Origin of the sequence: Fontimonas thermophila (assembly GCF_900113085.1) — a bacterium.
GTDB classification, from domain to species: domain Bacteria; phylum Pseudomonadota; class Gammaproteobacteria; order Nevskiales; family Nevskiaceae; genus Solimonas; species Solimonas thermophila.
Genome location: NZ_FOOC01000002.1, coordinates 114,828 through 226,785, shown reverse-complemented (window position 1 = coordinate 226,785; position 111,958 = coordinate 114,828). Strand labels below are relative to the sequence as shown.

The 111,958-nt window shown below is 63.8% G+C and carries 117 protein-coding genes, 5 tRNA genes and 1 riboswitch (2 of these 123 only partly in view); of the genes, 43 read left to right on the top strand and 79 right to left on the bottom strand.

Annotation, left to right across the window (positions count from 1 at the left end):
• The 4 genes in view from BMZ48_RS02755 to BMZ48_RS02740 are tightly spaced (at most 35 nt apart) and all read left to right on the top strand, a layout consistent with a single transcriptional unit that may run on beyond the window.
• Window positions 1-1,342: the 3' portion of a pyridoxal-phosphate dependent enzyme gene (locus BMZ48_RS02755; protein ID WP_091531469.1), read on the top strand. The gene continues 26 nt to the left of window position 1, outside the view; the window shows 1,342 of its 1,368 coding nt (coding positions 27-1,368); its start codon lies off the left edge, out of view; it ends in the stop codon at window positions 1,340-1,342.
• A gap of 13 nt (window positions 1,343-1,355) precedes the next feature.
• Window positions 1,356-2,207, top strand: coding sequence for an HAD family hydrolase (locus tag BMZ48_RS02750; RefSeq protein WP_091531465.1), 852 nt, complete (start codon window positions 1,356-1,358; stop codon window positions 2,205-2,207).
• The gene (locus tag BMZ48_RS02745; protein WP_091531461.1) at window positions 2,204-3,376 is read left to right on the top strand and encodes a cystathionine gamma-synthase; all 1,173 of its coding nucleotides are present in this window, start codon (window positions 2,204-2,206) and stop codon (window positions 3,374-3,376) included. Before BMZ48_RS02750 ends, BMZ48_RS02745 begins: the two co-directional genes overlap by 4 nt.
• A gap of 35 nt (window positions 3,377-3,411) precedes the next feature.
• Entirely contained in the window at window positions 3,412-3,747 is a 336-nt protein-coding gene (locus BMZ48_RS02740; RefSeq protein ID WP_091531458.1) for a 4a-hydroxytetrahydrobiopterin dehydratase, read from the top strand.
• 95 nt (window positions 3,748-3,842) lie between these two features.
• Here BMZ48_RS02740 and recR read toward each other — a convergent pair whose 3' ends face one another.
• Complete coding sequence (gene recR, locus BMZ48_RS02735; RefSeq protein WP_091531450.1) at window positions 3,843-4,442, bottom strand: recombination mediator RecR; 600 nt, start codon at window positions 4,440-4,442, stop codon at window positions 3,843-3,845.
• 53 nt (window positions 4,443-4,495) lie between these two features.
• Window positions 4,496-5,320, bottom strand: a complete 825-nt coding sequence (gene ppsR / locus BMZ48_RS02730; RefSeq protein ID WP_091531446.1) for a posphoenolpyruvate synthetase regulatory kinase/phosphorylase PpsR — start codon at window positions 5,318-5,320, stop codon at window positions 4,496-4,498.
• 71 nt (window positions 5,321-5,391) lie between these two features.
• On the opposite strand from ppsR, the gene ppsA reads away from it, so the two are divergent.
• From ppsA to BMZ48_RS02710, 4 genes are all read left to right on the top strand, one after another.
• Complete coding sequence (ppsA, locus tag BMZ48_RS02725; RefSeq protein WP_091531443.1) at window positions 5,392-7,764, top strand: phosphoenolpyruvate synthase; 2,373 nt, start codon at window positions 5,392-5,394, stop codon at window positions 7,762-7,764.
• Window positions 7,761-8,402: a ribonuclease T2 family protein gene (locus tag BMZ48_RS02720; protein WP_159431053.1), complete on the top strand. Its 642-nt coding sequence runs from the start codon at window positions 7,761-7,763 to the stop codon at window positions 8,400-8,402. Before ppsA ends, BMZ48_RS02720 begins: the two co-directional genes overlap by 4 nt.
• Before the next feature lie 61 nt (window positions 8,403-8,463).
• Window positions 8,464-8,539 (top strand) — tRNA-Ala (locus BMZ48_RS02715).
• A gap of 105 nt (window positions 8,540-8,644) precedes the next feature.
• Window positions 8,645-8,720 (top strand) — tRNA-Glu (locus BMZ48_RS02710).
• A gap of 45 nt (window positions 8,721-8,765) precedes the next feature.
• Here BMZ48_RS02710 and BMZ48_RS02705 read toward each other — a convergent pair.
• From BMZ48_RS02705 to BMZ48_RS02670, 8 genes are all read right to left on the bottom strand, one after another.
• Window positions 8,766-10,082 (bottom strand): DUF3422 domain-containing protein, encoded by a 1,317-nt coding sequence (locus BMZ48_RS02705; protein WP_159431052.1) that lies wholly within the window; start codon window positions 10,080-10,082, stop codon window positions 8,766-8,768.
• Window positions 10,083-10,229: 147 nt separating this feature from the next.
• The gene (gene aceA, locus BMZ48_RS02700; protein WP_091531432.1) at window positions 10,230-11,537 is read right to left on the bottom strand and encodes an isocitrate lyase; all 1,308 of its coding nucleotides are present in this window, start codon (window positions 11,535-11,537) and stop codon (window positions 10,230-10,232) included.
• A gap of 314 nt (window positions 11,538-11,851) precedes the next feature.
• Window positions 11,852-13,438 (bottom strand): malate synthase A, encoded by a 1,587-nt coding sequence (aceB, locus tag BMZ48_RS02695; protein ID WP_091531429.1) that lies wholly within the window; start codon window positions 13,436-13,438, stop codon window positions 11,852-11,854.
• 157 nt (window positions 13,439-13,595) lie between these two features.
• Window positions 13,596-14,078, bottom strand: a complete 483-nt coding sequence (gene rraA, locus BMZ48_RS02690) for a ribonuclease E activity regulator RraA (RefSeq protein WP_091531425.1) — start codon at window positions 14,076-14,078, stop codon at window positions 13,596-13,598.
• Window positions 14,079-14,108: 30 nt separating this feature from the next.
• Entirely contained in the window at window positions 14,109-14,630 is a 522-nt protein-coding gene (locus BMZ48_RS02685) for a disulfide bond formation protein B (protein WP_091531421.1), read from the bottom strand.
• The gene (locus BMZ48_RS02680) at window positions 14,627-16,159 is read right to left on the bottom strand and encodes a fumarate hydratase (protein WP_091531418.1); all 1,533 of its coding nucleotides are present in this window, start codon (window positions 16,157-16,159) and stop codon (window positions 14,627-14,629) included. The genes BMZ48_RS02685 and BMZ48_RS02680 overlap by 4 nt, the downstream gene beginning before the upstream one ends.
• Window positions 16,160-16,249: 90 nt before the next feature.
• The gene (locus BMZ48_RS02675; RefSeq protein ID WP_234981490.1) at window positions 16,250-17,587 is read right to left on the bottom strand and encodes a sigma 54-interacting transcriptional regulator; all 1,338 of its coding nucleotides are present in this window, start codon (window positions 17,585-17,587) and stop codon (window positions 16,250-16,252) included.
• Window positions 17,588-17,675: 88 nt separating this feature from the next.
• A complete protein-coding gene (locus BMZ48_RS02670) occupies window positions 17,676-19,103 on the bottom strand; it encodes a class II fumarate hydratase (RefSeq protein WP_091531414.1) in 1,428 nt (475 codons plus the stop codon).
• Window positions 19,104-19,213: 110 nt separating this feature from the next.
• Here BMZ48_RS02670 and purB point away from each other — a divergent pair, with 110 nt between their 5' ends.
• Both purB and BMZ48_RS02660 read left to right on the top strand, forming a co-directional pair.
• Window positions 19,214-20,581 (top strand): adenylosuccinate lyase, encoded by a 1,368-nt coding sequence (gene purB, locus BMZ48_RS02665; protein WP_091531411.1) that lies wholly within the window; start codon window positions 19,214-19,216, stop codon window positions 20,579-20,581.
• 12 nt (window positions 20,582-20,593) lie between these two features.
• Window positions 20,594-21,100, top strand: coding sequence for a DUF7931 domain-containing protein (locus BMZ48_RS02660; RefSeq protein WP_091531407.1), 507 nt, complete (start codon window positions 20,594-20,596; stop codon window positions 21,098-21,100).
• 25 nt (window positions 21,101-21,125) lie between these two features.
• Here the strand turns inward: BMZ48_RS02660 and BMZ48_RS02655 are convergent, their stop codons facing one another.
• The 3 genes from BMZ48_RS02655 to BMZ48_RS02645 all read right to left on the bottom strand — a co-directional run bounded on the left by BMZ48_RS02655 (window position 21,126) and on the right by BMZ48_RS02645 (window position 22,198).
• Complete coding sequence (locus tag BMZ48_RS02655) at window positions 21,126-21,575, bottom strand: acyl-CoA thioesterase (RefSeq protein WP_159431051.1); 450 nt, start codon at window positions 21,573-21,575, stop codon at window positions 21,126-21,128.
• Window positions 21,572-21,778, bottom strand: coding sequence for a DUF1289 domain-containing protein (locus BMZ48_RS02650; RefSeq protein WP_234981489.1), 207 nt, complete (start codon window positions 21,776-21,778; stop codon window positions 21,572-21,574). The genes BMZ48_RS02655 and BMZ48_RS02650 overlap by 4 nt, the downstream gene beginning before the upstream one ends.
• A gap of 123 nt (window positions 21,779-21,901) precedes the next feature.
• Window positions 21,902-22,198, bottom strand: a complete 297-nt coding sequence (locus BMZ48_RS02645; RefSeq protein ID WP_234981488.1) for an OmpA family protein — start codon at window positions 22,196-22,198, stop codon at window positions 21,902-21,904.
• On the opposite strand from BMZ48_RS02645, the gene BMZ48_RS02640 reads away from it, so the two are divergent.
• Window positions 22,191-23,234 carry a hypothetical protein gene (locus BMZ48_RS02640; protein ID WP_234981487.1) on the top strand — a complete coding sequence of 348 codons (1,044 nt, stop codon included), beginning with the start codon at window positions 22,191-22,193 and terminating at the stop codon, window positions 23,232-23,234. The genes BMZ48_RS02645 and BMZ48_RS02640 overlap by 8 nt on opposite strands.
• Here BMZ48_RS02640 and BMZ48_RS02635 read toward each other — a convergent pair.
• The 4 genes from BMZ48_RS02635 to BMZ48_RS02620 all read right to left on the bottom strand — a co-directional run bounded on the left by BMZ48_RS02635 (window position 23,182) and on the right by BMZ48_RS02620 (window position 28,346).
• Window positions 23,182-24,189, bottom strand: coding sequence for a quinone-dependent dihydroorotate dehydrogenase (locus BMZ48_RS02635; RefSeq protein ID WP_091531388.1), 1,008 nt, complete (start codon window positions 24,187-24,189; stop codon window positions 23,182-23,184). The genes BMZ48_RS02640 and BMZ48_RS02635 overlap by 53 nt on opposite strands.
• Before the next feature lie 5 nt (window positions 24,190-24,194).
• Entirely contained in the window at window positions 24,195-26,183 is a 1,989-nt protein-coding gene (locus BMZ48_RS02630; protein WP_091531385.1) for an AarF/UbiB family protein, read from the bottom strand.
• Complete coding sequence (ribA, locus tag BMZ48_RS02625; RefSeq protein ID WP_091531381.1) at window positions 26,183-26,803, bottom strand: GTP cyclohydrolase II; 621 nt, start codon at window positions 26,801-26,803, stop codon at window positions 26,183-26,185. Before ribA ends, BMZ48_RS02630 begins: the two co-directional genes overlap by 1 nt.
• Before the next feature lie 121 nt (window positions 26,804-26,924).
• Window positions 26,925-28,346, bottom strand: coding sequence for a 3-oxoacyl-ACP reductase (locus BMZ48_RS02620; RefSeq protein ID WP_091531378.1), 1,422 nt, complete (start codon window positions 28,344-28,346; stop codon window positions 26,925-26,927).
• 266 nt (window positions 28,347-28,612) lie between these two features.
• Here BMZ48_RS02620 and BMZ48_RS02615 point away from each other — a divergent pair, with 266 nt between their 5' ends.
• A complete protein-coding gene (locus tag BMZ48_RS02615; protein ID WP_091531375.1) occupies window positions 28,613-29,425 on the top strand; it encodes a hypothetical protein in 813 nt (270 codons plus the stop codon).
• On the opposite strand, the gene BMZ48_RS02610 is transcribed toward BMZ48_RS02615, so the two are convergent.
• From BMZ48_RS02610 to BMZ48_RS02595, 4 genes are all read right to left on the bottom strand, one after another.
• Window positions 29,400-30,701, bottom strand: a complete 1,302-nt coding sequence (locus tag BMZ48_RS02610) for an adenylate/guanylate cyclase domain-containing protein (RefSeq protein ID WP_091531372.1) — start codon at window positions 30,699-30,701, stop codon at window positions 29,400-29,402. The two genes, BMZ48_RS02615 and BMZ48_RS02610, sit on opposite strands and share 26 nt — an antisense overlap.
• A 318-nt stretch (window positions 30,702-31,019) precedes the next feature.
• Window positions 31,020-31,853 (bottom strand): SDR family NAD(P)-dependent oxidoreductase, encoded by an 834-nt coding sequence (locus BMZ48_RS02605; RefSeq protein WP_091531368.1) that lies wholly within the window; start codon window positions 31,851-31,853, stop codon window positions 31,020-31,022.
• A 22-nt stretch (window positions 31,854-31,875) separates the two neighbouring features.
• Window positions 31,876-32,952, bottom strand: coding sequence for a CE1 family esterase (locus BMZ48_RS02600; RefSeq protein WP_143383601.1), 1,077 nt, complete (start codon window positions 32,950-32,952; stop codon window positions 31,876-31,878).
• Between the two features lie 40 nt (window positions 32,953-32,992).
• Complete coding sequence (locus tag BMZ48_RS02595; protein WP_091531361.1) at window positions 32,993-34,507, bottom strand: flavin-containing monooxygenase; 1,515 nt, start codon at window positions 34,505-34,507, stop codon at window positions 32,993-32,995.
• Window positions 34,508-34,584: 77 nt separating this feature from the next.
• On the opposite strand from BMZ48_RS02595, the gene BMZ48_RS02590 reads away from it, so the two are divergent.
• Window positions 34,585-35,256, top strand: a complete 672-nt coding sequence (locus tag BMZ48_RS02590; RefSeq protein ID WP_143383600.1) for a TetR/AcrR family transcriptional regulator — start codon at window positions 34,585-34,587, stop codon at window positions 35,254-35,256.
• 6 nt (window positions 35,257-35,262) lie between these two features.
• Here the strand turns inward: BMZ48_RS02590 and BMZ48_RS02585 are convergent, their stop codons facing one another.
• Both BMZ48_RS02585 and BMZ48_RS02580 read right to left on the bottom strand, forming a co-directional pair.
• Window positions 35,263-36,267 (bottom strand): glutathione S-transferase family protein, encoded by a 1,005-nt coding sequence (locus tag BMZ48_RS02585; RefSeq protein WP_091531353.1) that lies wholly within the window; start codon window positions 36,265-36,267, stop codon window positions 35,263-35,265.
• An 83-nt stretch (window positions 36,268-36,350) separates the two neighbouring features.
• Window positions 36,351-37,043 (bottom strand): glutathione S-transferase family protein, encoded by a 693-nt coding sequence (locus BMZ48_RS02580; protein WP_091531349.1) that lies wholly within the window; start codon window positions 37,041-37,043, stop codon window positions 36,351-36,353.
• 214 nt (window positions 37,044-37,257) lie between these two features.
• Here BMZ48_RS02580 and BMZ48_RS02575 point away from each other — a divergent pair, with 214 nt between their 5' ends.
• Window positions 37,258-38,298 (top strand): cyclic nucleotide-binding domain-containing protein, encoded by a 1,041-nt coding sequence (locus BMZ48_RS02575; protein WP_159431050.1) that lies wholly within the window; start codon window positions 37,258-37,260, stop codon window positions 38,296-38,298.
• A gap of 15 nt (window positions 38,299-38,313) precedes the next feature.
• Here the strand turns inward: BMZ48_RS02575 and BMZ48_RS02570 are convergent, their stop codons facing one another.
• The 11 genes from BMZ48_RS02570 to rrtA all read right to left on the bottom strand — a co-directional run bounded on the left by BMZ48_RS02570 (window position 38,314) and on the right by rrtA (window position 47,838).
• Window positions 38,314-38,676 carry a PilZ domain-containing protein gene (locus tag BMZ48_RS02570; RefSeq protein WP_091531343.1) on the bottom strand — a complete coding sequence of 121 codons (363 nt, stop codon included), beginning with the start codon at window positions 38,674-38,676 and terminating at the stop codon, window positions 38,314-38,316.
• Between the two features lie 81 nt (window positions 38,677-38,757).
• Complete coding sequence (locus tag BMZ48_RS02565) at window positions 38,758-39,783, bottom strand: DNA polymerase III delta subunit-related protein (protein ID WP_143383599.1); 1,026 nt, start codon at window positions 39,781-39,783, stop codon at window positions 38,758-38,760.
• Window positions 39,780-40,397, bottom strand: coding sequence for a dTMP kinase (gene tmk, locus BMZ48_RS02560; protein WP_091531336.1), 618 nt, complete (start codon window positions 40,395-40,397; stop codon window positions 39,780-39,782). The genes BMZ48_RS02565 and tmk overlap by 4 nt, the downstream gene beginning before the upstream one ends.
• A 101-nt stretch (window positions 40,398-40,498) precedes the next feature.
• Entirely contained in the window at window positions 40,499-41,515 is a 1,017-nt protein-coding gene (gene mltG, locus BMZ48_RS02555; RefSeq protein ID WP_091531906.1) for an endolytic transglycosylase MltG, read from the bottom strand.
• Complete coding sequence (gene pabC, locus BMZ48_RS02550; protein WP_159431049.1) at window positions 41,515-42,351, bottom strand: aminodeoxychorismate lyase; 837 nt, start codon at window positions 42,349-42,351, stop codon at window positions 41,515-41,517. Before pabC ends, mltG begins: the two co-directional genes overlap by 1 nt.
• Entirely contained in the window at window positions 42,348-43,697 is a 1,350-nt protein-coding gene (locus BMZ48_RS02545; protein WP_091531329.1) for an aminodeoxychorismate synthase component I, read from the bottom strand. Before BMZ48_RS02545 ends, pabC begins: the two co-directional genes overlap by 4 nt.
• 122 nt (window positions 43,698-43,819) lie before the next feature.
• The gene (gene fabF, locus BMZ48_RS02540; protein WP_091531325.1) at window positions 43,820-45,061 is read right to left on the bottom strand and encodes a beta-ketoacyl-ACP synthase II; all 1,242 of its coding nucleotides are present in this window, start codon (window positions 45,059-45,061) and stop codon (window positions 43,820-43,822) included.
• Window positions 45,062-45,110: 49 nt separating this feature from the next.
• Complete coding sequence (acpP, locus tag BMZ48_RS02535) at window positions 45,111-45,356, bottom strand: acyl carrier protein (protein WP_091531322.1); 246 nt, start codon at window positions 45,354-45,356, stop codon at window positions 45,111-45,113.
• Between the two features lie 116 nt (window positions 45,357-45,472).
• Window positions 45,473-46,213 carry a 3-oxoacyl-ACP reductase FabG gene (gene fabG, locus BMZ48_RS02530; RefSeq protein WP_091531319.1) on the bottom strand — a complete coding sequence of 247 codons (741 nt, stop codon included), beginning with the start codon at window positions 46,211-46,213 and terminating at the stop codon, window positions 45,473-45,475.
• A gap of 63 nt (window positions 46,214-46,276) precedes the next feature.
• Entirely contained in the window at window positions 46,277-47,206 is a 930-nt protein-coding gene (gene fabD, locus BMZ48_RS02525; protein ID WP_234981486.1) for an ACP S-malonyltransferase, read from the bottom strand.
• Window positions 47,203-47,838 carry a rhombosortase gene (rrtA, locus tag BMZ48_RS02520; RefSeq protein WP_234981485.1) on the bottom strand — a complete coding sequence of 212 codons (636 nt, stop codon included), beginning with the start codon at window positions 47,836-47,838 and terminating at the stop codon, window positions 47,203-47,205. Before rrtA ends, fabD begins: the two co-directional genes overlap by 4 nt.
• A gap of 43 nt (window positions 47,839-47,881) precedes the next feature.
• On the opposite strand from rrtA, the gene gspG reads away from it, so the two are divergent.
• The 14 genes from gspG to BMZ48_RS02450 all read left to right on the top strand — a co-directional run bounded on the left by gspG (window position 47,882) and on the right by BMZ48_RS02450 (window position 61,403).
• The gene (gene gspG / locus BMZ48_RS02515) at window positions 47,882-48,328 is read left to right on the top strand and encodes a type II secretion system major pseudopilin GspG (RefSeq protein WP_091531314.1); all 447 of its coding nucleotides are present in this window, start codon (window positions 47,882-47,884) and stop codon (window positions 48,326-48,328) included.
• A 73-nt stretch (window positions 48,329-48,401) separates the two neighbouring features.
• A complete protein-coding gene (gene gspH / locus BMZ48_RS02510) occupies window positions 48,402-49,001 on the top strand; it encodes a type II secretion system minor pseudopilin GspH (protein ID WP_091531309.1) in 600 nt (199 codons plus the stop codon).
• The gene (gene gspI / locus BMZ48_RS02505) at window positions 49,001-49,369 is read left to right on the top strand and encodes a type II secretion system minor pseudopilin GspI (protein WP_091531306.1); all 369 of its coding nucleotides are present in this window, start codon (window positions 49,001-49,003) and stop codon (window positions 49,367-49,369) included. Before gspH ends, gspI begins: the two co-directional genes overlap by 1 nt.
• Window positions 49,366-50,115 carry a type II secretion system minor pseudopilin GspJ gene (gene gspJ, locus BMZ48_RS02500; protein ID WP_234981484.1) on the top strand — a complete coding sequence of 250 codons (750 nt, stop codon included), beginning with the start codon at window positions 49,366-49,368 and terminating at the stop codon, window positions 50,113-50,115. Before gspI ends, gspJ begins: the two co-directional genes overlap by 4 nt.
• Window positions 50,112-51,059, top strand: a complete 948-nt coding sequence (gene gspK, locus BMZ48_RS02495; RefSeq protein ID WP_091531302.1) for a type II secretion system minor pseudopilin GspK — start codon at window positions 50,112-50,114, stop codon at window positions 51,057-51,059. The genes gspJ and gspK overlap by 4 nt, the downstream gene beginning before the upstream one ends.
• Window positions 51,060-52,265: a type II secretion system protein GspL gene (gene gspL, locus BMZ48_RS02490; RefSeq protein ID WP_091531298.1), complete on the top strand. Its 1,206-nt coding sequence runs from the start codon at window positions 51,060-51,062 to the stop codon at window positions 52,263-52,265.
• The gene (locus BMZ48_RS02485; protein WP_091531295.1) at window positions 52,262-52,753 is read left to right on the top strand and encodes a type II secretion system protein M; all 492 of its coding nucleotides are present in this window, start codon (window positions 52,262-52,264) and stop codon (window positions 52,751-52,753) included. The genes gspL and BMZ48_RS02485 overlap by 4 nt, the downstream gene beginning before the upstream one ends.
• Window positions 52,754-52,760: 7 nt before the next feature.
• Window positions 52,761-53,522: a type II secretion system protein N gene (locus BMZ48_RS02480; protein WP_091531291.1), complete on the top strand. Its 762-nt coding sequence runs from the start codon at window positions 52,761-52,763 to the stop codon at window positions 53,520-53,522.
• Complete coding sequence (locus tag BMZ48_RS02475; RefSeq protein ID WP_091531288.1) at window positions 53,519-53,962, top strand: NUDIX hydrolase; 444 nt, start codon at window positions 53,519-53,521, stop codon at window positions 53,960-53,962. The genes BMZ48_RS02480 and BMZ48_RS02475 overlap by 4 nt, the downstream gene beginning before the upstream one ends.
• A gap of 10 nt (window positions 53,963-53,972) precedes the next feature.
• On the top strand, window positions 53,973-55,067 hold the full coding sequence (mnmA, locus tag BMZ48_RS02470; RefSeq protein ID WP_091531285.1) for a tRNA 2-thiouridine(34) synthase MnmA: 1,095 nt from the start codon (window positions 53,973-53,975) through the stop codon (window positions 55,065-55,067).
• 126 nt (window positions 55,068-55,193) lie between these two features.
• Entirely contained in the window at window positions 55,194-57,860 is a 2,667-nt protein-coding gene (acnA, locus tag BMZ48_RS02465; protein ID WP_091531281.1) for an aconitate hydratase AcnA, read from the top strand.
• 44 nt (window positions 57,861-57,904) lie between these two features.
• Window positions 57,905-58,228, top strand: coding sequence for a DUF6122 family protein (locus BMZ48_RS02460; protein WP_091531277.1), 324 nt, complete (start codon window positions 57,905-57,907; stop codon window positions 58,226-58,228).
• A gap of 80 nt (window positions 58,229-58,308) precedes the next feature.
• On the top strand, window positions 58,309-59,082 hold the full coding sequence (locus BMZ48_RS02455; RefSeq protein ID WP_091531892.1) for a ParA family protein: 774 nt from the start codon (window positions 58,309-58,311) through the stop codon (window positions 59,080-59,082).
• Window positions 59,083-59,249: 167 nt separating this feature from the next.
• The gene (locus BMZ48_RS02450; protein WP_091531274.1) at window positions 59,250-61,403 is read left to right on the top strand and encodes a TonB-dependent receptor; all 2,154 of its coding nucleotides are present in this window, start codon (window positions 59,250-59,252) and stop codon (window positions 61,401-61,403) included.
• 64 nt (window positions 61,404-61,467) lie between these two features.
• Here BMZ48_RS02450 and clpX read toward each other — a convergent pair whose 3' ends face one another.
• The 4 genes from clpX to BMZ48_RS02430 all read right to left on the bottom strand — a co-directional run bounded on the left by clpX (window position 61,468) and on the right by BMZ48_RS02430 (window position 64,991).
• The gene (gene clpX / locus BMZ48_RS02445; protein WP_091531271.1) at window positions 61,468-62,745 is read right to left on the bottom strand and encodes an ATP-dependent Clp protease ATP-binding subunit ClpX; all 1,278 of its coding nucleotides are present in this window, start codon (window positions 62,743-62,745) and stop codon (window positions 61,468-61,470) included.
• Window positions 62,746-62,834: 89 nt separating this feature from the next.
• The gene (clpP, locus tag BMZ48_RS02440) at window positions 62,835-63,455 is read right to left on the bottom strand and encodes an ATP-dependent Clp endopeptidase proteolytic subunit ClpP (protein ID WP_091531267.1); all 621 of its coding nucleotides are present in this window, start codon (window positions 63,453-63,455) and stop codon (window positions 62,835-62,837) included.
• A gap of 83 nt (window positions 63,456-63,538) precedes the next feature.
• A complete protein-coding gene (gene tig / locus BMZ48_RS02435; protein WP_091531263.1) occupies window positions 63,539-64,864 on the bottom strand; it encodes a trigger factor in 1,326 nt (441 codons plus the stop codon).
• Window positions 64,865-64,906: 42 nt separating this feature from the next.
• Window positions 64,907-64,991: transfer RNA gene (locus tag BMZ48_RS02430), tRNA-Leu, on the bottom strand.
• Between the two features lie 124 nt (window positions 64,992-65,115).
• Here BMZ48_RS02430 and hemP point away from each other — a divergent pair.
• From hemP to BMZ48_RS02415, 3 genes are all read left to right on the top strand, one after another.
• On the top strand, window positions 65,116-65,295 hold the full coding sequence (hemP, locus tag BMZ48_RS02425) for a hemin uptake protein HemP (protein ID WP_091531260.1): 180 nt from the start codon (window positions 65,116-65,118) through the stop codon (window positions 65,293-65,295).
• Window positions 65,296-65,408: 113 nt separating this feature from the next.
• The gene (locus tag BMZ48_RS02420; protein WP_091531256.1) at window positions 65,409-66,449 is read left to right on the top strand and encodes a FecCD family ABC transporter permease; all 1,041 of its coding nucleotides are present in this window, start codon (window positions 65,409-65,411) and stop codon (window positions 66,447-66,449) included.
• Entirely contained in the window at window positions 66,449-67,240 is a 792-nt protein-coding gene (locus BMZ48_RS02415) for a heme ABC transporter ATP-binding protein (RefSeq protein WP_091531253.1), read from the top strand. Before BMZ48_RS02420 ends, BMZ48_RS02415 begins: the two co-directional genes overlap by 1 nt.
• Window positions 67,241-67,248: 8 nt before the next feature.
• Here the strand turns inward: BMZ48_RS02415 and BMZ48_RS02410 are convergent.
• The 26 genes from BMZ48_RS02410 to BMZ48_RS02285 form a co-directional block, all read right to left on the bottom strand.
• A tRNA-Pro gene (locus BMZ48_RS02410) sits at window positions 67,249-67,325 on the bottom strand.
• Window positions 67,326-67,356: 31 nt separating this feature from the next.
• Window positions 67,357-67,432: transfer RNA gene (locus BMZ48_RS02405), tRNA-Lys, on the bottom strand.
• 47 nt (window positions 67,433-67,479) lie between these two features.
• Window positions 67,480-68,178, bottom strand: a complete 699-nt coding sequence (gene queC / locus BMZ48_RS02400; protein WP_091531251.1) for a 7-cyano-7-deazaguanine synthase QueC — start codon at window positions 68,176-68,178, stop codon at window positions 67,480-67,482.
• A complete protein-coding gene (queE, locus tag BMZ48_RS02395) occupies window positions 68,179-68,847 on the bottom strand; it encodes a 7-carboxy-7-deazaguanine synthase QueE (protein ID WP_091531250.1) in 669 nt (222 codons plus the stop codon). It abuts the gene before it with no gap.
• A gap of 15 nt (window positions 68,848-68,862) precedes the next feature.
• Window positions 68,863-69,726 carry a tol-pal system protein YbgF gene (ybgF, locus tag BMZ48_RS02390; protein ID WP_091531247.1) on the bottom strand — a complete coding sequence of 288 codons (864 nt, stop codon included), beginning with the start codon at window positions 69,724-69,726 and terminating at the stop codon, window positions 68,863-68,865.
• Window positions 69,727-69,750: 24 nt separating this feature from the next.
• Window positions 69,751-70,275 carry a peptidoglycan-associated lipoprotein Pal gene (gene pal / locus BMZ48_RS02385; RefSeq protein WP_234981483.1) on the bottom strand — a complete coding sequence of 175 codons (525 nt, stop codon included), beginning with the start codon at window positions 70,273-70,275 and terminating at the stop codon, window positions 69,751-69,753.
• 39 nt (window positions 70,276-70,314) lie between these two features.
• Window positions 70,315-71,601, bottom strand: coding sequence for a Tol-Pal system beta propeller repeat protein TolB (gene tolB, locus BMZ48_RS02380; RefSeq protein WP_091531239.1), 1,287 nt, complete (start codon window positions 71,599-71,601; stop codon window positions 70,315-70,317).
• A 72-nt stretch (window positions 71,602-71,673) separates the two neighbouring features.
• A complete protein-coding gene (tolA, locus tag BMZ48_RS02375; protein ID WP_091531234.1) occupies window positions 71,674-72,570 on the bottom strand; it encodes a cell envelope integrity protein TolA in 897 nt (298 codons plus the stop codon).
• Window positions 72,570-72,992 (bottom strand): protein TolR, encoded by a 423-nt coding sequence (gene tolR, locus BMZ48_RS02370; protein ID WP_091531233.1) that lies wholly within the window; start codon window positions 72,990-72,992, stop codon window positions 72,570-72,572. Before tolR ends, tolA begins: the two co-directional genes overlap by 1 nt.
• A 9-nt stretch (window positions 72,993-73,001) precedes the next feature.
• On the bottom strand, window positions 73,002-73,682 hold the full coding sequence (tolQ, locus tag BMZ48_RS02365) for a protein TolQ (protein WP_091531230.1): 681 nt from the start codon (window positions 73,680-73,682) through the stop codon (window positions 73,002-73,004).
• Between the two features lie 143 nt (window positions 73,683-73,825).
• Window positions 73,826-74,254, bottom strand: a complete 429-nt coding sequence (gene ybgC, locus BMZ48_RS02360) for a tol-pal system-associated acyl-CoA thioesterase (RefSeq protein ID WP_091531226.1) — start codon at window positions 74,252-74,254, stop codon at window positions 73,826-73,828.
• The gene (gene ruvB, locus BMZ48_RS02355; RefSeq protein WP_091531223.1) at window positions 74,251-75,285 is read right to left on the bottom strand and encodes a Holliday junction branch migration DNA helicase RuvB; all 1,035 of its coding nucleotides are present in this window, start codon (window positions 75,283-75,285) and stop codon (window positions 74,251-74,253) included. The genes ybgC and ruvB overlap by 4 nt, the downstream gene beginning before the upstream one ends.
• Window positions 75,282-75,869, bottom strand: coding sequence for a Holliday junction branch migration protein RuvA (gene ruvA, locus BMZ48_RS02350; protein ID WP_091531221.1), 588 nt, complete (start codon window positions 75,867-75,869; stop codon window positions 75,282-75,284). The genes ruvB and ruvA overlap by 4 nt, the downstream gene beginning before the upstream one ends.
• Window positions 75,866-76,381 (bottom strand): crossover junction endodeoxyribonuclease RuvC, encoded by a 516-nt coding sequence (ruvC, locus tag BMZ48_RS02345; protein ID WP_091531218.1) that lies wholly within the window; start codon window positions 76,379-76,381, stop codon window positions 75,866-75,868. The genes ruvA and ruvC overlap by 4 nt, the downstream gene beginning before the upstream one ends.
• On the bottom strand, window positions 76,378-77,091 hold the full coding sequence (locus BMZ48_RS02340) for a YebC/PmpR family DNA-binding transcriptional regulator (RefSeq protein WP_091531215.1): 714 nt from the start codon (window positions 77,089-77,091) through the stop codon (window positions 76,378-76,380). The genes ruvC and BMZ48_RS02340 overlap by 4 nt, the downstream gene beginning before the upstream one ends.
• A gap of 16 nt (window positions 77,092-77,107) precedes the next feature.
• Complete coding sequence (locus BMZ48_RS02335; RefSeq protein WP_091531210.1) at window positions 77,108-77,686, bottom strand: YfaZ family outer membrane protein; 579 nt, start codon at window positions 77,684-77,686, stop codon at window positions 77,108-77,110.
• A gap of 38 nt (window positions 77,687-77,724) precedes the next feature.
• Window positions 77,725-79,161: a dihydrolipoyl dehydrogenase gene (gene lpdA / locus BMZ48_RS02330; protein WP_091531207.1), complete on the bottom strand. Its 1,437-nt coding sequence runs from the start codon at window positions 79,159-79,161 to the stop codon at window positions 77,725-77,727.
• Between the two features lie 192 nt (window positions 79,162-79,353).
• Complete coding sequence (locus BMZ48_RS02325) at window positions 79,354-80,232, bottom strand: metal-dependent hydrolase (protein WP_091531203.1); 879 nt, start codon at window positions 80,230-80,232, stop codon at window positions 79,354-79,356.
• A gap of 123 nt (window positions 80,233-80,355) precedes the next feature.
• Window positions 80,356-81,372: an AraC family transcriptional regulator gene (locus tag BMZ48_RS02320; RefSeq protein ID WP_091531200.1), complete on the bottom strand. Its 1,017-nt coding sequence runs from the start codon at window positions 81,370-81,372 to the stop codon at window positions 80,356-80,358.
• Between the two features lie 195 nt (window positions 81,373-81,567).
• Window positions 81,568-81,921 (bottom strand): 50S ribosomal protein L19, encoded by a 354-nt coding sequence (rplS, locus tag BMZ48_RS02315; RefSeq protein ID WP_091531889.1) that lies wholly within the window; start codon window positions 81,919-81,921, stop codon window positions 81,568-81,570.
• A 23-nt stretch (window positions 81,922-81,944) separates the two neighbouring features.
• Window positions 81,945-82,688, bottom strand: a complete 744-nt coding sequence (gene trmD / locus BMZ48_RS02310) for a tRNA (guanosine(37)-N1)-methyltransferase TrmD (protein ID WP_091531196.1) — start codon at window positions 82,686-82,688, stop codon at window positions 81,945-81,947.
• Window position 82,689: 1 nt separating this feature from the next.
• Entirely contained in the window at window positions 82,690-83,214 is a 525-nt protein-coding gene (rimM, locus tag BMZ48_RS02305; RefSeq protein WP_091531192.1) for a ribosome maturation factor RimM, read from the bottom strand.
• A 5-nt stretch (window positions 83,215-83,219) separates the two neighbouring features.
• Window positions 83,220-83,471 carry a 30S ribosomal protein S16 gene (gene rpsP, locus BMZ48_RS02300; RefSeq protein WP_091531190.1) on the bottom strand — a complete coding sequence of 84 codons (252 nt, stop codon included), beginning with the start codon at window positions 83,469-83,471 and terminating at the stop codon, window positions 83,220-83,222.
• A gap of 63 nt (window positions 83,472-83,534) precedes the next feature.
• Window positions 83,535-84,098 carry a TlpA family protein disulfide reductase gene (locus BMZ48_RS02295; protein ID WP_091531187.1) on the bottom strand — a complete coding sequence of 188 codons (564 nt, stop codon included), beginning with the start codon at window positions 84,096-84,098 and terminating at the stop codon, window positions 83,535-83,537.
• Window positions 84,099-84,101: 3 nt separating this feature from the next.
• Window positions 84,102-85,466, bottom strand: a complete 1,365-nt coding sequence (gene ffh / locus BMZ48_RS02290; protein WP_091531184.1) for a signal recognition particle protein — start codon at window positions 85,464-85,466, stop codon at window positions 84,102-84,104.
• Between the two features lie 42 nt (window positions 85,467-85,508).
• Window positions 85,509-86,279: an MBL fold metallo-hydrolase gene (locus BMZ48_RS02285; protein ID WP_091531180.1), complete on the bottom strand. Its 771-nt coding sequence runs from the start codon at window positions 86,277-86,279 to the stop codon at window positions 85,509-85,511.
• Window positions 86,280-86,376: 97 nt separating this feature from the next.
• On the opposite strand from BMZ48_RS02285, the gene BMZ48_RS02280 reads away from it, so the two are divergent.
• Both BMZ48_RS02280 and BMZ48_RS02275 read left to right on the top strand, forming a co-directional pair.
• Window positions 86,377-87,162 (top strand): cytochrome C assembly family protein, encoded by a 786-nt coding sequence (locus BMZ48_RS02280; RefSeq protein WP_091531177.1) that lies wholly within the window; start codon window positions 86,377-86,379, stop codon window positions 87,160-87,162.
• A 90-nt stretch (window positions 87,163-87,252) separates the two neighbouring features.
• On the top strand, window positions 87,253-88,545 hold the full coding sequence (locus BMZ48_RS02275) for an HlyC/CorC family transporter (RefSeq protein WP_091531173.1): 1,293 nt from the start codon (window positions 87,253-87,255) through the stop codon (window positions 88,543-88,545).
• An 82-nt stretch (window positions 88,546-88,627) separates the two neighbouring features.
• Here the strand turns inward: BMZ48_RS02275 and radA are convergent, their stop codons facing one another.
• Window positions 88,628-89,983, bottom strand: a complete 1,356-nt coding sequence (gene radA / locus BMZ48_RS02270) for a DNA repair protein RadA (RefSeq protein WP_091531170.1) — start codon at window positions 89,981-89,983, stop codon at window positions 88,628-88,630.
• A gap of 105 nt (window positions 89,984-90,088) precedes the next feature.
• Here radA and BMZ48_RS02265 point away from each other — a divergent pair, with 105 nt between their 5' ends.
• The 4 genes from BMZ48_RS02265 to BMZ48_RS02250 are packed head-to-tail and all read left to right on the top strand — an operon-like array spanning window position 90,089 to window position 94,636.
• Window positions 90,089-92,755, top strand: coding sequence for a CHASE2 domain-containing serine/threonine-protein kinase (locus BMZ48_RS02265; protein WP_234981480.1), 2,667 nt, complete (start codon window positions 90,089-90,091; stop codon window positions 92,753-92,755).
• A gap of 6 nt (window positions 92,756-92,761) precedes the next feature.
• Window positions 92,762-93,583 carry a Stp1/IreP family PP2C-type Ser/Thr phosphatase gene (locus BMZ48_RS02260; RefSeq protein ID WP_091531163.1) on the top strand — a complete coding sequence of 274 codons (822 nt, stop codon included), beginning with the start codon at window positions 92,762-92,764 and terminating at the stop codon, window positions 93,581-93,583.
• Between the two features lie 2 nt (window positions 93,584-93,585).
• Window positions 93,586-94,290, top strand: a complete 705-nt coding sequence (locus BMZ48_RS02255; protein ID WP_091531160.1) for an FHA domain-containing protein — start codon at window positions 93,586-93,588, stop codon at window positions 94,288-94,290.
• A 55-nt stretch (window positions 94,291-94,345) separates the two neighbouring features.
• Complete coding sequence (locus BMZ48_RS02250; protein ID WP_091531157.1) at window positions 94,346-94,636, top strand: hypothetical protein; 291 nt, start codon at window positions 94,346-94,348, stop codon at window positions 94,634-94,636.
• 60 nt (window positions 94,637-94,696) lie between these two features.
• Here BMZ48_RS02250 and alr read toward each other — a convergent pair whose 3' ends face one another.
• The 6 genes from alr to BMZ48_RS02220 form a co-directional block, all read right to left on the bottom strand.
• Window positions 94,697-95,794 (bottom strand): alanine racemase, encoded by a 1,098-nt coding sequence (gene alr / locus BMZ48_RS02245; RefSeq protein ID WP_091531152.1) that lies wholly within the window; start codon window positions 95,792-95,794, stop codon window positions 94,697-94,699.
• Entirely contained in the window at window positions 95,791-97,140 is a 1,350-nt protein-coding gene (dnaB, locus tag BMZ48_RS02240) for a replicative DNA helicase (protein ID WP_091531886.1), read from the bottom strand. Before dnaB ends, alr begins: the two co-directional genes overlap by 4 nt.
• 194 nt (window positions 97,141-97,334) lie before the next feature.
• Window positions 97,335-97,793: a 50S ribosomal protein L9 gene (rplI, locus tag BMZ48_RS02235; protein WP_091531147.1), complete on the bottom strand. Its 459-nt coding sequence runs from the start codon at window positions 97,791-97,793 to the stop codon at window positions 97,335-97,337.
• Between the two features lie 11 nt (window positions 97,794-97,804).
• Window positions 97,805-98,032 (bottom strand): 30S ribosomal protein S18, encoded by a 228-nt coding sequence (rpsR, locus tag BMZ48_RS02230; protein WP_091531144.1) that lies wholly within the window; start codon window positions 98,030-98,032, stop codon window positions 97,805-97,807.
• 3 nt (window positions 98,033-98,035) lie between these two features.
• On the bottom strand, window positions 98,036-98,443 hold the full coding sequence (gene rpsF, locus BMZ48_RS02225) for a 30S ribosomal protein S6 (RefSeq protein WP_091531140.1): 408 nt from the start codon (window positions 98,441-98,443) through the stop codon (window positions 98,036-98,038).
• 307 nt (window positions 98,444-98,750) lie between these two features.
• The gene (locus tag BMZ48_RS02220; protein ID WP_091531135.1) at window positions 98,751-99,191 is read right to left on the bottom strand and encodes a DUF6918 family protein; all 441 of its coding nucleotides are present in this window, start codon (window positions 99,189-99,191) and stop codon (window positions 98,751-98,753) included.
• A 7-nt stretch (window positions 99,192-99,198) separates the two neighbouring features.
• Here BMZ48_RS02220 and BMZ48_RS02215 point away from each other — a divergent pair, with 7 nt between their 5' ends.
• Together BMZ48_RS02215 and BMZ48_RS02210 are read left to right on the top strand one after the other, a co-directional pair.
• Complete coding sequence (locus BMZ48_RS02215; RefSeq protein ID WP_091531131.1) at window positions 99,199-100,614, top strand: ABC1 kinase family protein; 1,416 nt, start codon at window positions 99,199-99,201, stop codon at window positions 100,612-100,614.
• Between the two features lie 137 nt (window positions 100,615-100,751).
• The gene (locus BMZ48_RS02210; protein ID WP_091531127.1) at window positions 100,752-101,120 is read left to right on the top strand and encodes an SWIB/MDM2 domain-containing protein; all 369 of its coding nucleotides are present in this window, start codon (window positions 100,752-100,754) and stop codon (window positions 101,118-101,120) included.
• A 159-nt stretch (window positions 101,121-101,279) separates the two neighbouring features.
• On the opposite strand, the gene BMZ48_RS02205 is transcribed toward BMZ48_RS02210, so the two are convergent.
• On the bottom strand, window positions 101,280-102,008 hold the full coding sequence (locus tag BMZ48_RS02205) for a crotonase/enoyl-CoA hydratase family protein (RefSeq protein WP_091531123.1): 729 nt from the start codon (window positions 102,006-102,008) through the stop codon (window positions 101,280-101,282).
• Between the two features lie 169 nt (window positions 102,009-102,177).
• On the opposite strand from BMZ48_RS02205, the gene BMZ48_RS02200 reads away from it, so the two are divergent.
• From BMZ48_RS02200 to BMZ48_RS02185, 4 genes are all read left to right on the top strand, one after another.
• Window positions 102,178-102,822 carry a 2OG-Fe(II) oxygenase gene (locus BMZ48_RS02200; RefSeq protein WP_159431048.1) on the top strand — a complete coding sequence of 215 codons (645 nt, stop codon included), beginning with the start codon at window positions 102,178-102,180 and terminating at the stop codon, window positions 102,820-102,822.
• Window positions 102,823-102,942: 120 nt separating this feature from the next.
• Window positions 102,943-103,947 (top strand): tRNA dihydrouridine(20/20a) synthase DusA, encoded by a 1,005-nt coding sequence (dusA, locus tag BMZ48_RS02195; RefSeq protein ID WP_200769478.1) that lies wholly within the window; start codon window positions 102,943-102,945, stop codon window positions 103,945-103,947.
• Window positions 103,948-103,963: 16 nt separating this feature from the next.
• Entirely contained in the window at window positions 103,964-104,539 is a 576-nt protein-coding gene (locus tag BMZ48_RS02190; RefSeq protein WP_091531110.1) for a peptidylprolyl isomerase, read from the top strand.
• Window positions 104,536-105,261: a UDP-2,3-diacylglucosamine diphosphatase gene (locus BMZ48_RS02185; protein WP_234981479.1), complete on the top strand. Its 726-nt coding sequence runs from the start codon at window positions 104,536-104,538 to the stop codon at window positions 105,259-105,261. The genes BMZ48_RS02190 and BMZ48_RS02185 overlap by 4 nt, the downstream gene beginning before the upstream one ends.
• Before the next feature lie 31 nt (window positions 105,262-105,292).
• On the opposite strand, the gene BMZ48_RS02180 is transcribed toward BMZ48_RS02185, so the two are convergent.
• The 7 genes from BMZ48_RS02180 to accD form a co-directional block, all read right to left on the bottom strand.
• Window positions 105,293-106,051 carry a ferritin-like domain-containing protein gene (locus BMZ48_RS02180; protein ID WP_091531103.1) on the bottom strand — a complete coding sequence of 253 codons (759 nt, stop codon included), beginning with the start codon at window positions 106,049-106,051 and terminating at the stop codon, window positions 105,293-105,295.
• 3 nt (window positions 106,052-106,054) lie between these two features.
• On the bottom strand, window positions 106,055-107,239 hold the full coding sequence (locus BMZ48_RS02175) for an O-succinylhomoserine sulfhydrylase (protein ID WP_091531100.1): 1,185 nt from the start codon (window positions 107,237-107,239) through the stop codon (window positions 106,055-106,057).
• A 42-nt stretch (window positions 107,240-107,281) separates the two neighbouring features.
• A riboswitch (SAM riboswitch) is annotated at window positions 107,282-107,356 on the bottom strand.
• Window positions 107,357-107,401: 45 nt separating this feature from the next.
• Window positions 107,402-108,919, bottom strand: coding sequence for an amidophosphoribosyltransferase (gene purF, locus BMZ48_RS02170; RefSeq protein WP_091531096.1), 1,518 nt, complete (start codon window positions 108,917-108,919; stop codon window positions 107,402-107,404).
• A gap of 2 nt (window positions 108,920-108,921) precedes the next feature.
• On the bottom strand, window positions 108,922-109,440 hold the full coding sequence (locus BMZ48_RS02165; RefSeq protein ID WP_091531093.1) for a CvpA family protein: 519 nt from the start codon (window positions 109,438-109,440) through the stop codon (window positions 108,922-108,924).
• Between the two features lie 72 nt (window positions 109,441-109,512).
• A complete protein-coding gene (locus tag BMZ48_RS02160; protein ID WP_091531090.1) occupies window positions 109,513-110,166 on the bottom strand; it encodes an SPOR domain-containing protein in 654 nt (217 codons plus the stop codon).
• Entirely contained in the window at window positions 110,159-111,415 is a 1,257-nt protein-coding gene (folC, locus tag BMZ48_RS02155; protein WP_091531087.1) for a bifunctional tetrahydrofolate synthase/dihydrofolate synthase, read from the bottom strand. Before folC ends, BMZ48_RS02160 begins: the two co-directional genes overlap by 8 nt.
• A 78-nt stretch (window positions 111,416-111,493) precedes the next feature.
• Window positions 111,494-111,958: the 3' portion of an acetyl-CoA carboxylase, carboxyltransferase subunit beta gene (gene accD, locus BMZ48_RS02150; protein WP_091531084.1), read on the bottom strand. The gene runs 408 nt beyond the window's last position; 465 of the gene's 873 nt are visible here — the last part of the coding sequence; its start codon lies off the right edge, out of view — the gene reads right to left on this strand; the stop codon is at window positions 111,494-111,496.

Genomic DNA, 111,958 nt, shown 5'->3' with positions numbered 1-111,958 from the left:
CATGATCGGCAACACCCCGCTGATCGAGCTCCAGCGCTTCGACACCGGCCCATGCCGGCTGTTCGTAAAACTCGAAAACCAAAATCCGACCGGCAGCATCAAGGACCGCATCGGCCTGTCGATGATCGAAGCCGCCGAGCGCGAAGGCCGCATCCAGCCCGGCGGTACGTTGATCGAAGCCACCGCGGGCAATACCGGGCTCGGGCTCGCCCTGGTCGCAGCCCAGAAAGGTTATCGCCTGATCCTGGTCATCCCCGACAAGATGGCCCAGGAGAAGGTGCTGCACCTCAAGGCGCTCGGTGCCGAATGCCGAATCACACGCAGCGACGTCGGCAAGGGACACCCCGACTACTACCAGGACATGGCCGAGCGCTTGAGTCGCGAGATTCCGAACAGCTTTTATGTCAACCAGTTCGCCAATCCCGCGAATCCGCTCGCGCACGAGCTGACCACCGGCCCGGAAATCTGGGCGCAGACCGACCAGATGCTCGATGCCGTCGTCTGCGGCGTCGGCAGCGGCGGCACGCTGACCGGACTGTCGCGTTACTTTGCACGTGTCGCACCGCACGTGGAAATGGTGCTCGCCGATCCGCAAGGGTCGGTGCTGGCCGACGTCGTACGCACCGGGTCGATCCAGAAACAGGCCGGCAGCTGGCTGGTCGAGGGTATCGGTGAGGATTTCGTCCCCCCGAACTGTGATCTGTCGCGCGTGCGCAAGGCATACGAAATCAGCGACCGTGAAAGCTTCGAGACCGCGCGCGAGCTGCTGCGCCGCGAGGGCATTCTGGCTGGCTCGAGCACCGGTACCTTGCTGGCCGCCGCACTGCGCTATTGCCGCGAGCAGACTGCGCCCAGGCGCGTCGTCACCTTCGTCTGCGACAGTGGCAACAAGTATCTGTCGAAGATGTACAACGATTTTTGGTTATTCGACCAGGGGCTGCTCGAGCGTCCGCGCCAAGGCACCCTCGTCGATCTGATCGTCCGCCGCTATGCCGAGGGCTCGGCGGTCACGGTACGGCCCGAGGATACGTTGCTGCACGCCTATCGGCGCATGAAACTGTTCGACATCTCGCAACTGCCCGTCATGGATGGCGAGCGCATCGTCGGTATCATCGACGAATCGGACATCGTCCAGCATGTCCATCTCGATCCGGATCGCTTCAAGGACACCGTCGCCACGGCCATGGTCACGCAACTGGAAACGGTGGCCCCCGATGCGCCGATCAGCGAGCTGATGCCCATATTCGCCCGCGATCACGTCGCGATCGTTGCCGACCAGGGCAGATTCCTCGGCCTGATCACCCGCATCGATCTGCTCAATTACCTACGCAAACAGTTGTAACGGTTGTAATGGCATGCACGAAACGATTGCCGTCGTTTTCGATTTCGACGATACGCTCGCACCAGATACGACGACCGGCTTTCTGCGCCACAGCGGACTCGTCGATGCCAGCCGGTTCTGGAAGGAAGAAGTCGATCCGCTGATCACGCGCGAGGACTGGGATCCCGTGCCGGCTTATCTCTATCGCATGATCGAAGCCGGCCGTAGCGGGTGTATCCCCCCGATCACCCGTGAGCGGCTCGCCGACTGGGGGCGACGGGCACCGCTGCACCCGGGCGTGGAGACACTGTTTGCGCGGCTACGCGCCGCCGTGCGCGAGACCCACCCGCGCGTGCAGCTCGAGTTCTACGTGATTTCCAGCGGGATCGGCGATGTCTTGCGCGCAACCCGGATCGCGCATGAGTTCACCCAGATCTGGGCCTCGGAATTCCACTACGGCAGTGACGGCCAAGCGGTATTCGTGCGCCGGGTGATCAGTTTCACCGACAAGACACGCTATCTGTTCCACGTGCAAAAAGGTCTGATCGGCCCGGATCACGTCGGTCGGCCCTTCGAGGTCAACCGCAAACTGTCACCGGAGCAGATTCGCGTGCCGTTCCGGCAGATGATTTTCGTCGGCGATGGCTATACCGACATCCCCTGCTTTTCCCTGCTCAGACAGCACGGCGGCATCCCGATTGCGGTTTACGACCGTCACCGCGAGGACAAATGGGGATCGGCTTTCCAGTTCGTGCGCGACGGCCGTGTCGCCAATCTGCACGCGGCGAATTACGCAGAGGATTCCGACCTGTCCAATTTTCTCGTCATGGCCGTGCGCAGCCTGGCCACCGACATCGCGCTGGCAGCGCGGACTTACCAAGGATGACACCGATGAGCACCACGACCATGGGGTTTTTCACCCGCTGCATCCATGCCGGCCAGGCGCCCGATCCCTCGACCGGTGCGATCATGCCGCCGATCTACGCAACATCCACCTACGTCCAGGACAGCCCCGGCATCCACAAAGGCTACGAATACTCGCGCACGCAGAACCCTACACGCTTCGCTTACGAGCGCTGCGTGGCAGATCTCGAGGGTGGCAAACGCGCGTTTGCCTTTGCCTCGGGCCTTGCAGCGACGGCCACCGTACTCGACTTGCTCGAACCGGGTGCACACGTGATCGCCGCCGATGACATGTACGGCGGCACTTATCGCCTGTTCGCACGGGTTCGCGAAAAGAGCGCAGGCTTGACGTTCAGCTATGTGGACATGCGCGATCCCGCGAACGTCGAGGCCGCGATCCGTCCCAAGACCCGGCTGATCTGGGTGGAAACACCAAGCAATCCCATGCTCAAGCTCGCGGATCTGACCGCCATCGCCGCAATCGGCCGCCGTCATGGCGTACTGACGGTGGCCGACAACACCTTCGCGAGCCCGTATCTGCAACGGCCCCTGGAGCTGGGTTTCGACATGGTCATGCATTCGGCGACGAAATACATCAACGGTCATTCGGACGTCGTCAATGGCCTGCTCATCGTCGGCGATGATCCGGCTCTCGCCGAACGGCTCGCGTTCCTGCAGAACGCCGTCGGCGCCGTGGCCAGTCCGTTCGACAGTTTTCTGGCCTTGCGCGGCGTCAAGACACTGGGACTGCGCATGCAACGGCATTGCGATAATGCCCTGGCACTCGCGCAATGGCTGGAGCAGCATCCGAAAATCGCGCGCGTGCACTACCCGGGCCTGTCCTCACACCCCCAACATCGGCTCGCCCAGCGGCAGATGCCGCGCGGCTATGGCGGCATGATTTCGGTCGAACTCAAAGGCGGGCTCGAAGCAGCCCGACGTTTTCTCGAGCGCTGCGAGCTGTTCGCGCTTGCCGAGTCGCTCGGCGGGGTCGAGAGCCTGATCGAACATCCCGCGATCATGACCCACGCCAGCGTCCCCCCGGACCGGCGTGCCGCGCTCGGCATCAGCGATGCGCTCTGCCGCCTCTCCGTGGGCATCGAGGATTTCGAAGACCTGCGTGCCGATCTCGATCAGGCCCTGCGCGGGTAGAATCTGCCTGCTTTCGGCACAACCCGAGTACCGTCATGTCCGAGTTGAGCAAAAAGACGTGCGTGCCCTGCGAAGGCGGTGTCCCGCCACTGGATCTGGCCGCCGCAACCAGCCTGAAGAAGCAGCTCGATGCGCGCTGGCATCTGGTCGAGGACGGCAAGATGATCGAGGCCCGCTTCAGCTTCGACAACTACTGGCAGACCACGGCATTCGTCAATGCGGTGGCGTGGATCGCACATACCCAGGACCACCATCCCGACATCCACTTCGGGTACAACACGGTCACCATACGGTACTGGACCCATGCGGTGAACGGCCTCACCGAGAACGACTTCATCTGCGCGGCCAAGATCGACGCACTGCTCGCATGAAGCGCAGGTGGCATCACCCCACCTCACCGGATGCTGCCCTGCGCCTGTTGCAGACCCGCCTTCCGGACACGTCACGCGACATCAGCCGTTGAGTCTCAGACCGCAGTGCGCCCGGAAAGCGCATGGGCGAGTGTGCCGGCATCCACATACTCGAGCTCACCCCCCATCGGCACGCCATGGGCGATGCGGCTGACCTTGATCCCCCGTGCCTTGGCCATCTCGGCCAGATAGTAAGCCGTCGCTTCACCCTCGACGGTCGGATTGGTTGCAATGATCACCTCGCGCACCCAGCCTTCGTCGAGCAGCGCCGCCAGGCGCGGCAGACCGAGCTCGTCGGGACCGATGCCGTCGAGCGGGGACAGCCGGCCCATGAGTACGAAATAGCGCCCGCGGTACGCCGTGCCGTGCTCGATCGCCACGAGATCCGCCGGACCCTCGACGACGCACAAATGGCCACCCGCGCTGCGCTCGGGAGTGCAATACCGGCAAGCCTCGTCCTCACAGAACATCCGGCAGCTCGGGCAACGCCCGATACCCTCGAGTGCCTCGCCAATGGCGAGCGCGAGCTGGCGTGCGCCGTCGCGCTCGCGTTCGAGCAGGTGAAAAGCCATGCGCTGCGCCGACTTGGGACCCACTCCCGGCAAACGGCGCAAGGCTTCGATCAAACGATTCAGGCGCGGACTGTAGGTGCTCACGGCATGCGATCGGCACAGGGGCCAATAGGATACCCGTCACCAGCCGCGAGTCTTCAAAAAGTCGGCTTGCGCAAGTGTTTTTCCTGCATCACGACCGCCGCGATCTCTTCGATGGACATGTTCGCCGAGTTCACGAACGGAATCCCGAAGCGCCGGTAGAGCTGCTCGGCCTGGCGCAGTTCGTAGGCGCATTGCGACAGCGAGGCGTAGCGCGATCCCGGACGACGTTCGGTGCGTACCTGCGCCAGCCGTTCCGGATCGGAAGTCAGACCAAAGCAGCGCGACTCCAGTCCTTTGAGCGCCGACGGCAGGCGCAGATGGTCTAGATCATCTTGCGTGAGCGGAAAATTCGTCGCATACAAGCCGTGCTGCAAGGCCAAGTACATGCTCGTCGGCGTCTTGCCGCATCGGGAGGGGGCGATGAGGATCACATCGGCGCGCGACAAGTCGCGGGTGGAGGCGCCATCGTCGTGTTCCATCGCATAGCTCACGGCTTCGATGCGATCGTGGTAGCGCCGAGGATCAGCCAGACCGTGCGCACGCCCCTGGGCATGGGTCGAGCGGACCGCCAGTTCCTTTTCCATCTCGTGGATGAAGCGGTCGAATAAATCGATGAACAGGCCCTTGACGCCGCGCAGGATCGCGCGCACCTCATCGTTGACGGTCGTGCTGAAGACCAGTGGCCGCTGGCCCGTCTGGCTGCCGATGAAATTGATATAGTCCACGGTGCTTTTCGCCCGCTCCACGGTATTGACGAATGGCAAAGTGGCCGTGTCGAAGACCAGCCCCTCAAACTGGGTCAGCAGCGTGTTGCCCAGCGTCTCGGCCGTGATGCCGGTGCCGTCGGAGACGAAAAATACGGGTCTGGAAGCAGCCATCGGAGTCCGTCAGGACGCGGCAATAACCGCGGTGCGTCAACTTTACCTGCTGTGATCGAATCAGAAAGTACATGAGCAAGAACGTCCTGTGGTACTCGGAGTTGAGTATGGCCGACGTCGAGATCGTCGGCGGCAAGAATGCCTCGCTAGGGGAAATGATCCGCAACCTGGCCGCATCCGGCGTCAGCGTACCCAATGGTTTTGCAACGACGGCCGCGGCCTACCGGCAATTCCTGGCACACGACAATCTGGCCGGGCGCATCCAGGACATGCTGGCCTCGCTCGACGTCGATGACGTCGAGCAGCTCGCACAGACCGGCCGTGCCATTCGTGCTGCCGTCGCCGCGGCGCCCTTTCCCGCCGCCCTCGAACAAGACATCCGTAACCATTACGCACAACTCGTCGCCGAATCCGGCGCGGAGATTTCGGTGGCGGTGCGCTCCTCGGCGACGGCCGAGGATCTGCCCGATGCCTCCTTCGCCGGACAGCAGGAAACCTTCCTGAATGTGCGCGGCATCGACAACGTCCTGGGTGCGATCAAGGCAGTCTTTGCCTCGCTCTACAACGATCGCGCGATCGCCTACCGCGTGCACCACGGCTTTGACCATGCCGCCGTCGCGCTGTCCGCCGGGGTACAGCGCATGGTGCGTTCGGACAAGGGCGCCAGCGGGGTCATGTTCACGATGGACACCGAATCCGGCTTCAAGGACGCCGTCTTCATCACGGCTTCCTACGGTCTGGGCGAGGCGGTGGTCCAGGGGGCCGTCAACCCCGATGAGTTCTATGTCTACAAGCCGGCGCTCGAGGCCGGCCGTCCCGCCGTGCTGCGCCGCGGCCTCGGCGAAAAAGCGCGCAAGCTCGTTTATGGCACGGACACCTCGCTCGGCCGGACGGTGGAATTCGTCGATGTTGCGCCAGCCGAACGCAACCGCTTCTGTCTGAGCGATGCGGAAGTGGAAACACTCGCCCGCCAGGCGCTGATCATCGAGCGTCACTATGGCCGGCCGATGGATATCGAGTGGGGCAAGGACGGTATCGACGGCAAGCTGTACATTCTGCAAGCGCGTCCGGAGACGGTGAAATCGCGCGCCTCAACCAACGTCCTGCGTCGCTACCGGCTCAAGCACAAGGGCACCGTGCTCGCCAGCGGCCGCGCCATCGGTCAGAAAATCGGGGCCGGCCCGGTGCGCATCCTCACGTCGATCGAACAGATGAACCGCGTCCGGCCCGGAGATGTGCTGGTCACCGACATGACCGATCCCGACTGGGAACCGATCATGAAGCGGGCCAGCGCCATCGTCACCAACCGTGGCGGCCGCACCTGCCATGCCGCGATCATCGCCCGCGAGCTCGGCATTCCCGCGGTGGTCGGCTGTGGCAACGCCACCCAGGTGCTCGAAGATGGCGTCGAAGTCACTGTCTCCTGCGCCGAGGGCGACACCGGCCATGTCTATGCCGGCAACGTCGATTACACGGTCGATGAAGTCGCGCTCGACAAAATGCCGGAGATCCCGGTGAAAATCATGATGAACGTCGGCACGCCGGAGCAGGCCTTCGATTTCGCTGCACTGCCCCATCGCGGCGTCGGCCTTGCGCGACTGGAGTTCATCATCAACCGCCAGATCGGCATCCATCCGCAGGCCCTGCTCGAATACGAGCACCTGTCGCCGGACGAACGCCGCATCATCGATCCAATGATCGCCCCCTACGGCTCGCCGGTCGATTACTTCGTCAAACGTCTGGCGGAAGGCATATCGACGATCGCCGCAGCATTCGCCCCCGAGCCGGTGATCGTGCGCCTATCCGACTTCAAATCCAACGAATACGCCAACCTGATCGCAGGCAGACGCTACGAACCGCATGAAGAAAATCCGATGATCGGATTCCGCGGGGCTTCCCGCTACATCGCCGAATCGTTCCGGCCCTGCTTCGATCTGGAGTGCCGCGCCCTGCGCTACGTGCGCGACGAAATGGGGCTGACCAACGTCAAGATCATGGTCCCGTTCGTGCGCACGGTCGACGAGGCCCGCCGGGTCATCGAAATCCTTGCCGCCAACGGTTTGCGCCGCGGCGACAACGGCCTTGAGCTGATCATGATGTGCGAGCTGCCGTCCAATGCCGTGCTGGCCGAGCAGTTCTTAGAATACTTCGATGGATTTTCCATCGGATCGAATGACATGACCCAGTTGACGCTGGGCCTGGACCGCGACTCCGGCCTGGTCGCGCATTTGTTCGATGAACGCAACGATGCAGTCAAGGCCATGCTCAAAATGGCGATTCAGGCGTGCCGCAAGCACAATAAATACATCGGTATTTGCGGGCAGGGTCCCTCGGACCATCCGGAACTCGCGCGCTGGCTGGTGGAGCAAGGGATCGAATCGATGTCACTCAACCCGGACACGGTGGTCGAAACGTGGCTGTTTCTTGCAGGACAACGCGCTTGAAAACATGGGTCGGGATCGGGCTGGCGGTCCTCTGCGCGCTCGGCGCGCCGGTACACGCCGCCGATCGCCCCGGGGAGTTCGATTACTGGATTCTCGCGCTGTCCTGGTCCCCGCAGTTTTGCCGGTCCGAACCCGCCGCCGAGCAGTGCACTTATGCGCACGGCTTCATCGTACATGGCCTGTGGCCACAGCATGAGCAAGGCTATCCGGACTACTGCGGCGAGCGCAGCCGCGTCCCGAAAGAGCTGATCGAACGCATGCTGCCGCTGATGCCCAGCACCGAACTCATCCAGCGCCAATGGCGCAAGCACGGCAGCTGCAGCGGCCTGCCGATGCAGGAGTATTTCCTGAACGTCGAACGCGCATGGCGCCTTGTGTCGATCCCGCCGATGCTGCGCGCGCCGACCGAACGCATCGAAACGAGCGTCGATGCGATCGAGCGCGCCTTCATCGAGGTGAATCCCCGCCTGCAGCCCGACGGCATCGCCGTGCAATGCCGCGGTAGCTGGCTCAGCGAAATCCGCATCTGCCTGGACCGCGACTTTCAATTGCGCCGCTGCGGCGCCGATGTCGAAGATCGCTGCCGCTCGTCGGTGCAAATCCGGCCAGTGCCCGGGCAGCTGGTAGAGCGGCCATAAAAAAGTCCAATTTCCAGGTTTCAATCAGAAACCGTTTGGGTATAATGCGCGCCCCTGGTGTGGGGCTATAGCTCAGCTGGGAGAGCGCTTGCATGGCATGCAAGAGGTCGTCGGTTCGATCCCGACTAGCTCCACCAACCGTTTCGGCAGTTGCGTCAAGTCATCACGAACCGCCCGGGGTGGAGAGATCAGGGTCCCCACCGCGCCGGTTCGGCGGCTTGATGGGTGGATATCCCCGTCGAGTCCCCATCGTCTAGAGGCCTAGGACATCGCCCTTTCACGGCGGTAACCGGGGTTCGAATCCCCGTGGGGACGCCAATTCAAACACTCCTGGCGCTGGCATTTCCCGCGTATGATGCGGATTCAATCCGGCGGATCGATATGATCCCCGGTACGCAGGATTGCTTTCACACGTCTAACACTCCACCACGCACCTGCCACTGCAAAGGGTACAGCCGCGCCGGCGGCGGCATAAGGATCCAGACGCAATCCCAAGCTCATCAGAGCACGCGCCAGGTAATAGACCAGGCCGACGCCGTAATAACTGATTGCGACCACCGACAACCCTTCGAGGGTCTGCTGCAGGCGCAACTGCAAGGCCGCACGCCGATTCATCGACGCGAGCAATTCGCGATTTTGCTGCTGTAAACCCAGCTCCACACGGGTGCGCAACAGTGACGCGGTGTGGTCGATATGTGCCGCGAACATCTCCAAGCGCTGACGGACCGTACCCACCGTTTTCATCGCCGGGGTCAGCCGCCGGCGCAGGAAGCTACCCAGCCGCTGCTGTCCGGGCAGACGTTCCTCGCGCAGACCGGCCAAGCGGTTCTCGACCAGCTCGTGATACGCCAAGGAAGCGTCGAAACGGAACACGTGCGTGGTCGAAAGCCGCTGGATCTCCGACGCCAGCGCCAGCAAATCACTCAACCGTTGCCGGTCCTCGTCGGCTCCGGCCGCAGCATCGACCCGCGCGACCGCAGCAACCAGCACCTGCAAGCGCTCTTCGAGATGGTGCAGCTCATGCACGAGCGACTGGGCGACCGGGAAACCGAGCAAGGCCAGCATCCGGTATGTCTCGATTTCCAGCAGACGCTGCACCAGGCGGGAACGGCGGGCATCACCAAGCCCGCGATCGAGCAAGAGCACATGGGTGCATTCATCGTCGGGATGGATGCGGCAATCCACCCGAATCTCGGCTTCCCCATCCAGAACGAGACTGGCCGGCGCCTCCGCGTCGAGCGCAGCATAGGCCGCCGCGCGCAGAGGCGTATCTGCCTCCGGCAAGGTCCGCAGACGGGTCGCGACCAGCATCTGGCCGATGATCCGCGCCTGCCAGTCCAGAATCTCTGCAATACCGGAATCCGGCGCGAACGGTTCGGTCGGCGAACCGGGCAGGACCCAGGTATAGCTGGTGAATTCGGTATGCCGCTCCCATTTGAGCAGACCTGCGCCCCAGCGCAGGATTTCAGCGCTGCGACCATCCCCTGCAGCCATGCGCTTGCCCGCTGCCGCACCCCGGCGCAACTGCTCAATGGATCGTGCGCTCTGCTCCGTGTCTTGCAGGTAGGCGGTGTGCAGCACCCAGGCTCCAGTCGGCACTGGAACCGGCGGGCGACGGAACAATTCCTCGTTGAGCGTCTGGCGACTCGGCCATGAACGGTGCATCGACTCCGCAGTCATGGTCATACTCCCGTGTCCAGGCGTGATTGGAGCGCACCTTGGCAATCAATGCTGGCTGATTGTGGATGCATCGATAAAGACTGTCCAAAACAAAACCCCCGGAGGGTCCGGGGGTTTTGCTGAACCGACGATGCTGCCTTGCCGTTCTCAGTGGAACTGCTCTTCTTCGGTCGAACCCTTGAGCGCCTGCACCGAGGAAGAACCGCCCTGGATGACGGTGGTGACGTCGTCGAAGTAGCCCGCGCCGACTTCCTGCTGGTGGGAGACGAAGGTGTAACCCTTCTCGCGGGCCTTGAACTCCGGCTCCTGCACCATCTCCACGTAGTGCTTCATGCCCTGACCGCGTGCGTAGTTGTACGCGAACTGGAAGGTGTTGAACCAGTTGATGTGGATGCCGGCCAGGGTGATGAACTGATACTTGTAGCCCAGCTCGGAAAGCTTGTCCTGGAATTCGGCGATGGTCTTGTCGTCGAGGTTCTTCTTCCAGTTGAACGAGGGCGAGCAGTTGTAGGCGAGCAGCTTGCCCGGGTGCTTGGCGTGGATGGCCTGCGCGAACTCGCGCGCAAAGCCGAGATCCGGTGTACCGGTTTCACACCAGACGAGATCCGCATACGGCGCGTAGGCGACACCGCGGGAGATCGCCTGCTCGAGCCCGTTCTTGACCCGGAAGAAGCCTTCCTGCGTGCGCTCACCGGTCAAGAAGGGCTTGTCGTTGGGGTCGTGGTCGGAGGTGAGGAGGTTGGCGGCCTCGGCGTCGGTGCGGGCGAGCACGATGGTCGGCACGCCCATGATGTCCGCGGCAAAGCGCGCGGCGATGAGCTTTTCGATCGCCTCTTGCGTCGGCACCAGCACCTTGCCACCCATGTGGCCGCACTTCTTGACCGCCGCGAGCTGGTCCTCGAAATGCACGCCGGCCGCACCGGCGGCGATCATGTTCTTCATCAGCTCAAACGCATTGAGCACACCCCCGAAGCCGGCTTCGGCATCCGCCACGATCGGCAGGAAATAATCGATGAACTCCTTGTCGCCGGGGCCGATGCCGCGCGCCCACTGGATCTCGTCGGCGCGCTTGAACGTGTTGTTGATGCGGCGAACCATGGTCGGCACCGAGTCGTAGGCATACAGCGACTGGTCCGGGTACATGGTTTCAGAGGTGTTGCCGTCGGCCGCGACCTGCCAGCCGGACAGATACACGGCTTCCAGGCCCGCCTTGGCCTGCTGCATCGCCTGTCCTGCGGTGATCGCGCCAAAGGCGTTGACATAGCCTTTCTTGGCTTCGCCATTGATCAGACGCCAGAGCTTTTCGGCACCGCGCTTGGCGAGCGTGTACTCGATCTGGAGACTGCCGCGCAGACGGACGACGTCGGCGGCGGAGTACGTGCGCTTGACGTTCTTCCAGCGGGGGTTGGTCGCCCAGTCGTGTTCAAGGGCCTTGATTTGCTCGTCGCGAGTCATGTGCAGCAGTCCTCTCGGGGTGAAAGAAACCGATCACGGCCTTCATCGTTTCGTAAGGCCAGGCGGCGATTCCCGAGCGTCCGGAGCCGAACCCGCGCAGGGCGCCGCTTTAGGGGGCGCGATTATACCGGCAATCATTTTGCAACGCACAAGCACTTTGGCGTCACCGCGCGCTGTCATCGCTGTCAGTCAAAAAGCCCGTATAGGGCCAGCGCCGACGCCGCGGGCGCGGGCTTGCCTCACCGTAAGCCGGGTCGCAGGAAGAAACGCCGTGCGCCGACCGATGGGCCGGCGCACGGCCTGGGCTTTGTCACTCAGTCGAGATAGTCGTAAGCCGGCAGCGTCAAAAAGTCCGCGCACTGCGGGGCAGTCGCCAGACGCGCGAACAGGCCCGCTGCTTCTGCAAAACGGCCCTGGTAGTAGCGCTCGTCACCGAGCTGCTTGCGGATGCCGGCGAGCTCTTCGTCGATCATCGCCAGCACCAGCGCGCGCGTGACGGTGCGCCCGTCGGCGAGCTTGGCGCCATGCTTGAGCCACTGCCAGACCTGAACCCGTGAAATCTCGGCGGTGGCCGCATCTTCCATTAGGTTGTGCAGCGGCACGCAGCCGTTGCCGCGAATCCAGGCTTCGATGTACTGGATGCCGACGTTGATGTTGTTACGCAAACCGCCTTCGGTGATCTGCCCCTCCGGCAGCTGGAGCAAGTCCTCGGCCTTGATTCTGCGCTCGGGGAACTTCTTGTCGATCTGGTTGGGCTGCGGCATGTGCTCGTCGAATACCGCCATCGCCACCGGTACGAGCCCTGGATGCGCCACCCAGGTGCCGTCGTGGCCATTCATCACCTCGCGCAGCTTGTCGGCGCGGACTTTGGCGAACACTTCCTCGTTCTTGGCCGGATCCTTGGTCGGGATGAACGCCGCCATGCCGCCCATCGCCTGCGCGCCGCGTTTGTGAGTGACCTGGCACAGCAGCTTGGAGTAGCTGTCGAGGAAATGCTTGTCCATCGTCACGCCCAGGCGATCCGGAATCAGGCGGTCGCCATAATTACGGAACGTCTTGATGAAGCTGAAGATGTAATCCCAGCGGCCGCAATTGAGTCCGACGATGTGATCGCGCAGCTCGTAAAGAATCTCCTCCATCTCGAAGGCCGCCCAGATCGTTTCGATCAGCACGGTGGCCTTGATCGTCTTCTGCGGGATCTTCAGCAGATTCTGCGCGTCCTTGAAAATGTTGTTCCACAACCGCGCCTCGAGATGCGACTGCATCTTCGGCAGGTAGAAATACGGCCCCGTACCTCGCTTGATCTGCTCTTTGGCGTTGTGGAAGAAGAACAGGCCGAAATCGACGATGGCGCCTGGCGCCGGCTTGCCGTCGATGAGGATGTGTTTCTCGAGCAGATGCCAGCCGCGCGGACGCACGATCAGCGTGGCGATCTGCGGATTGAGCTTGTATTCCTTGCCCTCCGGCGAGGTGTACGTGATCTTGCGCCGCACGGCATCGGCCAGATTGACCTGGCCATCCATCATCAGCTCCCAGGTCGGCGAGGAGGCATCCTCGAAATCGGCCATGAAGCACTTCGCGCCGGAATTGAGCGCGTTGATGATCATCTTGCGGTCGACCGGCCCGGTGATCTCGACGCGACGATCCTGCAGATCGGCCGGAATGCCAGCGATCTGCCATTTGCCGTCGCGGATTTTCTTCGTTTCCTTGAGAAAGCCGAGCTTGAGCTTCTTGGCATCGACGAGAGCCTGGCGCTCCTCGCGATAGGCCATCAGCTTGTCGCGCGTCGGGCCATGCTTGCGAACGAGCGTGGCGACGAATTTGAGCGCCTCCGGAGTGAGGATTTTCTTGTAGGCCGGTTTCATTGCGCCGGTGATTTCGACGCCTTTGACTGCGCTCATCGGTGAACCTCGCTAACTGATGGAAAATGCCAGAAAAATGGGCGGGAACTATAGCCAAGCACCCAGGCTGCTGCAACGAACAGCCCCATCCGCCGATGCTGTGCGTGCGTTGCAAGCAACAGACGCGGATGCACAGCGTTCGTCCTGCCGGGAATGATCAGGTGTGGATCGGGCCTTCGGCAATCACGATGCCATCGGCATCGGCATAAAGCCACGCGCCCGGCCGGAAGGTCACGCCGGCAAAGCTGACGGGCCGATCCTGGACGGCCGAGTGCAAGCCTTTTTCCGATTTGCGCGGATGTGTACCCAGCGCCTTGATGCCGATGTCCTGCTCGGCCAGCTCCTCGGCATCGCGTACATACCCATAGACGACGATACCGGCCCAGCCGTTGTCGACGCCGAGCTGGCCGAGATTGCCACCGACCAGGGCGCAGCGATTCGACCCTCCGCCATCGATGACCAACACCCGGCCCTCGCCGCGGGTCTCGAGTGTCGCGCGGATCAGTGCATTGTCCTCGAACACCTTGAGGGTCTTGATCGGGCCGTGAAAGGCGATGCGGCCGCCGAAATCCGCGAAGATCGGCTCGGCGACCTGGGCCTCGGGATGGGCGTCGGAAAGATCGGTCGTGGCGTAACTCATGCGTCGATTCAATATGTTGGAAGAAATTTCTCAACCGCTGATGTAGTGTGAGCGCCGCTCTGCAATGCGCGCGGCGACCGGCATCGCCAAGGCATACAGCGCAAGGCCGATGAAAGCGATCAGTGTCCAGCCCGGCAGGCTGATCCCCCACCATTGCGCATCGATTTTGGCGCAGTTGCCGTCGCCCTTGAGCACCATCGTCACCACGTCCATCACCGGCAGCATGTCGAGCAGATAGTCGAGGGTCGGGCCGCAGGCCGGCACCTGATCCGGCGGCAGCGACTGCAACCAGACGTGTCGTCCCGCGATCGCAGCCCCAATGCCGCATGCCAGCGCCGCGAGCACGGCATACACCCAGCGCCCGGCGCGCTTTGGAGCGTGCACGGCTGCGACCAGGAACACCACGCCCGCAGCCATCATCGCCACGCGCTGGAAGATGCACATCGGACAGGGTTCATACCCCCGGAAATGTTCAAGATACAGCGCAAAGGCCATGCCGATGACACAGGCCAGGAAACCGAAAAAACTGAGCCAGCGGTAATGTGCGGTCATGCCAAAGCCACCGGAATGTCGCCGATGCGGCCAGCAATCCTGGCCTGCCACTGTTTCGGCCCGGTTTCATGGACCGAAGTTCCCTGGGCATCGACCGCAACGGTCACCGGCATGTCCTGTACTTCGAATTCATAGATCGCTTCCATGCCCAGATCCTCGAAAGCCACGACCCTCGCCGCCTTGATCGCCTTGGCCACGAGATAGGCCGCGCCGCCGACGGCCATCAGATAGGCGCTTTTGTGCTTTTTGATCGCCTCGATCGCGGCGGGACCGCGCTCGGCCTTGCCGACCATGGCGAGCAAGCCGGTTTGCGCAAGCATCATTTCGGTGAACTTGTCCATGCGCGTGGCCGTGGTCGGTCCCGCCGGACCGACGACCTCGTTGCGCACCGGATCGACGGGGCCGACGTAATAGATCACACGGTTGCGAAAGTCCACCGGCAGTTTTTCGCCCCTGCTCAGCATGTCCTGGATGCGCTTGTGGGCAGCATCGCGGCCCGTCAGCATCTTGCCGTTGAGTAAGAGGATCTGGCCCGGCTTCCAACGCGCCACCTCGTCACGGGTCAGTGAGTCCAGATTCACGCGCGTCGCCACCTTGGTGTCTGCCTGCCAGGTCACTTTGGGCCAGTCTTCGAGGCGTGGCGTCGGCAACACCACCGGACCCGAGCCATCGAGCTCGAAATGCACATGGCGCGTCGCCGCGCAGTTGGGGATCATCGCCACCGGCAGGTTCGCAGCGTGTGTCGGATAGTCGAGCACCTTGACGTCCACGACCGTCGTCAACCCACCCAGACCCTGGGCGCCGATGCCCAGCCGATTGACTTTCTCGTAGAGTTCCAGACGCAGCTCCTCGGCCCGATTGCGCGGGCCCCGCGCCTTCAGCGCGTGGATGTCCACCGGCGCCATCAGCGCCTCCTTGGCGAGCAGCATCGCTTTTTCCGGCGTGCCGCCGATGCCGATGCCGAGAATGCCCGGCGGACACCAGCCGGCGCCCATCGTCGGCACGGTCTTGAGCACCCAGTCCACGATCGAGTCGGACGGGTTGAGCATCGCCATCTTGGCCTTGGCTTCCGAGCCGCCCCCCTTGGCGGCACAAATCACCTCGATGTGATCACCGGGAACGAGCTCGTAGTGAATCACTGCGGGCGTGTTGTCTTTGGTGTTCATCCGCTTGCCGGCCGGATCGGCCAGCACCGAGGCACGCAGCGGATTGTCCGGATGGGTGTAGGCGCGACGCACACCCTCGTTGACCATGTCGGCGACCGACATCGTCGCCTCCCAGCGGACGTTCATGCCGATCTTGAGAAAGACCGTGGCGATCCCGGTGTCCTGGCAGATTGGCCGATGTCCTTCCGCGCTCATGCGCGAATTGGTCAGGATTTGCGCGATCGCGTCTTTGGCGGCTGGATTTTCCTCGCGCTCATAAGCCTCGCCCAGCGCCCGGATGTAATCGAGCGGGTGGTAATAGCTGATGTACTGGAAGGCGTCGGCGATGGACTGAATGAAATCGTCCTGGCGGATCGTGGTCATGGGCTCACACGGCTGGGGCATTCACCGGGCGCGAATGCTACCCGGTTTTGCCGGCGCAGTCCGCTTGCTAGCCCGACGCCCTGGTAAAACTCACGCCGCCGCGTAGAGCCGGTGACTGTGATGTGTGGCCGGCTCCCAGAGCGCGATCCCGGTCTCGATCGCACTGGCCGGAATCAACGCAGTCGCCCCACGGCCGGCCGTCTCGACGAAGGCTGCCTCCAGTACACGGACCAGGGCGCGCACATTGCCATGCCAGCGACATTCGCGAATCACCCGCCAAGCCGGCTCGTCGAGCCCTTCCGGCGGTACCCAGGTGGTGCATCCGGCACCCAGGCGGGCGATGGTCGAGGCAATGACCGCGATCATGTCCTCCTCGCGCCTGCGCAGCTCGGGGACCTCGAGCACGGCCGCCCCCAGGCGCGTGAACTCATCGATGTTGACCGACGCCTGCAGATGGGACCAGCTGCGGTTGGAGGCAAACAAAAGCGCGCAATCGAGCGGTTGCTTGGCCGAGGCGCCGAACGGCAGGTATTGACCGTTGTCGAGTGCCTCCATCAGCACTTCCATAACCGCGCCGCTGACACCGTGGCTCTCGTCGAGGAAGCACACACCGTCACGCGCATGGGTGAATGCGCCCAGCCGCGCACCAGCACCGGGGAACGCACCAGCAACGTGTCCGCACAGCAATGATTTCACGGCCATTTTATCGCCGGTATTCTCAGCCGCGAGATTCACCGAGACGAAACGTCCCTTGCCGCGGACCTGATAGTAGAAGTAAGCCAGCGAGGTCTTGCCGCTGCCCGGCCCACCGAGCAGATAAGCGCGGGTGATGCCATTGTTGGCAAAAGCGCGAATGCGCCCGACCAGGGCCTGTAGTTCCGGGCTGAACACGTAAAAACTGCGGTAAACCGGGCGCTCGACCTCGGTGGTGACTGGCATGCGGATGACATTGTCTTCGACGCCGTGACTCAGACGCTCGGGCAACTGCCGCAGCGCATCCTCCGGATTCTGCGCGAGAATCAGGCGCAGACCCGCCAGCCGGCCGTTCTGGGCGCGCTGCTGGAGCCAGCGCCCGAGCGCGGTGAGTTGTCGTCCCTGCACGGCCACGATCAACGTCGCCTGGCGACCGGCTTCACGGGCGGCGAGCACCCCTTGGGCAAGGGGGTCGAGCAGCATCGGGTCCACGAACAGGCTCAATGCGAATTCCGCGTCCACTGCGGTAGTAACCGAAGATCCATCGGATGCACCCAGACTGCGAACGACATGGCTGCGTCCGGCCGGCAGCAGCCGGGTCAGCGCGTCCTGCAAGCCGGCATCACCCATCCGCCAAGCCTCGGGCACGTAGATCGCCAGAAAAGGGGCAGGCGTGGTGCGCGGCCCGGTTTCGACAGTGCGGCGGCGTGAGCCGCGCCAGCTTAGATCGAACATGCCCAACTCCGAGACAGACGTGCACGCAGCCTAGCCAAGCACGCTGGCCATCACAGGTACGGACCGACGGGATAACGCAGACTGCCGATCAGCGGCGGCGACGCGGCGCTTGCGGCAGACCACCCTGCGTCAACTGCACTGGATCGAGCAGCTTTTCCAAGCGCGCGCGCGGCAGGTCGGTCTGTTCCACGGCGACATCGAGCACGGGCCGCCCCTCGCGATACGCCTGCCTGGCGATCGCTGCGCCCTTCTCATACCCGATCACCGCGTTGGCTGCGGTGATCAGCACCGGATTGCGCGCCAGCGCCGCACCGATGCGGTCCTGGCGGACGACAAAGCCGGCAATCGCGCGCTCGGCGAGCAGACGGCTGGCATTCGCGAGCAAGTGGATACTGCGCAGCAGGGTGTCGGCAATCAGCGGCAGCATGACGTTGAGCTGGAAATTGCCGGACTGGGCGGCGATCGCAATCGTCATATCGTTGCCGATCACCTCGGCGGCCACCATGCAGACGGCCTCGGGGATCACCGGATTGACCTTTCCCGGCATGATCGACGAGCCGGGCTGCACGGCCGGGAGCTCGATTTCGCCGAGACCGGCGAGCGGCCCTGAGTTCATCCAGCGCAAATCGTTGGCGATCTTCATCAACGCGCAGGCCAGCACCTTGAGCTGGCCCGACAATTCCGCCGCCGTGTCCTGGCACGACAAGGCCTCGAAAAAGTTATCGGCTGGGCGCAGACGCAAACGTGTCCGCCGCGACAGCGCCGATGCGAACCGCCGTGCGAATCGTGGATGGGCATTGATTCCCGTGCCGACGGCCGTGCCGCCCTGCGCCAGCGCGTGCAGACGCGGGCGCACGGATTCGATGCGGGCGAGCGCATGGCGGATCTGCTGTGCCCAGCCCGACAACTCCTGGTCGAAGCGCAGCGGCATCGCATCCATGAGATGCGTGCGTCCGGTCTTGACCTGTCCGCGCAGCGCACGTGCTTTGCGCTCGATCGCCGTTGCGAGCTGCGTCAGCGCCGGCAACAAATCATCCCGCAGCGCCAGGGCCGCGGCCACGTGAATGGCGGTCGGGATCACGTCATTCGACGATTGGCTGCAGTTGACATGGTCGTTCGGATGCACCGGATGACCCAGACGCTGCGCGGCGAGCCGGGCGATGACCTCGTTCGCATTCATGTTGCTCGAAGTCCCCGAGCCGGTCTGGAAGACATCCACCGGGAACTGTGCGTCGTGCATCCCGTCGGCAACTTCCATCGCGGCCGCGGCGATGGCCCGCGCCATGCGCGCATCCAGCACACCCAATGCGGCGTTCACCTCCGCCGCAGTGGCCTTGATCAGACCCAGTGCGCGCAAAAAATCGCGTGGCATGCGCCGGCCCGAGACCGGGAAGTTCTCCACGGCGCGTTGCGTCTGTGCACCCCACAATGCCGCAGCCGGCACCCGTACCTCGCCCAAGCTATCGCGTTCGACGCGAAAAGCGGCAGTCGGAATCTTGCGTGCAGTTCTGGCCATGGCCTCTCCCGCGGGCAGTCATCGGGCTCGGATAAAATACCCCCATCGAACGATTGCAGCGGCAAACCGGCAAAAGCTCCTCTGCTGACCCGACTCAACTGGCGTATTTCATGCAACTGACCTCCTTGTCCGCCATTTCCCCGATCGACGGCCGCTACGCAGAAAAAACCGTCCGCCTGCGCGAGATCTTCAGCGAGTACGGTTTGATGCGCTATCGCGTGCTCGTCGAGATCCGCTGGCTGGAGACGCTCGCCGCGCAACCGCAATTGCCGGAAATCGCCACCCTCTCGCCATCGGCGCGCGAGAAGCTGCAACGCATCGCCGAGCACTTCGGCCTCGAAGAAGCGCAACGCGTCAAGATCATCGAGGACACGACCAACCACGACGTCAAGGCGGTCGAGTACTACCTCAAAGAAAAGATCAGCTCCCACCCTGAACTCGCGGATGTCAAGGAATTCATCCATTTCGCCTGTACGTCCGAGGACATCAACAACCTCGCCCATGCGTTGATGCTCAAGGATGCGCGCAGTGAGGTGCTGTTGCCGGCAATCGACAAGCTGATCCAGTCCATCGCAACGCTCGCCCGCGCCTATGCAGAGCAGCCGATGCTGTCGCGCACGCACGGCCAACCCGCGTCGCCGACGACGCTCGGCAAAGAGATGGCCGTATTCGCGCAGCGTCTGCGCCGCCAGCGCGCACAGTTCGCACAGGTGGAGATCCTGGGCAAGATGAATGGCGCCGTGGGCAACTGGAATGCCCATTACGCTGCCTATCCCGAGGTAGACTGGCCTGGGGTCTCGCGCGCGTTTCTGCAGAATCTCGGCGTCGGCGAATCGCCGGCAACAACGCAGATCGAGCCGCACGACTACATCGCGGAATACTTCCACACGCTGTCCCGCATCAACACGATCCTGATCGATTTCTGCCGCGACATCTGGTCTTACATCTCGCTGGGTTACTTCAAGCAAAAAACCATGCCCGGTGAAGTCGGCAGCTCGACGATGCCGCACAAGGTCAATCCCATCGATTTCGAAAACGGCGAAGGCAATCTGGGCATGTCCAATGCCATTCTGCAGCATCTGGCCGAGAAACTGCCCATTTCGCGGCTGCAACGCGATCTCACCGATTCCACGGTGCTGCGCAACCTCGGCGTCGGCATCGCCCATGCCGTCGTCGCCTATCAGTCGATCGCCAAAGGCATCGGCAAGCTCGAGGCCGACGCCTGGCGCATGGGACAGGATCTCGACGCAAACTGGGAAGTGCTCGGCGAGGCGATCCAGACCGTGATGCGCCGCTATGGCCTGCCCGAGCCCTACGAGCAGCTCAAGCGGCTCACGCGCGGCCAGAAAATCGGTCGCGATGCGATACGCGCCTTCATCAGCGAACTCGCGTTGCCAGACGCCGAAAAACAGCGGCTGCTGCAGATGACGCCGGCCAGCTATACCGGCAACGCGATGCAACAGGCCAAGGCCATCTGAAATCCAACAGCCGTGCTCGAAACGCTGCCCGACCGCGATCCGTCACGCTCCGAAACCATTGTCGGAGTCGAGGCCAGCGTCCAGATCGTAGCATCGCTGCTGCACGATGCCCGCAACGAGATCGCCATCCTCAGCTATTGCTTCGAACCGGCCCTGTACGGCAGCATCGCCATCGTCGAGTCATTGCGTGCGTTCGTGCTGCGCCATGACCGCACCCGCGTGCGGGTGCTCGTCAACCAGCCCGATCTGGCGATGCGCCGGGCTCATCGCTTCGTCGAGCTGGCACGGCGTTTGAGCAGCCGCGTGCAGTTTCGTGAACTACCCGAAGAATCGCGCGCACTCGTCGAAGACTGCGTGATCGCGGACGTATCTGCCGTCTGGCATCGGAAACGGCCGGAGGCACTCGAATCGAAGCTGTATCGTCAGGCTCCGCTCGAGGCGCAACAGCAGCTACGACGCTTCGACCCGCTCTGGGAAGCGTCCTCTCCGGCGCGACCGTTCACTGAACTGCGGCTCTGAAAACGCATCTGTGCGCAGCGGTGCCTCATGCGGTTTCTTCCGGCGCAAGGCGTTCACGCGCACGGATCGCAGCGCGGACTGCCGCCGGTAGCGCGAGCGGTTTTTGCTCTACGTAATCGAACCAGACGATGGTGCCCCGGGTAACGGCAACGGCGCGGCCATCGACAAACATGCCGGCGATGCTCTGCATCGAGCTGCGCCCCATCCGTGCGATCCGAAAACCGACGGTCAGTATCGAGGGATGGTGCAACTGAGCGAGGAAATCCGCGCCGATGCCGGCGAGAATCAAACCGTAGCGTTTCCAGAACTGCGGATCATCGCGCATCAGCGAGGCGAAATAATCCAGCCGCGCGCTCTCGTCAAAAGTAAAAAACCGTGTGTTGTTGACATGGCCGAGCGCATCGAGATCAGCCCAGCGCGTGGGGATCTCGATGAGGTATGCGAAGTCCTCGAGCTTGGGCGGCGGTTGCTTCATGAAAATCTCCGGTGCATGGCCACACTGCGTCTGAGTTCGGCCAGGCGACGGATCTCGATTTTGCGCAGGCGGTCCGCCGTTGGCCATTCAGCGATCTCACGCAGGGTACGGTAGCAGCCGGTGCAAACGCCCTTGGCATCGAGCGTGCAGACCTGGATACAAGGGGATGGAATGTCGCCGGATGGGGGCGTGGACTCGCTCACGCGACGCAAACCGATGCTTTGTGCGCGTAATCTTGCGTAAAAAGATACGGCCATCGCACCGATGGCCGTATCCGATTGATGGTCTCCTGACCGACCGCTCGCCGCAAACCGCCGCAGACAGGATCACTCGACGATCAGCTTGAACTCGACGCGGCGGTTCTGCTCGCGGCCTTCCGGAGTTTCGTTGGACGCCACCGGACGGAATTCGCCGTAACCCATGGCCACGAGCCGGTCGCCCGACACGCCCCGCGAGATCAGATACTGACGTACCGCCTCGGCCCGCTGTTGCGAGAGGATATGGTTGTACGCATCGTTGCCGATGCTGTCGGTATGCCCGCCGATCTCGACGCGTACGTTCGGTTGGTTCTTCAAGGACTCGGCAACCTCGTCGAGGATTTTGCGCGATGCCTCGGTGAGCACGGCGGAATCGTTCTCGAACTTGACGCCGGTGAGTGTCAGCGTCTGGCCGACGATGCAGCCACTGGCGTCGACCTTGGAACCGGCTGGTGTACCCGGGCAGCGATCCTGGACGGCGCGCATCGACCGCCGCGCCAGAGGGCGTCGCTGGACACTGATCGAGACCGTCGAGCACGCCGTCACGGTCGGAGTCCACACCGCAGTCGCTGCGACCGGTGACCGGATCGACGACGGCGAGCTCGCACTCCGGCGCTGCGGCGGCAGGTTCGGGATGGTCAGCCTTTGCGAACAGCGGGGTCAATGGCACCTGCAGGCCGACGGAGAGGCGGTAGTCGAACAACACGTCTTCTCCGGCGACCGACTTGTCGTTCGCCTGGCCGAGTACACGCGCTTCGGTGCGCACGGCAAGCCCGTGCCACGGCAGCGAGAACAGAGCACCGCCGCCAAGGTTGATCCCGAAATGCTCATGCTCGGAACCGCGTACGTCCTCCTGGAGCACGCCCAGGCCAGCGAGCACGAAGGGCTTGAAGCGGGGCCCTGCCGATGCCCCGTCACCCCATCCGAACAGGCCGAAGTCGTAAACCGCGTCGAGCAGCAGACCACGCTGATAATCGGGCTTGCCGTCGATGTCGCGATCACGGCGAAGACCATGCACGGCAACTTCCGCGGCCCAGTGGGAATAACCGAATTCGGTCAACGGCCAGCCGAACTGGATCAATCCGCCCTGCCCGTTCTCGGAATCGCGGCTGGCGTCGCCGAGTTCGTAGAGATAAGCGCCCCCGATATACGGGATGTCGTAGTCCTCAACCGTCACCGCGTGAGCCACCCCGCCCCACAGCCAAGAGACCGCCGCAGCCGAAATCAGCTTCATGCGCATCGTGCTGTCCCCAAAAGATGTTCGTTATGGGCCGCGACTGTACTGGATTACCGGGCGCAGCGGCAACCACCGGATCATGACGGGATTTTGCGGTGGGGCTTCAAGGCGCTCAGGCCAGCGCCCTGGCACATTCGGCGATCAACGCCGGGCCGCGGTAGATGAAGCCGCTGTAGATCTGCACCAGATCGGCTCCGGCATCCCGCTTGGCCCGTGCATCTGCAGCGCTCAGAATCCCGCCGACACCGATCAGGGGATAATCCCTTCCCACCCGCTGCCGCAGTCGCCGCAGCACGTCGTCGGCAAGTATGCGCAGCGGCGCTCCGGACAGCCCTCCCGGTTCGGACGCAAGTGGTTCACCGTCGAGGCCTGGGCGCAAGACCGTAGTGTTCGTTGCGATCAAACCATCGACTCCGCATTCACGGGCGGCCGTGGCGATACCCTCGAGCGCGGCATCGGATACATCTGGTGCAATCTTGACGAGGATCGGCGTCTGTTTGCCGTGTCGCTGGGCGAGCGCGCGTCCTTCGGCGCTCAGGCGCATCAGCAAGGCGCGCAAGCGCGATTCTTCCTGCAGATCACGCAGGTTGCGGGTATTGGGCGAGGAGATGTTCACCGTGACGTAGGAGGCCGCGGCATAGACCTTGCGCAAGGCGTGCGCATAATCCTCTTCGGCACGCTCGATCGGCGTGTCGAAGTTCTTGCCGATATTGATACCCAGCACGCCGCGGTAGCCGGAATCGGCAACGGCGCGCACTACATAATCGACGCCTTTGTTGTTGAACCCGAGCCGGTTGATCAGCGCCTGGTGCTGTGGCAGACGAAACAGGCGTGGCCGCGGATTGCCCGGCTGCGGTCGCGGCGTCACGGTGCCGATTTCGACGAACCCAAATCCGAGCCGCTCCCATGCCCGCAGACACTCGCCGTTCTTATCGAGACCGGCAGCGAGTCCGACGCGGTTGCGAAAACAAAGCCCCATCAAGGTCACCGGTGCTTCGACCGTAGCGCAACGAAACGGTGCCGTTGCCAGATCGGGCAAGTGCCGGAATATCTCCAGCGTCAACGCGTGCGCACGCTCGGCGTCGAGCTGAAACAACAGATCACGGGCGATGCGATACATCCGCTCTAGCTCCGGTGCAAGGCCTGCTCGCGATCGACCATGCGCGCGCGCAGCGCGCGGGGCAGCGGCAGAAGTTCGACGAATTCTTTGCGCAGACGGTCGATGTGCTCGTATAGACGATCCTGGGTGAAGGTCAGCGGTAGCCGCGCCAGACCGCGGGCGAGATCGAGCGCCAGCCGGCGCTTGGAGTCGTTCTCATACAAGCTGCCGAAGCTGCCGGCCGCCGCGAACAGGGCGCGCGACAGGTGCAGATAATCGCGCTTGAGCACCACGCCCGCTTGCTGCGTGTTCGACATCAGATGCAGCACGGTCTGTCCGCGCCGGTGCAGACCGGCGAGCCCGCCGTGGCGCAGCTCATGCATGAAGTTTCGGCGCGTCAGCGGTTGCACCCCTTTCTTGCGCAGGGTTTCGTCGAGCGCCGACTTGATCTCGGCACGGCGTGCGGCATTGGCCTGTGGTTGCGTGCTGACGCGGATCAGCGCATCGGTCAGCATGTCGGTATCGGCAATGACCGCGGCGACGAGATAATCCCATACCACACGCCACTTGCCATCCAAAGGCACGACGTTACCCCAGTCGATCAGATGCAGCGTACCGTCGGAACCGATCATGACGTTGCCGGGATGCAGGTCGCCGTGCATCTCGCGATATACGAAGACGTGATAAAGCAGCGTGTAGAGCAAACGCTCGGACACCTGCCGCTGGAAGCGGCGCCGTTCGGAGGCGGGCAGACGGCGCAGCGCACGCGTCAGGCTCGCCGCATCGACGAGATACTCCATCTCGATGATGCGACGAGTGTGTCCGTACAACTCGGGCACGCGCCACATTCTGGAATGCAGGCTGCGCTGGTAGAAACGCAGATGGCTCTCGGCCTCCTGGTCGAAATCGAGCTCCTCGACGAATCCGGCGACGAATTCATCGACCTGCTCCTGCATCGCACGTAAAAACGGCGTCAGTTTGGAGTGCGGCGCCCAGTACTGCGAGGACATGATCGCCAGCCCGAGTACGAGTTTGCCGATTGCGAACTCGCGGTCGATGTTCTGGCGACCGACCTTGATGACGACCGGCCGCAATACTTCGCGCCCGTTCTCGATGAACGGCTTCTTGGCGAAATAAACCGATCCGATCGAACCCGAACGCACCGGGCGCGCCGGATCGAAATCGAGATACATCTTGTGAGGCAGCTTGCCGTAACACTCGAGAAAGGCCTGGTTGACTTCCTCCTCGCTCATCGGCGGAACGTCTTCGTGGAAAACCGCGAGCTCGCGCGCGATTTCCTCGGGAAGAAAATCGGCATTGGCTGATGCGACCTGGGCCATCTTCACGAAGAACGGGCCGAACTCGCGCACCATCTGTGCGACGATCTGCGCCTGCGTCTTGAAATCCTTCGGATCCGCCTGGAAGAACGGTTTGATATGACGCAGGGCACGAATCTGCCGGCGCACGATCAGCACATCCTGACGCACCAATGCCGCACGCCGCAGAATCTCGTTGATCTGCCACTGATTAAAACGCCGCCCGGCCTTGAGGATGTTGATCACTTCGACCAGCAACGGCTCATACGTGCGGATCACCAACCGCACCATATCCAGCGTCAGCTCGCCCAGCCCCTTGAGTTCGGGTGAAGCGAAGAGCTCGTCGAAGAACTGCCAAAACTCCTGCACCAGCGCATCCGGCACCGGCACCGGCGAACGTGCCACCAACTGCTCGACGACGAAGCGGATCAACTCCTCGGTGGACTGCTCATTGGGGATCAGACGCCGGCTGCGCAGGTAGGCCGTCAGCCGCTCGGTCTGGCGGAGCAGTGGATGGCGGTACAGGGCATCGAATGCCCGATCGACTGCAGTGCCGAGCTCCTCGCGCGTGACATCGGCCTCGGAAGCGAGCAGGCGCAGCAGCGGCGCGAAGCCCTGCGACACTCGGTAGGTCGAGACCGTCAGCTCACCCAGTTCGCGCAGCAAACCCTGACCTGCGCCGTCGGTCTGCGGATCCATCAGGGCAGCGTCAGCCAGTGCCCGAGCTTGGCGGCCTTGGCAGCGAGATACTTCTCATTGTGCGGATTACGCCCCCCCTCCAGGGCGACACGCTCGATGATCTCGATACCGTCGGCGCGCAAGGCATCGAGCTTGCGCGGGTTGTTGGTCATCAGGCGAATGCGCCTCAACCCGAGCTGATGCAGCAGGCGCACGGCGAGTCCGTACTCCCGGGCGTCGGCCGGAAAACCGAGTTGATGATTGGCCTCGACGGTATCGGCCCCCTGATCTTGCAGCGCATACGCGCGGATCTTGTTCCCCAGACCGATGCCGCGACCTTCCTGGCGCAGATACAGGATCACGCCGCGGCCCGCCTCGGCAATGCGCTGCATGGCGGCCTGTAGCTGGGCTCCGCAGTCACATCGCAGCGAAAACAAGGCATCCCCGGTCAGGCATTCCGAATGCACGCGCACGAGCGGCGGATCACCCGCAAGATCGCCGAGCGCCAGAACCACATGCTCCTTGCCGTCTTCGGCCTTGTACACGGCGATACGGAATTCCGCGTACGGCGTCGGCAACCGCGATTCGGCGATCAGTTGCAGCGGAGGAGAAGCGAGCTTGGACAAAACGGGCCTCGACATCGGCACGGCAGGCCGATGGTCAGGCGACCACCGCACGTACCGCGATCGGGTAAAAGTTTAATGGCCGCGCCACGGGCCGGGAAGCGAATGCCGCCCCCGGCCCTGGACGATCTGGCGGCCGCTATGCGCCGAACCAGTTCTGGCCACAGACACGCAGCGTGCGGCCGTTGATGCCGCCGGATGCCGGCGAGGCCAGAAAAGCCACGGCTTCGGCGATATCCTGGGGCAGACCACCCTGCGACAGCGAATTGATGCGCCGCCCGACCTCGCGCGGAGCGAGCGGCATCTGCGCGGTCATCTGCGTCTCGATGAAGCCCGGCGCGACCGCATTGATGGCGCCGCCACGGCTGGCCATGAGCGAGGCCATGGCCTCGGTATAGCCGATGACACCGGCTTTCGTCGACGCGTAATTGGTCTGCCCGGCATTGCCGGCAATGCCGCCGATCGACGAGATGCAGACCACGCGCGCACCGTCGTTGAGACCTTTCTGGAGCAGCCCTTCGTTGATGTTGAGGATCGCCGCGAGGTTGATGCTGAGCACCATGTCCCAGTGCTGCGCGCTCATGTTGCGCAACATCTTGTCGCGGGTGACGCCGGCGTTGTGGACGACGATGTCCAAACCACCGAAACGCGCCCCCACTTCGTTAGCGATGCGCGAGGCCGCATCGGGTGCCGTGACATCGAGCGCAAGCCCATGCCCGCCGATGCGCGCCATCGTCTCGCCGAGCGGACCTTCCTGCGACGGGTGATCCATACCGACGATGCGTGCGCCCTCGCGCGTCAGCACCTCGGCGATCGCCGCACCGATGCCGCGCGCCGCACCGGTGACCAGCGCGACCTTGCCGCCGAGGCTGCCCGGCAGTGCGACGGGTTTGCCGCTGCCGCCGGTCACCGGTAACACCTGCCCGGAGACATAAGCCGAATGCGGCGTCAGGAAAAAGCGCAGCGGCGCATCGAGCCAGGCTTCGCCACCCTTGCCGACCTCGATCAGATTGCAGGTGCTTCCGTTCTTGCCGATCTCCTTGCCGAGTGCGCGGACAAAGCCGCGCAGCGCCGCGGACATGGTCTTGCTGGCGACATCCTCACAGACATCGGCTGCGCGCGAGACGACCAGGATGCGGCCATTCGCGGGCAAACCGCGCACGAGCGGCTGGAAGAAATCGAACACCTCGCGCATCTGCGCCGGCGACGACAGCCCGCTCGCATCGAAGATCAGTGCCTGGCTGCGTGGCTCTCCGCTGGCCTCGCTCGGATTGCCAATGAGGGTGAGTCCGCGTTTGGCCGCCGCGCTCTTGATCGGCGCAAGACCAGCATGCTCAGGCGCGATGCGCAGGACGGCGCCCATGCCCGACAGCGCCGCGAGCAGCGGCTCGGCCAGGGTTGCACGGCTGTCGCCGCCGATGAGTACCGGCACGCCCTCGAGTGGACGCTCGGCCCAAGGTGCATCGGCACGGCGCAGCCGCGGCGGCGTCGGCAAGCCGAGCAAGGAGGCGAAGGTTTTGCCGAAACCGGACTGGGTGAATTCGAGATAGCGATCGCTCATCGCAGGCGTTCCCAATAGGTGAGGATGGAGGAGAATGTGTATTATCGCAGCGCGATGACGGGATCGATACGGCAGCGCGGGCCGGCTCATCCGCCACGGCTGCCATTGACGTTGGCAAAACTCTAGCCGATAGTTCGCCGTCCGCGAGAATCCGTGTACCCGCAGGCGCCTGCCCCACACATGCACCTGCCTGGCAGCCCGCAGACTCTGCGGCGAGATGTCAACGACATTTTTCAACGACATTTTCTGGAGGGTTGGGACGATCCATGAACACGAAAGGCCTGATCATGTCCGTGGTGGCGGTCGCCGTCGCAGCGGCCACGTACTTCGGTCTCGAATTCGCCTTCCCTCCGGTCGAGGAAGAACATCCCGGCCTTGCGCGCCTCGCACCGGTCGAAGAAGTCTTCGCCGGCACGCTGCAGGCGCCGAGTGCACCAGCGCACGATGAACCGACGGCCCCTGCAGAAAATCAGGTTCCAGAAGCATCTGCCGATGCGCAAGCGATCGACGATGCGGTATCCGCAGTGGATGAGGCGTCGGCCGGCACCGAACCTCCAGTTACCGAATCCGAATCACTGACCGTCTCCGAGCCTGCACCCGCCGTACCGGCGGAATCCGAAGAACCTCGCCCACAGCCGGCCGCCCAATCCGCGACCGCAACACCGCCGAGCACACCGGAGGACACTGCTCCAGCCGCAGCGCCGGGCAAACCGGCAACCCAACCCACACCGGGCAAGAAAGCGAAGAAACCCGAAGTCATCACCCAGTGGTGGGGACCGGAATCGCCAACGCAGCTATCGCTCGTTTATGCCGGCTCGGCGGCGTACACCCGCGCGATCGTGCTGATGTTCAACGGCGCTTTCGACGACGCCGCGGCAGCGGCCGCGCATCTGCGGGTGACCGACGCAAACGGCAAGACCGTCAACGGCAGCTGGCAAATTGGCGCCAACAACAAGCGCATGCTGCTGTTCCCGGTCAACAAGCCGGGCATTTACACCGTCAGTGTCGGTGACGGCTTGAGCGACCGGCAAGGCCGTAAAATCGCCAAGGCGCTCAAGGGGCCGGTGCGGGTGCAGTGAGGTCGGCACGCAGCACGTAAGTGGTCACGGGTTTGTCGATCCCTTTGACGTAGCGTCGTCGGCGCTGTGCCGGCAGCGACTCACCGCTTTCCTGCAGGGTTGCTTCGTCGATGTGGATCTCCCCGTCGGCGGCCTTGTCGCACAGCCGCGATGCGAGATTCACTGCCGGTCCCACGGCCATGTACTCGTAACGCCCGCCGTCGCCGACGATGCCGACGGCAACGCTGCCGCTGGCAACGCCGACCCCCAGCCCCAGCTCCGGCGAATAGCGCTTCAGAACCGGCCGCACACGCTCCTGCAAGCGGCGCGCCAGCCCGATCGCGCGCTGGGCACGATCTTCGAAGGACACCGGCGCACCGATCAGAATCAAGGCGCCGTCACCGGCCAGATCTTTCACCGTGCCGCCGAATTCCTGCGCAGCAGCGCCAACGGCGGCATAAAACGCCCGCAGCAAGCGCATGACTTGCTCAGGCGTGTTCGCCTGGGCATAGGCCGTGAAACGGCGGATGTCGCAGCACACCACGGCGATCTCTACCCGTTTGCGGGCCATCGCATGGCGCAAACCGCGGGTCCGCACGAGTTCGGCCACCTGCGGGGAGAGAAACTGCGCCATGAACATGCCGCGGGCACCCTGGATCATGTAATAGCGCAGCGCACCGAACAGAAACATCAGCTCGCCGATCACGATCGCATAAGGCGCCGCGGCGGTCGGCAAAATCAATGCGCCAGTGAGAAATGGCACGGCCGCCAGCGCGCTGACGATACGGACTTGTTCGGCGCGATCGGGGCGCCGCCGCAACAGCAAAATGCCGGCAATGAGCACGAGACTGCCCGCAAGCAGCGCCGGAACGATGAATACGGCGATGCGCGGATCGACCTTTGCCTGTGGCGGCAGAGACAAAATGTGGTAGCGCAGTTCCGGCGCCAGCGAGACAAGAACGCCATATACCAGCGACAAGACCTGTGCCGCGCGGATCAAACCCTCGTCCCGGCCTTCGCCGCGCTCCTCGCTCACGGTTCTGGATACCCGCAGCCCCCACTCGCAGCCGGCGATAAACGTTGCGGCATCGAGAAAGCCCACACCGCGCGCCCACCAAGGCAAGACACCGCTGCCGGCCAGAACATGTACCAGCGTGGCATTGGCGAACACATCGAGCCCGAGCAGGCCCAGGAACAAGGCCAGCGCACGGCTGGTGGGGCTGGGACGGTCGGTGATCCAGAACATCAACCCCATCCCCAGAGCGATGATCGCGACGATCTCGTGTCCGGTGCTCAAGCTCGCTACCTCGCGTGATTGAGGGCACAACTGTAGCCGGATCGTGCCGCGAAGATGCAAAGACAGATTGCGCACATGACGACATCGCCCGTGTGCGCAAAGCGCCGGAAGCGGCACAGCACGTCAAAAGGGCTCGGGGTTTCTCCGATTAAAACTCCGAGCTGAGCGCGATGGCCGGAGGGAGACCCATACGCGCGGGATCAAGTCCGCGCCAATCGGGGCATCAGCGGACTTTCGGCGGCAGCCCTGCGCGGAGGAAGATCCGTCGCGCACCATTGGCGGTGGCAGGCAATGGCCTACCACCGCCTTACGGCAGGCCTATGCTGCCATCGTCCTGCGGCTGAACTGGACGACCAGCCGCTGGTACAGCGACGGCATCAGCCGCACCATCCAGTCCACGACATACGCATCCGGGCCAACCAGCACCCGGCGCTGGTTCTTCTCGACGGCGCGCAGAATGATGCGCGCGGCACGGTTCGCGGTGGTGATGAAGTTTTTCTCGAATCGGACCGTTGCGTTTCGATGGTCGATGCCGAGTTGGCCGACGCTGGGATCGAGCCGCGCGGCGCGGGCGATATTGGTCTTGATGCCGCCCGGGTGCACGCTGGTGGCGCTGACCTTGCAACCCTCCATCTCCAGTTCCATGCGCAGCGCCTCGGTAAACCCGCGGACGGCGAATTTGGCCGCGTTGTAGGCCGACTGCGAAGGCACGCCAATCAGCCCGAAAACGCTCGAAGTATTGATGATGTGGCCCTCTTCCGCGCGCTTGAGGTGGGGCAGAAAAGCCTTGGTGCCATAGACGACGCCCCAGAAGTTGATGTTCATCAACCACTCGAAATCTTCGTAGCGCATGCCCTCGATGCTCGCGCCGAGCCCGACACCGGCATTGTTGAAGATCAGATTGACCTTGCCATGGTCGCGCACGACGGCATCGGCCCATGCATAGACCTGCTCGCGCACGGCCACATCGACGCGGGCGTGGGTGACGCGCACGCGATCGCCGACGAGGCTCACCGTCTGCGCAAGACCGGCCTCGTTGACGTCGGAGAGCGCCAGATGGCAGCCGCGTGCAGCCAGTTCAATGGCAAGCTCACGGCCCATGCCGGACCCGGCCCCGGTAATGGCTGCGACTTTGTCGTGGAAGGATTTCATTGGTCGGTCATCTCGGTGGAGGTCATTCGGGGAGCGCGCGCTCGCGCAGGAACTGGAACATCCGCGCATTCCATTGCGTCGGCCAGATCAGATGACGCACGGCGCCGGGGGAAAGCGCATCGACCGGAGTGCCGTCGTAAGTACAGCTGGCATCGCAGGCCGCGACTTCCTGCTGCTGCAGGTCGATGATCGCTGCCCGGTATTCAAGCTGCGGCATCGTGCGTGTGATGCGCTCGCGGAAACCCTCACTGCCGGTCGTACAGATGCCGACGATGTCGCAATCGTTGTGTACGGTCATGATCGGCCGCAGGTTGTTGCCGAACGGCGGCTGGGCGCAAGGATCGGCGATGTCCACGAACGGATCGGGCGAGGAATAAACGGCGGTGGCGGCGATTCCCGGTGTGTTGAGCCCGTAGAGAATCGCCATCGCCGCCCCGTTGGACCAGCCGGTCATGTAGATCCGGCGTGGATCGACGATACCGCGGGCTTTCACCTCGGCGATGAAATGATCGATCGTCTGGACGTCGCGGTTGATCGCCGGGTCCGAGCGGTCGAAATTGCGGTACCAGTTGTCCCATCCCAGCCCGGTATCGTCCGGGAAGGGATAGTGGTGAGCAGTATCACGCCCTTGCGGCACGAGCAGGATGAACCCCGGCCGGTTCGGATCCCCGGTGAGATCCGCAGTTTCGTAAAGAGTGTCGTACTGGCTGACCAACACCTGCTGATCGGCGGGAAAAATCGAGCCTTGCAGAAAAACGACGAGCGGCAGGGGCGTCTGCGCACTCGCCTGAGCCGGGACGTAAAGACAGGCCTGGCGCGGCGTGCCGTCACCATCGCTCCAGGTCAACACCTCGCCGCCGCGCAGCGTGCAGTACTGTGCAAGATTGGACAAAGTACCGGGCAATGCGCTGGGGGAATGGGTCAGCTCCGCCGGCGGATTGCCATGGATACCGGCACAACCCGCAGCCTGCGCCGGGACCGGGGGTACGGCCCCGCCGCGCAAGGCCGATCCCTCGGCGGGCGTATCCGATCCCCCGCAGGCCGCAAGGAGAATCCCCAGCGTCGCCACCGACGCGATCTGAAAAACAGATGTTCTCATCGATCTCCTCCGTTCGCCGGCACTGGATACCGCGCCGCCTTTATACGACGTCGGCGTTCACCGCGACAGTCAGCGGCTCGACGAGATAATCATCGGCATCGAAGCGCGCAAGGAGTTGGCGAAAGCGGAAGGTGAACCCCGGCCACAGCGTCGTGTTGCGTCCCTGATCGTTGAGATACCAGCTCCGGCACCCCCCCGCGGTCCAGATGGCGCGCTGCAGCCGGCGCTGCAAATCGGCGTTGTAGCGCGCCTGGCGCTCGGGCTTGACCTCGACGGCCGACCAACCCTGGGTGCGCATCTGCCGGATCGCATCGAGGATGTAGGCGACCTGCGATTCGATCATGTACACCATCGAGCTGTGTCCCAATCCCGTGTTCGGCCCGACGATCATGAACAGGTTCGGGAAGCCGGCGATGGTCGTTCCCTTGTAGGCCTCCGGCCCCTCCTTCCAGGCATCGAGCAGATCGATGCCGCCGCGGCCGAAAATCGTGCCACGCGGGAGCGGATCCTGGGCCTTGAAGCCGGTGCCGAAAATGATGCAATCCGTCGGATGCTCGACCCCATCGGCGGTGACGATGCCGTGCTCGCGCACTTCGCGGATCGCGGTGGTGATCAAGGCCACATTGGGCTGCGTCAGCGCCGGGTAATAATCATCCGAGATCAACACGCGTTTGCAGCCAAAGGTGTAATCCGGCGTGAGCTTGCGGCGTAGCTCGGGATCGCGCACCTGGCGCTTGAGGTGGGCGAGCGAGACGCGGGCAGCGAGCTTCATGATGCGCGGATCGATGACGAACCCCAGCACCCGCGTTTCGAGCAGCCAGTAGATGAATGAGCGATACAGACGCTGCAGGATCGGGAAGCGGCGATACAAACTCCGCTCGAACGCACCGATCGGCCGATCGGGCTTGGGCATGATCCATGGCGGCGTGCGCTGGTAAACATCGAGCCGCGCGACCTGTCTTTGGATCTGGGGCACGAACTGAATCGCCGAAGCGCCGGTACCGATCACGGCGACGCGTTTGTCCGTGAGGTCATAGGCATGATCCCACTCCGCGGAATGGAACGCCTTGCCCTTGAAGCGATCCAGGCCGGGCAAATCCGGGTACGCCGGGGTGGACAACCCCCCCATGCCCGAGATCAACACGCGCGCCGGGAAGCTGCGACCATCCCGCGTCGTCACCGTCCACAGACGCGCGGTTTCGTCATAGCGGGCCTGCACGACCTCGGCGCCGAAGCGGATGTGCGGCAGCAATCCGTATTTCTCGGCGCAGCGCTCCAGATAAGCCTTGATTTCCGGCTGCTGCGCAAACATCCGCGTCCAGTCTGGATTCGGTTCGAACGAAAACGAATACAGATGCGATTGCACATCACAGGCGCAGCCCGGATAGTGATTGTCCCGCCAGGTGCCGCCGACCGACTGCGCGCGCTCGAGTATCGTGAACGATTCGATACCCGCTTTCTTCAGCGCGATGCCCATGCCCAGACCGGCGAAACCGGTGCCCACGATGACGATGGGGAACGCCGCATCGCCGCTCCTACCTGCGTCGAACGCCATGACTCCTCCTGGCAGACAATGACAACAGTCGTTGTCACTTTACGTTTGACAATGACACGTGTCAATATTGCGCGGCCGTGAGCACACGCCCCACTCGACGCAGATCCAGCCGTTTTCGCGGCATCGCCGCCGACGAGCGCCAGGCACAGCGCCGGCGCATGCTGGTCGAGGCCGGCATCGAGGCCTTCGGCACACGCGGCTTCCACGCCACGACGGTGCGCGAAATCTGCGCCAAGGCCCGGCTGACCGAGCGCTATTTCTACGAGTCCTTTGCGAACCGCGAGGCACTCTACATCGCCGTCTATGAGCATCTGACCACCCAGCTGCGCGACGCGGTCGTCGCCGCGCTGCTGCCGGCGCGGCGCGACGCTGGCGCGATGGCACGTGCGGCACTGCGCATGTTGTTCCAGTCCTTCAAGGATGATCCGCGCCTGATGCGCATCCTGTTCATTGACGTGTTCACCATCAGCGACGAGGTCACCCGCCTGTCGCGGCGCACGACGGAGAGTTTCGCCGAGCTTGTCCGGACGATGGTCGAATCGCTGTACCCCGGCCTGAGCGGCAGCGGCTACGACTTGCGGCTGGTCGCCCACGGTCTGGTCGGCGCCTTCATGAACACGGCGATGCACTGGGCTTACGGCGGCTACGCCGAGCCGGTGGACGTGGTCGTGCGCAACTGCGCGGTGATGTTCGAGGCACTGGGCGCCTACGTCGAGCACGGCGGCCTGCAAGGGCCTGCGTCGGCGTGACGCCGGTCATCCATCGTCGAATGCGGACAGGCAACCGGTGCGCGCCAGCAGAGGCCGCAGCCGCGCCTGCTGTTGAGCGTCGAGCGCCAACCAGCGCTGCTTGAGCTGCGCATAGCACTTGCCCTGGTAAGCAGACGGTGCCTGCGCATAGCGCCGCCCGCGGATGTCGAGTTCGAGCCGCTGCGCACCGCTGGCGAGCGCGGCCGCATTGGCGCGCAGAAACGGCAGATACTCGGAACCGATCATTTCCAGCAAGGCTTCGCGCACCGCCGCTCCAGCCTGGGGTTGCCACTGGCCTTCGACACCGCTCGCATCGTCGAGATGGATCACCCACGCTTCGACCGCAGGTGCACGCTCGCGGCAAATCCGCTGTGGCCAGGGATCGAAGGTCAGCTGCGCAAGCTGCCCATACAATGCGAAATCGGCCAGCGACGGCCGGCTGCCGAACAAATACCGCGTGCTGCCGACGTACGGGGCCAGAATCGCGAGCAGACGCGCGTAGCCCGCTTCGATGACCAGGGCATTCTCCGGCGTGCAGCCGACCATGGCCATGCGACTGCGCTGCCGGTCATGAAAGAAACGCGCTGCCTGATCGTGCGCAGGGCCAGCGGCGTGCGCCATCACGTCATACATGATCCAGTGGCAAGCCCATTGCGCAGTGGCATCCTCGTGCCAGCGGTAATGGAACATCGCCTTGTTGACCCATTCGTCGGCAAAATCCTCGATCAAGTAGCAGACGAACGCATCGCCCGGATCTTCCGGAATGATCGAACGCACGCCTGGGTGTCGCTGCTCCAGCCAGTCGGCGAGCGGCGTCGAATCGACCCGGAATTCGCCACTGTCGGGCACGCGCAGCACCGGCACCAGCCTGGGGCGAACCTGGGCGATCTCCGGAAGCGTCTCCGGGGTGCCGACCACCCACAGATGCGGCAGACGGCGGTAACGCAGAATCGCACGCAGCTTGCGCGAATATGGTGAGGCATTGCTGCCATAGATCCGGTAAGGCTCCATGATCCGTCATCGCTCCTTGATCGTGACCTCCGACCTGGCCCCGGTCATCGCCGGCAGGATCGGAAGCGCGGTGTTGTGTCGCGCTATCGCTGTACCAGCGCTTGCGCGGCTTTGGCGAATGCCTCGTCGTCGTGCGTGCCAGCACCGATTTCCGGCAGCTTCACCGGGATGGTGATGCCCTTCTGGCAGGCCGGGCGCGCCTTCATCGCGTCCAGCCAGCGGCGCAAATGGGTCAGGCCGTCGATGGAGACGCCTGACCATTTGTAAGTGCGCACCCAGCACCAGTTGGCGATGTCGGCGATCGAATATTCACGGCCGGCCAGCCACTGCGCTTGGCCAAGACGCACATCCAGCACCTCAAACAGACGCCGGCATTCGTTCTGGTAGCGCTGGATGGCCACCGGGATCTTCTCGGGCAGATAGCGGAAAAAGACATTGGCCTGCCCCATCATCGGCCCCACCCCCGCCATCTGGAACATCAGCCACTGGATCGCGTAGAACCGCTCGGCCGGATCTTTGGGTAGCAGCCGGCCGGTTTTCTCGGCGAGATAAATCAGAATCGCACCCGACTCGAACAGCACCAGACCTCCGTTGTCGTGATCGACGATGACCGGAATGCGACCATTGGGATTGAGTTTGAGGAATTCGGGCTTGCGCTGATCTCCGGCGATCAGGTTCACCGGACGCACCGTGTACGGCAAACCCAGTTCCTCCAGTGCGACCGAAATTTTCCAGCCGTTCGGTGTCGGTGCGGTATAGAGTTCGATTCCGGTCATACTTTCTGCGCCTCAGGTCCAAGAATGTGGATCAGTGCCGCAAACGGGGCCACTATACGCCACGCCGCAGTTCCTCCGTGCGACATCCCCGGCAGCGCATCCAGCGCGTCGATGAGATCGATCGCACAGGATTGCCTGGTCATGCCCGGAGGCAAACGGCATGGATCGCCCCGGCTGCGTGCTAGCATTGCCGCATGTTTGTCGCCGTGGACGCATGACCGACACCGTCGCCCCCACGCTGTTCGCCCATTACGTGCCGCTCAACGCGCTCCGGCCCGAGAGTCAGGCCGATCTTGCGCGCAAGTCGGCCATCGTAACCGCCGGCAAGGGTGAATACCTGTTCAGAATCGGCGATCCGGCCGACAAGGCGCTGTTCGTGCTCGCCGGCGAGGTCCAGTTGACCGACGCGCAAAACCGTACCCTGTCCGTGATCCGCGCCGGCACGCCGGCTGCCGCGCACCGCCTGGCGCATCAGTCACCCCGCACGGTAAATGCTCATTGCGCCAGCGAAGTCCGGGCTCTTGCCGTCGATGCCAGCCTGCTCGACGTGATGCTGACCTGGGACCAGACCGGTTCGTTCGAGGTCGGCGAGCTGACCCCGAGCGGGGACGGCGGCGACGACTGGATGACGCGGCTGCTGCAGATGCGCACGTTCCAGCTGGTGCCGCCGGCAAACCTGCAGGCGATGTTCATGCGCATGCAGGAAGTCACCGTCGAAGCCGGCAGCGTCGTCGTCAAGCAGGGCGACGATGGCGATTACTTCTACGTCGTCATGTCCGGCCGCTGCATCGTCACGCGCGAGCAGCCCAACCAGAAACCAGTGCGTCTGGCCGAACTCGAAAGCGGCGCCTGCTTCGGCGAAGAAGCGCTGATCGCCGACGGCAAGCGCAACGCCACCATCACCGCGCTGACGCGCTGCAAGCTGATGCGCCTGAGCAAGAGCGACTTCCAGACCCTGCTCAACCAGCCGCTGTCGCGCCGCATCGGCTATGCCGAAGCGCAGAAGCTGGTCGCCGCCGGCAAGGCGCGCTGGCTCGACGTGCGCCTGCCCAGCGAGTTCCAGAACGGCGCCCTGCCCGGCGCGCTGAACCTGCCGCTGTACATCCTGCGCATGAAGCTGGCGCAACTCGACCAGAACACGACGTGGATCGTCTGCTGCGACACCGGTCGCCGCAGCTCGGTGGCGGTGTTCGTGCTGACGCAGAAGGGCTACGACGCCTACGTGCTCGACGGCGGCATGCCGGCGGCCCCATAGAGCGAGGCGCAGTCGCTACATCGTGTGCGTCGGCCGGTCTGCGCCAAGCGCGCCGGCGAGCAGGGCCTCGATCTTCTTCTGCGTGCTGCCGCCGTCCTGCGGGCTGAATTGCACGCCGATGCCCTGCAGGCGCTTGTTCTGCGCGCCCTTGGGCGTGACCCAGACGACCTTGCCGGCGACCGGGATGCGCTCGGGGTTGTCCATCAGCGTGAGCAGGATGAAGACTTCGTCCCCCAGCCGGTATTCCTTGCTGGTCGGGATGAACAACCCGCCGTTCTTGATGAACGGCATGTAGGCGACATAAAGCGCCGACTTGTCCTTGATGTTGAGCGTCAAGATCCCGGGTGGGGCGCCGCCGGTTCTCTGGGGAGTGCTCATCCGTTCTGTGAGGCTGACGTGGAACTCGCCATCCAACTCTACCCCGATTCCTCGGGGCTGCAAATGCCGCGTGCCATGCCCTCACGACGTGCCCTGCAGCCGGGGCGCGTGTTTGGCCCACAGCACGAGCAGCGACTCCAGCACCAGCTGCGGTTGCGCAGTGCCGGCGACCAGACGATTGGCCTCGACGATCTCGCCAAGCAGTTCTTCCCAGGCCGGCAGGACATCGGCATCGATCGCGTTACCCAGCACGCTTGCACGGAAACGTGCGTACAGCCATGACCAGGCCCACTGCAAGTGGCTGGCGATGTGATCGCGATCGACCATCGCGGCAGCGCTCACCGGGTCCTTGCGGCGCCGTCCGACGGCCATCCACAGTTCCGCCCACTCACGCCGTAGCGTGAGTGCTTCACCGCTGGCGAGCGCCAGCGCCCGCAGCGGCGCGCCCTGCGCCGCAGCCAGCGCCTCGGCGTGATCCGACCGTCCGGTCTGATCAGCGAGCCATGCGCCGGCGACGGCGGCGTCGGGAAGCGGCAACCGGATGCGCTGACAGCGGCTGCGCAGTGTCGCCGCCAGCACTTGTGGCCGTTCGGAAACAAACAGCAGATGCGTCCCAGCCGGCGGTTCCTCGACCAGTTTGAGCAGGGCGTTGACGCTGCTGTCATTGAGCCGGTCGGCCGGGTTGATCAGCACCACCCGCACCTGGCCGTAATGACTGCTCTGCTGCAGCTGCGCGATCACGCTCTGCACCGCGCCGATGGCGATATCCTGGCGCTTGCTGTCCTTATCCGGTTGCCAGTGCACCAGCCGGGTTTCCGGCATCGTCGATGCGAGCACGAGTGCCGTATGGCCGTCCGGGCTCAGGCAGGTGGCATTCGGCTGCGTGCCAGCCGCGAGCTGCTGACAACTGCGGCACGATCCGCAGGCATAGCCGCTGCGTTGCTCGCAGATGAGAAAAGCAGCCAGGGCGCGGGCAAAATGACCTTTGCCGACACCATCCGGACCCGATAACAGCAGGGCGTGCGACAGACGTCCCTGCAGCACCTGCGTCGTCAGCTCGATCCATAAATCCTGCTGCCACGGCAGCGGGCGTCGTAATGCGTTCACAGCCGCTGCTCCAGTACGGCGACGATCGCATCGAAAACCGTATCCGCGTCGGCACGCGCATCGATGACGACGCAGCGCTGCGGCTCATCCGCCGCACGGGCGAGAAAAGCCTCGCGCACGCGCTCGAAAAACGGCCGTGCTTCGTCCTCGAAACGGTTGTTCTGCCCACGCGCGTGCGCCCGTCGCAGCCCCTGCTCGACCGGAAGATCAAGCACGAACGTCAAATCCGGCTTGAGCTTCGGAAGCACCAAAGCCTCCAGTGCCGCGAGGTGACGGACATCAACGCCTTTCCCAGCGCCCTGGTAGGCATAACTGGAATCGACGAACCGGTCGCAGACGACATCATGACCAGCCGCCAGATGCGGCTCGATCAACGCGTGCACATGGGCACTACGTGCGGCGAACATCAGCAACAGCTCTGTTGTGGGTGTCATGCCCTCGTCCCAACGCTGCAGGGCGAGCGTCCGGATTGCCTCGGCGAGCGGCGTGCCACCCGGCTCGCGGGTGAGCACGACGATGCGCCCGCGCGCGCGCAGCCAGTCGGCGATGCGGCGCGCCTGCGTCGATTTACCGCTGCCCTCGCCGCCTTCGAGGGTAATGAATCTACCGCGCACGGATGATCGATCTCCTTTCGGTGCGCACCACGGGATACGCGCCGGATGCACGATACACCGGTTCGAGGGCTCCCGCCGTCATCGTCACCCGCACCCTCTCACTACTTGAGCTGATAGCGACGCACGGCGGCCTCGTGCTCCGCCAGCGTCTCCGAAAATACGTGGGTGCCGTCCCCGCGCGAAACGAAAAACAAGGCCTTGCCCGGCTGCGGATGTAGCGCCGCGCGGATCGCGGCACGACCCGGCAGACAGATTGGCGTCGGCGGCAGTCCGCTGCGCGTGTAGGTGTTGTAGTCGCCATCGGTGCGTAGATCGCGCAATCGCAGATTGCCGTCGAATTTCTCGCCGAGGCCATAGATCACGGTCGGATCGGTCTGCAGGCGCATGCCGAGCTGCAGCCGACGCACGAAAACACCGGCGATCTGGGCTCGTTCTTCAGGCACACCGGTTTCTTTCTCGACGATCGAGGCCATGATCAAGGCTTCGTCCGGATGCTGATAAGGCAGATTTTCGGCGCGCATATCCCATTCCTGCGCGAGCACGCGCTCCATCGCCTCTGCGGCGCGGCGCAAGAGCGTCACATCGGCAGTGCCGCGTGCAAACCGATACGTGTCCGGGAACAGCCGCCCCTCCGGGTGGACACCGGCACGGCCGATCGCGGCCATCACCGCATCGGCATCGGCCTGACCCAGCGTCTGCCGGATCTGCGGATGGGCGCGCAGCGCCGCCAGCGCCTGGCGGAACGTCCATCCTTCGATGATGCGCAGCTCGTGGAGCACGGTCTTGCCGGACACGAACAGATCGAGCGCCTGTACCGGCGACAGGCCCGGCACAATGCGGTACTCACCCGCCTTGAGGCGGGTCTCCAGACCCATCAGGCGTGCGTAGATGCGCAGATACAGCGCCCCGCGCCAGGGCGGCAATGCGCCTTGTGTCGTCAGGCGCTCGACCGTCGTCGCCAACGGCTCGCCCTCCTCGATCGACAGCGTCATCTCGGCATCCAGGAGCATCGGCTGACGAAGCACACGCAGGGCATCGATGGCGATGGCCACGAGCAGCGTCGCCAGTAACAGCAGGAGCCGCAAGCCCCGCCGCAGGAATGGGCGTGGGCGAGTCATCAGCTCTCCGCCACCGGCGTGGCCCACGGATGCCCCAGCGCCTGCATCAGGCGCCGCGTGACCGGGCCGGGGGCGGCCCAGATGCGGCCTGCGCAGCACCGCACCGGCCAGATGCCGATCAATGCATTGCAGATAAAAACTTCGTCGGCATGATCGAGCTCGGCGACCGGCAGCTCCACTTCAACGGCAGGCAGATGCATCGCCACACAGCAATCCAGGATCTTGCGCCGCATGATACCGGCGACGCCGCATCGATCCAGCCGCGGCGTACGCACAACGCCGTCGCGGACAGAAAAGACATTGCTGCGCGTGCCGCCAACGAGGCGGCGAGCCGCGTCGCACATCAACCGCTCGTCGATGCCCTCTGGCCAGTCACGCGATGCCAAAACCTGATCGAGCCGGTTGAGATGCTTGAGCCCGGCCAGCAGCACTTGTTCGGATACGACGACAGCGCTGATGTCCACGGCGATGCCATGCCGGTAGGCCCGTGCATCAGGCACTGGCGCCGGGCTGGCGATGACCCAGCGTTCGGATGCCGTCCCCAGCGGCCGATAACCCCGGCCCGTGCTGCGACGGGCCACGATGATCTTCACAACGGCCTCATCGGCGTCACCGACGGATTGCGCCACCTCTGCGGCCAGTTCTGCCACATCCGGCACATCCAGGGCGAGCGCGCGGCAATCGGCGGCGAGCTTGTCCATGTGCAAGGTCCAGTCGATGGCACGCCGCCCAGACCACAGCACCGTGCGGAACACGCCGTCGCCGTAATGCAGCGCGCGGCTCAGCGCAGCCGCATCGGCGCAAACACGGCCTTCGTGAAGCATGCTGAACCTCACCCGACTGCTCCCAGTGCGAGCAGCAGACCGCGTGCTTTGGCACGCGTTTCGTCCAGCTCGGCCTGCGGCTGGGAATCGGCGACGATGCCGGCACCGGCACGCAGGCGCACATGGCCTTGTGTCCACACCAGCGAGCGGATCAGGATGTTGGTATCCAGCCGTCCATCGCGCGACAGATATCCCATGCTCCCGGTGTAAGGTCCGCGCCCCTCGCCTTCGAGCTCGGCGATGATCTCCATCGCGCGCACCTTGGGACAGCCGGTAATCGTCCCACCGGGAAAGACGGCGCGCAGCGCGGCACCGGGGCCGACACCGGCACGCAGACGCCCACGGACGTTGGAAACAATGTGATGCACGTGGGCATAGCTTTCCAGGCACATCAGCTCGCTGACCTCAACACTCCCCGGATCGCAGACACGGCCGAGATCATTGCGTTCCAGATCGATCAGCATGACGTGCTCGGCGCGTTCCTTGAGATTGCCGATCAAGGTCTCTCGCAGGATTTGGTCTTCATCGGCGCTGCCTCCGCGCCGGCGGGTGCCAGCGATCGGGCGCGTCTGGGCCATGCCACGCTCGATGTGCAGCAGGCGTTCCGGCGAGGAGCTCAGCACCGCGGCATCTCCCCAGCGCGCCAGCCCGGCAAACGGCGCCGGATTGGTCTGACGTAAACGGCGGTACAGCGCCGCCGGCGAGACCGTCACCGGAATCCGCGCATCCCAGGCCCGGGAAAGATTGACCTGAAAGACATCGCCGGCGCGCAGCCAGTCCAGAATGCGTTCGACGCCATCGAGATAGTGCTGTGCGGGCTGCTCCATGACCTCGGCGCGCCAGGCGTCGTCGGGCGGCGCTCCGCAGTTGCACAGCGCCGCCAGATCGCTGCGTAGCCGATCGAGCTGTCCAGAGTTCTGTTCGGCGACGAGATGGATCTGCCCCTGCGCGCGGTCGCGGATGACGGCGGCCGTGCAGCGCACGGCAAGTGCATCGGGTAAGGGATGCGGCGACGGCGGCAGCCGCAGTCGGGGCTCGACCCAGCGGCCCGCTTCGTAACCCAAGAGGACGAACCAACCACCGACGAAAGGCAAGGGTTGCGGCGGCAACACCTCCCCTGCCGAGGCCACCCAGCGGTCTAGTGCCGCGAAGAAATCATTGCTTGCGCGTTCTGCGCCTGGTCCTTGGGTGCACCCATCCCGGCCCACCAGGGCGGCCTGCGGGTCGGCGAACAAAATGTCCCAGCGCCCCGATTGCGGATGACCGGCGACACTCTCCAGCAGGAACGGATAGCGCTGCGGCTGCCGCTCGTGCAGCAGCAGCAGATCAGGAGCCCCGGGAACAACGGCATGCCACATGGACGGATTCTGCGGCTTGGCTGCGCCAGTGAGAAACTTCTGGCGCCGACCGGCCGATGAAGGAAAACCAAAGTCGGCCCATCCGCACGGAGTAAGCGCGTGCCGGATACTGGCCCGTCAGCTCATGAAAAACGCTTGAAAACCAGCGTCGTATTGGTACCGCCAAAGCCAAAGGAATTCGACAGCGCGATGTCAAATCGCGCCTCGCGCGCCTGCCACGGGACGTAATCAAGATCACAGCCCTCGTCCGGCTGGTCGAGGTTGATCGTCGGCGGCAAAACCTGATCCCGCAGCGCAAGCAGCGAGAAAATCGCCTCGATGCCGCCGGCCGCCCCGAGCAAATGCCCGGTCATCGACTTGGTCGAGCTGACCGCGAGCTTATAGGCATGCGCGCCGAACGCGCCCTTGATCGCAAGCGTCTCGGCGATGTCGCCGGCCTGCGTCGAGGTTCCGTGCGCGTTGATGTAGCCGACCTGTTCGGGCTGGATGCCGGCATCGCGCATGGCATTGACCATGCACGCGCGCGCACCGCGGCCGTCCTCCGGTGGCAGCGTGATGTGATAGGCATCCGACGACATTCCGAACCCGATCAGCTCCCCATAGATCCGGGCCCCGCGCTTTTTTGCCGACTCCAGTTCCTCGAGCACGAGGACACCGGCACCGTCACCGAGCACGAAACCATCGCGGTCTTTGTCCCAGGGGCGGCTGGCCCGTTCGGGGTCGTCGTTGCGCGTGGACAGTGCGCGGGCCTGGCAGAAACCGGCCATACCGGCCGGCGCAGAACCGGCTTCGGCCCCACCGGCGATGAAAACGTCGGCGTCTCCCGCCTGGATCAGGCGTGCACCCAGGCCGATGCTGTGCGTAGCCGTCGCGCACGCCGAGACGACGGCCAGATTCGGGCCGGTGATCCCCAGATCGATGCTGATATACCCGGAGATCATGTTGATGATCGACGACGGCACGAAAAACGGCGACACCTTGCGCGGCCCGCCGCCGTGCAGCTTCTGGCATTCCGCCTCGATGGTGCCGATGCCGCCGATCCCGGAACCAACGCCGACGCCGATGCGATCGCGATTGGCATCGGTGATGTCGAGCCCGGCATCCCGGATCGCCTGCTTGGCCGCAGCGACCCCGTAGTGGATGAACGGATCGGTGCGTTTGACGTCCTTGGGATTCATCCACTCTTCCGGCCTGAAATCCTTGATCTGGCCAGCGAACTTGGTGGTGAAGGCCGATACGTCGAATCCCGTGATCGGCCCGATTCCCGACTTGCCGGCAAGGATGTTTTTCCAGGCCGTATCGACATCGTTGCCGACTGGCGAGACGATGCCCAGGCCGGTGACGACGACGCGTCTACGGCTCATCTGCAAGTCCTGATTCGAGGGAATGGATGATGGTTGAGAGTGCCGACGCTCAGCCCGCTTGATTGGTGTGGGCCTTGATGTAATTGATGACGTCCTGGAAGGTCACGATCTTCTCGGCTTCCTCGTCCGGGATATCGATTTCGAATTCCTCTTCGAGCGCCATCACCAGCTCGACCGTGTCAAGCGAATCGGCGCCCAGATCTTCGACGAAGGAGGCCTCGGGCGTGATCTGATCCTCGCTGACCGACAGCTGCTCAGCGATGATCTTCTTGACCTTCTCTTCAAGCGTACTCATGCGTGACTCCGCGACGTGTTTTATGGTGTGTGAAACCGGCGTATTGTAGTCAAAGCCGCCGGGTGAAGCAGTCAAAGCAATTTATCTCTCTCAAACAGAACGTTATTCGATAAAGCTCAATCCATGTAGAGGCCGCCGTTGACGTGCAGCGTGGCCCCGGTGATGTAACTGGCTTCCGCCGAAGCGAGGAAGGCCACGGCAGCGGCGATGTCTTCGGGCCTGCCCAGACGCTGCACCGGCACCCGGGCGAGCAGGCCTTGGCGCGCCTCCTCGGGCAGGGCGGCCGTCATGTCGGTCTCGATGAATCCCGGAGCCACGACATTGACGGTGATGCCGCGCGAGCCCATCTCCTGCGCCAGCGCCTTGGAGAAACCGACCAGGCCCGCCTTGGCCGCACAGTAATTGGCCTGGCCGGGATTGCCCATCGCGCCGACCACCGAGCCGATGTTGATGATCCGGCCATACCGCGCCTTCATCATGCCGCGCAGCACGGCCCGCGACAGGCGGAAGACCGCGGTCAGATCGGTCTCCAGCACCTGGCTCCAGTCCTCGTCCTTCATGCGCAGCAGCAGCGTGTCGCGCGTCACCCCCGCGTTGTTGACGAGAATGCTCACCGGGCCGATCGCATCGATCAGCGCCTCGCATGCAGAGGCGTCGCGTACGTCGAGCACACGCCCCTCGCCGCCGTGGGCGCGCAGCAACGCGCCGATTGCCTCGGCGCCGGATGTGCTCGTCGCCGTGCCGATCACACGTGCACCATCGGCGGCGAGCCGCTCGGCAATGGCACGACCGATGCCCCGGCTGGCGCCGGTGACGAGGGCCGTTTGACCGGCCAACCTGGCCTGGGTGGATGTCATGTCTCCCCTTCGCAAGGGTTATCTGGATTTCCGTCAACGCAAGGATAACATCCCGCCGGACGATCAGGCCGAGAGCAGGGCCCTGGCCTTGTCGAGCCCGGCCGGATCCTCGAGCGGCACGGCCGGCGCATCCTTGAGAATGCGCTTGTTCAGCCCGCACAACACCTTGCCCGGTCCGCATTCGAAAAACAGCGACACGCCCGCGCCGGCGAGCGCATGGATCACGCGCGTCCACTGCACCGGACGGTATAGCTGTTCGCGCAAGGCCACGCGGATCGCCGCACCGTCACGTCCGCTGCTTCCGTCGAGATTGTGAAACACCGGAATGACGGGGGTGTGAAACGGAATATCCGCCATCTGCGCGAACAACCGCTCGGCGGCGTCGCGCAGCAGTGAACAATGCGAGGGAACCGACATCGGCACACGCACCACCATCCGCGCCCCATGGGCCTTGGCGTGCTCGAGCACCCATTCGATCGCCGCGGCTTGACCGGCGACGACGACCTGACCCGGCGAGTTGAAGTTGGCTGGCTCGAGGACACCGTCGACCGGACAGGCCTGGCACAACGCCTCGACCTGGGCATCATCAAGACCGATCACGGCAGCCATGCCGCCCTCGCCGTGCGGAACGGCCGTTTGCATGAGACGGCCGCGCAGCTCCACCAGCCTGAGCCCGTCGGCGAAACGCAAGCTCTGCGCAGCGACCAGGGCCGCGTATTCCCCGAGGCTATGCCCGGCCACCGCCGCCGGTTGCGGCAGCCCCTGGGCCTGCCACAGACGCCAGACGGCAATGTCCGCGGCGAGCAAAGCCGGCTGTGTCCGTTCGGTGCGGTTGAGTTCCTCTGCCGGCCCTTCGCGCACCAGTGCAGCCAGATCCCAGCCGAGCACATCCGAGGCCTCCTCGAACGTCTGCGAAACGATCGGATCGTTGTGTGCCGACAACATGCCGACGGACTGTGACCCCTGACCCGGAAACAGCATCGCGTACTTCATCGCGGAATTCCTGACGTGGCGGATGGAGAACCCGGCGCCCTTGCTTCGTTTCCACGAAAACTGCCGAAGATGGCAGCGTAAACGAACGCGGACAGCGTGCCGAACAAATGCGATTCGACGACCACTCGCCCGCCGATCGCCGCTTCGTCGGACACGGGTGCGCCGGCGTACAACTCCCAGAGGATTTTACCGATGAGATACAGCAGGCAACCCAGCGCGATGAGGTCACGCCGCAGCACCTGCGGCATCAAGCCCAGCACGAATAGTCCATGAATGACGCCGGACATCCCGACATAGCCGTGCACATCCGGCACGAAAACGAACAAACCACCGGTCATACCCAGCGACAACAGCAGGACCCGGCGCACCCAGACCCAGGCCGGCAAGGGTTCCGGGCATAGCAGCACCAACACCAGCAAGCCCAATTCGTTGAGAAACAGGTGATACCACCCCAGATGCGCGAAATTGCCGGTGAGCAGGCGCCACCACTCGCCAGCGGCGATGGCCGCGCGGTCGTAGGCGAGCGCGGCGCGGCACACATCGCCGCCCAGCTCCACGAGCACGAGCAGCAGCATCAGCACCGCCGGCGCACGCCAAACGGCCGCGGAGCGGTAAAGCGAGTTTGTTATCATCGCAGCAACGGTTTTCTTGCCTTCTTCCTACGGTCACAGCGCCATGTCGGACACCCGTCGCCCTCGCGGACAGCGCGGCTTTACGCTCATCGAGATCATGGTCGTCGTCGTGATTCTCGGCATTCTGGCGGCCGTCGTGGTGCCGCGGATTATGGACAACCCGGACAAGGCTCGCATCACCAAGGCCAAGCAGGACATCCGCGTGCTGGAGTCGCAGCTCAACATGTACAGGCTCGACAACTACACGTATCCGTCCACACAGCAAGGCCTGGAAGCGCTGGTCACCAAGCCGGCCGGGGAACCGGAGCCGCGCAACTACCCGCCCGGCGGCTATATCAAATCGCTGCCCAAGGACCCCTGGGGAAATGCTTACCAGTACCTGTATCCCGGTGTGCACGGCGAATTCGATTTGTACTCGCTGGGTGCCGACGGCCGTCCCGGTGGCGAGGGCGTGAACGCCGATATCGGCAACTGGAACCTGGGTGGGTGAGTCGGGCGTGAATATCCGGGTGCAGCCAGCGGCAGCGCACCCCGCAGCTGTTTCCCGCCACGCAGGCCGCAGCATGTTCGACCGGCAGCACGCAGGTGGCTTCACGCTCGTCGAAATTCTCGTCGTCGTCCTGATCATCGGCATCATGCTGACGTTTGCGACGCTGTCGGTCGGCGACCGCGCCAGCATCGATACACTCGACAGCGAGGCCAGGCGTCTGGAGCAGCTGTTCCGGCTGGCCCAGGAAGAGGCGGAGCTCAATGGCCGTGAACTGGGCTTCCGCTACACCGATCAGGGCTATCAGTTCCTCGTCATCGGATCGGATGGACAGTGGCTGCCGGTTGCGGAAGGACCGCTGCGGCCGCGGCGCTTGCCCCCGCCGCTGCAGCTGGCACTGCGGGTCGAGGATCGACCGGTCCCTCCGGCACAGGAGATCGTGACACCCACCACCGGTGACACCGCCGCACCGATACCGCGCGCCGCCGACGAAACCGACGACGATCGCCCACCGCTACGCCCGCAGGTGATGATTCTGTCCAGCGGAGAATTCAGCCCCTTCGTGCTCGACGTCCGCGCGCAAAACCTGCGGCAAGGCTGGCGGATCGCCGGCACACTGCTCGGACAAATCCGCCGCGAGCCGCTCGACATGCTCGATCAGGAGAGGCCGGCCTGATGGATGAGCGCGGCTTCACGCTCGTCGAAATGCTGGTCGCCGTCACCGTGCTTGCGATCGCGATGGCCGCGATTCTCGCGGGCATGGCCCGTTATGCCGACAATGCCGCACGCCTGCGCGAACGCACCATCGCGCTGTGGGTTGCGCACAACCGGCTCACCGAAATCGCACTGCAACCGACCTGGCCCGACCTCGGCCGCTCGGACGGCGAGATGCACATGGCCGGCCGCACCTGGAAATGGGAGGTCGAAGTCAAAAAAACCGAAGATGCCCATCTGCGCCGCATCGACATCCGCATCCCCTCACCGACGCGCGAGGGCGATGCCGCGAGCCTGTCGGCCTTCATCGCCGACACGGGGCGTCAATGATGTCAGTGCAAGTGACGCCAACAGGCGATAGTTCCCGCAGGCGGGATCCGTCCCGCGCCAGGGGCGGCCATCGACAGAGTGGTTTCACACTGCTCGAACTGATCGTCGTCATCGCGATCTTCGCCGTGTTCTCGCTGATGGCCTACGGCGGCCTCGACTCGGTGCTGAAAACCCGCCGGCAGGTCGAAGCCGCGCAAACCCGGCTGGCGCAATTGCAGAAAGCGTATCTGCGGCTGCGCAATGATTTCCAGCAGGTCCGCAACCGCCCCGCACGCGATGGTTTCGGCGACCTGCAACCCGCGCTGCGCGCAAGTGATCGCGGCGATGTCGAATTCACGCGCGGCGGCTGGCGCAATCCGCTGAATCTGCCGCGTCCGACACTGGAGCGCGTCGCCTACCGCTACGAGGACGGCAAGCTGATCCGCATGTCCTGGCGGGTGCTCGATCAAGCCCAGGACAGCAAACCCGTGGAAAACGTGCTGCTCGAGGATCTGGAAGATCTGCGCTGGCAGTATCTCGATGCACAGCGGGAATGGCATCCGCGCTGGCCGCCGGATACGGCGGACCGGCAGCCGGCCCAGATCGCACCGCCGATGGCGGTGGAAATCACCCTGCGCACCAAAGACATCGGCGAGCTGCGCTACCTGTTCCGGCTGGGAATCGACAGCGGACGTACCGGCGAATCGCCGAGTGCAGAGACTGCTCCGCAACCCCCTCGCGGCGATATAAGCGAAGCCAGCGAATGATGCGCCGCCCGCAATCCGGAATCGCGCTGATCACCGCCGTGCTCGTCGTCGCACTCGCTGCGATCGCATCCGCGGCGATCTTGAGCTCAACCCAGATCGCGATCCGGCGGACGGCGAACCTGCAGGATTCGGAACGCGCCTGGTGGTATGCCGATGGCGTGGAGTCCTGGGTCAAGTCCATCCTCGAGCGCGACCTCGAGGATAACCAGACCGACTCCTATGCCGACGCCTGGGCACATCCCGTGGACTATCTGCCCATCGATGAGGGTTTCATTCGTGGACAGGTGATCGATCTACAGGGGCTGTACAACCTCAACAATCTTGCAGCAGCCACACCTGCCGAATTCAAGAAACAGCAAGAAATCTTCGTGCGCCTGCTCAGCCGCGCCGAGATCGCCGACGAATTCCAGGCCCATGCGCTGGCCGCGGCAATCCGCGACTGGGCCGACGCCGATAGTGAACCGACCGGCTTCGATGGTGCCGAGGACACCGAATATCTTGGCATCGACCCGCCCTATCGCGTCGCCAACCGGCTGTTCACCAGTGTCTCGGAACTGCTCGCGGTCAAGGGCGTCACCCCGGAAATCTACGCGCGGCTCGCCAATCTGGTTACAGCACTGCCTGAAACCGGCGTACCGATCAACGTGAACACCGCACCGCCAGTGCTGCTGCAGGCACTCGCCGCGCAGCCGCGCCCGGAAATCGAGCAGTTCGTCCGCGAGCGTGCCGAAAAGCCGGCCGCGAGCGTCTCCGAGCTGTTCAACGAACGCGCGCTCTACACCGCCCAGGACGCGGACCAAAGTCTGATGAGCGTGACCAGCCGGTATTTCATGCTGCGCGCCGAGGTCTTCGTAGGCAGCAGCCGGGTCGCGCTGTATAGTTGGTACTTCCGCCCCCGGTCCGGCATACCGGTCGTCCTCGGGCGCAGCATCGATACGCAATAAGTGCGCGAGACCCTTTACATCCACCTGCGCGCCGCCGAACCCGGCGCCATCACGGCTTACTGCATCGCCCGGAGCGACGCAGTGGCGTCGTTCGCCATCGAGCAGGCGCCATTGGAAACCCTATTGCCGCTTGCGCAAAACCGCCGCGTCGTCGTACTGGTGCCGTCCGCCGACGTGCGGCTGGCGTCGGTACGTCTGCCAGTCAGACAAGCCAGCAAGGCCCTGCAAGCCATACCGTTCGCGCTCGAAGATCAACTCGCGGACGATGTCGAGACTTTGCATTTTGCCTTGGGTAACCGCCAGGCGGATGGCAGCTGGCCGGTCGCCGTCGTCGCCCATGCGCGCATGGCGCAGTGGCTGGGATTCTTCACCGAACGCGGCCTGCGACCGGATGCGATGATTCCGGACGTGCTCGCGCTGCCCGTTCCCGACGATCGCCATTTCAGCCTGCTCATCGATGGCAACGAAATCATCGTCCGCACCCATCTCGGTGGCGGCTTCGTGTGCCAGCGTGAAGATCTCGTGCTGTGCCTGCAGATTGCCGATCCCGAAAGGACCCGTGCACTGCGGATTATCGTGCCGCGCGAACAGGCTTTCGATCCGACCACGCTCACCTGGCCGGTGGAAGCGCTGCATGGTTTTGCCCATCCGCTCGAAGCCCTGTTGCAGAACCTGCGCGAAGCGCACGCGATCAACCTGCTGCAGGGCGGATACTCGGCGCGTCAAGACTGGCTGCGTCTGTGGCGGCCATGGCGGCTGACCGCCGCGCTGGCCGGCTGCGTCATTCTGCTGGGTGTCACATTGCATGGCGTACAGGCGTACCGGCTCGGCAAGGCACTCGACACGCTGTCGGCCGCCAATCGCCAGCGTTATGCCGAGATTTTCCCGAACGACGCGCGCATCGTCGATTTGCCCACCCAACTCGATCGCCAGCTCGCACGGCTGGCCGGCAGCGGCGCGGGGCCGGCCTTCCTGACCCTGCTCGCCGCAACCGCAGACGCAGTCGCCGCGGTTCCCGGCCTCGCCGTCCAGACCGTGCACTATCGCGAATCGGCGCTCTATGTCGGCCTGAGCGCGCAGAATCTGCAGGCCGTCGAGCAGCTCAAAAACTGGTTCGAACGCTCGCGCGCGGCCCGTCTGGACGTGCAATCCGCGAATGCCGGCGCCGAAGGCGTGCAGATCCGCATCAAGCTCACGCCCGCATGAAGCATCTGATCGACCGTCTGCATACCGCGCTCGTGGGGCTAACCCCCCGCGAACGTGTCATGGTGCTGACCGGCGGCGCCGTCGTCGCCGTCACGCTCGGCTATCTTCTGGTCTGGGAACCGCTCGCCGTGGCCCATCACACACGCGCGCAGGCCTTGCAACAGGAGCGCTTGCTCGCCGAGCGCATCGAACGCGCCGCAGCGCAGGTGCGTGCGAGCAGCAGCCGCGCCGCCGATCGCCGTATCTCCCTGCTCACTGCCGTCGATCAGACCAGCCGCACGCCGGTGCTGGGCAAGCCTCCGGCACGGATCCAGCCCGAGGGCGATCGCGAGGTCAAGGTCTGGATCGACGAGGTGCCGTTCGCCAATCTGCTGCGCTGGATCCAGGAACTGCAGACACGCTATGGCATCACCACGCGCAGCGCAGAGATCGAGCGCGGCAGCGCACCTGGCGTCGTCAACGCCCGGCTGACACTGGTTCGCGAGTGACGTTGCGATGACCACGCGCCATCTCCTGATCGCCGCCGGTACGGCCTTCGTGCTGGGCCTGTTCGCACAGGCCCCGGCAGCGGTCATTTACGGCTGGGTCTTCGCCCGCCAGCCGGATACACCGGTGCGGCTGTTCGGCATCGAGGGCACCATCGTCTCCGGCAGTGCGCGCTATGTCATGCATGGCGGCCAGCCCCTGCTCACCGATCTGCACTGGTCGCTGCAACCGTGGGCGCTATTGCTCGGCCGTCTGGGTTATCACGTGCGCACGACATCGACGCCGCTGCTGCTCGATGGCCGACTCGGTATCGGATTCGGCGGCACGCATATCGACGCGCTCAAGGCCAGCGGCGAGTTGGGCGCACTTGCAGCCGCCGCGGGACAGTCCTTTGTACCGTTCGTTGGACAGGCCGGCATCGACGTGCACACGCTGCGCCTGCGCGACGGCTGGCCGGTTACCGCCACCGGCCAGCTGCGCGTCATCGGCCTGCACTGGACGCTGGCACGCCAACCGATCCTACTTGGCGACTACCAGGCCGATCTCGGCACCGAGAGCGGTGAGATCACCGCCCTGATCCATACGCTTTCCGGGGTGCTCGACGTATCGGGCGATGCCCGGCTCAAGCCCGATCGCAGCTACGAGCTGAACCTGCAACTGCGACCACGCCCGGATGCGCCGCCGATGGTCGCCAACCTGCTGCGATCGGTCGGCGCACCCGATGCACAGGGCTACTACCGTCTGCGGCGTACCGGCAAGATGACACCATGAACTGGTCGCCGCACGTCGTCGTCGCCTGCATCGTCGAACGCGAGGGGCGTTTTCTGGTCGTCGAGGAGGAGGTCAGTGGCCGCGTGCTGCTGAATCAGCCGGCGGGACACTGGGAACAGCACGAGACCCTGATCGCGGCAGCCCGGCGCGAGACCCTCGAGGAAACACGCTGGGAGGTGGAACCCCTCGCCGTACTCGGGCTCTACCACTTCGATCCCCCCGATCTCGACTACGGTTTTCTGCGCATCGCTTTCGTCGCGCGTGCGCTGCGTGAGCGTCCGGAGCTGACGCTCGACAGCGGCATCCTGCGCCCACTGTGGCTCACGCGCGCGGAACTTCTCGCCAGTTGCGAGCGTCACCGCAGCCCCATGGTCTTGCGCTGCGTCGATGATTACCTCGCCGGCCGGCGCTATCCGCTGGATTTGATCGCACATCTGTAGGCGGTACGACGTGCAGGCACCTCATGTTGTCGTCGGCATGTCCGGGGGTGTCGATTCCTCCGTGTCCGCCTATCTGCTCAAGGAACAGGGGTTCCGCGTATCCGGCCTGTTCATGGTCAACTGGACCGAGGATGAGCAAGGCTATTGCACCGCGGCCGAAGATTTTCAGGACGCACGCCGTGTCTGCGAGGAACTCGACATCCCGCTGCACCGCGTGGACTTCTCCCATGAGTACCGGGAGCGCGTGTTCGCGCGCTTTCTAGCCGATTACGCATCCGGCAAAACCCCGAACCCGGACGTACTGTGCAACCGCGAAGTCAAATTTCAGCCGTTCCGCGATTATGCGCTGCGCCTGGGCGCGGATTTCGTCGCCACCGGCCACTACGCCCGCATCGAGCCACACGAAGATGGACCGCACCTTTTGCGCGCCGTCGATGAAAACAAAGACCAGACCTACTTTCTCGCCGCGGTTGCGCGTGCGCATTTCGAACGCGTGTTGTTCCCGATCGGCACACTGACGAAACCCGAGGTGCGCAGCATCGCCCAGCGCGCCGGGTTGCCTGTGCACCGGAAGAAAGATTCGACCGGAATTTGCTTCATCGGCGAGCGCGAATTCCGCGCCTTTCTCGCACGCTATCTCAAACCCGATCCCGGTCCGATCATCGACGATCGTGGCCGCGAGATCGGCACGCATCAAGGTCTGATGTACTACACGCTGGGCCAGCGGCGCGGCCTGGGGATCGGCGGCACGCGCGGTACCCGCGAAGCCCCGTGGTATGTGATCGCCAAAGACACGGAACGCAAAGCGCTGATCGTCTCCCAGGATGCCCAGCACCCCTGGCTGATGTGCCGCGAGCTTTTGACTGGGGTCTTCAACTGGCTGGGGCCACCGCCAACGCCTGACATCCCATTGCTTGCGCGCATCCGTCACCGCCAGGCATTGCAGGCCTGCACTGCCGAACCCGTGGGTGATGGCGTGCGGGTGCGCTTTGCAACGCCGCAGCGCGCAGTCGTCGCCGGACAGTACTGCGTGCTCTACGCGGACGGACGATGCCTGGGTGGTGGCGAGATTGTCGGCACCACCTGCCTCGGCCGGCCTCAATAAGCGCGCACCAGCCGAGAGCCGCAGCGCGTTTTCGCTATAATTCCGCGCCGTTTTCGCGCCAGCAAACTGCGCCAAACGCTGACCTTCAAGCCACTTACGGGCCCCAACACTGCGGAGTTCCTAGCCATGACGGACAGCTTTAACGCCAAGTCCACGCTCAAAGTCGGTTCCAAGACCTATACCTACTATGACCTGACCAAGCTGGAGGGGCCGTACAAAGTCTCGCGCCTGCCCTATTCCTACAAGATCCTGCTCGAAAACCTCCTGCGCCACGAGGATGGCGTCAACATCACGAAAGACACGATTGCTGCGCTCGCGGGCGCGGACTTGAAAAACCTGCCCGCCAAGGACATCGACTTCACGCCGGCGCGCGTGATCCTGCAGGACTTCACCGGCGTGCCCTGCGTGGTCGATCTCGCGGCGATGCGCGACGCGATGAAGACGCTGGGAGGCGATACGAAGAAGGTCAATCCGTTGTGCCCGGTGGAGCTGGTCATCGATCACTCGGTGATGATCGACCACTACGGCTCCAAAGACGCCCTCGATCTCAATGCCAAGATCGAGTTTGAACGCAACAAGGAGCGCTACACCTTCCTGCGCTGGGGTCAGCAGGCGCTGAAGAACTTCAAGGCAGTGCCGCCGGACACCGGCATCGTCCACCAGGTCAACATCGAATACCTCGCCCGCGTGGTGTTCGAGAAAGACGGCCTGCTTTATCCGGATTCCTGCTTCGGTACCGACAGCCATACGACGATGGTCAACGGCATCGGCGTGCTCGGCTGGGGCGTGGGTGGCATCGAGGCCGAGGCGGCGATGCTCGGCCAACCCTCGTCGATGCTGATGCCGGAAGTCATCGGCGTGCGCCTGACCGGCAAGCTCGCCGAGGGTGCAACCGCCACCGATCTCGTGCTCACCGTGACCGAGATGCTGCGCAAGCGCGGCGTGGTGGAAAAATTCGTCGAGTTCTTTGGCCCCGGTGTCGGCAACCTGTCTGCCTCCGACCGCAATACCATCGCCAACATGGCGCCCGAATACGGCGCCACCTGCGGCATCTTCCCGATCGACGAGGAAACTCTCAACTACCTGCGTCTGACCGGCCGCAGCGAAGAACACGTGGCCAAGGTCAAAGCCTACGCTCAGGCCCAGGGGATGTGGTGGACACCGGACGCGCCGGAAGCCGAGTACACCGACGTGCTGCATCTGGATCTGTCCAGCATCCAGCCCTCGCTGGCCGGACCCAAACGCCCGCAGGACCGCGTGCTGCTCAAGGACCTCAAGAGCAACTTCCGCAAAGCCTTCGAGGCCGAGCAGAAGATGCGTCCGTCCAAAGGGCCCGCCACCGTCCAGCACAAGGGTGAGACGTTCCCGCTCAAAGATGGCGCCGTCGTCATCGCGGCGATTACCTCGTGCACCAACACCTCGAACCCGAGTGTGCTGATCGGCGCCGGTCTGCTGGCCAAGAAGGCACGCGCGCTGGGGCTCAAGACCCAGCCCTGGGTGAAGACTTCGCTCGCTCCGGGCTCGCTCGCCGTGACCGAATATCTGAAGAAGGCGGGTCTGCTCGAGCATCTCGAAGCGCTGGGCTTTTATGTCTCCGCCTATGGCTGCACGACCTGCATCGGCAATTCCGGACCTCTCGATGAGCCGATCGGCAAAGCGATCAACGATCACACGCTGTCGGTATCGGCCGTGCTCTCGGGCAACCGCAACTTCGAGGGTCGCGTCCACCAGGACGTGCGCATGAACTACCTCGCCTCCCCACCGCTGGTCGTTGCGTTTGCGATCGCCGGAACGACCGACATCGATCTAACCTCCGAACCCATCGGCAAGGGTAAAGACGGGCAGGATGTCTTCCTCAAGGACATCTGGCCGTCGAATCAGGAAATCCAGGATGTGGTGGCCAAGTCCGTCACCAGCGAGCTCTTTACCAAGAGCTACGCCGACGTCCTCAAGGGCGATGCCCGCTGGCAGTCGATCCAGGTCACGCCCTCGGAGACCTATCAATGGGATCCGAAATCGACCTACATCCAGAACCCGCCTTACTTCGTCGGCATGACGATGACGCCGCCCGGCGTACAGCCGATCAAGGGCGCCCGCTGCCTTGCCGTGCTCGGCGACTCGATCACCACCGACCACATCTCGCCCGCCGGCGACATCAAGAAGGACAGCCCCGCCGGCAAATATCTGCTGGAGCGTGGCGTCAGCAAGGCCGATTTCAATTCCTACGGATCCCGCCGCGGCAATCACGAAGTGATGATGCGCGGCACGTTCGCCAACACGCGCATCAAGAATGCGATGACGCCGGGCGTCGAAGGTGGCGTCTCCCGCTACATCGGCAAGGACGGCACGCCGGGTCCGGTCGAGCCGATCTACGACGTCGCGATAAAGTACAAAGCCGATAACACGCCGCTGATCGTCCTTGCCGGCAAGGAGTACGGCACCGGCTCGTCGCGCGACTGGGCGGCCAAAGGCACGCTGCTGCTCGGCGTCAAAGCCGTCATCACCGAGAGTTTCGAGCGCATCCACCGCTCGAATCTCGTCGGCATGGGCGTGCTGCCGCTCAACTTCGTCGATGGCCAAAACGCCCAATCGCTGGGTCTTGACGGCACCGAAGTGTTCGACATCGAAGGCCTCGTGCGCGGCACAACGGAAGTCACCGTCAACGCCCGCAAAGCCGATGGCCAGGTCGTCCGCTTCAAGGCCAAGGTGCGCATCAATACACCCAAGGAATGGGAGTACTACGAGCACGGTGGTGTGCTCCAGTACATGCTGCGGCAGATGGCCCAAGCCTGACCCGCCACCAGAAAGGCCCGCGACCGCGGGCCTTTCCTTTGAAGATGCCGATCGCCGCCGCGCTGCATCTGATTCTGCATGTCCTCGTGCCGGGCCTTGTCGCGAGACTGTGGCTGGGCACACACTGGCGCCGCGCCTGGCTGATCATGCTGGCGACGATGGCCGTGGATCTGGACCATCTCCTCGCCGATCCGGTTTACGATCCACACCGCTGCAGCATCGGCTTTCATCCGCTGCACCGCGCACCGGCGATTGCCGCTTATGGGCTGATGCTGCTGGGGCGACAAACCCGCGTGGCCGGAGCTGGCCTGCTGATCCACATGGGTCTCGATGCATCGGACTGCATCGTGCAAGGAGCGCGGCCTTAAACCTTGCTGTAACCGACATCGGTCATCCGAAATCCCGTACACTTGCTGCGCGCTTCGTGCCGCCATCCTTCGATGACATCATGACCACCCGAGTCGTCTTCAACCAGAAAGGCGGGGTCGGCAAGACCACGATCGTCTGCAATCTCGCTGCCATCGCGGCCTCCCGCGGTCTGCGCACCTTGGTCGTCGATCTCGATACGCAAGGCAACGCCACGCAGTACCTGATGGGCTCGGCGCCAGTCAAACCGGATCGCACGATCGCGGATTTCTTCGAGTCGACGCTGAGCTTCTCGCTCAATCCGGCACCGTTTATTACCTACGCGACGAACACACCCTTCGAGAATCTCGACATCGTCGCTGCCGATCCACATCTGGATGAACTCGCGGTCAAACTCGAAGCCAAGCAGAAGATTTACAAGCTGCGCGATGCGCTGCGCAAGCTGCGCGGCTATGACGCCGTGTTCATCGATACACCGCCAGCGCTGAACTTCTACTCGCGCGCGGCCCTGATCGCCTGCGAACGCGTGCTGATCCCATTCGACTGCGACGAATTCGCCCGCCAGGCTTTGTACACGCTGCTCGACAACATCACCGAGATCCGCGCCGATCACAACGATGGGCTCGTCATCGAAGGCATCGTCGTCAATCAGTTCCAGGCGCGTTCGAAACTGCCGGCGCGCATCATCGAGGAACTCAAGGCGGAAGGCCGGCCGGTGCTCGATACACTGCTGTCCAGCTCGATCAAGGTCAAGGAATCGCACGAGCTATCGCGCCCGTTGATTTACCTCGACCGCAGCCACCGGGTGACGCAGGAATACATCGCGCTCTACGACGCGCTGCACGCAGCACACTGAGATGCCTGCCTCAGGGTTCTGAGTCCCAAGCCGACAGACATCTGCCGCCATGCACGCTGCCCCGCAGGCGGCCTGTTTGATGCGATCCCACCCATTCGGAGGTCTGCCCAACGATTGCTCGCTGCTAGAGTGGGTGCGCATCCAGACGACCTGACTGCCGAAATCGTATGCGCGCAGACCCACGACGGCACCCGATCACCGTAGCCTTGATGCTGGGCGCATCCGCATCGCTTGCGCTCGTAACCGCGGCATTCGCCCAGAACCTCCAGCCCACGCCCCTCGAGCCGATCACCGTCACGGCGACACGCCTGCCGGTGTCCAGCTTCGAAATCCCTGCATCGATCAGTCTCGTCACCGCGCAACCCGCGCTGAGCGAGGGCACATTGACCGCCCAGCTGAGCGAGATCCTGGACCAGGTGCCGGGCCTGGTGGCAAGGGACCGTCAGAATTACGCGCAGGACACCCAGATCGCGATCCGCGGCTTTGGTGCCCGTTCGACTTTCGGAATCCGTGGCATCCGCTTGTATCTGGACGGGATCCCCGCATCTCAACCCGATGGTCAGGGTCAGATCGCACACTTTGACCTCGCGTCCGCCGATCGTGTCGAAGTGCTACGCGGGCCTTTTTCAACGCTCTACGGCAATTCCTCGGGCGGCGTGATCCAGATGTTCACGGCCGATCCTCCACCGCAGGGCAGTGAAATCCTGACAAGCCTCGCCGCAGGAAGCTTCGAAACGTATCGGGCCAGCGCTGGCGCACGCGGCACGCTGGGGCCGGCGGGATACGTATTCAACTACACCCATCTCGCCACCGAGGGCTTTCGCAGCCACAGTCGGGCCAGGCGCGACCTGCTCAATGCCAAGCTGGTCTGGGCGAGCAGTCCCGACCACCGCTTCAGTCTCATCGTCAACCACTTCGCGATGCCGCACGCCGAGGACCCGCTCGGCCTGACCCGCGCGCAGTTCGATGAAAATCCGCGTCAGGCCACGACTGCCGCGCGGCAGTTCGATACCCGCAAGAGCGTCGATCAAACCCAGGGGGGATTGATCTACGAATGGCAGGGTCGTGACCACCATACCGTGCGCGCGCTCGCCTATGCGGGAGCCCGGCAGGTGCGCCAGTTTCTTGCCATCCCGGTTGCGCCGCAGGCCAATCCCAAACACCCCGGCGGTGTCATCGATCTCGACAACCGCTTCGCGGGTGCCGACCTGCGCTGGGGCTTCCACGGCACGCTGTCCGCGCGACCGTATTCGTTCGTCGCCGGCCTGGCTTATGAGACGCTCACGCAAGCCCGCCGCGGCTACGAGAATTTCGACGGAGACCGCACCGGCGTCCAAGGTGTTTTGCGTCGTGATGAGACCAATACCGTCTATAGCCTCGACCCTTATGCCCAGGCCGACTGGCAGTTCAGTGAGCGTGCATCGCTGATGGCCGGGCTACGTCACAGCCGTGTGCGCTTGGACTTCGATGATCATTACGTCACCGACGATAACGGCGACGACAGCGGCGCGCGCGACTACTTTGCATCGACGGCGGCCGCCGGTGTGCTGCTCAAGGTCAACGACGACCTGCGCATTCACACCAGCTACGGCATCGGGTTCGAAACGCCAACACTCGCTGAACTCGCCTACCGGCCTGACGGCGAACCAGGGCCGAATCTGGCCCTGAACGCTGCCCGCTCGCGTCATGCCGAAGTCGGCGCAAAGCTGCGCCTGGCAACGTCGGCACAGGCACAACTGGCCTTGTTCCACGCCGATACGCGTGATGAAGTCGCGATCTGCGCGAACAGCGGCGGACGGTCCGCGTTTTGTAACGCCGGTCGCACCCAGCGCCTGGGCGCCGAAGCGCATCTGGTCCTGCCGGTGAGCCAGGTCGGTCAGTTGGAGCTCAGTCACACCTGGCTAAGAGCGGTGGTGCGCGAGGGCTATCTGACCTGCACATCGACACCCTGCGCGATGCCGTCGATAGAGGTTGCCGCAGGCAATCGGCTGCCCGGCGTCCCGGAATCGAAAACCGACTTACTGCTACGCTGGGGTGCGCAAACGGGCTGGCATGCGCAAGTCGAGGCGCAGTACTTGAGTAAGGTGTACGTCAACGACGTCAACGACGAAGCCGCGCCTTCATACGCACTGGTCCATGTCGGTGCGGGCTATGTCTTTCCAGGGCCCGGCACCCGCCTGCGCCTGTTCGTGCAAGCCAACAATCTTTTCGATGCTGCCTACGCCGGCTCTGTCATCGTCAACGACGCAAACCGCCGCTACTACGAACCCGGCCCTGGATTCAACGTGTTTTGTGGCCTCTCGCTGCACTGGCAGCGCTAAAAAGCATCGGCCATTAAAAAGCCCCGCGGTGCGGGGCTTGGGCAAGACAGAGCAGACGAAGCCTTCAGGCCGCCGTGCTCTTGTGGCCGTGCTTGGCCTCAGCGTTCTCATAGACGATGAACGGTTTGGCCTCGCCGCGCACCACGGCATCGTCGATCACAACCTTGCTGACGTTCTGCATCGAGGGCAGGTCGTACATGACATCGAGCAGGATGTTTTCCATGATCGTGCGCAGACCCCGCGCACCGGTCTTGCGCTCTTTGGCCCGCGCGGCGATCGCGCGCAAAGCCTCCTCGCGGAACTCGAGCTGCACGCCCTCCATGCTGAACAGTTTCGCATACTGCTTGACCAGCGCGTTTTTCGGCTCCTTGAGGATCGCCATCAAGGCAGCCTCGTCGAGCTCCTCGAGCACGGCGATCACCGGCAGACGGCCGATGAATTCCGGAATCATGCCGAAACGGATCAGATCATCGGGTTCGACACGCGCCAACAGCTCGCTCGCGCGCTTGCCATCCTTGTCGGATTTGACCTCGGCCGAAAAACCGATACCGGTGCGCTCGGTCCGCGCCTGGATGACTTTTTCGAGGCCAGCGAATGCACCGCCGCAGATGAACAGGATGCCGGCCGTGTTGACCTGGAGGAACTCCTGCTGCGGATGCTTGCGCCCGCCCTGGGGCGGCACGCTGGCGATGGTCCCCTCGATGAGTTTCAACAAGGCCTGCTGGACACCCTCGCCCGATACATCGCGGGTGATCGACGGATTCTCCGACTTGCGCGAGATCTTGTCGATCTCGTCGATATAGACGATACCGCGTTGGGCCTTTTCGATGTCGTAATCGCACTTCTGTAACAGGCGCGCGATGATGTTCTCGACATCCTCGCCGACATAGCCGGCCTCGGTGAGCGTGGTTGCGTCGGCAATCGCAAACGGCACGTCGAGCAGCCGCGCCAGGGTCTCGGCGAGCAGCGTCTTGCCGGAGCCGGTCGGCCCGATCAAGAGAATGTTCGATTTGGCGATTTCCACGCCGTCTGCCGAACCTTTGAGCGACAAGCGCTTGTAGTGGTTGTAAACGGCCACGGACAGGATCTTCTTGGCCTGATCCTGGCCGATCACATACTCGTCGAGGACCGCGCGAATCTCGTGCGGTTTGGGCAAGCCCTTGGCCTGCGGCTTGGCATGCACCTCTTCGCGGATGATGTCGTTGCACAAATCGACGCACTCGTCGCAGATGTACACCGACGGGCCCGCGATCAGCTTGCGGACCTCGTGCTCGCTTTTACCGCAAAATGAGCAGTAAAGGACGCGCCCGTTGTGCGATCCGCTCCGTGTCTCGTTACTCATCCTTCAGTCCTCATCCGGACGACGGCATCCGGCGACACCTGTATAGCACAGTGCCATTTTGCTGCAAAACCTGAACGAAAACTCACCATTCATGCGGCCGAAGCGCCCCGCTGGACGAGAATCTGGTCGATCAGCCCGTAGGCCTTGGCCTGCTCGGCGCTCATGAAGTAATCCCGCTCGACATCGCGGGCGATCCGCTCGAGCGGCTGGCCGGTATGCTCTGCCATCAAGGCATTGAGCCGCTCGCGTAGGTAGAGGATCTCGCGCGCCTGGATCTCGATATCGCTGGCCTGCCCCTGTGCGCCGCCCGAAGGCTGGTGGATCATCACGCGCGCGTTCGGCAGCGCGTAGCGCTTGCCCTTGGCACCGGCACAGAGCAGGAAAGCCGCCATGCTCGCCGCCTGACCGATGCACATCGTGCTGACGTCCGGCTTGATAAAACGCATCGTGTCGTAGATCGACAATCCGGCAGTGATCACGCCGCCCGGCGAATTGATATACAGATGGATGTCCTTATCCGGATTCTCCGATTCGAGGAACAACAGCTGGGCGACGACCAGGTTTGCCATGTGATCCTCGATCGGGCCGACGATGAAGATCACGCGTTCCTTGAGCAGCCGCGAATAGATGTCGAAGGCCCGCTCCCCTCGGGCGGTCTGCTCGATGACCATCGGAACGAGATGCTGGGCGCGGGTGAGGATGTCGGACATGATGGGTGTGGAGATGGACAAAACCGGTGGGATGGACGCAGGGCCGGCACGACGGCAGGCTCTTGTGCGCTCTCAGATGTCCTTCAAGACCGTGCGGCGGGCTTGGGGTTCAGCAGTTCATCCAGGGTCATCGACCGCTCGCTGACCGTCGCCGCCGCCGCCAGCGTATCGACGACCTGGTCTTCCAGCACCATCGCACTCAAGCCTTGCATCAGATCCGGACGCGAGCGGTAGAAGGCCTTGACCTGTTCCGGCTGTTCGTAGTCGATCGCGATGTCATCGAGCGCCTTGGCCAGGCGCGCGGGATCGAGCTTGATCGACTGTGTCTTGATCACCTCACCGATCAAAAGACCGAGACTGACCCGGCGGCGCGCAGTTGCCTCGAACACGGCGTCAGGCAACAGCTCTTTGAGCTTGGCGGCATCGGCGTTCGCCATGTTCATGCGCGCGGCGGCCTCCTGCCGCAGACGCGGAATTTCCTGCTGGATCAGGGCCTCGGGAACCTCGATCGGATGGGCCGCCAGCAGTTGCTCGAGCACCTGGGCCTTGATGCGGTTCTGCACTGCCTTGTCACGCTCCTTCTCGAGCGCGGCCCGGCACTTTTCGCGGAGTCCGGCCTCCCCCGCGGCCTCGTCCACCTGATGCGCCCTGAGGAACTCGGCATCGATCTCCGGCAGATGTCCCTCCTCCACCGATTGGAGCGTCACCTCGAACTGCGCCGTCTTGCCGCGCAGTTGCTCGGAACGATAGTCGTCGGGGAAGCGCACATCGACGACGAAGCGCTCGCCGGCGGTATGTCCCACGATGCCGTTTTCCAGATCCGGCAGGAACTGGCTGGCACCGATCTCGAAGCTGACGTCCTTACCCTCGCCACCGGGAAAAGGCTCGCCGTCGAGCCGGCCGACGAAATCGATTTTGACACGATCACCGACGGCTGCCGGACGCTGCACTTGGGTGAAGCTGCGGCGCGCCTTGCGCAGATTGTCGATGAGCCGATCGACATCGGCCTCAGTGACCACCACCTGCGGCTTTTCGATCTTCAGCGTATCGAAAGCCTGCAGGCGGATCTCCGGGTAGACCTCGAAATGCGCGACGTATTCCAGCGCCTCGCCAGGTTTTTCCGCCGTGATGTCGATCTTGGGCTGGCCGGCCGGGTGCATACCGACCCGGCTGAGGGCCTCCGGGTAGGTCTGCTGGACGATGTCGGAAATCGCATCGATGCGCGCCGACTCGCCAAACTGTGCTTCGACGATCTTGCGCGGCGCCTTGCCGGGACGGAAACCCGGCAGTTTGGCGCGGCTCGCGTAGCGCTTGAGGCGCTCGTCGACGGCCTTGGCGACCTGCTCGGCAGGCACACGGACCCGCATCTGCCGGCGCAGTCCGCCCGGCGACTCGACATTCACTTCCATTTCCAAGACTCTGATTTAAAAGTTATGAGGCTGTTGAAACGCTGGTGCGAAAGGAGAGACTCGAACTCTCACGCCTTGCGGCGCTGGAACCTAAATCCAGTGCGTCTACCAATTCCGCCACTTTCGCGTGAGCCGTGCAGTATAGCAGTGGCGTTCTGACGACTGGTCGCAGCGCGCCGGGCGCACCACCCGATTGACTTGCATTTGGGAATTATTATCATTTGCAAGTCCTTCCCGTCGGAGTTCGTGTCATGTCCGTCCTGCGCTTGTCTTCCCCACAGCCGGCCACCACCCCCCGCCCTGCCACCACCATTCCGCGCGTGCGCAGCGACGAGCTGCTGCGCGGCAGCCGCGAGATCGTCATCGAGCATCGCGGAGAGGAATATCGTCTACTGCGCACCCGCAATGATCGGCTCATCCTGAACAAATGAGCCTGGGCCAGCCGGCTGCGCCGTGCAGTCGGCTGGCCGCTGCTTGCGCGCCGGTACGGTTACACCGCAATCCGCTACGCTGCGCATCCGGCTTTTGAAATCCGTATCGGCACATGAGTCGTGGTCTGATCGCCAGGGGGCGCGTGCGCCTTGCGGCTGCCGTGCTGGCGGCACTGTTGATCGCCTGCACACTGGCAGCGCTCGTCATCGGTCCGGTGGCCATCGCACCGGAGCATCTGCCCGCGATCCTGGGTTTGCCCACCGGCGCTGACCCCAGCGATGTCGAACGTCTGGCCGTGCTCCAGATCCGCCTGCCCCGGGTGTGCCTGGCCTTGCTGGTCGGCGCCGCGCTGGGACTGGCGGGCGCTGCGATGCAAGGCTTGATGCGCAATCCCTTGGCCGATCCGGGGCTCATCGGGGTATCGGCCGGCGCAGCGTTCGCCGCCGCAGTCCTGATGGTGCTCGGTGTCGATCGTCTGCTGCCCACGGCAGTCGCCCTGCCGGCTGCAAGCTTCATCGGCGGTGCCGCCGCGGCGGCGGCCGTCCTGCGGCTGAGTCTCGTCGATGGACGCACGCGCATTGCGACGATGCTGCTCGCCGGCCTGGCACTGAACGCCATCGCCGGTGCCGGCATCGGCTTTCTTGCTTATCTCGCCGACGACTTTGCGCTGCGTACAGTGACCTTATGGATGTTCGGATCGCTCGGCCACGCCGGCTTTGGCGAACTCGCGCTGGCATTGCCACTGTTGCTGCTGCCGCTGATGGCATTGCCAGCCCAGGCGCGTGCCCTCAATGCGCTGTTGCTGGGCGAGGCCGAGGCGCTGCATCTGGGCATCGATGTCGAGGTGCTCAAACGCCGTGTCAGCGTGCTCATCGTGCTTGCGGTCGCCGTCAGCGTGGCCCTCGCCGGCATCATTGGGTTCATCGGCCTGATCGTGCCTCATCTCGTACGGCTGTGGACCGGACCGGATCATCGGTATGTGCTTCCCGGCTCGGCGCTGCTCGGAGCCTTGCTCCTGCTGGTCGCGGACACCGCCGCGCGCACACTGTTCATGCCTGCGGAACTGCCCATCGGCATCCTCACGGCCTTGATCGGCGGCCCGTTCTTCCTCGCCCTGCTACTGCGCTACCGCGATCGCCCGGAGCTGGCGTGATGCTGACGGCACGCGACCTGTCCTACGTCGTCGATGGCCGTGCATTGCTGCGCGGAATTTCCGTGGACATCGGCCCGGGCACCGTCCACGCCGTGCTGGGCCCCAATGGCGCGGGCAAGACAACGCTCCTGCGCCTGTTGTCCGGCGAACTCCCCCCGCATTCGGGAACGATCACGTACGCTGGCCGGCCGCTGCAGGCATGGAGTCCGCAACAGCTCGCACGCCTGCGCGCAGTGCTCCCCCAACGCGAGCAACTCGGATTCGCTTTCACTGTGGAAGAAGTGGTGGCCCTGGGACGGCTGCCTTGTCCACGGCACCGCATCGAACGAGAAACCGAGATCATCGCCGAAGCGATGAAAATCAGCGGCATTTCGCATCTGCGCACGCGCCGTTACCCAACGCTGTCCGGCGGTGAACGCGCCCGCGTGCATCTGGCACGGGTGCTCGCGCAGATTTGGGAACCGGTCGAACTGGGGCCGCGCGCGCTGATGCTCGATGAGCCGACTGCGAACCTCGATCTGGCCTACCAGCACCACTGCCTGCGCCTCGCGCGCCGATTCGCTGCGCAGGGTGTCGCCGTGCTGCTCGTGCTGCACGATCCCAATCTGGTGCTTGCCTATGCCGATACTGCGACGCTGTTGTGCTGCGGCGAGGTGATCGCACAAGGAGCACCGGCCGAAATTCTCACCGCTGCACGACTGACCCAGGTCTACGGGGTGCCGATCGACGTGATGCACGATGGCGCAAGGCCCTGGATCCGCGTCGCCGTCGATCGAATCGGTCCGCCGTGATACCGAAATGGTCGGGGAGACAGGATTTGAACCTGCGACCCCCTGCGCCCAAGGCAGGTGCGCTACCAGGCTGCGCTACTCCCCGACATCCCGGCGCGACAAGACCACGAGCGGTGTGGTGGGTCGTGATGGATTCGAACCATCGACCAACTGGTTAAAAGCCAGCTGCTCTACCGACTGAGCTAACGACCCATGAGACGCACAGGGGCGCGCATGATACCGGAATCGCCGGCAATGGCCTACCGTGTCATCACATAGCGCGTCGGATCAGCCAGACCTGCGGCTTTAAACCCCTCACGCCTGAGACGGCAGGCGTCACAGCGGCCGCAGGCGCGCCCGTCGGCATCGGCCTGGTAGCAGGACACGGTGAGACTGTAATCCACACCCAGACGCACACCCTCACGAATGATCTCGGCCTTGCTCATGTATAACAGCGGCGCGTGGATACGCAGCCGTGCCCCCTCGACACCTGCCTTGGTTGCCACCATGGCAAGTCGCTCGAACGCCTCGATGAAAGCAGGCCGGCAGTCGGGGTATCCGGAGTAATCGACTGCGTTCACACCGATGAAAATGTCGCGGGCTCCGATGACCTCCGCCCACCCGAGCGCCAGGGACAAAAACAGCGTGTTGCGCGCCGGAACATACGTTACCGGAATTCCGGCGCTCGGAGCCTCCGGCACGGCTATCGCATGATCGGTCAGCGCCGATCCTCCAAAGGCATCGAGATTCACCGACACCCGCTGGTGCCGGCGGACACCGAACGCGGCAGCCATGCGCGCCGCTGCGGCAAGCTCGGCATCATGCCGCTGGCCATACGCCACGCTCAGCGCGAAAACCTCGAATCCCTGCGCGCGCGCGATCGCCAGGACCGTCGCCGAATCCAGCCCGCCGGAGAGCAGCACGACGGCTTTGTCGCCAGATGTTGTGCTCATGGTCATTCACCGTCCGGGCGTATTGCCCCACAGCAGCTTGTGCAATTGCACCTGGAAACGCACGGGCAAGCGGTCGGCCAGCAGCCAGTCCGCGAGCTGCACTGGTTCCAGTTGGCCCGCACTCGGCGAAAACAGCACGGTGCAGCGCCGATCCAGTGCATGCGTGCGAACGACATCACGTGCCCATTCGTAATCGGCGCGGCTGCAAATGACGAACTTGACTTCGTCGCGTGCGCTCAGATGGGCGAGATTCTCCCAGCGATTGCGTTGCGATTCCCCGGAATCCGGGGTCTTGAGATCCATCACCCGCACGACCCGCGGATCGACGGCGCTGATATCCAGCGCCCCGCTGGTTTCGAGCGATACCTGATACCCGGCATCACAGAGCATCGCGAGCAGGCCCAGACAGGCTTTCTGGGCCAGCGGCTCGCCGCCCGTAACGCAAACGTGGCGGACGTCGAGACTGGCGACACGCTCCCGCACTTGCGCGAGGGTCATCCACTGCCCGCCGTGGAACGCATATGCGGTATCGCAGTATTGGCAGCGCAGCGGGCAGCCGGTAAGCCGCACGAATGCCGTCGGCCAGCCGACGAGGGAACTCTCACCCTGCAGCGACCGAAAAATCTCGGTGATTTTGAGGCGCGGCTCGACCGCAGCAACGGAAGACGTGATCAATGCCGCGCCAGGTTTTCAATTGGCCCCCAGACGCTGCTGGGCCAGTTTGGCAGCGTTGGACTGCGGATAGGTTTCGACCAGGCGCTTGAGCGTGGCCCGACCTTCCGCTTCCTGCTTCAGATCCAGCTGCACCAAACCAGTCTTGAGCATGGCATCCGGCGCCTTCGGGCTGTTCGGGAAGCGCTGTAGCACGGCCTGAAAGGCCAACAGCGCCGATTTGTAATCGCGCTTGACGTAATACGCCTCGCCGCTCCAATAAAGCGCATTGTCGGCGTAACGCCCCTGGGGCCATTTCTCGAGCAAGGCACGGAAACCACGAATGGCCTCGTCGTACTTGCCATTCTTGAGCGCATCAAAAGCCGTCAGATAAGCGCCCTCCTCCTCGGGCGAGGCGCCGGATCCAGAGGAGATGGTGACGGGTGGCGGCGCCCCACCATCGGCCGCCGGCGGTAGCGGAGCAGCGGTCCCCGGCGCAGGCGTCGTGGTGGTGATCGTGCCGCTGGGCTCGACTCGGGCGCCGACGACCGCCCCCGTCGCCGCACCTGGGTTTTCGAGCCGCTGCAAACGCCGGTCGAGATCCAGATACTGCTCGCGACTGCGCCGCTGCGCCTGATCGAAGTCGAAACGCAGCCGCTCCATTTCACCGCGGATCTGGCGCAGATCATCGCGCAACCGGATGTTCTCCTGATCCATGCCGGTGAGATTGACGGCATCGAGCCGGCGCGAGAGTTCGGCAACCCGCGACTCGACCGCCTGCAAGCGCCGCTCGGTTGGCGAGAGGTTGTCGGAACCACCCGCAATCGGGCCACCGAAACTACTTGCGCAACCCGCGAGCACTGCGCCCGCACAGCCCACCGCCGTCACGCGCCACCATTGCATCGCCGTTGCCTCCCGATCCAACCGTTACTGACGGATGATTTGCACGCGGCGGTTCTTGGCCCATGCAGCCTCGTCGTGGCCAGGATCGGCCGGGCGCTCTTCGCCATAACTGATCACCGAAATCTGCTGGGCGCTGACACCCTTGGCGAGCAAAGCCGACTGCACGGCATTGGCACGGCGCTCACCCAGACCGACGTTGTATTCACGAGTACCGCGCTCGTCGGCATGACCTTCGAGACGTACACGCGCCGTCGGATTGGCGTTCAAATATGACGCGAACGCATCGATGACACCCTGATACTCGGGCTTGATCGTGCTGTCATCGAAATCGAAATAAATGATGTTCGTGCTCAGCGCACGCTCGGCCGCCGCAGCAGCGTCATAACTGCCATCGACTGGCGCGGGTGCAGGTGCGATGCGGTCGGTATAAGGCTCACTGGTCTGGGTGGGAACCGTGCCCCCGGCCGGATTCCGCTCCTTGGTGGACCCGCAGGCACCGAGCATCAGTGCGACAGAAATGACAGCAGGCACCCAATACTTACCATTCATTATCGGCTCCTTCATTTTTAGGTTGAAGCTCAACACTCATCAGCGGATCAAAGGAGACCACGCCGGCTCGCGGACATCTCCGCTGGCCTGGCGCAGACTCTGGCGCACCCTGCCGTCTACGGAGACGGTTGCAAGCTCGGCACCGCGCGCCCCTTGGGTCGCATAAATGACCACGGCCCCGCCCGGTGCAAAACTCGGGCTTTCATCCAGAGGGCCGTCGCTGAGCAAGCGCATGTCTCCGGTCGCCAGGTCGAGCAGGCCGATACGATAGCGCCCTCCCTCCAGATTCACCAGCACGAGCGAGCGACCGTCCGGCGAGTAACTCGGCCGCAGATTCTGGCGACCCTGGAAAGTCAGCCGGCGCGGGTCACCGCCCTCGATGCCGATTTCATAGATCTGTGGCTGCCCGCCACGATCCGAGGTGAAGGCGATCTTGGTGCCATCCGGCGACCAGGCTGGCTCGGTGTCGATACCGTAATGGTCAGTCAGACGCCGGCGCGTGCCGCTGCGCAGGTCGATGATGTAGATATCTGGGTTGTTCTCGAACGACAGCGTCAGCGCAAGATAGCGGCCATCCGGGGAAAACACCGGCGAGCCATTGATCCCGCGTTCGGACACCAGGCGTTTGACCTCGCCGGTCGCCAGCGTATGCAGATACACCGCGGAACGCCCGCGCTCGTAGCCGACGTAAGCGAGCTGCTTGCGGTCCGGTGACCAGGCCGGCGACATCAGTGGCTCGCGCGAAGTGGCGACCACGCGCGGATTCTCGCCATCGGAATCGGCCACAATCAGCTGGAAGGTCCGCTGGTGACTCAATCCGGTTGCCGACACATAGGCGATCTTGGTGTTGAAATAACCCGGCTGACCCAGCAGCTTCTCGTAGATCAGATCGGCGATCTGGTGGGCGACATAGCGCATCTGGTCGATGCTGCGCGCCGGCACGTCATACCCCATGATCTGCTGGCCGCTGATGCTGTCGATCAGAAAGAAACGGGCGAAATATCCCGTATCGCTGCGCGCCACTTGCCCGACCACGACGTTGTCGATGCCTTGCGCACGCCAGGTCGCGGCATCGACCTGTGCCGGCGTATTAGGCCTTTGCAGCATGTCGCGCCGCGGCAGCGCCCGGAACCGCCCGCTGCGTACGAGGTCGTTCTCCACCACCTGCGCGATGTCGAGCTGGACATCGGGCACCTGTGAGAAAGGCACGATGGCGATCGGCAACGGCGCCTCGGCGCCGCCAGTGACGGTGATTTCCAGTTCTGCGTGTGCGGCCGGAAAAGCGGCCAGGAGCAGCAGCGCCGTCCAGTATCGGATCGATTTCATAAGCTTGGGAGTTCTACGCGGGATTCATGAAGGAAGGCTGAATGGGACAGCATAGAGAGTTCGCGCGCGCCTTCAGCAGGCATCCGGTGAAGGACAGAACGTCGCCCGGATCGAACGCTCGAACAGATCCGGACGCGGCGGCGGTGGCAAGGGGCTGGCTTTGAGTACCGCGTTCTCGACCGAGCGATCCAGGACCGGCGATCCACAACTGCGCACGATGCGTGCGCTGACGACCTCACCGCCCGGAATCTGTTCGATCTGGACGAGGCAATTGAAACGCTCCGCCGAGCCGGGAGGACGCTGCCAGTTGCGACGGATCTTTTCGACGATAGCCGCCTCCCACGGCGCCTGCGCCGCGCGGCGCTCCGCGGCTGCACGCGCGGCCTCTTCCTCGGCCAGCGCACGTGCGATTTCTTCACGCCGGCGGCGCTCCTCGGCTTCGCGCTGCTGCCGGATCCGCTCCAGCTCCTTGCGTTCTTCTTCGAGTTGGCGCTGACGTTCTTCTTCGATCAGCCGGCGCTGCGCTTCCTCCTGCTGTCGCCGCAGCTCGTCCTGGCGGCGTTTTTCCTCTTCGGCTTTCCTGCGCTCTTCTTCGAGCCGCCGGCGCTCGGCCTCGGCCTTGAGCTCGAGCTCCTCACGCTTGCGGCGCTGCTCTTCCTGCAGCTTGCGCTTTTCTTCCTCGGCTTGCTTGCGCATTTGCTCTTCGGCAGCCTTGCGCTGCTGCTCCTGCCTGCGCTGCTCTTCGAGCTTTTGCCGCTCGAGTTCGCGCTGGCGGGCCTCTTCTTCCTGACGCTGGCGCTCGAGTTCGCGCTCGCGCGCCTGCGCCTGCTGATAGGTTTCGCCGACGATGACCGCCTGAATCACCTGCGGCGGTGGCGGTTTGCGGTGGAAGAACGCGCTGGCGAACAGCAACGCGAACAGCAGCAGATGCAAAACCGCTGCAAGAAACAGATAACGACGCTCGACCATCAGCGCCTGGATGTTTGCTCGCGCGGCTGGGTCACGAAGCCGATCTTGCGAGCCCCACCCTGCTGGAGCAGGGCCATGCCATGGGCGACGTGCTGGTAAGGGACGCGCGCATCACCCTCGACAAGAATCAGCTTGTCGGGCCTGGCACGGATGATCGCACCGATACGCTCGACGACTTCCTCGTCGCTCAGTGGCACACCCTGCTTGTCGCCGACATTGAGCATCAGCTCGCCCCGCGCGGTCACGGACAGCACGACCTCGTCCTCCTGTGAGCTGAGCGAGGCGGCATCGGCCTCCGGCAACTCGACGTCGATGCCCTGGACGAGCAGCGGTGCGGTGACCATGAAGATGATCAGCAACACCAACATCACGTCGATATAGGGAACGACGTTGATGTCGGAGGACAGTTTGCGCTTGGCCATGCGACCGCCTCAGCTCTTCTGGCCGTGGCGCAAGCCGCGATCGATGATGCCGATCATCTCCTCGGCGAAGGTATGGAAGCGCGTTTCCATGCGTTCGACCGCGCGCGTGAAGTAGTTGTACGCGATCACCGCGGGAATCGCCGCGAACAAGCCCATGGCGGTCGCGATCAAGGCCTCGGCAATGCCGGGGGCGACGGTGGCCAGCGACGCCTGCTTCATCGCGCCAATCGAGATGAACGCATTCATGATACCCCAGACAGTACCGAACAAACCGACATAAGGGCTCGTCGATCCAATCGTCGCCAGCAGGGCAAGGCCACCTTCGAGCCGCTCGACCTCGCGCACCTGGGCAACCCGCATCTGACGCTGCACTGCGGCGATGACATCATCGTGATCGCCACGGCCACCGGTCTGCTGGCGGGTGTATTCCTCGTAACCGGCGATGAAGATCGCCGCAAGCCCGCGGTTCTCGCCGCGGCGTTGATGTTCGTATAGGTCGGCGAGATTGCCGCCGCTCCAAAAACGATCCTCGAACTGATCGGCCTCTTTGACGGCCTTGGCCAGCAACCTGCGCTTGGAGAAGATCACCGCCCACGAAAACACCGAAGCACCCACGAGCAGCAACAGCACGATCTGCGCCAGCACACTGGCCTGCAGGATCAAATGGAGCGGGGACATGTCAGCGTTCATGGGATGTGTTCTTGTATCGACCAGCGCAACGGCGTTGCGGATGCGAACGGCGCAAAGGGGCCGCAAACAGGGGGCAAACATTATCACAGCCGAATGCCTAGACTGTAGTCGTGGACATAGAATGTTCCACCACCTCACGCTTCTTATCCGCGAGCCCGGATCCAGGCTTCGACGGCGCTTTTGAGGGCCCCGGGCAAGGGCCTCGGGCGAAAGTCCGACACATCGACACACCCGACCCTGACCTCGGCACGCGTCAAATAGCCATCCTCGTCCTGGCGCACCAAGGTTTGCGCGAAGGTCAGGCTGGCGCGACGAAGCATCGGCACGCAGGTCAAGACTTCGAGCCGATCGTCGAGCCGAGCGGGACGGCGGAACTCGATGCGCAAGTCGGCGACCGTGAACACCACCCCGGACGTTGCGCGTAAGGTCTGCTGCTGTAAACCCAGCTCGCGTAGCCATTCGGTCCGCGCGCGCTCGAACCAGCGCAGATAGTTGGCGTGATAAACCACACCGCTGGCATCCGTATCCTCGTAATACACCCGCACCGGATGGCGGAACACCGCTGTGCTCATGATTCGAACAGATCGGGCGTGCCCAACCGGTCTGGCATTTTCAGGCCATAGTGCTCATACGCGGCTTTGCCAGCGATGCGGCCACGCGGGGTGCGCAACAGATAGCCTTGCTGGATCAGGTAAGGTTCGATGACGTCCTCGATGGTATCCCGCGCCTCACCGATGGCGGCGGCCAGATTGTCGATCCCGGCCGGACCGCCGTCGAACCGTTCGATCAAGGTCATCAGCAAGCGCCGGTCCATCAGATCGAACCCATTGCTGTCGACATTGAGCAAGCGCATGGCCTCGGCGGCGATCGCAGCGGTGATGACCCCATCGCCACGCACCTCGGCATAATCGCGGGCACGCCGTAGCAGGCGGTTGGCGATACGCGGCGTACCGCGCGAGCGGCGTGCGATCTCCGCTGCACCGCCCTCATCGATCGGCGCCTTGAGGATGCTGGCGCTGCGCAGGACGATGCGTGTCAGATCCGACTCCGAGTAAAACTCCAGGCGCTGGACCAGCCCAAAACGATCGCGCAGCGGACTGGTGAGTGCACCGGCCCGCGTGGTCGCACCGACGAGCGTGAACGGCGGCAAATCGATGCGGATGGAACGGGCGGCCGGACCCTCGCCGATGACGATGTCGAGCTGGTAGTCCTCCATCGCCGGATACAGCACTTCCTCGACGATCGGAGAAAGACGGTGGATTTCGTCGATGAACAGCAGATCGCGCGGCTCGAGGTTGGTCAGCAGCGCCGCGAGATCGCCCGGACGCTCGAGAACCGGCCCGGAGGTCTGACGCAGGTTCACCCCCATCTCGCTGGCGAGAATGTGTGCGAGCGTGGTCTTGCCCAAACCCGGCGGACCGAAAATCAGCACATGGTCGAGCGCATCTCCACGCCGGCGCGCAGCCTCGATGGCGATGCTCATCTGCTCGCGTACGGCAGGTTGGCCGACATAATCGGCCAGGCGCTGCGGACGGATCGCACGCTCGATCCGCTCCTCGTCGCTGCCAGCACGGGCGGACATCAGGCGTTCGGACTCGCTCATCGCACGGCACGCCGGAGCGCCTCCTGGATGATTTGCTCGGTGCTCATACCCTCCTTATACACGGCTTGCGTGAACCGCTGAATCTCGGCGGGCTTGTAGCCCAGCGCAGCGAGGGCATGGCGTGCCTCTTCCAGTGGCGAATCCGCGGCAAGGCCCGGCACGGCCATCGGCTCGGGAGCAGCAGCTCCAGATCGATCGCGCATCTCGACGACGAGACGCTCGGCCGTCTTGCGCCCGATCCCCGGCAGCTTGGCCAACCGCGCGATGTCGCCCGCGCGCACCGTGGCCCAGAATTCGTCAACGCCGACACCCGAGAGCACGGCCAGCGCCAGCTTGGGACCGACGCCGGAGATACGGATCAGCTCGCGGAACAAGGCTTTCTCGGTGATCGTCGCAAAGCCGAAGAGCAGGTGTGCGTCCTCGCGCACCGACAGATGCGTGTGCAGGCTCACGTTCTCCCCGATCGCCGGCAATTTGTAGAACGTGGACATGGGCGCTTCGATCTCATACCCGACACCGCCGACATCGACAATCAGAACCGGCGGCTGCTTGAACAGCAGACGCCCGGCGATGCGACCGATCATCGACGCCTCCAGGAACGGGGAAACGGCACACCGGCCCGCAGATGCGTACTGCGAACCTGGGCATGCGTGAGCGCCACGGCGAGTGCGTCGGCCGCATCGGCCGCGAGCCGGTTGTTCAGCCCCAACAATATCCGCACCATATGCTGCACCTGCTCCTTCTCGGCGCGGCCGCTGCCGGTGAGCGCCATCTTGACCTGGCTCGCCGCATACTCGGCGATCGGCAGCCTGGCGCGTGCGACGACGCACAGGGCTACGCCACGCGCCTGTCCGAGCACCAAGGCACTGCGCACGTTTCTGCTGACGAAGACCTCTTCGAAAGCCACCTCCTCAGGCGCATATTCGCGCACGAGCGCGCTGAGCTGCGTGTCGATCGCGACCAGCCGCTGCGGGATCTCGCCATCCCCGGCCGCGATGCGCCCGCTCGCGACATGGCGCTGCTGGCCATGCCCGACGTCGACGATACCGTAACCCGTCCAGCGGGAACCGGGATCGATGCCGAGAATACGGGTCACGCGAGATTGGAATAGACCTTCTGCACGTCGTCGAGGTCCTCGAGTGCGTCGATCAGCTTGTTGACCATCTCGGCCTGCTCACCGGAAACCGTCACCGTCGTCGCTGGCCGCATCGTGACATCGGCTTGCAGCAGCGGTAGCCCCAGCCCCTCGAGGCTTTTCTTCACGCGCTCGAGCGCATCTGGTGCGGTGAGCACCTCGGTATAGCCGTCCTCGTTGAGGACGTCGTCGGCACCGGCTTCGAGTGCGGTTTCGAGCACCTTCTCCTCGAGTGCCGGATCACCACGGGTCTCGAGATAGATCTGCCCGACTTGCGAAAACAGATACGCTACCGCACCACTGGCTCCCAGGTTGCCGCCGTGTTTGCTGAACGCATGGCGCACGTCGGCGACGGTCCGCGTCGGATTGTCGGTCATGCAATCGACCATGATCGCGACACCACCCGGCCCATAGCCCTCGTAGCGGACTTCCTCGAAATGATCGGCGCCAAGCTCGCCGGTTCCACGCTTGATCGCGCGCTCCGCGGTGTCCTTCGGCATATTCGCCGCAAAAGCCTTTTCGAGCACCAGACGCAGCCGCGGGTTGCTGCGCGGGTCGCCACCGCCAGTGCGGGCGGCGACGGTGATTTCGCGGATGAACTTTGTAAACAGCTTGCCGCGGCGGGCGTCTTCTGCGCCCTTACGCGCGGCGATGCTTGGACCTCGCCCCATAAACCCTCTGCACCGCTCAGAAACTCAGACGCATTCCTACGTGCAAGCCGTTGTCAGCGGTGATGTCGCCACCGTTTTCCAGACGCAGGTTGACATTGCGGTAGCCGATATAGACCGATGCACTCCTGATGACCTGATAATCCAAACCCGTACCGATTTCGTAGTACTGATCGAACTCACCGAAGCTCAGCACCTCGGGCGCGTAATAGCCGTATACCGACAAACCGAAGCGTTCATAACCCGGATATCGCGCCTCGGCCTGGCCGCCGAGGGCAAGAGCGCCACCGCTGTCATGGTCGCGACCGACATAGACACCGCGCAGCCCCAGGCCCGCGGCGAGCTCGAACTGCTGGGCTCCGGCATCGCCGGTGACCAAGGCACCGACATGGGTCACGAGCAGGTCATCGTCGCGCTCGGGGCGGACGATCACACCGACGTCATACTGCCCCTTGGTGCCCTCGAATGCGCGCGACAGCGGGCCGTACAAAGCACCGCGCACACTGCCATCGCCGACCGAGACATCGATGATCTCGGCGTGTGCGGCCGTGGCCAGCATCAGCGCGGAAACGCCCAGCATTCCCAGAATCTTCGTCATGAGTTTGTCCCCCGAACCGTAGGCTATGGATAACACCACTACTTCTTGGGCTTGTTGACGGCATGCACGGCGCGGCCGTCGACGAGCAGCACTGCTTCGTGAAAATTTTCGGAGAGCGTCGGATGGCCATGCATGGTCAGCGCAATATCCTCGCAGGTGGCCGCGAACTCGAGAGCCAGTACAGCCTCGGCGAGCAGCTCGGAGACATACGGACCGACCATGTGCACGCCGAGGATACGGTCAGTCTTGGCATCGGCGATGACCTTGATCGAGCCTGCGGCCTGTTCCATCGCCTTGGCACGGCCATTGGCGGCGAACGGACCCAGGCCCGTCTTGACCTCGTGCCCTTTGGCTCTGGCCTGCTCTTCCGACAAACCCACCCATCCGATCTCCGGCGCGGTATAGACCACGCTCGGCACCGCATTGTAGTTCACCTGCGTGTGGTGACCGGCAAGCTGCTCGGCGAGAGCCACGCCTTCCTCGATGCCCTTGTGCGCGAGCATCGCCCCCCCGATGACATCCCCGATCGCATAAACACCGGGCACGTTGGTCCTGTAATGTGCATCGACCTTGACGAAACCGCGTTCATCGAGCTGCACGCCGATCTGCTCGAGCCCGGCGCCTTTCGTATACGGCCGGCGGCCGACGGCGACGATGAGCTTCTCGAAGCGCTCGCTGCTGCGTTCGCCGTTGAGTTCGTATTCGACGGTGACATCCTTGCCATTGTTCTTGGCCGACAGCACCTTGGCACCGAGCCGGATGTCCAGCCCCTGCTTGGTCAGGTGACGCAGCGCCTCGCGCGCGATCTGCGCATCGACCATCGGCAGAAAATTCGGCAGCGCCTCGAGGATCACGGTCCTGGCCCCCAGGCGGCTCCAGACACTGCCCAGCTCGACGCCGATCACGCCGGCCCCGATGATTCCAAGCGTCTCGGGGACCTCGGTGAAATCGAGCGCCCCCCAGGAATCCACGATCCGTTCGCCGTCGAATGGCGCGATCTTCAGATTCACCGGCTCGGAGCCGGTGGCAACAACAATGTGCCGTGCCTTGAGCACCTCCGTTGCGCCATCGTGAGCCTTGAACTCGACCCGGCCTTCACCGAGCAGGCGCCCCGTCCCATGCAGCCCGGTGACCTTGTTCGCGGCAAACAACGTCTTGATCCCGCCGGTGAGCTGTCGCGACACCGACTGCTTGCGCTGCTGCATCTTGGCGAGATCCAGCGTGAGCGTGCCGCTGCCGATGCCGTGCGCTGCGGCCTCGTGCCGCATGCGGTAGTAGAGCTCCGAGGATTCGAGCAGGGCCTTTGAGGGAATGCATCCCGCATTGAGGCAGGTACCCCCGAAAGCCGGCGTGTTGTCCTTGTTCAGCCAGGCATCGATGCACGCAGTCTTAAACCCGAGCTGGGATGCACGGATTGCACAGGGATAACCGGCGGGTCCGCCGCCGATCACGACGACATCGTATTCGTTGCTCATGTCGCTCCTTGTTGGCCGCACGCATTCTAACGGCCCCGGTGTGCGGTCGCCATGCGTGCAAACCCGCACACCGGCCCCACCGGCAGATCAGCGTTTCGGCGTCGAGCGCAATGGATGCAACGCGAGCAACAAGCCGGTCATAGCAGCCTGTAAGTCGGTTCCAGCCTGTCAGTTTCAGCCTGACCCGGTCCGTCAGGCTGCTGCTGCGAGCACACGCCCCATCACCGCGTCGGCGGCCGCGATGGCATCGCCGCGGTGACGTTCGAAGGCACGGGTCCACTCGTGGTAGAGACGCATGTCGCCATGTTTCCACGGATGGAACCCCGGTTTGAAATAGGCGAGGTAATGCGGCAGCAGGCGCGGATACAACCCACCTGGGCCATAGAGCCACCACAGCCCCCGCAGCCAGACGCGCAGGCGGTTCTTCACGCCATCGACTTTGAACATATGCGCCATGATCAGGAATACATGCAGCGGGAAGCTCAAGGACACCTGCAGCATGCTCAGGATGCGCACGAGATACCCGCCTCTGGCGACTTTCTGGAACACGTCGAAGGCCACCGCCTTGTGTTCGATTTCCTCGACTGCATGCCAGGCGTACATCGCGCGGATGCGCGGGTCGGCCTTGGCGAACATGGGGTTGGAGAAAAAACCGTGTGCCATGAGCGCGGTCATGTGCTCGGCCGCTGCGGTTTGTCCAAGCGTATAGACGGGCGGGAAACGCTTGCGGAAAAAGCCGAACATGATCTCTTTCTGCCGCTGCAGGATGTGATCGACGGCGATGCCCTGGGCTTTGAGGCGGTCGTTGAAGCGCGTATGCACGATGCCGTGCTGGCCCTCTTGATAGATGAAATCCTTGACCTGCGCCTGGAGGTCTGGATCGGTGATCTGGTCACGGTAGTCGCGCACGCAGGCGATGAAGAATTTCTCCCCTTCCGGGAACAGCAGCGACATCGCATCAAAAAACCGCGTCTTGAACGGATCGTTGTCGAACCAGTAGCGGGGGATGTCACCGTCGAGCCCGAAATCCGGTCCCTTGCGCGGCGTGATCCGCCGTGTCGCTTGATCCATACACCAGCTCCTGCAATCGGGTAGCAAGCCGACTCTAATGCCGTGCCCCGGTGCACGCTATGACCGCCGGCGACGCCCGAGGAACAAATCGCGACAGCATCAAAACATAGCCGGTTCCAGCGCTTAGCGGCGATTGCGAAAGCTGCTGGGGCTCACCCCAGCCCAGCGCGTGAAGGCGCGGGTAAAGCTGCGCCGGTCGGAAAAACCCAGGCGCTCGCTGATCGTCTCCAGGCTCAAATCGGGCCGCTGCAGGTCGCGCAGGGCCATGCGGTAACGCACGCGGTCGAGCAGCGTGCCGAAGGATTCGCCCTCCTGCCGCAAACGGCGCTGCAACGTTCGCGGATGTAAACCCAGATGCCGCGCGACCGCCTCGATCCCGCGTCCCAGCAACTGCGGATTTTCCTCATAGGCGGCCTCAATGGCCGCAACGATGCCCGTGCGCCGCGGCATTTGCGCAAGCCGCTGGGCGATACGCCGCTCGGCCTGCTCGTGCAGCTTTGGGAAGCCGCCCTCCAGCGGCGTATCGAGATGATGACGCGGCAGTTCGAGCGCATTGACCGGCTGATCGAAAAAGACCGGCACCCGAAAGTACGACGCGTAACAGGCAGCATACGGCGGCGCCGAATACCGGAAACGCAGCCGCGCAAACCGCTCCAGATCGCCTGCGAGCATGCGCCCAAACTTGGTCACCGAGGCAAAGATTGATTCGATGAAGTAACGATCCTGCCCGGTCACCGCACGTTCGCCGACGAGCACGAGTGCCGCCGTCTCTCCCTCCTCGTGGAGCCGGAAATCGATCATCGGATTGATCAATTCGCGGACCCAGTCGAATACGCGCAAGGCATCGCGCAAAGTCGGACTCGTCGCCAGAAAAGTACCGATATCGGGAAGATAGTCGAACGCAAAGGTCTCCCCGAGCATGAACGGGAAATGCTGCGCACGCGAGGCTGCGACACAGGCCTCCATGACCTGGCCGAGTAGCGGCGGACTGATCGTCGCCTCCTCAAGGTGCAGCAAATCGGTCTGGATCCCCAGGCGCGCAAAAATCGGCTCGATGTTGAACCCACAGGCCGTCGCCGCCTTGACCCAGTTGGGCAAGGTGATGAACGGAACCGGTTGTTCATGCAGCGGTGGCAACATGAAGCACAGTATGCCGCAGTGGAATCCGTACCCGTCGGCATCACCGCCACCTTGCCTCCGAATCCTACCGTGGCGACTGGCACATGCACCACGGCTAGCCCAGGCCCTTGAGGCCACCAGGCGCAAGCCTGCGAACGCAAAAAGCCCGCGGCCCACGGCCGCAGGCTTTTATGAAAGAACAATGTGATCTATTGATTATACAAGCTTTTCTGTGATCCGAGCGGCCTTGCCCGAGAGCCCGCGCAGATAATAGAGCTTGGCGCGGCGCACATCACCGCGGCGCTTGACGGTGATTTCGGCTACCTGCGGGCTGTAGGTCTGGAACACGCGCTCGACACCCTCGCCATGCGAGACCTTGCGCACCGTAAACGCCGAGTGCAGGCCGCGGTTGCGCTTGGCGATGACCACGCCCTCGAAGGCCTGCAGACGCTCGCGGTCGCCCTCCTTCACCTTGACCTTAACCTCGACGGTGTCACCGGCTCGGAAGTCCGGAACCTTCTTGGTCATCTGCTCCGCTTCGATCGCGGCAATGATTTTGTTCGTGCGCATCGTCGTCACCCACATCACTACGGTTACCCGTCGATTCGCTGTTCGGAGATGAACTCCCCGAGCAGCGTCCTTGCCTCTTCGTCCAGCTTGACCTCCGCAAGGAGATCAGGCCGTTTCAACCATGTCTGCCCGAGCGCCTGCTTCAGGCGCCAGCGCGCGATACGCGCGTGGTCGCCGGACAGCAACACCTCCGGCACATCCTGCCCGCGCCAGGTTTCCGGGCGCGTGTAGTGCGGATGGTCGAGCAGTCCGTTTGAGAACGAATCGTTCTCCGCCGACTGCGCGTGCCCCAGCACTCCGGGCAACAGTCTGGCGATGGCGTCCACGACGACCATCGCTGCCAGCTCGCCGCCCGACAACACAAAGTCGCCCAGCGACAATTCCAAATCCACACATGTCCGCACGAAGCGTTCGTCGAGCCCCTCGTAACGTCCGCAGAGCAGGATCAAACCCTGCTCGCGGGCCAGCCGGTGCGCCCAGGCCTGGTCGAAGCGTTCACCCTGCGGCGAAAGCAACACCACCTTCGCCTCACCAAGCGCCGCCTTCGCGGCCGCAACGGCCGCGGCCAGCGGACCGGCCTCCATGACCATGCCCGGACCACCGCCGTAAGGCCGGTCATCGACCCGGCGCCAGCGGTTCTCGCTGTAATCGCGCAGATCGCGCGCCTGCAGCGACAACTGCCCGTTCTCGACGGCGATCCTCGGCATACCATACCGCACGACCTGTTCCACGAGTGCCGGAAACAGGCTGATCACCTCGATTTTCATCTCAGTAATCCAGCTCCCAGTCGCAGATGATGCGACCGGCCGCCAGCTCCACCCGCTTGACGATGTGCCGGCGCACGAACGGGATCAGCCGCTCCACGCCCGCCTCGTCGACGACCACCAACACGTCCTGTACACCGTTGCTCGTCATGTCCTGTACGGTGCCGAGCAACGTGCCGGACGGATTGACCACGGTCAGACCGATCAGATCGACCCAGTAATACTGCCCCTTCGGCAGCCTGGGTAGATCTTCGCGATCCACCGCGATCTCGGCACCGATCAGCCGGGAGGCCGCGTCACGGTCATCGATCACCCGTCCCGCCGCATCCTCGATCTGTGCCACCACGCCGCGTCCATGCGCGTGGCCCTGGATTTTCCGCACCTCGACATCCTGCCCGTTGTGCCGGAGCCACCAGCGCGGGTAGTCGAGGATCTTCGTAGGCGGACGAGTCTGCGAGTCGATGCGCAGCCAGCCCCGCACGCCATACACCCCGGCGACGCGGCCCAGCGTCAGCCGGCGCCCTGCCATCGTCCTCAGGCAGCCTTGGCCGCGGCCTGCTTGATCAGGTAGGCCACGCGCTCGGACACCTGCGCGCCGTTCTTGCGCCACTGCTCGACCTTGCCCAGGTCAATCACGAGCTTTTGCTCGGCACCCCTGGCGTTCGGATTGTAGGAGCCGAGGCGCTCGATGAAACGGCCATCCCGCGAACTGCGCTTGTCGGCCGCAACGATGTGATAGAACGGACGCTTCTTGGCGCCGGCACGAGCCAGTCGAATCGTGACCATGTCGATATCCAATGACAAAAGCGGCACCGGGCCGCTGAAAGGCCGCGTATTGTAGCGACTCTGCTACGGATTTCCAGTGCTTTCGGAGGCTTGTGCGTTCGCCTCCGGCGCGCGCAGCAAGGCGAACACACGCATGCGCAGATCGTCGCCGAACGTGGGACCGTAGCCGTGATAGATCTGGTTGATATGGCCGTTGGCATCGACGAGAAAAGTCGCCGGCAGACGCCAGACACCGTAATTGCGGGAGGCGATACCAACCGTGTCGACCACGACCGGGTACGACACCGGTCGCGCCTGCAGAAAACGGCGGGCATCCTCGAGCCGCTTGTCCAGCCCCACCGCCAGAATTTCGAAACGGTCGCCCAGACCCTGGGCCTGCACTTCACGGCGCAAGGCGTCGAGCCGCGGCATCGATTCGATGCACGGCCCACACCAAGAAGCCCAGAATTCGACCACCAGTACCCGCCCCTGCAGCGTGCTGACCTTGGCATTCGGCGGACCGTTGATGACCACCCCCGCAGCTTCCGGCGCGCGGATGCCCGGACCGATCTCTCCGGCGCGCGCCGCTGTGCTCAGTGCGGCGAACAACAGGGTCGCAAACAGGCGCAGGAACACGGACGGGTGCAAGTCTCAACGCCGGGGCAAGATGCCGGGAGGCAGACGCCCGGCCATCGAGCGCATCAGCTTGGCCATACCGCCGCTTGCGACCTTTTTCATCATCTCGCGCGTAGTCTCGAACTGGCGCAGCAGGCGGTTGACCTCCTGGACCTCGACGCCGCTGCCGGCGGCGATGCGACGTTTGCGCGAAGCCTTGATCAGATCGGGATGACGGCGCTCCTGGATCGTCATCGAGTTGATGATGGCGATCGTCCGGCGCACCTGCTTGTCGGCATCGATGTGCTGGAGCTGCGCCTGTATCTGCGCTCCCCCGGGCAGCTTCTCCAGCAGCGAAGCCATGCTGCCCATCTTCTGCATCTGCAACATCTGCTCGCGAAAATCCTCGAGGTCGAAGCTCTTGGTCTTCTTGAGTTTTTCGGCAAAGCGGGCGGCCTTTTCGTGATCGACCTTGCGGACCGCCTCCTCGATCAAACCCAGCACATCGCCCTGCCCCAGAATGCGGGCAGCGATGCGATCCGGATGAAAGACCTCGAGCCTGTCGGTCTTCTCGCCGGTGCCGATGAACTTGATCGGCTTGCCAGTGACCTGACGCACCGACAGCGCCGCACCGCCACGGGCATCGCCGTCGATCTTGGTCAGCACGACGCCGGTCAGCGGCAACACGTCGGCGAACGCGCGCGCCGTCTTGGCGGCATCCTGGCCGGTCATGCTGTCGACGACGAACAGGGTTTCGACCGGATCGAGCGCCGCATGAAGGGCCGCAATCTCCTTCATCATGGCCTCATCGACCGTCGTACGTCCGGCGGTATCGACGATCAGCACATCGACGTACTGCCGCCTGGCCTCGGCCAGCGCATTCTGCGCGATGGTGACGGGATCCTGCCCGACGGCGGATGGAAACACCTCGACCCCGACCTGCCCCGCGACGATGCGCAGCTGCTCGATCGCCGCTGGACGGTAAACGTCGCAGGAAACGACCATCACCTTTTTCTTTTCCTGCTCCTTGAGCAGGCGTGCGAGCTTGGCGGTGGTCGTGGTCTTGCCTGAACCCTGCAAGCCCGCCATCAGGATGATGGCCGGCGGCTGCTGGCGCAGATTCAAGGGCTCCGGCCGGCTGCCGAGCGTCTCGGTCAGCGCCTGCTGGACGATGCGCAGGAATTCCTGGCCCGGAGTCAGCGACTGGGTGATTTCGGCGCCCAGCGCCCTCTGCCGCACGTGCTCGATGAAGTCCTTCACCACCGGCAGGGCGACATCGGCCTCGAGCAGGGCCATGCGCAGCTCACGCGCGGCTGTGTCGATCTGATCCTCGGTCAAGCGCCCCTGTCCACGCAGCGAGTCGAGGACACGGGATAAGCGCGCAGTCAGATTTTCGAACATGGAAAAACGCCCCGGCGGGACGGCGTATTCTATTCGCGATACTCAGTCGAAGGCGATGGTATCGCCGCGGCGCAGATGCACGTAGTCCCAGCCGCGCAAGGCCGCCTTGCATTGTTTTTCGATGAGCGCCTCACAACCGGGTTTATGGTGGGTGAGATAAAGCCGGGGGCGGTGCTGGAGTTTCTGCAACTCGCTGCCGAGCAAGGCCGGCGTGAAATGTTTGGCGGCATAGCCCAGCGCCGCCTGTTCGTCGGGAAAGGCGATCTCGATGATCAACTTGTCCAGGCGCGGCAATTGGTTGAGAAAGTTCCACATGCCGTCGTCGGCGTAGGTATCGCCAGTGAATGCAAACACCCCACGGCGTCCCTCGATCGCATAGCCGACCGCAGGCACCGTATGCAGCACCCGAAACGGCGTCAGCCGGTGCTCCGGGCCGATCTCGAAAGCCTCGCCGATCCCGAGTTCACACCAACGCAGCAGCGGTGTCCGTTCATCGGGCAACTCGGCGAAATCCGGCCAGATCTTCCAGTTAAAGATGTGCTCGCGCAGCGTCGCCAGCGTCTCCGCAGTGGCGTGCACCTGGATCGGATGCTCGATCAAGCCGAACAGATTGTCGGCCATGAACGCAAGCCCGCAGACATGATCGAGATGGCAATGCGTCAAGAACACATGGCCGATGCGCCGCTGTTGGGCCAGGGACAAATCTCCGACGCCAGTACCGGCGTCGATCAGAAACGCCTCGTCGACGAGCAGGCTGGTCGTGCGCAGCCCCGGACCGACGCCGCCGCTACAACCGAGGATTTTGATCCGCATGCATGATTTGGAGTGGGTGCGCCGGGCATCGTAGCACAGCGGTTATGCGCCCCCGTGCAATGCCGCTGGTCACGCTGATGCAGTAAGCTGCACCGCCATGATCACCGCTTTCCTTGCCCTGCTCGTCTATGGCCTCGCTGGCCTGCTGGCAGCCAGGCGCCTGCAGGCACCCCCCTACGAGCGCTGGCTGCCGGCCCTTGCGCTGGCGCTGCACGGCTGGGCGCTCAGCCGTCACGTCTTGCATGGCGGCGCGATCACCCTCGGCATCAACGAGGCCCTCTCTCTATTCGCCTGGCAATCAGCACTGCTGCTGTGGGTGCTGTGCTTTCGCGAGCCCTTGCGCACGATGGGCGCGGCGGTGTATCCCGCCGCAGGTGTTGCCGCCATCATCGCCAGCCTATGGCCGACGCCGGTCAGTGACATCCCGATCGCCGACTGGAAAGTACGCAGTCATATTCTGCTGTCACTGTTCTCCGCGGGGCTTTTGACGCTGGCCGCCGTGCATGCCGGGTTGCTCGCCGCCCAGGATCGACTGCTGCGCGGACATCGCATGACGCAGCTGACGCGCGCCCTGCCGCCGGTGCAAACGATGGAACGTCTGCTGTTCCAGCTGATCGGCATCGGTTTTTTCTTGCTGTCGTTGACCCTGCTGTCCGGGCTATGGTTCATCCGCGACTGGCTGGCCCAGCACCTGGCCCACAAGACCGTGTTGTCGATCACCGCCTGGTTGATCTTCGGGGTTCTGCTGTGGGGTCGGCTGCGTTACGGCTGGCGCGGACGCACCGCGATCCGCTGGACGCTGGCCGGCTATGCGACACTCGTGCTCGCCTATTTCGGCAGCAAGCTTGTCCTCGAACAAATCCTAGGGAAACACTGGAGTTAGAAAAAACTCTTGAGGTTGGGCAGGTTGACAGCCCGGCACCTGTCCGTATAACAAGCAGGGCCGACACGGCCACCACGACTGACCGCGCTCTTGGACGACATCCCGTTATCCGCCTTGTTCGGATTGCTTTTCGCCCTGCTCGCCTGCTCGGCCTTCTTTTCCGGGTCTGAGACCGGGCTGATGACGATAAACCGCTACCGCGTCAAGACACGCGCCCAGAAGGGCGATCGCGGTGCGAAACTGGCACACGATCTGCTGCAGCGACCCGACCGGCTGATCGGCGCGATTCTGCTGGGCAGCAATTTTGTCAACACCCTCGCAGCCTCGGTCGCCACCCTGATCGGTCTGCGGCTGTTTCCTGGCGAGACGGGAATCGCCGTGGCCACCGGTGTATTGACGCTGCTCCTGCTGATTTTTGGGGAAGTGACACCCAAGACGCTCGCAGCACTGCACCCGGAACGCGTCGGCATTCCGGCGGCCTATGTGCTCTGGCCACTGCTGCGTCTGATGTATCCGTTGGTCTGGGGCGTCACGCTGATCGGCAACGGCATTCTGCGCCTACTTGGCGTATCGCAGGAGGATGCAGCCCAGCACAGCCTGAGCACCGAGGAGTTGCGCACCGTCGTCGCCGAAGCCGGCGCGATGATTCCGCAGCGCCACCAGAAAATGCTGCTGTCGATCCTGGATCTCGAGAAGGTCACCGTCGAGGACATCATGGTGCCGCGCAACGAAATCGTCGGCATCGACATCTCCGAACCCTGGCCAGCCGTCCGTGAAGCCATCATCAACAGCGAGCACACGCGCATTCCGGTGTTCGACGGGTCGATCGACAATCTCAAGGGCGTCGTCCACCTGCGCCGGGTCGTGCGGCTGGCCGCGGAAAACCAGCTCGACGTGCAAAGCCTGCTCGCCCTGGCGCGCGAACCTTACTTCATCCCCGAAGGCACCCCGCTGAACCAGCAACTGCTCAACTTCCAGAACCAGAAACGGCGCATCGGTTTCGTCGTCGATGAATACGGCGACATCCAGGGACTGGTCACCATCGAAGACATCCTCGAAGAAGTGATCGGAGAGTTCACCTCCGATCCGGCAACCCGGATCAAGAACGTCTACGCCGACCCGGACGGCAGCTATCGCGTCAGCGGCTCGGTGACGATCCGCAGTCTCAACAAGAACCTCGGCTGGAAACTCCCCACCGATGGGCCCAAAACGGTCAACGGCCTGCTACTGGAAAAGCTGGAGCATCTCCCGCAACCGGGGGCCAAGGTCGAAGTGGCCGGGTACCGATTCGAGATCACCGAAATGCGGGCCAACGCCGTCAAATCGACGCGAATCTGGCCGCCACAAACCCCGTTGCCCTCCACGGCACACAAGGCCGCATAGCGATCCAGTCTGCCGGCCGCAGCTGCGCCAACACACCTGTGCACGGCCATGCGCCCTGCTATGGCGTTTTTCTTTACGCCTGCTATAGCTGATCGAGGGCCTGACCGAGACGCGCAACTGGAATCACTTCGATCTCGACGCGACTGCCGCGCCGCGGTCTGTTCGCCTCGGGCACGATGGCCCGCTTGAATCCGTGCTTGGCCGCTTCCAGCAGGCGCTCCTCACCTGCAACGACCGGCCTGACCTCACCCGCAAGCCCGACTTCCCCGAACACGACCCAATCACCGGGCCACGGCCGCGAACGGAAACTGGACAGGGCCGCCAGCAGTACGGGCAGATCCGCGGCCGTCTCCTGGATACGCATGCCTCCGACGACGTTGGCATACACATCCTGGTCCCCCAGCGCGATACCGCCGTGACGGTGCAGCACGGCCAGCAGCATGTTGAGACGATTGCTCTCCAGCCCCAGCGTGACGCGCCGCGGCGTACCGATCAGCGAACGATCGACCAATGCCTGCACTTCCACCAGCAAGGGCCGGCTGCCCTGACGCGACACGGTGATCACACTACCCGGGACCGGCTCCTGGTGCCGCGACAGAAACAGTGCCGAGGGATTACTGACCTCCTTGAGCCCTGCATCGGTCATCGCGAAAACACCGAGCTCGTTGACCGCACCGAAGCGGTTCTTGATTGCACGCACGATCCGGAAACGCGAGCCGGGATCGTGCTCGAAATACAGCACCGTGTCGACCATGTGCTCGAGCACCCGTGGCCCGGCGATCGCGCCCTCCTTGGTCACATGGCCGACGAGAACGACGGCAGTCTGCGTCGACTTGGCGTGACGAACCAGCTGGGCAGCACACTCGCGCAGCTGCGACACCGAACCCGGTGCGGAGTCGAGCGCCTCGGTGTACAGGGTCTGGATCGAGTCGATCACGACCAATCCCGGCTTGAGTCGGTCCAGATGCACGAAAATCTGCTCGACCTGGGTTTCCGCCAGCACGGGCACGTCGAGATTGCCAAGCCCGAGCCGCTGCGCACGCAAGCGCACCTGCGCCAGGGATTCCTCACCGGTGACGTAGAGCGTCGGCAGCCGCGCCTGCAGTGCCGCCAACACCTGCAGCAGCAGCGTCGATTTGCCGATGCCGGGGTCGCCGCCGATGAGAATCACGGCACCCGGCACGATGCCGCCACCGAGCACGCGATCGACCTCGCTCATACCGGTGGAGGCGCGGGGGGTTTCCTCGACGTTGACCTCGTTTAGTCGCTGCACCCGGCCCGATGCCAGACCGCTGATCCCACCGCCACGCGTCGCGGATGGGCTGGCACGCGTCTCAACCAGGCTGTTCCAGGCACCACAATCCGCGCACTGTCCGACCCATTTGGCAGACGTCGCGCCGCAGCTTTGGCATACGTATTCGGTCCGCAGCTTGGCCATCGTGCTTCCGTCTCCAACGCACCCGGCGATCCGCGGGATTTTTTCGATTGCATGGGAAAAGCGTTAGTATCCAGCTTAACGCAAGTGGCACCGGGGGACAGTGCGGTGAAGGCCAAGATTTGGACGCAAGACTGGTTTGCCGCGGTCGCATTCACGCTGGTCTTTTGCATACTCGCCTTCGCGCTCTTCAGCAACGGCTTCGAATCTCTGGAGCGCTATACCTACGATCTTGGCGTGCGCGCTCGCGAACGTGCCCCGTCGGATCGCATCGCCATCGTCGCCATCGACGACGCCTCCATCCGCAATCTCGGCCGCTGGCCGTGGCCACGCGCACGCCAGGCCGAGCTGATCGACAAACTGCGGGAAGGCGGCGCCAAGGTGATCGCCAATACCGCCCTGTATCTGGAACCCGAGCAAAGCGGTGGCGGCGAGACACTCAAATCCCTCGCAGAGCAGCTCAAGCGCTCGCCGCTGACACAACAAATCCCTGCGGAAATCGAGTCCTTCGGCGTGATGCTCGACGATGCCGCGCGCTCGGCTCCCCAGCTCGCCGGTGTCGCACGCGCTTATGCCGACTCCACCCTCGCCCGCGATTACCGTCGGCTCATCTCCGGGCTACTGACGGCCGTCGACGGTGCCGCGCGCGATGGCGCCTCCGGCGATGCCCGCCTTGCGCGCGCATTGCGCGATCAGGGCCGCGTACTGCTGCCCATGGTATTCACCGTCGGACGTCCGCAGGGCCGCCCGGACGCCCCCTTGCCCGATTACGTGCGCCGCAACGCGCTGACCAACATCCAGGATCGCATCGGCGCACGCGCCGACGGTGCGCTGCCGCTCCCGACCCGGGAAGCGCAACCGCCGATCGCAGCGCTTGGCGAAGCAGCCAGCGGTATCGGACATCTCAATGTCACGCCGGACGTCGATGGTGCAGTGCGCTTCGAACCGCTGGTCCTGCAGTATTTCGATGAGTTCTATCCTTCGCTGTCCTTGATGGTCGCCGCCGCGGCGCTGAACCTTGCTCCCGCCGACATTGAAGTGCGCCTGGGCGAAGGCGTGGTGCTGGGCAACTTGCAGATCGCAACGAGCCCGGCGCTGCGCATGTACACGCACTTCTATCGGGATAATGCCGAACAACCGGCCTTTCCGGTGGACTCGGCTTACGATGTCATTGCGGGGAAGCTCCCCACGAGCAAGTACAAGGACAAGATCGTATTGATCGGCACCACCGCGGTCGGGACGGGGGACACCTTCGCCACGCCGGTCGATGCATCGACGCCGCCGGTCGTAACCCTCGCGCACACGGTCTCGAGCCTGCTGCAGGCGGACTTCTTCATCCGTCCGGCCTGGGCGCCGGCGGCGGAACTGGGCATCTTCGCGCTGCTCGCACTGTATCTGGCCCTGCTGCTCCCGCGTCTGAAAGCCACCGTCGCGGCCGTGCTGTCGCTGGCGCTGGCAGTGATGCTGATCGGCGCGCAACTCGGGCTGATGGCCAGCGCCGCGCTATGGCTCAAGCTCACCGTCGCCGCGCTCTTCCTGCTCACTGGTCATGCGTTCATGACGGTGAAGAAATTCAACATCACCGAGCGGCTCAAGCAAACCAGCGAGGCGGAGAGCGCCGAATCCAACAAGATGCTGGGCCTGGCCTTCCAAGGCCAGGGGCAACTCGACATGGCGTTCGAGAAATTCCGCCGCGTGCAGCCGGTCGACGACAAACTGCTCGACCTGCTCTACAACCTCGCACTCGACTTCGAACGCAAGCGCCAGTTCAACAAGGCCGAATCGGTCTATCAGTACATCGCCGGCTTCAACAAGGAGTTCCGCGACGTCCCGCAAAAACTCGCCCGCGCCAAGAAACTCTCCGAAACCGTCATCCTCGGCAGTGGCCCGGCCAGTAGCCATCCCGGCGGCACGCTGGTCCTCGACGCCACCCAGCAGATCGAAAAACCGATGCTGGGACGCTATCAAGTCGAAAAAGAGTTGGGCAAAGGAGCGATGGGCATCGTCTACATGGGGCGAGATCCCAAGATCGGACGCCAGGTCGCGATCAAGACGATGGCGCTGTCACAGGAGTTCGAGCCCGACGAACTCGCCGGCGTCAAGGAACGTTTCTTCCGCGAGGCCGAAACCGCCGGGCGGCTGACGCATCCCAACATCGTCTCCATCTTCGATGCCGGCGAAGAGCATGACCTCGCCTACATCGCGATGGAGTTCATCCGCGGACACGACCTGACCCGCTACACCAAACCCAACAATCTGCTTCCGGTCCCCGAAGTGCTGCGCCTGGTGGCCGAGGCGGCCGATGCGCTCGACTACGCACACAGCAACGGCATCGTGCACCGCGACATCAAGCCCGCCAACATGATGCTGGTCGAGGCCAGCCGCACGATCAAACTGATGGATTTCGGCATCGCGCGGATCACGGATTCGAGCAAGACCAAAACAGGCATGGTGCTCGGCACGCCAAGCTACATGTCGCCGGAACAGCTCGCCGGCAAGCGCGTGGACGGCCGTTCGGACCTGTTCTCGCTGGGCGTGACGCTCTACCAGCTCCTCACGGGCGCGCTGCCATTCCAGGCCGATTCGATGGCGACTCTGATGTTCAAGATCGCCAATGAACCCCATGCGCCGGTGACCGTCGTGCGTCCGGATCTGCCCACCGCGCTCGGCCCGATCATCGATCGCCTGCTGGCCAAGAATGCCGATGAGCGCTACCAGCGCGGCGCCGATCTCGCGCGCGATCTGCGCGCGGTCATGGCCGGCCTCGCCGCCTGACCGGTCATGGCCCTGAAAGGCAAAGTATCCACCGCGCTGCTGTCCGATACCGGACGCATGCGCCAGAACAACGAGGACGCCGTCGGCGAAGATCCCGATATCGGCCTGCTCGTGCTCGCCGACGGCATGGGCGGCTACAACGCCGGTGAGATCGCAAGCGGCATATCGGTGACCACGGTGCTCGACGTCGCACGCCGCCGCTGGCCGACGCTCAAGCATGGCGAGATCGACGGTGCAAGCGGCTACAGCGTCGAGTCGTTGATGCTCAAAGCAGCGGTCGAGGACGCGCACCGCACCATCTACGCCGTCGCGCAGAGTCAGCCGCAGTGCGCCGGCATGGGCACGACGATCGTCGCCTGCCTGCTTCATGACGATCGCGTTTCCGTGGCCTATGTCGGTGATTCACGGCTGTACCGCTTCCGCAAAGGCCGCCTCGAACAGATCACGCGTGACCACTCGCTGATCGAGGAACTGGTGGCCCGCGGCCACTACAACCGCGAGGATGCCAGCAAGCTCGTGCGCAAAAACATCGTGACACGCGCGCTCGGCGTCGAACCGGAGGTCTTGGTCGACGTGATCGAGGAAACCGTCGAGCCGGGAGACATCCTGCTCCTATGCTCGGACGGGCTCACCGACATGGTTTCCGATGATGCGATCGGCTTAACGCTCTCCAGACACGCTGATAATCTTGATCGGCTGGCCAGAGAACTGGTGGGCCTCGCAAACGAAAACGGCGGCAAGGACAATATCTCGGTCGCGCTGGCCCGTGTGAACGCCTCGTTCGCACGAGGACGGCGCTGGTATGAACGTCTGATGGAATGGTTCTGAACATGGGCAAGCTCATCGTCACCGACAGCAGCGGCCGCAGCCAGGAGTACGTGCTCGACAAGGAGCGCGTGACCATCGGGCGCCACCCGGACAACGACATCTGCCTCAATGACAAAGCCGTGTCCGGTCACCATGCCGTGGTCATCACCATCCTCCAGGATTCTTTTCTCGAGGATCTGGATTCGACCAACGGCACCCAGGTCAACGGCAAGCCGATCGCCAAGCATCCGCTGACGCATGGCGATGTCATCACGATCGGCCGTAATACCCTGAAGTTCGAGGGCGAGAAGGGGGCCGACGACGATTTCGAGAAAACGATGATCCTCAAGCCAGGCCAGTTCGGTGCGGCTTTCGACGCCCAGGTCAACAAGGCTGCCGCGCCGGCGGTGGGCAGCGCACCGGCAGCGAATCCGGCGGCCGCGCCGGGGCGACCGCCGCTGGGCAAGCTGCGCGTCACCAGCGGCGCCAACGCCGGCAAGGAATTGGAACTGTCCAAAGCCTTGACGACCATCGGAAAACCCGGCGTACAGGTGGCCGCGATCACGCGCCGCGCCGATGGCTACTACATCGTCCACGTCGGTGGCGACGGCGGCGGTCAAAGACCCCTGGTCAACGGCCAGCCTATCGACGTACAGGCGCGCAAACTCAATCACAACGACACGGTCGAACTCGTCGGCACGAAAATGGTCTTCATTCTGCAGCCGTAAGGTGCGCCCCTGCGCGCTGCGCCATTGACGCCCACTCTTTCGCTGGAGGATCCCGATGAACAGACTGCTGATGAGCGCCGCCGTCGCCCTCTTGGCTTCCTGCGCCTCCACGCCGCGTCCGCCCAACGCCGCACAGGCGATTCCGGAAACCTCGACACCCGTGCTGACCCGGGCCGCCGATCGGCCGTCCAACTGCCTCCTAGAAACCGGCAGCCGCATCCCGCGAACCGCCACTGACCCGTGCGTGGCTGCACCGGGACAGGTCTATACGCGCGAGGATCTCGACCGCACCGGCGCAACGACCACGGCCGAGGCGCTGCGCAAACTCTCCCCGTTGATCCGCTGAGACGGCTGCGCTGGCTGGCGCACCAGAAGCCAAGGCCGTGATCCGCAGAAAAACGCCGCCCTACCTGGCACCGGCGGCGTCGAGATGACGGAAATGCACGCGCTGCGTCAGTCCGCAGAAAAGCTCATAGGATAGCGTGCCCGCCCATTGGGCGATCTCCTCGGCGGGCAGCGCATCGCCCCACAGCAGCACCGGATCCCCGACGCAGGCATCCGGCACTTCGCGCAGATCCACGGTGATCATGTCCATCGATACGCGGCCGGCTAGGTATGCCCGCCGGCCGCGGATGAGCACGGGCGTTCCGTTACGAAAGGCGCGGTGCATGCCGTCCGCATAGCCAATGGCGACGACACCGATTCGCATCCGCTCCGGACAGCGATAGGTCAAGCCATACCCGATGCCCTCGCCGGAGGCGTACTCGCGTACAGCGATGATGCGGCTTTCCAGCCGCATCGCCGGCTTTAGGCCCAGTTCTGCTCCGGTGCTACCGGGCATCGGCGAGCAACCGTAAAGCGCCAAGCCCGGCCGCACCCAATCGGTACGCGCCCGTGGCCAGGCGATCAGTCCGGCGGAGTTGGCGATCGAACGCGGTCCGGGTATGCCGGCCAGCGCCGCCTCGAAACGAGCGATCTGCTCATCGGTAAACGGATTGTCCGGCTCATCCGCGCAGGCCAGATGCGTCATCCACCCCTGGAACGACCAGCCGGGATGGCGACGCAAGGTCTCCACCAGGCGGGGAACCTCGGTCAACGGAAAACCGAGACGGTGCATGCCACTATCGAGCTTGAACCATACCGACAGCCGCGCGCTGGCCGGCAATTGTTCGAGCAGCGCGATCTGCCAGTGATCATGGACAACGATCTGCAACCGCTCGTAAACGGCCTGGGCCGCCTCCTCGCTGGAGATCACCCCTTCGAGCAGTGCGATCGGTGCCTGCACGCGCGCCTGACGCAATTGCATCGCTTCTTCCAGGCAGGCCACGGCCAGCGCATCGACGCCCGCCGCTTCCAGCGTGCGTGCGACAGGGACCGCGCCATGACCATACGCATCGGCCTTGACGGCGGCCATCACCCGCGAACGCGGCGCAAGTCGGCGCACCACACCCAGGTTGTGGCGCAACGCTGCCAGATCGACCGTCGCGGTGACACGCGGGATCATGCGTAGTCCGCGTACCCCTGCGCGAGATTCTCGAAGCGGGTGTACTCGCCGAGAAAAGCCGTCTTGACGGTGCCCAGCGGACCGTTGCGCTGCTTGGCGATGATGATTTCGGCCGTACCCTTGTCCGGCGAATCCTTGTTATAGACCTCGTCGCGGTAAATGAAAACGACGAGATCGGCATCCTGCTCGATACCACCAGACTCGCGCAGGTCGGCCATGCGCGGCCGCTTGTTGTCACGCTGTTCGACACCGCGATTGAGCTGCGACAGCGCGATCACCGGCACCTCCAGCTCCTTGGCCAACGCCTTGAGGCTGCGCGAGATCTCGGAAATCTCGTTGGTACGGTTCTCACGCGTTCCCGGCACCTGCATCAACTGGATGTAATCGACGATGATCAAACTCAAACCATGGCGCGCCTTGATCCGCCGCGCGCGCGCGCGCAGCTCCAGCGGCGACAACGCCCCGGTTTCGTCGATATACAGCGGCGCCTCGCGGATCAACGTGCCCTGCGATATCAGACGATCCCAGTCGCGGTCTTCGAGCTCACCGGTGCGCAGCTTGCCCATCGGAATACGCGCGAACGACGCGACCATGCGCAGGGCCAGCTGCTCCGCCGGCATCTCCATGCTGAACACTGCCGCTGGTTTTTTCTCGTAGAGCACGACGTGCTCGGCGATGTTGAGAGCAAACGAGGTCTTGCCCATCGACGGCCGCCCGGCCACGATCACCAGATCCCCCGGGTGCAGGCCCGTGGTCTTGGCATCGAAGTCTGCAAACCCCGTCGCAAGCCCGGCGAGTCTGCCTCGATGCTGCCGCAAGAAATCGATCTTATGCTCGAGCTGATCCATGAGCTGCGGCATCGCGTAATAGCTCGAGCGCGCATGCTCGGCGCGCGAACGCAGCGCAAATACCTTTTGCTCGGCAATATCGATCAGCTCGGCATGGCTGCGTCCCTCGGGACGAAAGCCAAGTTCGGCAATATCCCCGCCCGCCGCGATGAGCCCGCGCAACACTGCCCGTTCGCGCACGATTTCGCCATAGGCCAGCACATTGGCGGCACTCAAGGCATCGTTGGCGAGTTCACCCAGATAGGCAATGCCACCGGCGGCCTCGAGCTGACCCTGCGCCTTCATGTACTCCGACAGCGTGATGAAGTCGCAGGGCCGGTTACTGCCCACCAGATCGCAAATCGCCCGGTAAATGATCTGGTGCGCCTCGCTGTAAAAATCTTCCGGCGAAAGACGGTCGGCCAGATCGTTCCAGGGCCGATTGTCCAGCATCAGCCCGCCGAGCACCGCACGCTCGGCTTCCAGCGAGTACGGCGGCAACTTGGGCGATGCCTGCAACTTGGCGACGGTCGGACTCATGGCGATGGCGGATTGTCTCGCATCCACTGCGCGGACAGAAGAGCGTTTCCTGTGGACATACGGCGGACAACCAGGGGATGCCACGCCGAACCCATCCGGCCCCACCTGCAAAACGCTTAGACGAAACGGCCCGCACGAGGCGGGCCGCGGCTTGACGAGCGCAGATCCGAGAATCAGGGCGTAGCCTTCTGTTCCTCGACGACGATGGTGATGCTGGTCGCAACCTCGGAGTGCAACTGCACCCCGACCGTATAGGTGCCGACCGCGCGGATCGGGCCGCTGATCATGTCGATCTCGTTCTTGTGCAGCTCAATGCCCCTCTCGGCTGCGGCGCGGACGATGTCCGACGGGCCGACGGAACCATACAGCTTGCCCTCATCGGCGGCCAGCGCCCGAATCGTCAGCGTCAGACCGGCGAGCTTCTCGGCACGGAGCTTGGCCGCGTTGAGGCTATCCTGCGCCTTGCGGATCAGCTCGGCCTTGCGCGCCTCGAACACCTTGCGGTTCTCCTCCGTGGCCGGCAGTGCCTTACCTTGAGGCAGCAGATAGTTACGGCCAAAGCCGGGCTTGACCTTGACGGTATCACCGAGATCGCCAAGCTTCTTGATCTTCTCGAGCAGAATGACTTCCATGGCACGATCCCTCAGGCGTGACGGTCCGTGTACGGCAACAAGGCCAGATAACGCGCACGCTTGATGGCCAGCGCGAGCTGGCGTTGGTAGCGCGATTTGGTGCCAGTGATACGCCCCGGCACGATCTTGCCGTTCTCAGCAATGTACTGTTTGAGCAAATTGAGATCCTTGTAATCGATCTCGGGCGCACCATCGGCGCTGAACTTGCACGATTTCTTGCGGCGGAACATCTGCGCCATGACTTACGCTCCTGCTTCTTCCATGCTGTCGGGCTCGGCAACTTCGGCATCGCTCTTGCGCGCGCGATACTCGCCCTGCTTCTTGTCCTCGTCCGGCGCCTTGAACAACGGCGACTGCGCCGTCACCGCCTTGTCCATCCTGATGATGAGGCGACGGATCACCGCGTCATTGAACTTGAAGGCGCTCTCCAGCTCATCGAGCGTCTGCTGGCCGATCTCCACATTCATCAGCACATAGTGGGCCTTGTGCGCCTTGGCGATCGGATACGCAAGCTGGCGCCGCCCCCAATCCTCGAGACGGTGAACCTTCCCGCCACCTGCCTCGACCATGCTTTTGTAGCGCTCGATCATGGCCGGGACCTGCTCGCTCTGGTCCGGGTGCACCATGACCACGATTTCATAGTGTCGCATTGCATCTCCTTGTGAACACACGCAATTTTCGCGTGCGGCCCCCGGACGCGGCAGAACGCCGGCCGTGGGGCAAGGTGTGGAACAAACCCCGCCCGGAAACCGAAACGGGGCGCGCATGGTAGGGGAATCGGATCATCGTTGCAAACCGTTTGATCTCACCCTGAAACATGAATCTTGTCCTGCCGACCCGATTCCCCATTTCAAGAACGGTTCAATTCCCTACCCTGCGTGTTGGGTACCGTCCGGTAAACGGGCTCGGCCGCCCGTTGGCAAAGTCGATCTGGTCACACCCGGCACACCCCGGTGTTCAGCCCAGATGCGCCTGGATCGTCCGGGCAACGGCCGGCAGCGCGGCCTCCACCTCGCTTTCGGCGAGCTTGCGCAGGCGCGCATAAGCTCCCTGCACGGCCGGACTGGCTTCGCGCACACGCAGATCCGCCACAGCGAGCAGTGCCTGTGTGGCATCCCGACCATGCTTGCCGAGAAACACGGCGAAATCCCGGTCGCTCGATGCGCGAAATGCTTGGTACAGTGGCTCGAGCGCGTCGATGAATTCCGGGAGCAGCCGTTGAACGGCGCGCTCGAGCACACCGGGCCGGGCTGCCTTGAGAACCGCAAGCCCGGTCTTCAGACTCATGCCACGCAGGCCACCGCGCGCGGCCACCTGCGTTTCGATCAGGCGCACCACCGCCTCGACGACGGCATCGCGTCGATGCGCGGCGAGTAATTCATCTCTCAAGGTTTTCATCTAGACAATGTCATTCGAAGACGACGGCAGCCAAAAGCCCAGCATCCAGGCCCTCAAGACCAAACCGCTGGAGCGCAGCTTCGCGCTGGCCCGCCTGGGCGCCGGAGCCGGCGCGAAAATCGTGGCGCATTCGATCGCCAACATCTTTCGCGGCGAAATCGATCGCGATCAAGCCAATCGTGAATTCTACCGGCGACAAGCCCAGGTTCTGGCCGACGAGCTGGGCAAGCTCAAAGGCAGCGTGATGAAGGCCGGGCAGATGCTCTCGCTGTATGGCCAGTATTTTCTGCCTGAAGAGGCCGTGACCGTCCTGTCGTCGCTGCAGGACGATACGCCGCCGGTGGACTGGCGCATCGTCGCGCCGGTGTTGCAACGCGCGCTCGGGCGCCACCGTCTGCGCGAACTGGAAATCGACGAGCAGCCGATGGCCGCGGCCTCTCTTGGCCAGGTCCACCGCGCCTACCGGCGCAAAGACGGTTTGGCCCTGTGCATCAAAATCCAGTATCCCGGCGTCGCCGATGCCATCGAGAGCGACATCCGCACCCTCTCGCGCCTGCTGATCATGACCCGGCTCACCCCCAAAGGGCTCGATCTCACGCCGGTATTCAACGAAGTGCGCGAAATGCTGCATCGCGAGGTCGACTACGAGAGCGAACGCCATTTCACCGAGACGTTCGCCGAACGGCTCAAGGATGATCCCCGCTTCGTCGTGCCGCGCGTCCTCGGCGAATACTGCAGCGACCAGGTCCTGACCACCACCTTCGAGCACGGCCACTCCGTCCGCCAGGAGACTGTACAGACGTTGCCGCAGGCGCGCCGCAACCGCCTCGGTCATGCGTTCCTCGAGTTGTTCCTGACCGAATTCTTTCGCTGGGGCATGGTCCAGTCCGACCCCCATTTCGGCAACTACCGGATCCGCGTCGACGAACAGGGCGAGGACGACCGCATCGTCCTGCTCGACTTCGGCGCCACCCGCATCTTTGGTCGCGGCTTCGTCGAGTCTTATGGGGACATCGTACGCGGTGCGCTGTCCCGCGACCGCGATCTGATCCTGCGCGGCGCAAAAGCCATCGGATTGATGCAGGAAAGCTTTCCGCGCAGCGTACTCGATGCTTTCGCGCAGATGTGCGAGTTGATCGTCGAACCTTTCAATGCCGCAAACGATCCGCGCACGCCGGAATCGTTACGTAATGCCAAGGGCGAATACCGCTGGGGAGACAGCGATTTACCGATGCGCGTCGGCCGCGTGGCGGCGCTCAATGCGCTGTCGATCCATTTCCGGGTGCCACCCCGGGAGATCGTCTTCCTGCACCGCCGCCTCGCCGGCGTTTTCATCATGCTGGCGACCTTGCGCTGCGAACTGAGCGCCCGCGATACCTTGCTGTGCGCGCTCGAAGAATCCGCACGCTCATCTGCCGAATGAAGTACGCAGGAAAACCGGATCCGCCGCGCCAGGGGAAAACCACCCTTTTCTCGACGCTCTGCCTTGTATCACCCGCTTGCAATTCGGGCTAGGATACGGCTACCCGATCTGGGTGTTCATCTAGGGAGTCGTGTTTTATGGCCAAGGCCAAGAAGAAACCTGCTGCGAAAAAAGCCGCGAAGAAAGCGCCCGCGAAAAAGACAGTGAAGAAAGCCGCAAAGAAGGCGGTGAAGAAAGCCGCCACGAAAGCCAAGCGCAAGCCCAACCCGGCGCTGATGGCACCGATGACGCCGAGCCCCGTCCTGGCCGAGATCGTCGGTACCAAACCGCAACCGCGTGGGCAAATCACCAAGAGCCTGTGGGATTACATCAAGAAGAACGGCCTGCAGGATAAAACCAACAAGCGCCAGATCAACGCCGATGAAAAGCTCAAGAAGCTCTTCGGTGGCAAGCCGTTCGTCAACATGTTTGAGCTGACCAAGCTGGTCAGCAAGCACATCAGCTAAAAGGTGCAGAAGCCGCGACGCAGGCACTGTGCTTGCGTCGCCCCCTGTACGATCTCTTCAGACTCCCGGGCAGGGTGTTTTGCGTCCTTGAACCGCGGCGATCCCTGCCTCGCCGATGACATCCACCCAGGCGGCTCACCTCGTGCAGGCCGTGGTGCTTCAGCGTTTGGGTTTGCCCCCGCGCAGACCGAACTTGACCGCGTCGATCAAATCGAGCGGGACCTGACGGCGGATCGCCGCAATCGCATCCGCGCGGATGCGATGCTTGGATTGCGCATGCGCGCGCATGTCCAACCTGGCGAACTCGGCGGCCAGCGCCTGTGCACGCCCCAGCAGCTCCGGCGGGTCCACCAGCTCGTCGAAAATCCCGGCAGCGAGCGCGGATTCCGGCGTAAAGTGCTCCGCCACGATGATGGCGCGCTGGTACGCCGTTGGTGTCAGCCGCTGCTTGAGGGTGGTACAGGCGACACGCGGCATCGTCAACCCGATCGCGACTTCGTTTGCCGCAATCTGAAACGGGCCACGGCTACCGATGACGTAATCAGCCGACAGCATGAGAAACAAACCCATCGCAAACGCATGTCCGTTGCAGGCCGCGATCACCGGGAACGGATACGCCATCAGGCGCGCTGGCAACGCATAGCCGGCACGGAGCATGCGCAAGGTATCGGCATTGGCAGCCCGCATTACCTTGAGATCGTAGCCGGCCGAAAAAACGCCTTCGCGGCCAGTGAGAATCACCACGGCGCGATCGCACTCGGCCCTGCTCAACGCAGCACTGATGCCCTGCAACACCGCAGGTGACAAGGCATTGCGCTTGCCATCATCCAGAGTGATCACGGCTATTCCATCCGTACACTGATATCGGACACTGGCACATCCACGCATTGATTGCTCCGGTTTTCGTCATGTTCCGCCTGCGGGCCTTTGTCCGACCCACCGATGCGGAGGCTCTCTGCGTCATAGTAATGTCGATCATCCCGCACCCAGACCACCGATGCTCAATCCGGCTGCCGACTTCGCCACCGCCCGCCAGACGCTGCAGCGCCGCAACCGCGTGCAGATCGCCGATTTCCTGCTGCGCGATATCGCCGAACGGCTCGCTGCCTGCCTCTATCATGAGGTGCCGTGGATGACCGCCGAACGCGGGCAACCCGACAGCCCAGCGTGGGATCCGCAGACGCGCCAGAAACGAATGCCTGCGGCGTACCGAGTCGCATCCACCGGCTTCCACTTCGTCTATGACCGCTACCTGATCGTCGATGCGATGCGGGAGGGACGTGACACGCACCTACTGGTACACCAGGTGCTGCGTTTCTTCAACAGCCCGCCATTTCTTGCGTTCATTCGCGAACTGACCGGCGATTCTGAACTGATGATGGTGGGCGCCCAGGCCACGCGGTACCTACCCGGTCAGTTTCTGCGCGTGCACGATGACCGGCATGACGAAGAGAATCGGCGCTATGCCTATGTGCTAAACCTATCGCGCGACTGGCAGCCGGATTGGGGAGGCTTGCTGCATTTCGTCGATGACGGCACAGGCCCGCAAGAAGTCTTCGTGCCGCGTTTCAACTCGCTGAGCTTGTTCAAGGTGCCAATGAGGCACTACGTCAGTTTCGTTGCGCCCTGGGCGCGGCAGCCGCGGCTTGCCATCACGGGCTGGTGGCACGCCAGACCGAGGGATCCTGCATCCCCTGCATGAAAAATCCTACCCCCGCGAGAAGATTCCAAGCCGTTGCAGGATAATGCGGACAACCGCACAGACGTTTGCACGAGCGACGATATCCGAACCATGCCGATCGAAACGCCAGCACCACCGCCCATGGCGACTGACACTGTAAACGCCTGGCGTTTCTGCGTCGCCCCGATGATGGATTGGACGGACCGTCATTGTCGGTACTTTCTGCGGCAGATTTCACGCCACGCGCGGCTTTACACGGAAATGATCTGCACCCAGGCGCTGATCCACGGCCGGCCCCACCGCCTGCTGCGCTTCGACGCCAGCGAGCATCCCGTCGCGCTACAGCTCGGCGGAGCCGATCCGGATGAGCTCTCACGCTGTGCCGAGATGGGCGAGCAGTGGGGTTATGACGAAATCAACCTTAATTGCGGGTGTCCTTCCGATCGCGTCCAGGAGGGCCGCTTTGGCGCCTGTCTGATGCGCGAACCCGAGCACGTCGCCAGTTGTGTCCGGGCGATGCGCGCCGCGACCGCGTTGCCGGTGACGGTCAAACACCGGATCGGAGTCGATGATTCCGAGGACTATCCGTTCATGCGCCACTTCGTGGCAACCGTGGCTGCGGCCGGCTGCGAAGTCTTCATCGTCCACGCCCGCAAGGCCTGGCTCAAGGGTCTGTCGCCCAAGGAGAACCGCGAGATTCCGCCGCTACAGTACGAGCTGGTGTACCGTCTCAAGCAGGAATTTCCGCAGCTGACGATCGTCATCAACGGCGGTATCCGGTCGCTATCCGCCTGCGAGGCGCATCTGCGTCACGTCGATGGGGTAATGCTCGGCCGCGAGGTTTATGAAAACCCCTATCTGCTCGCCGAGGTGGACCAGCGCCTGTTCGCCGATCCGCACCCCATACCAACCCGCCACGAAATCATCGAGCACCTCAAGCCCTACATCGCGCGCGAACTGGCTGCCGGCACGCCGCTCGGGCAGATCACGCGGCACATGCTCGGGCTGTATCGCGGCCAGCCGGGCGGGCGCGCGTTTCGACGGACTTTATCCGAAGGCGTGCATCATGGCGGCGGTACGCTCGAGCTGCTCGACGATGCACTGGCCGACGTCGATGCCGAATCTCCACACGCTGCCATCGGTTGAAAAGCACTGACTCACCATGAAAAACCCGCTCACCTTTCTCCTGCTGGGACTCACGATGACCACCGCTTTCGCTGCACCGCCCATCCGGGTGTTGATGGAAACCTCGATGGGGGACATCACCCTCGAGCTCGACGCCGAAAAAGCCCCCAAGACCACGGCCAACTTCGTCCAATACGTCAAGGATGGGTATTACGACGGCCTGGTATTTCACCGTGTGATCGAAAACTTCATGATTCAGGGCGGTGGCTATGACCAGAACTATGCACCGCGCAAGACCCGCGCACCGATCGAAAACGAGGCCCGCAACGGTCTGTCCAACAAGCGGGGCACGATTGCGATGGCGCGTACCGGCGATCCGCATTCGGCAACGGCACAGTTCTTCATCAACCACGTCGACAACGAGCGCCTGGACTTCCCCAGTTTCGACGGCTGGGGTTATGCGGTCTTTGGCAGGGTCGTCGAAGGCATGGATGTGGTTGACCGGATTGCACGCACACCGACGGGGGCGATCCGCCCATTCGGCCGGGACGTGCCGCTGACCCCGGTGGTGATCGAACGCGTCAGACTGATCGAGGCTGCACCGTCAAAGTGAGCGCGGCCACGATGGCCACGCTGCTTTTGTCCGATCTGCATTTGCCGCGCGCCCCCTCGCCGCTGCGCGCGGCCTTTGCCCGCTTTCTGGGCGGGCCGGCGCGCAACGCGCAGGCAGTCTATCTGCTTGGCGATGTCTTCGAATATTGGGTGGGCGACGACATCGGCCTGCACGACTATGCCGCAGAAGTCGCTGCCCTGCGGACACTCGCCGATCACGGGGTGCGGCTGTACTTCATGCACGGCAACCGTGATTTTCTGGTGGGCAAAACCTTTGCCAAGGCAACGGGGGTGCGGCTGCTGCCCGATCCGAGCCGCATCGAGATCGAGGGCCGGTCCATGCTGCTGTCCCATGGCGATGCCTGGTGCACGGGCGACCGCAGCTATCAACGCTGGCGGCGTCTGGCGCGCAACCGCGCCGCGCAATGGCTGTTCCTGCACCTGCCGCGTGCCCAGCGCCGGGCCATCGCCGGTGGTGTCAGAAGCCACAGCGGCATGGCCAAACGTGCAAAGCCGGAGGACATCATGGATGTCGATCCCACGGCTGTCGCAGCGGCTTTCCGCGCCCACGGCGTCACCTGCATCATCCACGGCCATACCCACCGGCCCGCCATTCACCACAGCGCCGAGGGTGAGCGCATCGTGCTTGCGGACTGGCGCCCGGAGCGGATGGAATATCTCGTCGTCGCCGCCGACGGCCTGCGCCGCGAACTGGTGTCTTAGCACCAAACGCGAACGCCCCGGCAGGCAGGAATCACGACAGCTCGGCATCGACGAATCCCGCTTCGAACCTGGCCGCGCGGTTCAACGGCGGGTGCAACCGCACACCATGGGCATCGAGCAAAGCCCGGAACGTGGACGCCGGTTCGAGCCCGCGCTCGGCGCACAGATGGCGAAACCAGCGCGTGCCGATGGCGACATGGCGCACCTCCTCGGCGAGAATCACCTCCAAACGCGCCAGCGTCGGCGTATCGCCGATCTCGCGCAGGCGCGCGATGATGCCGGGGGTGACGTCCAGCCCCCGCGCCTCGAGTACGCGCGGCACCAGGGCCATCCGCACCAGCGCGTCTCCAGCGGTTTTCTCGGCGGCTTCCCACAAACCGTTGTGGGCCGGAAGGTCACCATATTCGTATCCCAGTTGCAGCAGCCGTTCGCGCAACATGCAGAAGTGTCGTGCCTCGTCCTGGGCGACACTGATCCAATCCGCATAGAAGGCATCCGGCAAGCCGTCGAAACGGCAGACCGCATCGAGGGCGAGATTGATTGCATTGAACTCGATATGCGCGACCGCATGAACCAGCGCTGCGCGCCCCTGTGCGCTCCCCAGCCCCCGGCGCGGTACGTCCCGTGGCCGCACCAGCGGCGGACGTGCAGGCCGGCCGGGGACGCGGTGCCAGTCGCAATCGGGGGGCAGTGGATCGACCGCACCGGCAGTCAAGGCCGCAACGAGGGCGCATTTGCGCAGCGGATCGGTCTCGATGAGCGCGGCAAACGCAGCGGACCGCACGGCCATGGATCAGGACAGACCGCGTGCGAGATCGGCCTTGATGTCCTCGATGTCTTCGAGCCCAACGGCCACACGGACCAGACCTTCGCCGATCCCGGCCGCAGCCCGCGCCTCTGGCGTGATGCGTCCGTGGGTGGTCGTCGCAGGATGGGTGATCGTCGTGCGTGTGTCACCAAGATTGGCGGTGATCGAAATCAGGCGGGTGCTGTCGATTAGCTTCCACGCCGCCTCGCGGCCGCCGTCGAGTTCGAAGCTGACGATGGCGCCATAGCCCGACTGCTGTTTTTGCGCGAGTACGTGCTGCGGATGGCTGGCCAACCCGGGGTAATACACACGTTTGACCTGCGGCTGCTCCTCCAGCCACTCGGCGAGCGCGCGGGCATTGTCGCAGTGCGCCTTCATGCGTACCGCCAGCGTTTCCAGACCCTTGAGAAACACCCAGGCGTTGAACGGGCTCAGGCACGGGCCGGCGGTGCGCATGAATGCAAACACGTCCTTGCCCACCCGCTGTGCATCACCGACGATGGCGCCGCCGACGCAGCGTCCCTGCCCATCGAGATACTTCGTCGCCGAATGGATCACCAGATCGGCCCCCAGTTCGAGCGGGCGCTGCAAGACCGGTGTCAGAAAACAGTTGTCCACGCACAACAACGCACCGTGACGATGGGCAATCTCGGCAAGCGCCGCGATGTCGGCGAGCTCGCACAGCGGATTCGAGGGCGTCTCGACGAACAAAAGCCGCGTGTTCGGCTGGATCGCTGCCTCCCAGGCGCCGACGTCGGCAATATCGACATACGTCGTCGACAGTCCGAAACGGGCGAGCACGGTGTTGAACAGGTTGATCGTCGCACCGAACAACCCGCGCGCAGCGACGATGTGATCACCCTGCTTGAGCAGGGCCATGCACAGCGTCAGGATCGCCGCCATGCCACTGGCAGTGGCCACGCAGCTCTGCCCGCCTTCCATCGTCGCGAGTCGGCGCTCGAACGCCTCGACTGTCGGATTGGTGAAGCGCGAATAGATGTAACCCGGTAACTCTCCCTGGAACACCGCGGCCGCTTCGGCTGCGCTGGAAAACACATAGCTCGAAGTCAGCGAAATCGATGCCGAATGCTCGCGCAATGCCGTGCGCGGCTCGGCTGCACGAATGCCGCGGGTGGAAAAGCCCCATTCGGGGTCGAAGAATTCGTTCATGCCGTCCTCTAAATCAGAAAGCCCGCCAGCATGCGCATGCTGAAACGGGCTTTGCTGGCCGTTTAGCTGCATTTGTTACGCGCCCGCAAGCGGGGGCAAATCGGCGCGGGTGCTAAGGTACGGCCAAACCCACCCCGGCTCAAGCCCACCAGGCCGATCTTTTCAGACGCTGTTCGGCAGCTCGATGACGGTTTGCTCGGCGCGCCTGCGTGCCGCCTTGGCCGAATCGGAGCGGAATAGCTCGAGCTGGCTTAAGTATTCGGCGGTCACGTCCTGGGTGATGTATTCGCCGGTGAACACCGAACATTCGAAGCGGGTGATCGCCGGGTTGCCGGCGCGCACCGCCTCGATCAAATCCCCAAGATCCTGGTAGATCAGGCGGTCGGCGCCGAGCAGCCGCTCCAGCTCCTCGACACTGCGCCCATGCGCGATCAGCTCGGAGCTGGTCGGCATGTCGATCCCATAGACGTTCGGATAGCGCACCGGCGGCGATGCCGAGGCGAAATAAACCTTCTTCGCACCGGCCTCGCGCGCCATCTCGATGATCTCTCTGGACGTCGTCCCGCGCACGATGGAGTCATCGACGAGCAGGACGTTCTTGCCGCGGAATTCGAGATCCACCGGATTGAGCTTCTGGCGCACGGATTTCTTGCGCTGCGCCTGCCCCGGCATGATGAACGTACGGCCAATGTAGCGGTTCTTGATGAAGCCTTCGCGGTAATTCACACCCAGACGCATCGCGAGCTCCGCGCCGGCGACCCGCGAGGTGTCGGGGATGGGGATGACCACGTCGATGTCATGATCCGGCCACTCGCGCAGAATCTTCTCGGCAAGCTTGACGCCCATGCGCAGGCGCGCCTTGTAGACGTAGATATCGTCCATCACCGAGTCCGGACGGGCGAGATAGACGTGCTCGAAAATGCACGGCGAGTGGATCGGATTGGCCGCACACTGGCGTTTGTAAAGCTTGCCGTCCGCGGTGATCAGCACGGCCTCGCCCGGTGCGATGTCGGCGAGTTTTTCATAGCCGAGCGCATCGAGGGCAACCGATTCGGACGCGATCATGTAATCGAGCCCGTTTGGAGTCTCCCGCACGCCATAAACGACCGGACGGATTCCATACGGATCGCGGAAACCGACGATGCCATAGCCGGTGATCATCGCCACACAGGCATAGGCACCGCGACAGCGCAGGTGCACGCCGGAGATGGCGGCGAATACATCCTCCGGCGAAAGGCGCAGCGCGCCACGCTGCAGCAGCTCGTGGGCAAAGACATTGAGCAGAACCTCGGAATCGGACTCGGTGTTGAGATGTCGCCGGTCCTGCAAGAACAGCTCCTGCTTGAGTTCCTCGGCATTGGTGAGATTGCCGTTGTGCGACAGCGAGATCCCAAACGGCGTATTGGTGTAGAACGGCTGCGCCTCGGCCGACGTCGAACACCCAGCGGTGGGATAGCGCACATGCCCTATCCCCATGCGGCCACGCAGTTTGACCATGTGCTCGTCGGTGTTGAACACATCGCGCACGAGCCCGTTGTCCTTGCGCAGATAAAGGCGATGGCCCTCGTTGGTCATGATGCCGGCGGCATCCTGCCCGCGATGCTGGAGCATGGTCAGCGCATCGAACAGCTCGGCGTTGACCGCACTGCTTTGACTCACGATGCCGGCGATTCCACACATGGTTATTGGCCCGGAGAGGAACTGGGAGTGACGGTGGGTTTGAGCAACTCGAGCCACCGCTCGGGGATGAGCGCCTCGAAACCGCGCGCCAGCGGTGCGAAGTGCGGAATCAGCGTGGATTGCTGCCACCAGCGATCCTCGCCAGCTCCCATGCGGCCGGCAACGAGCACGAACAGCGTGACGACAATGACGGCGCGGATCAGGCCCAAGCCGCCGCCGAGGGTACGGTCTGCCGGCGAAAAACGGCTGTCACGGACGGCAACGACGAGAAAATGGGTCACGAGCGCGCCGAGAAACAGGGCGATGAAGAACGTCGCCGCATAGGCCATCGCATCGCACAGAACGGAATCGCCGAGCCAGGGCTGCAGATGCGGCGACAGCGAAGGCCCCAGCAGCCAGGCCGCCACGAATGCCGCGATCCAGGTCAGCAGGCTGAACACTTCCCGGGTGAATCCGCGCCAGATGCCGAGGAACACCGAAACGATGAAGATGAACAGAATGCAGTAATCGACCCAGCTCATGCGGCGGCCAGACGGCAGCGGTGCATCATTTTATCACCCGTGCCGTGCAAACGCCGGCTTGCGCCGCGCCGCTTATGGTCCGACGATGCGCGCCTGGGTATAGCCGCTGCGCATGAGTTGCTCATGCGCGGATTGCGCCTCGGCCTCATCGGCATACGGCCCGCCGCGCACACGATAAAGTGTGCCCTTGTCCGTCTCGACCGGCGCGACGATCACCGGCTGGCCCAGCGTGCGCAGACGTGCCTCCACCTGCCTTGCGTTGGCGATGTCGGCGAACGAGCCAATCTGCACCCACCAGCGCCCCTCCCTGCCCGCCGTCGATGCGGCCGCCGGGGACGCGCGGGTCGGTTCTCTGGCGGGCAGATCAGCCGGCTGCGGCGCCGGACGCTGCTCCGGCTGCTTTGTTTCCGGTGCCGGCTGCTGGTTCTGGGCCGTCGGCGCGGCTGGGGTTTGCGGCGGTGGCGAAGCCGCTTCGGATGGCGGCGATGGCTCGCCAGCACTCATAGGGGCGGTCGCTTCGCTGGCCTGCGCAATGGCTGTCGAAGCCGCCGGCTCGATCGGCCCTGCCGCCGGCGCATCCGGGTTGCGCAGATCGATGGTGAGGACGGGTACGCCCTCCTCCAATGCCTTGTCCAGATGGGGCTCCGGCAGCACCGACACCAATAGGAAGGCCGCAGCCAGCAAAAGGCCCGCGCCGACCAGCCGCCGCTTGATGATCTCATCCATGACGCTGCAACTCACCCATGGCCGCCGCCACGGTGAGAAACGAACCGGTCACGACGATCCGCCCCTTTGCACCGGCGCGGCCACGCGCTATCGCCAAGGCCTCGGCCATCGTCGCACAACAGTGCAGATCGACCCGCACGGCGCCCAGGCGACGGGCGAGATCCGCGGCGGCAAGCCCCCTGGGACCGGGCAGGCTCACCAGCACGGCGGCATCCACGCAAGGAGCCAGCGCCTCCCAGATTCGCGCATGCGGCTTGTCGGCGAGCATGCCGAGCAGGAGCACCGTCGGCGCTACCGTCGGCAGACTCGCCAGGTATTGCGCAAGCACCAACGCCGATTCGTGGTTGTGGGCGACGTCGAGGACGACATTGCCGCGCAGCTCGCAGCGCCCCGGCACGGATAGCCGCGGCAACGCACGCCGGATGGCGTCTTCGCCGACCGGCCGGCGGGATGCCAGGGCCTCGATGGCCGCGAGCACGCCGGCGGCATTACGCAATTGCGCCTCGCCGGGAATCCCCGGCCGCGGCAGCGCATGCAACGTCCACGCCCGACCCTGCCAGTCGAAACCGGCATCGTGCGCATGGATACGAAAATCGCGGCCGATCAGCCGCAGCGGCGCAGCGACTGCCGTAGCCACGTCGAACAGGCTGCGCGGTGGATCAGGCTCGGCGACGATCGCCGGCCGGTCCGGGCGGAAGACACCGGCTTTTTCGCGCGCGATGCTCTCCCGATCCGGGCCGAGCCAGTCGAGATGATCGAGTCCGATGCTGGTGATGAGCGCAGTATCGGCATCGACCAGATTGACCGCATCCAGCCGCCCACCGAGCCCGACTTCCAGGACCTGGACATCGACCTTGTGTTCGCGAAACAGCCACAGTGCCGCCAGCGTGCCGAATTCGAAATACGTGAGCGCACACTCGCCCCGCGCCTGCTCGACGGCCTCGAAGGCCGCGCACAACTCGGCATCGGTAGCCTCGACACCGTCGATACGCACCCGCTCGTTGTAGCGCAGCAGATGGGGCGAGGTATACAGACCGACCCGGTAACCGGCTTCGCGGTAAATCAACGCGGCCAGGTGCGCACTCGAGCCTTTGCCATTGGTCCCGGCGATCGTCAGCGTCACGGGACGCGGATCGGGCAGGTGCAGGCGCGCGGCCACGGTGCGCACGCGCTCAAGGCCGAGTTCGATGCTGCGTGGATGCAGGGTTTCCTGCCAGCGCAACCAGTCTTCGAGTGTCCGGACCGTCATGCCGTCGGTACGTCAAGGCGCACGGCGCTGATCGTTAAAACCTGCTGGTGTCGCTGCCACGCGCCGCAAGGTGCAGAGTCAAGAGTCGCTGATGCTGGGTGAAAAATGCGTCAGCATCGCAAGCAGGCGGTAAATGCGTTCACGCATCTCGCGCCGGTCGACGATCATGTCGATCGCCCCTTTCTCCAGCAGGAACTCGGCGCGCTGGAAGCCCTCCGGCAACTTCTGCCGCACGGTCTGCTCGATCACGCGCGGGCCGGCAAAACCGATCAGGGCCTTGGGTTCGGCGATGTGGATGTCACCAAGCATCGCAAAACTCGCGGAAACACCGCCCATCGTCGGATGGGTCAGCACGGAGATGTACGGCAGACCGCGCTCGGCGAGTTTGGTCAGCGCAGCCGCGGTCTTGGCCATCTGCATCAGTGAAAACAGCGATTCCTGCATGCGCGCGCCGCCGGAAGCGTGGAAACAGACCAGCGGAATGCCGAATTCGAGACAGGCGTTGACGCCGCGCACGAATTTCTCACCGACGACGCTGCCCAT

Excerpts from the sequence above, each read along its gene's own strand:
- BMZ48_RS02260 (WP_091531163.1), top strand. The coding sequence starts at position 92,762 with ATGGCCCTGAAAGGCAAAGTATCCACCGCGCTGCTGTCCGATACCGGA.
- ruvB (WP_091531223.1), bottom strand. The coding sequence starts at position 75,285 with ATGAGCGAGTCCGAACGCCTGATGTCCGCCCGTGCTGGCAGCGACGAG.
- BMZ48_RS02285 (WP_091531180.1), bottom strand. The coding sequence starts at position 86,279 with ATGCGGATCAAAATCCTCGGTTGTAGCGGCGGCGTCGGTCCGGGGCTG.
- queC (WP_091531251.1), bottom strand. The coding sequence starts at position 68,178 with ATGACCATGAGCACAACATCTGGCGACAAAGCCGTCGTGCTGCTCTCC.
- BMZ48_RS02165 (WP_091531093.1), bottom strand. The coding sequence starts at position 109,440 with ATGAGCTGGGTCGATTACTGCATTCTGTTCATCTTCATCGTTTCGGTG.
- gspJ (WP_234981484.1), top strand. The coding sequence starts at position 49,366 with ATGATGTCAGTGCAAGTGACGCCAACAGGCGATAGTTCCCGCAGGCGG.
- BMZ48_RS02605 (WP_091531368.1), bottom strand. The coding sequence starts at position 31,853 with ATGAAATCCTTCCACGACAAAGTCGCAGCCATTACCGGGGCCGGGTCC.
- ybgF (WP_091531247.1), bottom strand. The coding sequence starts at position 69,726 with ATGCAATGGTGGCGCGTGACGGCGGTGGGCTGTGCGGGCGCAGTGCTC.
- trmD (WP_091531196.1), bottom strand. The coding sequence starts at position 82,688 with ATGAAAATCGAGGTGATCAGCCTGTTTCCGGCACTCGTGGAACAGGTC.
- rplI (WP_091531147.1), bottom strand. The coding sequence starts at position 97,793 with ATGGAAGTCATTCTGCTCGAGAAGATCAAGAAGCTTGGCGATCTCGGT.
- alr (WP_091531152.1), bottom strand. The coding sequence starts at position 95,794 with ATGATCCCGCGTGTCACCGCGACGGTCGATCTGGCAGCGTTGCGCCAC.
- lpdA (WP_091531207.1), bottom strand. The coding sequence starts at position 79,161 with ATGAGCAACGAATACGATGTCGTCGTGATCGGCGGCGGACCCGCCGGT.
- ruvA (WP_091531221.1), bottom strand. The coding sequence starts at position 75,869 with ATGATCGGTCGCATCGCCGGGCGTCTGCTGTTCAAGCAGCCGCCGGTT.
- BMZ48_RS02750 (WP_091531465.1), top strand. The coding sequence starts at position 1,356 with ATGCACGAAACGATTGCCGTCGTTTTCGATTTCGACGATACGCTCGCA.
- BMZ48_RS02210 (WP_091531127.1), top strand. The coding sequence starts at position 100,752 with ATGGCCAAGGCCAAGAAGAAACCTGCTGCGAAAAAAGCCGCGAAGAAA.
- BMZ48_RS02180 (WP_091531103.1), bottom strand. The coding sequence starts at position 106,051 with ATGGCCGTGCGGTCCGCTGCGTTTGCCGCGCTCATCGAGACCGATCCG.
- BMZ48_RS02635 (WP_091531388.1), bottom strand. The coding sequence starts at position 24,189 with ATGTATCGCATCGCCCGTGATCTGTTGTTTCAGCTCGACGCCGAGCGT.
- tolA (WP_091531234.1), bottom strand. The coding sequence starts at position 72,570 with ATGGTCGAGCGTCGTTATCTGTTTCTTGCAGCGGTTTTGCATCTGCTG.
- BMZ48_RS02475 (WP_091531288.1), top strand. The coding sequence starts at position 53,519 with ATGAACTGGTCGCCGCACGTCGTCGTCGCCTGCATCGTCGAACGCGAG.
- ppsA (WP_091531443.1), top strand. The coding sequence starts at position 5,392 with ATGAGCAAGAACGTCCTGTGGTACTCGGAGTTGAGTATGGCCGACGTC.
- tolR (WP_091531233.1), bottom strand. The coding sequence starts at position 72,992 with ATGGCCAAGCGCAAACTGTCCTCCGACATCAACGTCGTTCCCTATATC.
- BMZ48_RS02320 (WP_091531200.1), bottom strand. The coding sequence starts at position 81,372 with ATGTTGCCACCGCTGCATGAACAACCGGTTCCGTTCATCACCTTGCCC.
- BMZ48_RS02740 (WP_091531458.1), top strand. The coding sequence starts at position 3,412 with ATGTCCGAGTTGAGCAAAAAGACGTGCGTGCCCTGCGAAGGCGGTGTC.
- fabD (WP_234981486.1), bottom strand. The coding sequence starts at position 47,206 with ATGAAGTACGCGATGCTGTTTCCGGGTCAGGGGTCACAGTCCGTCGGC.
- BMZ48_RS02485 (WP_091531295.1), top strand. The coding sequence starts at position 52,262 with ATGAAGCATCTGATCGACCGTCTGCATACCGCGCTCGTGGGGCTAACC.
- BMZ48_RS02600 (WP_143383601.1), bottom strand. The coding sequence starts at position 32,952 with ATGAGAACATCTGTTTTTCAGATCGCGTCGGTGGCGACGCTGGGGATT.
- rimM (WP_091531192.1), bottom strand. The coding sequence starts at position 83,214 with ATGGCAGGGCGCCGGCTGACGCTGGGCCGCGTCGCCGGGGTGTATGGC.
- BMZ48_RS02585 (WP_091531353.1), bottom strand. The coding sequence starts at position 36,267 with ATGGAGCCTTACCGGATCTATGGCAGCAATGCCTCACCATATTCGCGC.
- BMZ48_RS02680 (WP_091531418.1), bottom strand. The coding sequence starts at position 16,159 with ATGACCACGATCCGCCAGGACGATTTCATTCAGTCCATCGCCGACGCC.
- tolB (WP_091531239.1), bottom strand. The coding sequence starts at position 71,601 with ATGAAATCGATCCGATACTGGACGGCGCTGCTGCTCCTGGCCGCTTTT.
- BMZ48_RS02415 (WP_091531253.1), top strand. The coding sequence starts at position 66,449 with ATGCTGACGGCACGCGACCTGTCCTACGTCGTCGATGGCCGTGCATTG.
- BMZ48_RS02480 (WP_091531291.1), top strand. The coding sequence starts at position 52,761 with ATGACCACGCGCCATCTCCTGATCGCCGCCGGTACGGCCTTCGTGCTG.
- ppsR (WP_091531446.1), bottom strand. The coding sequence starts at position 5,320 with ATGGCTGCTTCCAGACCCGTATTTTTCGTCTCCGACGGCACCGGCATC.
- BMZ48_RS02280 (WP_091531177.1), top strand. The coding sequence starts at position 86,377 with ATGATCACCGCTTTCCTTGCCCTGCTCGTCTATGGCCTCGCTGGCCTG.
- gspI (WP_091531306.1), top strand. The coding sequence starts at position 49,001 with ATGGATGAGCGCGGCTTCACGCTCGTCGAAATGCTGGTCGCCGTCACC.
- BMZ48_RS02460 (WP_091531277.1), top strand. The coding sequence starts at position 57,905 with ATGCCGATCGCCGCCGCGCTGCATCTGATTCTGCATGTCCTCGTGCCG.
- BMZ48_RS02340 (WP_091531215.1), bottom strand. The coding sequence starts at position 77,091 with ATGGGGCGAGGTCCAAGCATCGCCGCGCGTAAGGGCGCAGAAGACGCC.
- gspK (WP_091531302.1), top strand. The coding sequence starts at position 50,112 with ATGATGCGCCGCCCGCAATCCGGAATCGCGCTGATCACCGCCGTGCTC.
- BMZ48_RS02250 (WP_091531157.1), top strand. The coding sequence starts at position 94,346 with ATGAACAGACTGCTGATGAGCGCCGCCGTCGCCCTCTTGGCTTCCTGC.
- BMZ48_RS02160 (WP_091531090.1), bottom strand. The coding sequence starts at position 110,166 with ATGGATGAGATCATCAAGCGGCGGCTGGTCGGCGCGGGCCTTTTGCTG.
- aceA (WP_091531432.1), bottom strand. The coding sequence starts at position 11,537 with ATGACTCGCGACGAGCAAATCAAGGCCCTTGAACACGACTGGGCGACC.
- BMZ48_RS02655 (WP_159431051.1), bottom strand. The coding sequence starts at position 21,575 with ATGAAGCAACCGCCGCCCAAGCTCGAGGACTTCGCATACCTCATCGAG.
- BMZ48_RS02570 (WP_091531343.1), bottom strand. The coding sequence starts at position 38,676 with ATGAGCACTCCCCAGAGAACCGGCGGCGCCCCACCCGGGATCTTGACG.
- rpsR (WP_091531144.1), bottom strand. The coding sequence starts at position 98,032 with ATGGCGCAGATGTTCCGCCGCAAGAAATCGTGCAAGTTCAGCGCCGAT.
- ybgC (WP_091531226.1), bottom strand. The coding sequence starts at position 74,254 with ATGAGCACAGCGGTGTTCCGCCATCCGGTGCGGGTGTATTACGAGGAT.
- ribA (WP_091531381.1), bottom strand. The coding sequence starts at position 26,803 with ATGTCGAGGCCCGTTTTGTCCAAGCTCGCTTCTCCTCCGCTGCAACTG.
- BMZ48_RS02685 (WP_091531421.1), bottom strand. The coding sequence starts at position 14,630 with ATGACCGCACATTACCGCTGGCTCAGTTTTTTCGGTTTCCTGGCCTGT.
- rplS (WP_091531889.1), bottom strand. The coding sequence starts at position 81,921 with ATGCGCACGAACAAAATCATTGCCGCGATCGAAGCGGAGCAGATGACC.
- clpP (WP_091531267.1), bottom strand. The coding sequence starts at position 63,455 with ATGTCCGACATCCTCACCCGCGCCCAGCATCTCGTTCCGATGGTCATC.
- fabG (WP_091531319.1), bottom strand. The coding sequence starts at position 46,213 with ATGACATCCACCCAGGCCAGGTTGGCCGGTCAAACGGCCCTCGTCACC.
- BMZ48_RS02580 (WP_091531349.1), bottom strand. The coding sequence starts at position 37,043 with ATGACCGGAATCGAACTCTATACCGCACCGACACCGAACGGCTGGAAA.
- BMZ48_RS02575 (WP_159431050.1), top strand. The coding sequence starts at position 37,258 with ATGACCGACACCGTCGCCCCCACGCTGTTCGCCCATTACGTGCCGCTC.
- BMZ48_RS02325 (WP_091531203.1), bottom strand. The coding sequence starts at position 80,232 with ATGGATCAAGCGACACGGCGGATCACGCCGCGCAAGGGACCGGATTTC.
- BMZ48_RS02675 (WP_234981490.1), bottom strand. The coding sequence starts at position 17,587 with ATGTTCGATCTAAGCTGGCGCGGCTCACGCCGCCGCACTGTCGAAACC.
- BMZ48_RS02205 (WP_091531123.1), bottom strand. The coding sequence starts at position 102,008 with ATGCGTGGATGTGCCAGTGTCCGATATCAGTGTACGGATGGAATAGCC.
- tig (WP_091531263.1), bottom strand. The coding sequence starts at position 64,864 with ATGGAAGTGAATGTCGAGTCGCCGGGCGGACTGCGCCGGCAGATGCGG.
- BMZ48_RS02545 (WP_091531329.1), bottom strand. The coding sequence starts at position 43,697 with ATGTGGCATGCCGTTGTTCCCGGGGCTCCTGATCTGCTGCTGCTGCAC.
- BMZ48_RS02620 (WP_091531378.1), bottom strand. The coding sequence starts at position 28,346 with ATGAGCGATCGCTATCTCGAATTCACCCAGTCCGGTTTCGGCAAAACC.
- acpP (WP_091531322.1), bottom strand. The coding sequence starts at position 45,356 with ATGAGTACGCTTGAAGAGAAGGTCAAGAAGATCATCGCTGAGCAGCTG.
- rpsF (WP_091531140.1), bottom strand. The coding sequence starts at position 98,443 with ATGCGACACTATGAAATCGTGGTCATGGTGCACCCGGACCAGAGCGAG.
- BMZ48_RS02175 (WP_091531100.1), bottom strand. The coding sequence starts at position 107,239 with ATGAACGAATTCTTCGACCCCGAATGGGGCTTTTCCACCCGCGGCATT.
- BMZ48_RS02190 (WP_091531110.1), top strand. The coding sequence starts at position 103,964 with ATGAAAAACCCGCTCACCTTTCTCCTGCTGGGACTCACGATGACCACC.
- gspG (WP_091531314.1), top strand. The coding sequence starts at position 47,882 with ATGTCGGACACCCGTCGCCCTCGCGGACAGCGCGGCTTTACGCTCATC.
- radA (WP_091531170.1), bottom strand. The coding sequence starts at position 89,983 with ATGGCCAAGCTGCGGACCGAATACGTATGCCAAAGCTGCGGCGCGACG.
- pal (WP_234981483.1), bottom strand. The coding sequence starts at position 70,275 with ATGAATGGTAAGTATTGGGTGCCTGCTGTCATTTCTGTCGCACTGATG.
- purB (WP_091531411.1), top strand. The coding sequence starts at position 19,214 with ATGCAACTGACCTCCTTGTCCGCCATTTCCCCGATCGACGGCCGCTAC.
- tolQ (WP_091531230.1), bottom strand. The coding sequence starts at position 73,682 with ATGAACGCTGACATGTCCCCGCTCCATTTGATCCTGCAGGCCAGTGTG.
- BMZ48_RS02745 (WP_091531461.1), top strand. The coding sequence starts at position 2,204 with ATGACACCGATGAGCACCACGACCATGGGGTTTTTCACCCGCTGCATC.
- BMZ48_RS02450 (WP_091531274.1), top strand. The coding sequence starts at position 59,250 with ATGCGCGCAGACCCACGACGGCACCCGATCACCGTAGCCTTGATGCTG.
- mltG (WP_091531906.1), bottom strand. The coding sequence starts at position 41,515 with ATGACTCGCCCACGCCCATTCCTGCGGCGGGGCTTGCGGCTCCTGCTG.
- BMZ48_RS02705 (WP_159431052.1), bottom strand. The coding sequence starts at position 10,082 with ATGACTGCGGAGTCGATGCACCGTTCATGGCCGAGTCGCCAGACGCTC.
- rpsP (WP_091531190.1), bottom strand. The coding sequence starts at position 83,471 with ATGGTCACGATTCGACTGGCTCGTGCCGGCGCCAAGAAGCGTCCGTTC.
- BMZ48_RS02215 (WP_091531131.1), top strand. The coding sequence starts at position 99,199 with ATGTCATTCGAAGACGACGGCAGCCAAAAGCCCAGCATCCAGGCCCTC.
- folC (WP_091531087.1), bottom strand. The coding sequence starts at position 111,415 with ATGACGGTCCGGACACTCGAAGACTGGTTGCGCTGGCAGGAAACCCTG.
- acnA (WP_091531281.1), top strand. The coding sequence starts at position 55,194 with ATGACGGACAGCTTTAACGCCAAGTCCACGCTCAAAGTCGGTTCCAAG.
- purF (WP_091531096.1), bottom strand. The coding sequence starts at position 108,919 with ATGTGTGGAATCGCCGGCATCGTGAGTCAAAGCAGTGCGGTCAACGCC.
- fabF (WP_091531325.1), bottom strand. The coding sequence starts at position 45,061 with ATGAGCCGTAGACGCGTCGTCGTCACCGGCCTGGGCATCGTCTCGCCA.
- BMZ48_RS02595 (WP_091531361.1), bottom strand. The coding sequence starts at position 34,507 with ATGGCGTTCGACGCAGGTAGGAGCGGCGATGCGGCGTTCCCCATCGTC.
- clpX (WP_091531271.1), bottom strand. The coding sequence starts at position 62,745 with ATGAGTAACGAGACACGGAGCGGATCGCACAACGGGCGCGTCCTTTAC.
- rraA (WP_091531425.1), bottom strand. The coding sequence starts at position 14,078 with ATGAGTTACGCCACGACCGATCTTTCCGACGCCCATCCCGAGGCCCAG.
- aceB (WP_091531429.1), bottom strand. The coding sequence starts at position 13,438 with ATGAGCGCAGTCAAAGGCGTCGAAATCACCGGCGCAATGAAACCGGCC.
- BMZ48_RS02420 (WP_091531256.1), top strand. The coding sequence starts at position 65,409 with ATGAGTCGTGGTCTGATCGCCAGGGGGCGCGTGCGCCTTGCGGCTGCC.
- hemP (WP_091531260.1), top strand. The coding sequence starts at position 65,116 with ATGTCCGTCCTGCGCTTGTCTTCCCCACAGCCGGCCACCACCCCCCGC.
- BMZ48_RS02630 (WP_091531385.1), bottom strand. The coding sequence starts at position 26,183 with ATGGATCCGCAGACCGACGGCGCAGGTCAGGGTTTGCTGCGCGAACTG.
- gspH (WP_091531309.1), top strand. The coding sequence starts at position 48,402 with ATGTTCGACCGGCAGCACGCAGGTGGCTTCACGCTCGTCGAAATTCTC.
- ffh (WP_091531184.1), bottom strand. The coding sequence starts at position 85,466 with ATGTTCGAAAATCTGACTGCGCGCTTATCCCGTGTCCTCGACTCGCTG.
- BMZ48_RS02220 (WP_091531135.1), bottom strand. The coding sequence starts at position 99,191 with ATGAAAACCTTGAGAGATGAATTACTCGCCGCGCATCGACGCGATGCC.
- BMZ48_RS02615 (WP_091531375.1), top strand. The coding sequence starts at position 28,613 with ATGAACACGAAAGGCCTGATCATGTCCGTGGTGGCGGTCGCCGTCGCA.
- BMZ48_RS02255 (WP_091531160.1), top strand. The coding sequence starts at position 93,586 with ATGGGCAAGCTCATCGTCACCGACAGCAGCGGCCGCAGCCAGGAGTAC.
- BMZ48_RS02335 (WP_091531210.1), bottom strand. The coding sequence starts at position 77,686 with ATGACGAAGATTCTGGGAATGCTGGGCGTTTCCGCGCTGATGCTGGCC.
- BMZ48_RS02670 (WP_091531414.1), bottom strand. The coding sequence starts at position 19,103 with ATGGCCAGAACTGCACGCAAGATTCCGACTGCCGCTTTTCGCGTCGAA.
- rrtA (WP_234981485.1), bottom strand. The coding sequence starts at position 47,838 with ATGATAACAAACTCGCTTTACCGCTCCGCGGCCGTTTGGCGTGCGCCG.
- dusA (WP_200769478.1), top strand. The coding sequence starts at position 102,943 with ATGGCGACTGACACTGTAAACGCCTGGCGTTTCTGCGTCGCCCCGATG.
- BMZ48_RS02455 (WP_091531892.1), top strand. The coding sequence starts at position 58,309 with ATGACCACCCGAGTCGTCTTCAACCAGAAAGGCGGGGTCGGCAAGACC.